Here is a 115,343-nt window from a genome sequence, read left to right as displayed (position 1 = left end):
ACAATTTCGGATCATGGAGACGACGACGGCGAGAGTGATCGAAGAAGTCAAAGAGCAGCATAGTGAAATCGGCATTATTTATATGAACGAGCATAATCAAGCTGGTATCAGAAGATATTTGCAACAAGGAGAACTAAGTGGTCGCAGCATTGGAAAATTTAAAACACACATTTTTTTAAGGCATGGACATCCGCTAGCTACACACGCAGAGATCACAAAAGGAGAATTGTTATCTTATCCTCAAGTTCGTTTTACACAGGATGGAAATAATTTTCCGTATTTTTATGAAGACCTTATCGAGATTCCTGATCAAGAAACAGTGATCTATACCAGTGATCGAGGGACTTTGATGAATATCGTTCTTGAAACTGATGCGTACGCTTCAGGGTCTGGTATTGTGATTGGAGGAATTCGTGAGCACTTGCGGTTAATCCCTTTAGCAGAAGGCGAACTAAATGAATTTTATATCATTTATTCGGCAAAGCGCCCACTCAGTGAAATCGCTCAAAGATTTATCAAAGAGCTTACTCGGTTACTGGACCAACAGAATTAAGAAAAGTAGACGGAACATCTGACTGATATTAAGTAGAAAGAACAGCCAAACAAAACAGTTTATTCGAAATAAGGGGTTGTGACACGAATTTTGTCACAACCCCTCTTTTTATAGAAAGCAATCTATAACTGATTGCTTTTATGAAAAGGTACGAAAATATGATTCTAAGAAAATACATTCATTACCCGTTTTGTTTCATAGCTGTAATTTTCTCTTCTTCTGGTGTCACGATGACTGTTTTCTGATTTTCATAAATGACGTAACCAGGTTTGGCACCATTTGGCTTGCGGATATGCTTCACTTGTACAAGATCAACTGGTACTTGGGCAGAGTATCGGTATTTTGAAAAATAGGCAGCTAACTCGGCAGCTTCGGTAATTGTTTCATCTGAAGGCTGATCACTTTTGATGATGACGTGCGAACCAGGGATATTCTTTGCATGGAGCCAATAATCGGTTTTCTTAGCTGTTTTCATTGTCAGCTGGTCATTTTGAAGATTGTTTTTACCAACAAGAATGAGCGTTCCGTCAGAAGAAAAGTATTGATCAGGCTGAGATGGTTTCTTTTTCTTTTGTTTTTTCTGTGTCTTCTTTTTTAAATAGCCCTCAGCAGTCAATTCTTCTTTGATTGCTTCGATATCCATCGGACCGGCAATTTCCAGTTGAGATAAGACAGATTCAAGATATTGGATTTCATCTTTGGCTTCTTGGATTTGTTCGCCGATCAACTTAACGGCGTTCTTCAGCTTTTGGTATCGATGGAAATATTTCTGTGCATTTTGATTTGGCGTCAGCGCCGGATCTAATGCTATTTTGATTGGCCGATCTTCTTCATAATAATTAGGTAAAACAACTTCTTTTGCGCCACGTGGTACTTGTGTCAGAAAGGTAGTAAGTAGTTCGCCATCTCTACGGTAATTCTCAGCGTTTTCGGATTCTTTGAGTGTTTGTTCACGTTTTTTCAATTTATTTTTATTTCGTTTTAGTTCATTTTCGATTTTTCGGATCAGTTCTCCGCCTTGTTGTTTTGCCCGATCTTTCTCCGCTTTTTCGTGATAATAGCTATCTAATAATTGACTGAGTGTTGGATAAGTTGTCACAGCAGATGCTTGTTCGGAAAATACCTGATAAACAATCGGCGTAAAGAAATCTTTATTTGTCGTTTCGTAAAAAGTAGGAATAGGGTGATTGATGATCGATGAGAAAAATTCTTCCCAAACAACCATTTTTTCATTAGGACGTTCAAGCAATCTCTTGGTCAGCTCTTGAGCAGTATCGAAACCGATTCCCTGAAACTGATGTTGGATTGCTTTTGGTTCTAGTTCAGTTTGGGAAAGTCGCTGAAAGATTTTTTCTTTATCGGAGCTAAATGGATTCAAGACCTCTTGTTTTGGCGGAGCAATGTATTCTACGCCGGGAAGCAAAGAACGATAAGTGTTTTGTGAGCTTCCGATGTGTTTGATCGCGTCCAATATTTTCCCAGTTTCTTGATTAACTAAGACGATCGTGCTATGACGTCCCATTAATTCAACGATCAATATGATATTCTGTAGATCGCCCAACTCGTTGCGCTTAGCAAAGTGAAAATGGATCACTCGATCGTTTTCGATTTGTTCGATGTTTTCTAAAATAGCACCATCCAAATACTTTCGAAGCATCATCACGAAGTTAGGTGGATTATCAGGATTCTGATAATCGATTTGGGTAATCTGTACACGAGCATAACTAGGGTGCGCAGATAATAATAATCGATGGTTTTTGCCGCGTGAACGAATCACCAGCACGATTTCATTTTCATAAGGCTGATGGATTTTCGAGATCCGGCCAGATAGTAACGTTTCACGCAATTCGTTGACCATCGCATGGGTAAATACACCATCAAAGGACATGGTTCATTCCTCATTTCTTTTCATAAGTATATTCATTATAACGAAAAAAAGAAGAAAAACCAATTTGACCGAATAGTAAAGCAAAAGTCTAGAAAAACTTGGACCAATTACATAAAAAACAGTGTTTCTATCGTTGAAATCCAAATTTTTAGGTATAATAAAAAATAGGAGAAAAAGTAGAAAAGAAGGTGTTTGTTATTTGGGAAGCAGTTAAATCGAGAGTACAAGAAATGAATGATCATTTCTCAGTGTCATTCGCAGAAAATCCAAGTAAGTATTTTCGACGTCTTGTGTTTCTGCTCATCTTATCATTGCTGCTAACAATTGCGATGTTTTTGTTGCCGGAAAAAATCCGAGAAGAGCAAGTAAATAGTCTCGTTTATTCATCCATACCAACCAGTAAATTAAAACCTTTTGCTTACAGCCAAGCGGATCAGAAAATCAAACAAAGCCGAGCGATATCGGTGATGTTCAGCAAACCGAACGGGAAAACCTATCAGGATGTGCTGGATGTCTTTAATGATCTTGAGCTTATGGAAGAATTGAATCGACCGATCTTTTATTATCCGATCGTTTATGATGTACATGAACTGGAACAAAAATATAACATACGAACGGATGAAGTGACATTTATTTTCTTTGATGGAGGAAAAGAAGCAAATCGGATAACTGCGGGTAAGGGAGGAATAACTGATTTTGATAAGGAGTTGATCCCTGAGCTGAATCGACTACCGTTAGCCAATATCAAACAATTAGAAGAAGAAATGGATAGAACAGGAACAGCTTCCCCAAATGCCGAGACTGCTAATTGAGTCGTTAGCGTGATGAAATGGTGGCTCTATATAGTGCTATTTTTAATTATCAGAACAAGTGATGTTTGATCTTCAAAATAACAAATGAAAAAAAATGAAAAATATAGTTGACGAAATTCAAAAATTCGATTAGACTTAAATCAATTCTTAAGGAAAGGGTGACCTGTAATGAACTTATCAAAACGTATTTCAGCAGAGAACAAAAAAAATTGGCGCAGCTGGCGTAGATAAGTTGTATTAATGGTGAAACTTTCCCATAGATACAACTTTTTAGAGTGCATTTCTAAAGCTTGTATCTATGCTAGACATGAACGTTGACTGCCGCATAGATCCTATCTATGCGGTTTTTTGTGTAAAGACAATGACCGTTTTGGCCATTGTCTTTTTTTGTAGACTGGATACTTGCCTGATTATAATAAATAAAAAGATTGACTTTGCAGGAGGAAAAAAATGAAAAACAAACGTTTAATAACAGTTGTAGTAATTATTTTAGTTTATTTAGCAGGTGCATTTATTTATGGAAAAGCCTCAGGCGAAAAAGAAAGTACTTCGACGAACCAGACAAAGAAAACAACAGTTGTCGGGGTATTGCAATATGTGAGCCATCCGGCATTAGATGAGATTTATCGAGGGATCAAAGATGGCCTGAAAGAAGAAGGATTAAAAGAAGGAGAAAATCTTGAAATCAAATTTCAAAATGGACAAGCCGATCAGAGCAAGCTAGCCACAATGAGTCAACAACTAGTACAATCCGATCCTGATGTTTTGATCGGAATCGCAACGCCTGCTGCTCAATCATTAGCAAACACGACTTCGTCCATCCCCGTTGTATTAGGTGCTGTAACGGATCCTGTGGGGGCTGGATTAGTTGGTTCTTTAGAGAAGCCTGGTGGAAATGTGACAGGTGTTTCTGATCAGCCGCCTGTTGCTTCACAAATCAAGCTTGCTTCTGATTTGCTGCCAAATGCAAAAAAAGCCGGAATCTTGTATGCTTCTTCGGAAGATAATTCAAAGTACCAAGTAGCACAAGCGGAAGAAGCTGCAAAAAAAGAAGGGTTAGAAGCAGTAAAATATGCGGTGCCTTCCACTAACGAGATTGCACAAACGGTTCAAGTGATGAGCCGACAAGTCGATTTTATCTATGTTCCATTAGACAATACGATTGCCAATGCTATGCAGACAGTGGTGAAAGAAGCGAATAAAGCAAATATCCCCGTCATTCCTTCTGTTGATACAATGGTAGAACAAGGCGGACTAGCAACAATCGGGATCAATCAATATCAATTAGGGCTTCAAAGCGGTAAGATGGCGGCAGAACTTGCGAGCGGAAAAGAAAAACCGGAAACGACGCCTGTTTATACGTTTGATCAAGGGGATACAGTGATCAATCAATCTCAGGCTAATCGCTTAGGAATCACGATTCCCCAATCGATGAAAGAAAAAGCCAAAATCATTACAGATGACTCGCAACAAGAAACATCTAAGGAGGATGACAAATGATCGTATCAGCTATTTCACAAGGCATGCTTTGGGCAATATTAGGATTAGGGATTTTCATGACCTATCGGATCTTAGATTTTCCTGATATGACGACAGAAGGGTCCTTCCCATTAGGTGCTGCTGTCTGTGTGACAGCTATTACTCATGGGGTAGCGCCGATTTTAGCTACGTTATTGGGCGTAGGCGCTGGTATGGTAGCAGGACTCATTACAGGGTTACTTTATACAAAAGGAAAGATACCGGTTATTCTAGCAGGGATTTTAGTGATGTCAGGATTGAACTCAGTTATTTTGTTTGTGATGCGAACACCAAATCTTTCTTTATTGAATCATCCGATTCTACAAGACAGCTTCCATCGCTTTGGGTTACCGGATTACTTTGACACAGTCCTTCTTGGCTTCATCTCTTTGGGCATCTTGATTGCTGTACTGCTATTCTTCTTCAATACAGATTTAGGTCAAGGCTATATTGCGACAGGAGACAACGAAACGATGGCTCGGTCGTTAGGGATAAAAACCGATCGTATGAAAATTTTAGGTTTGACTTTGTCTAACGGTGTCATTGCGTTATCCGGTGCGCTGATTGCCCAGAATGACGGATATGCAGATGTAAATAAAGGGATTGGCGTGATCGTCATCGGTCTTGCTTCCATCATCATCGGTGAAGTGATTTTCCAAGAATTGACGCTAGCAGAAAGATTGATTGCTATTGTTGTCGGCAGTATCATTTATCAGCTATTGATCTTAGTAGTAATCAAACTAGGGTTTGACACGACTTATCTGAAGTTGTTCTCCGCTATCATCTTAGCTATTTGTCTGATGATCCCGCAATTGAAGAAAGCACTGAACTTAAAAACGGGTTTTGAGAAGGAGGCCTAGTAATGACAGATATATTGACAATCAAAAACGGCAGAAAAGTCGTAAACAATGGAATGAATGAAGAGAAAGTGCTATTGGATGAAATCAACCTTACAATCAGAGAAGGGGACTTCATCACTGTCCTTGGAGGGAATGGTGCTGGAAAAAGCACATTGTTCAATACGATTGCTGGTACGCTTCAACTCAGTCAAGGATCGATCTCTTTTAAAGATCAGCTGATCACAAAAGATTCAGAAGAAAAAAGAGCACGATTTCTTTCTCGGGTTTTCCAAGACCCTAAGATGGGAACGGCACCCCGGATGACTGTAGCAGAAAATCTGCTGCTTGCACAAAAAAGAGGACAAAAGCGGAAATTCCGTTTACGTAACTTGAAAAATCAAAAAGAAGATTTTTTCAGACTATGTCAAGAAGTCGGTAATGGCCTAGAACAACATTTGGATACTCCAGCAGGGGAATTATCTGGCGGTCAACGGCAAGCATTAAGTTTGCTGATGGCGACGATCACGGCTCCTGAACTACTGTTATTAGATGAACATACTGCCGCTTTAGATCCTAAAACAGCTAAAGCATTAATGCAGTTAACAAATCAGCGGATCAATGAACAAAAATTGACTTGTCTCATGATCACGCATCGAATGGAAGACGCCTTGAAATACGGAAATCGTCTGATCGTACTCCAAAAAGGAAAAATCGTTCAGGATCTTTCTGAAAAAGAAAAGCAACATTTGACAATGAGCGACCTTTTGCAGTTCTTTGAAGAAGTAGTGGATTGATTTCGACAGAAAAATCCCTTTCAGTAGAAGAACTTGAAAACTCATTGACATCTTCCTTTGATTCATCCTATACTTAAAACAATAAGCAATTGAACATATTTGGGTGTTTTGTAGGATCACGTAGTCAATGATTTTAACAATTAAATAGAATATTCTTTGCTCTGACAAGTAAACGATGAGAAAAGAATTTGCTACTTTCCACCTAGACGTTTCGTACTTTTTCGTATCAAACGCTAAGTGGCTTTTTTTATTGAAGCAAGAACAAAGGAGGAATAAGATGATTTCTGGAAAAACCAAATTAGCTGGGCTCTTTGCTGATCCGGCTTCTCACAGTTTATCTCCATTGATGCACAATACTGCTTTTGAAGCAAACAACATCGATGCGGTATATTTAGCTTTCAAAGTAAACCCAATGAATTTAAAGCAAGCAGTCGAAAGTATTCGAACTTTTGATATGTTAGGTGTAAACCTTTCGATGCCGAATAAAACAGCGGTTATTCCTTATCTGGATGAGGTAAGCCAGGAAGCACAATTGATCGGAGCAGTGAATACGATCGTGCACGAAAAGGGTCGTTTGATTGGCTATAATACCGATGGTGCGGGCTTCATGCAATCTGTGCAAGTAGCTGGGATTTCGGCCAAAAAGAAAAAAATGACTCTACTGGGCGCTGGAGGTGCAGCAAAGGCAGTCACTGTTCAAGCGGCGTTAGACGGCGCTAAGGAAATCGTAGTTTATAAACGAAACAACCAAACATTCGCTCAAGTAAAAGAAACATTCGAACAACTCAGCTATCGAACTTCTTGTAAGGTAAAAGTTCGTGACTTTGCCGATACGGATCAATTAAGAAAAGACTTGAAAGAAAGCTGCCTTCTAGTGAATGCAACAGATATCGGGATGGGCAAGAAAATCGATCAGTCACCGCTCTTAGATATAAACATGATGCATGAGAATCTAGCGGTTTTTGATTTGATTTATGCACCTAGAGAAACACGTTTATTAAAAGAAGCAAAAAAAGTAGGAGCAAAAGGATACAATGGACTTGGCATGTTGATCTACCAAGGAGCAATCGCGTTTGAATTATGGACAAAGGAAAAGATGCCGATCCATGTGATTGAAAAGCTGTTTGATTAAAAAAGGATAATAGATAAAGATTTTTTATTCTCGCATAAACGGTCTCAAGAAAAGTAATTCTTTATGTATCGAAGCATTTATTTCGTTATTTTTTATTAAATTATCAAAAAATGATAGGCTTTTGTCGATTGGTTATCGTATCCTTTATTTATCAGTAAGAAACGAGGAGGAACCACAATGAGTCGGATGGATCGCTATAAGGACATCCATAAGAAGGCGAAACCTCTGAAGCGGGATACGGGGAGTATTTTTGCTAGAAGAGAACGAAAACGAACGCGTATGGAAAATGAGGAAGATGCTACCCGTATTTATGAAAGAGAGCAGCATTCATTTGAACATTTGAACCAACACGAACAACAGATATATAGAGATGCACCAAGAGCAGAAGAACAACAAAAAAATAAAAAATTTTTCAATCGGCAAAAGAAGAACAAACCGTTGAAACCTCGAAGAAAGCGATCGTGGAAAAAAATCATTCTATCGATTTTGCTTGTTTTGATCCTTTATTCAGGTATCTCATTTTTTATTGGTAAATATGTAGCTGAACATGACACAAGCTTAGAGGCAGCGACTTCAGAAACCTTTCATGGGCAAAAAGCGACGAATGGTGCGCATAATATTTTGATCCTTGGAAGTGATACACGCGGAGAAGATGCCGGGCGAGCCGATACGATCATGGTCTTACAGTTGGATGGCCCTTCCCATAAGCCGAAACTGATTTCTTTTATGCGTGATAGCTTCGTTACGATCCCAGGGGTAGGACAAAATAAGATCAATTCAGCTTATGCATACGGAGGAGCCGATCTAGTGCGTCAGACTTTAGTAGAAAATTTTGGAATCAATTGTCAATACTATGCGAAAGTCGATTTCAAATCGTTTGAAAAAGTGATCGATGCCTTATTCATGAACGGAGTGAAGATCGATGCAGAAAAAGATCTGAATCTGGATGGTGTAGATATTAAAAAAGGGGTCCAGAAGATGGATGGACATGTTCTTTTGCAATATGCACGTTTCCGAATGGATGAAGAAGGAGACTTTGGCCGTGTCAGACGCCAACAGCAAGTAATGAACGCTATTTTCAGCCAATTGAAGAATCCATTGAATCTGATCCGTGCACCTTATGCAGCTGGTAAAGCTTTAGGGTATACATCCACAGATGTCACTGCTTGGTTCTTGACGAAAAACCTCTTTTCGATTGCACGAGGAGCTGGCGGCATTGATCGGTTAAGTGTGCCAGTAGACGGTTCGTGGAATTATGGGCAAAGTGATTATGCTGGCAGTATTCTTGAAATTGATAATCAAATGAATCAAGCTGCTATTACAGATTTTTTGAATAAATGATCATAAAAAAGATCAAGAAGACAAGGCTTTTGTCATGAATCAATCAAACGATTCACTCGTAAAAAACGCTTTCTTATGGTAGATTATAACCAAGAAAGGAGCTGTTTTCATTGGATATCTATCTGAACTTCAAAAATGAGTCTCGTGAAGCCATCGCATTTTATGAAAAAGTTTTTGAGACTGAAGCATCAGGTATCACCACATACGGTGAAATGCCTGGAATAGAACAAATGAACTTGCCAGAAGAAGCAAAAAATCTAATCACGAATGCACGGTTGAACATTTATGATACATTAGTTATGTTTGCAGATACGCCAGAAGGAATCGGTCCTGAATTGATTGTTGGAAATAATGTTTCTTTAGTCATCCAAACAAGAAATGAAGAAGAAACGAAGCGTCTATTTGAAAGCTTAGCTGAGGGTGGTAAGATTGAGATGCCGCTGGATACTGTTCCGTGGGCTCAATTGTATGGGATGGTAACTGATCGATTTGGCATCAACTGGCAGATTAACCAAGAGTGACAGCTAAAGATGAATATTTTCTAGAAACATCAAGCAGTAAACGGAACATCGTTTGTTTGCTTGATGTTTTTTGTGCCTGTTTCGACTATACGGTATCTTTTTTTTATTGCCAGATGCGAAAATATGTTCCATAATAGAGAAGTCCGCAAAAAATCAAGTAACGGAGGTCAGAAGATGAAGACGGTGATACTAGCTGAAAAACCTTCACAAGCAAAAGCCTATGCCGAAACCTTCCAACAGCGAAAGCGGCATGAAGGGTATTATGAAATCAGCGATCCATTGTTTGCTGGTGAAGTAACCATCACTTATGGTTTTGGACATTTGGTAGATATGGTTGCTCCAGGAGCTTATGAAGAGCGTTGGGCAAAATGGTCGTTAGAAAATTTGCCTATTTTCCCAGAAACCTTCCGTTACGAAGTTCCAAGGGACAAACGTGCGCAATTTTCGATCGTAAAGCGAGAGTTACAGTCAGCCGATACCATTATTATTGCAACAGATGGTGATCGAGAAGGTGAAGCCATCGCGTGGTCGATTATTCGACAAGCAAACGCATTTTCTAAGGAAAAGAACTATTTACGTTTATGGATCAATTCTCTTGAAAAAGAAGCAATATATGAAGGTTTTAAGAATCTCCAACCTGGAAAGAACTATTTTCCAAAATATAAAGAAGCGCAAGCAAGGCAGAATGCTGATTGGCTGATTGGAATGAACGGAAGCCCATTATATAGCTTACTGCTTCAACGAAAAGGGATTGATGGTAGTTTTTCTCTTGGTCGTGTACAAACGCCGACACTCTACATGATTTATCAGCTGCAAGAAGAAATCAAACACTTCAAAAAAGAAACGTACTTTGAAGGAGAAGGTTTAATTACGACAAACAAAGGACAGTTTTCAGGAAAAATCGTACCAAAAAAAGCATTTAAAACACAAGAAGAGTTAACGAAGGAAATAGAGAAATTCGGAGCACATTTAGGTAAGCAAAACGGAAGGATTCTTGAAGTTACGAAAAAGGAAAAGAGGTTGCATAGCCCACGTTTATTTTCGCTATCTAGTTTGCAGACAAAGATGAATCAGCTAATGAAAGCAAGTGCTAAAGCCACACTTGATGCTGCTCAAGGATTGTATGAAAGCAAATTTCTAAGCTATCCAAGAACGGATTCCTTTTACATCACAGAAAATGAGCATCAGTATCTGGTTAAACATCTGCAAAACTATAAAAAGTTTTTAGGAATAGAAGAAGTACAGACAACTGAGATCAGAGCAAAGAAACGGTATGTCGATGCGAAAAAAGTTCAAGAACATCACGCAATCATTCCGACAAAGACGATTCCGACTCCTGCACGCTTTGCGAAGCTATCTAAATTACAGCAAGCAATCTATTTGCAAGTCTTACGTACCACTGTGGCTATGTTTGCCGCAGATTATATTTATGAAGAGACGACTGTAATGACCGGTGTACAGCAATTAAAGCTAAAAAGTATCGGAAAGATCCCATTACAACAAGGGTGGCAGGAAATCTTGCGCATCAAGTCAAAAAAGAAAGAAGCTCAGACTCTTCCTCCTATCGTAGAAAATGAAGAAGCAGAAGTAGAGCTGAAAAGTATGGAGAAAGAAACACAACCTCCGAAACCCTATACCGAAGGAACCTTAATCACAGCAATGAAAACTGCGGGAAAAACGCTGGATAATGATGAAGCGCAAGAAATCCTCAAAGAAGTAGAAGGAATAGGGACCGAAGCTACGCGGGCCAATATCATTGAAAATCTTAAGCAGAAACATTACATCGAAGTCAATAAAAACGAAATAATCGTTACGCCAAAAGGAATCACTCTTTGTAAGGCAGTAGCTAATGAAGCATTGCTGACAAGTGCAGAAATGACTGCACGCTGGGAAGGATACTTGAGAAAAATTGGTAACCAAGAAGGGACGCCATCTGTTTTTTTAGAAAACATCAAAAAATTCATCTTACATTTATTGGCAGAAGTACCTAATCAAATCGATAAGGTAGATTTCTCAGATGAGATCAGCGGAACACGCCAGATAAAAGCGATGGAGAAGAAAAACGATCAATTAGGAAGATGTCCAAAATGTAAAAAAGGGATAGTCATGCTTTATCCTAAAATCGCTACATGCTTGAACCCAGAATGTGACTTCAAATTGTGGCCAACAGTAGCTAAAAAGAAGCTGACTAAAACAAATCTCAGAGATTTGTTTTCAAAAGGAAAGACAAGTAAAGTTGTCAAAGGTTTTACTGGTAAAAAAGGGAAATTCGATGCAGTTTTAGTATTAAAAGAAGATATGACGATCGGTTTTTCTTTTCCATGGATCGAAAACAGCGGAACAAAAGCAGTTGATGGAAACAAAGAAACATCAAGAAAAAATAATGAAAACGAAGTAGAGTAAATGAAAACAATGAAATAGCAGAATATTTATTCCGAAAAGTGAGAATATAAATACCAATAAAACTAAAAAATATCAGTCAATCAAGCAAAAATGTTAGGGTAGGCTGATTTTATATAGATAGCAAGGAGTTTTTTTATTTGAAAAAAGTGCATTCATTTTTAAATTATCTTATGGGAGCAATCACGATTGTGGCTGTGTACCAAGCATTTCTAAAGTATCCTGATTACGGGACGAAGTTGTTGTCATTGACGCACAATCAAACAGCATATTCACCAACGTTGATTTTATCGACTTTGACTGCAGGAGCTAAAAGCGCTACTTATTTTTTTCATAAAACGACAAGCATGCTGAAGCGAAAGAAACAGCGTAAACAATTATTGATGGTGGTAGGGGCTATGATCATTATTTATTTCCTACCAGTTATTACGCAAGTATTCCATCAATATTTTGGTTAAGAATACGAGAGTTTGTGACAAAAGTCATGTCACAAACTTTTTCTTTACCATTTTTTCGTAAGAAAAAGCAAATCAATAGTATATACATTGATTAAATGTATATACTTGGATATAATGTACTTACTATAGAACGGTATAGAGGGTGGCGAAATATGAAAAAAATGAAAAAGTATAAAATTAGAAAATCCGGCAATAGCGATGTAACAACTATCCCACCAGAAGTAAAAGAATTCATGGGTGTGCAGACGGGTGACGCAATCAGTTATGTTTTTCAATCTGATGGTTCTGTACGAATGATCAAAGCACAAGAAGAACCTGATATTGATTCATTAGTTGATTCGATCATGAATCAATATGAAGACGCGTTAAAAGATTTGGTTGATTTATGAGGTATCTTTCGACTAAAGAAATTATCAAAATCAACGCAAAAGTTATTTTACGTTACTCACCAGGCGAAATGATTGGTGTAAAAGATGCCAATGCATTAGATATGGCTGTTAAACAGCCTTCACAAGCAGTATTTAATCAAGAACTCTATCCCGAAGTCTATGAAAAAGCAGCAATTTTAGCAATTAATTTAGCTAAAAAACATCCTTTTCATAATGGTAATAAACGAACTGCTCTTGTTGCCATGCTGTTGTTTCTTCAATTGAATAATTGTTCAGTTGCTTTTTCTCGTCAAGAAGCTGTTGATTTTATCATATTGATTACCACTAGTTCATTGGATTTCGATTCACTAAAGTCCAAGATAACCAATTATTTACGACAAACCGCAATAAAATGAACGAATTAAAAACTTTATTTCTCAATTAGATCAGCATGTCATTAAAGAATATGCTGATTTTTTGTATGGTTGTTTATACAAAATAGTTTTTTCATAAAAATATGGATTAATTTTGAAATAATTGATTTAAAAGGAATACAAAAGTGTGAATAGTAGGAAATAGTGGTTTAGAACTAGTAGTTTGATTTTTTATATATTTTAGTTTACATAATATATATTATACAAAGTAGTTTTAAAAAATAATAAGCCTCTCTCGAACGGTTTTTTATTAAAAATCGTCATTTTTCCATCAAAATCTACTTGTGCAAAATTATAAAAAAATTTTGCAGTTTTTCTTACTTTTTCAGCGTTTAATTAAATGATAAAAACCATTTTCTTTATACAGTTAATCAGATTACGACTCACTGTATTTATGTTTGCCATCACTGAAGGATTTTTAATCACATAGATAAATCATTTACTTAAGTTTTAGTTGTCATTGATATCGATTCGATTATTTAATCAGCAGATTACATTTCATACTTATGGATCATTTTCGACCGAATCGATCATAATCATTCTGTTTATTTGCTTACCTATAGATATCAATAAAAAACCTGCTTAACAGCTGAAATATCTGTTAAGCAGGTTTTGATTTTTTAGTTCTTACTCATTATTTCTTATAATACAGTGTTCAATACTTCTCTTAAAGCACTTGTTGATTTGCTGAACATTGCTTTTTCTTCTTCGTTGATGGACAATTCAACAACTTCACGAACACCATTTTCGTCAACGATTGATGGCACACCTGTAAAGATATCTTTTTCGTTGTATTCACCAGTTAAGTAAGCAGATACAGGCAATACAGCTTGTTCGTTATTCAAGATAGCTTTTACGATACGTGCAGTACTCATACCAATACCATAATAAGTTGCTTTTTTACGATCAATGATCTCATAAGCAGCATTACGAACTTTATCAGCAATTACATCTAATTCGTCTTTTGCGATACGATGATCTTTTTCTACAATTTCAAAAACTGGTTTACCACCAACAGTTGTATGTGACCATGCAGCAACTTCTGAATCACCATGTTCACCTAAGATATAGCCGTGAACGCTACGTGGGTCTACTTTTAATTTCAATGCGATTTCTTTACGGAAACGAGTTGTATCCAATGTTGTACCAGTACCGATAACACGTGATGTTGGCAGGCCTGACTCGTTCCAAGCGATATATGTCAAAATATCTACTGGATTTGAAGCAACAACGATAATTCCGTCGAATCCTGATCCCATGATTTCTTTGACGATTTGGCGCATGATTGACGCATTTGTCTTAACTAAATCTAAACGAGATTGGCCAGGTTTTTGGTTGATACCAGCTGTGATAACAACGATATCTGCATCTTTACATTCTTCATAACCGCCTGACCATACAGCAACGTTTTCATCGCCCCAAGCCATACCATCTAAAAGATCCAGTGCTTCCCCTTCTGCTTTTTCTTGGTTCACATCGATCAAGACTAATTCATTAGAGATTCCTTGGTTGATCATTGCATAAGCGATACTTGTTCCAACAAAACCTGTACCGACGATTACTACTTTACGACTTGTTTTTTTCATGAATAAACAGCTCCTTTTTCATAACTATTTGTTACTTTCATGGAAATTATAGTCTTGTTTATTCATTTTATCAATATGTTAATTATAATAGTTGTTATTATAATTTTTGATGGAAACGAATTCCTAAATACGTACAACAGATAACTGATAAACGATTACACCCATGTACCCTGCCAACACAACTAAAAGTACTAACGCTATCACTAATGGAGCTACTTTAGCTCCACCTTTATCAAAGCTATACTTTTTCCTTGTACGCTTTAGAACTGAAAATAAAACCAAGCCAAAAATAATTAACCATAATAAAAAGCCAATCGCACCTAAAATCAATATCCCTTCATTTACGATTGAAATTCCTATATCCATTTGCTCTGCTCCCTCATTGTCCCATCTAAAGTTTTGTTTTGTTATAAACGTTTTTCTTTACTTTGTCCGTATCAGTCAATCCTTTTTCGTAATTTTCTTGGATCGTTTTCTTTTGTATTTTATAGGATGCAGCTAACTGTCTTTTAAATCGGCGTTTGTTTTTTCGTATACTGGTGCCTTTTAGATATTCATAGAACTGTTTGACGATAAAAATGAACAGATAGACGGCAAAAAACGTGGACAATCCGTATCGGATGAGATACATAGCAACGAAGGTGGCAAAAATACCAGTTCCTTCATTTTGTGCTAAGACAGCAAATTCGCTTAAAAAAGTTATGATAAATGCAAAATTTCCCATGCTTCACCTCATTGTAAATAGTAAATAGTTGCCGTATCATCCTTTGATTTCTTTAAAGAGATAGAAAATATCACTTACGATAGTTTTTATATTGCTGCTGCTTCTGAAAACCCTTATTACCAGGTGCGTTACTCTTCGTACTTGAACTTGCGGACATCTTTTTGCTCAACAGAACAGTAAATAGAATCACGAAAAAAAGAGCACCTAATAACACAAAACGATACTTAGACAAGTACATAGCGAACGCGGAAAATAAATCAGTTTGTCCAACAACGCTGTAAGCAGCTAAACCACTTAACCAAGCCTTTATCATTTTCATCTCCTCCTCCCTTCTTCAATCACATTATCTAAAGGATACAATAAAAGAAGTTTAAAAAAGGAACTGCTTTTTCTTGTTTATGAAAAAACTGTTCCTTCTATATGTTTATTGGAAGATAAGAAATGAGTACACTAGTATCGGATATACCTTATGATATGTACCAAACAAAAGTCTATCTGTCTGACTAACCTATTGAAATGAGTGAATATTATGAAGAATAAGTCCAATGGTTCATCTTGGATAAAGTATGTCTTTTTGAGTGTCCTCTATTTTTTTCTGCCACGTGTCCAATTAACAATGGATTCCCATCTATGGACGCTAATCTTCCAAGTTAGAAAGATCAGCGTATCTATCATCACTGTATGCTTACTAGTGAGTATTTATCAAATGAAGAGAAGGCACAAGTGGAAACAGCCACTACTAAAACATCTATTTATAGCAACTTATCTCCTATATGGTGCCATCAACTTTTTCCTTCTTCTCTTGATTGAGTTTAGTTAATACGCGGTTAAGACTTTGAATAGTCTTACCTGTTTTTTACATGTCAGACTGTTCTTCTTATCGGGTGTTTCTCCATTCATTGGGTGTACATGTTGAATACTTTTTGAATAATTTGAATAAAGAAGTGGTTTGTTTATATCCGATGCGATTAGCAATCTCTTCCAACGAAAAACTCGTTTCTTGAATCAATTCCAATGCAAAGTCAAATTTTTTTTGTAGAACCAATTCTTGAAAAGAAGCATCAAAATACATTTTCAATTTATTACTAAGGTAGACCGGATTGTAGCCAAAATGAGCCGCTGTTTCTTTTAACGTACAAGAAGTAAAATGCTTATCGATATAATCCAATATACCAAGCATCTCGTTTTCTGCGTATCCATCTGCTGACGAAAAGGTTTGCTGTTCTAATAAATGAGTCAATTCGATTAGTAGTAGTGATATATATAGGTTTAGTGAACGGATTTTATGACTGTATGTATCAAAATAAATCAACAGCATATTTTCAATCAAATGCGTCAAACGACTCGCTTTTCCGCCATGAAAATGAATGAATTGCGTATGTTCTCCCTTTTCTTTTGCCGCATTGATCAAAAAAGAAGAAAGCAGATTATTGGTGCTTGCCAAATGGTTCAATATTTCTGTAGATAAGGTCTCTTCCTTTAATAAGATGTTGATTAAAATATCCTCTTGACCTGTGTATTCAATTCTTTGAGTAGCTTCTTTATCAATGATTACCACGTCACTTTCTTCCATATCCACTCTTTCTCCATTGATGACCTGTGAACATCTTCCGCTATACATATAATTGATTTCAACAAAATCATGTGTATGCTCAGGAACTTCCGCATATCGACGGTGTTTACTGATATGAATATTTCCGTTTTGAAATAAATCTCCTCGGTGGATTTTTGGTGGTGTCTGAAGATGATAAGCTAAGTTTAAGTCATTGACATTCTTTCCTTGTTCACGCTGCAGAGTTTCGATTGATTCTTCATTACGCAAAAAAGTGTCTAATTCAGCTAGTTCCAATTGACTTCCTCCTTCTTGTAAGCAGTTTCTTTCGCTTATTAGTTTACGCTGTACTGCAATTATATGCAAAGCTATTTTGGTTTTCACAAAGACTTTCTATGGTTGGGACATGAATTTCCTGTGGTTCCGCTATTGAGTGAAGAGCTACTTCATACTATATTTTTGATAAGCGCTTACAAAAAAGTGAAAGGGATATGTGTATGAATAAAAAAATGATGAAATTTTCTCTACTGTCAGTCTCTCTTATTTTGACTTCTGCTGGTGCGGTCACATCAGCGATTCCCAGTATGTCAGCTACTTATGCCACGCGTTCTTTATCTGCTGTTGAATTATTAACGACTGCTCCATCTTTTATGGTCACTATTTTCGTTTTGTTTAGTAGTTTTATTGCTAGGAGAATCGGACAAAAACAGACTGTGATCATCGGGTTAGTGATTGCATCGATTTGTGGTGTCCTCCCCCTCTTCTCGCAAAGTTACAGTATCGTCTTAGCTTCACGAGCTGGGCTAGGCATTGGCTTCGGATTGATCAATTCTTTGGCAGTCAGCATGATTGCTGCCTTTTATCACGGAGATGAACGTGCATCTATGATTGGTTTTCAAAGTGCATTTCAGGGATTTGGTGCAGCTCTAATGACATTTGTTGCAGGACAACTAGTACAGTTCGGCTGGCAATATACTTTTTTAGTCTACGCCATCAGCTTACCTATTTTAATCTTGTTTGTTTTGTTTGTTCCTAGACCTGAAACAACTGAGATTCAAGTACAAGGCACAGCTTCAGCAAGACAAGTAATCAAAACAAATCCCAAAATGATTAGTTATGGTATTTTTCTCTTACTGATCATCGTGGTATATAATGCTGTCTCAATCAAATTAGCCACAGTCTTGACGACCTATTCTCTAGGAGACGAAACCAATGCAGCGAATATCTTGACCATCATGCAGTTGGCAAGTATGGCCGCCGGAGTTTGTTTTGGCTGGCTTCAGGCAAAAGCACATCGTTATATGCTTACTCTTTCTTTACTACTGATGGGTATTGGCTTTGTATTGATTGCCAGTGCCATGAATCTGTATGTGATTGGATTTGGCGCGATTTTAACTGGGATTTCTTTTTCGTTATTCATTCCTTATTTATTCAACCAAGTGAGTATCCAAGCGCCTAAGCATGCGGAGAGTTTCAATACTTCGATCTTACTAGTTGGCGCTAATTTAGGCACTTTCATTGCACCATATGGTTTGCTTTTTCTCTCTTTTGTTTCTCTTGGAAGTAAGACACTTGCTGTTTTCGTTAATGGCAGTATCTTGCTGTTGATTAGCGCGCTTGTTAGCGTTCTAGTGGTATACAGGACGAATAGAAAGACAGTGATAAGAGTAGATGAAGAAATAAAAGAACAATTGACAACAAAATAATTTTGATGGAGGTCGCGCAAAATGACAAATGAAAAATCACAAAATAGATGGCTTTGGTATCCTGGAGACTTTGAGATCCGCCATGGACTGCTACAAAATTTCCAACGAGAAGAACGAGGTTTCGACTGGCCGGCGTACTGGTACATGGATGATTGTCATCGGAATGTCAAGTTTAAGAGATATTACTTTCTTGATCATCCTTCTATGTTCAAAGTGACGATCCAAGGAGTTGGGTACGTAGAAATTAATGGGCAAAAGCATCCATGTGGAAAATGGCTGACTTGTCCGGCTGGTAAAGTAAAAATTCGGATCTTCGTTGGACATACATCTGGGCTACCAGCGATGTTTATCGAGGGAGATGAAATAAAATCAGATATCGGCTGGACAGCAAGCAACTTTATTGAAGAATACCCAGCTGGCTGGAGTCCACTCTATGTCGATATCGCTAAAGATCCAAATCAAATCTATTATCAAAAAGAATGTGTCCATCCAGTTACTGAAACGGAGGTTAATGGAGGAGTCTTATTCGATTTTGGACGAGCAGTGAATGGCTGTGTAGAACTAATATCTCTGGACGATCCTATCGAATCCATCACTCTATGTTATGGAGAGTCCGATGTAGAAGCTATGGATATCGAGTATTGTTACTATAAACAAATTGGAATGACAAGAAAAATGAAAGCTCGTAAACGCGCTTTTCGCTATTTGTTTATACCGGAGGTTTCTACTGGAATGGTTCAACTTCAAGTTTTTCATGAATTTTTATCTCTTTCGAAACAAGCTACTTTTTCAAGCGATTCTTCTTTATTGAATCAGATCTGGTCAGTATCAGAAGAAACTTTCAAGTTATGTAGTGATTTGTTTTTTATCGACGGTATCAAACGAGACCGCTGGATTTGGTCTGGAGATGCGTATCAATCATTTATGATCAATCAATATCTTTTCTTTGACGAGGAAATCAATAAGCGAACGATATTCGCATTAAGAGGACAAAATGAAATCAAGCAACATATGAATACGATTGTCGACTATTCGATCTTATGGCTGATTGGCATCGAAAACCACTATATGATGACGAAAGACTGCGAATTTTTACGTATTGTCTATCCTAAGATGCAATCATTGATAGGGTACTTGATGGAACAAACGAATGAATTAGGGTTTATTTATGGAAGAGAAAAAGATTGGATCTTTATTGATTGGTCTGAAATGGATAAAGAAGGAACGCTTGCTGCAGAACAAGTCCTATTAATGAAAGCCTACCACTCTATGATCACTTGCGGAAATATCTTAGCTGAAACATATGGAGAGGCTGAAATTTATCCTACTGATCTCTATCAAGAAAAATACCAGGTATTGAAACAAAACCTATTTGACTACTTTTGGGATGAAGAACTTGGCGCTTTTATCGATTGCTATGAATCTGGGAGAAGAAATGTGACGCGTCATGCGAATATTTTCGCTGTTTTATTCGATTTTGCTAACAAAGAACAACAGCAATCGATTTTAAAGAATGTCTTGTTGAATGACTCGATCACACAGATCACTACCCCCTATTTTAAATTCTATGAACAAGATGCCTTATGCAAACTAGGACAGACGGAAATCGTCTACCAAACGATTCTTGATTATTGGGGAGGGATGTTATCACATGATGCGGTAACTTTCTGGGAAGAATACGACCCTACTCAAACAGGAAATGAAAAGTACAGTATGTATGGAGATCCTTATGGAAAAAGCTTATGCCATGCATGGGGAGCAAGCCCAATCTATCTTTTAGGACGCTATTTTATCGGTTTGTATCCAACAAAGCCAGGTTATGAAGAATTTATGATACAACCTAATCTAGATTCATTTGAAACACTGAATTGTACGCTACCTATCAAAGATGGAATGATTTCGCTTGAAAAAATAGAAGATAAGATCGTGATTACTTCTGATAGAACAGGCGGAACAGTGAAAATGAATGGTAAAAGTTATCCTCTTCTAGCAAAACAGCCACTTGTCTTAACAAGCCATTCAAAAATAAATGCATAAAACAAAAAACTGCTTGCGACCTATCAGAAAACATTCGATCGTCTTCTGATATTGTCCAAGCAGTTTTTATTTTGAAGCTTGCTTAATTCTGTTCTTTAGAAACAATGTTTGTTCTTTTTCCGGCAAAAAGAAAGCTAGATAATACGACAAGTAAAAAGAAAGCGATGATTCCGACTGTCAATGCCATTTGACCGTATTCTCCTAGTTTCCCAAGTACAAGTCCTGGTACTAGATAATCAGTATCGGCAAATGTAGAAGAAGCGATTTTAAGATCTCCTAATACCGGAAGGATAAATAATGGCAACCAACTAATCAATAAGCTATTGAAAGCAGAACCTAATACCGCCCCTCTTCTACCGCCAGTCGAGTTGCCGAAAACACCAGAAGCAGCTCCGCAAAAGAAATGGCCGACTACTCCAGGGATGATGACTGTAGTCTGCAAGCCTATCATGGCAAACATCGATAGCGTTCCTACAAAGAAGCTGACAAAAAAGCCAATCAATACAGCATTAGGTGCATATGGAAAAACGATAGGGACATCTAACGCTGGTTTAGAATCAGGTACAAGTTTTTTTGCGATTCCTTGGAATGCTGGAACGATTTCTGCCAACACCATCCGAACCCCTTGAAGGACGATAACAAACCCTGCTGTAAATGTTCCAGCTTGGATCAATGCAAAGATTACAGCATTATCTCCATTGCTTAATTCTCTTTCAACAAATCCAGGACCTGCTAATAAGGCAAGTGCGACATATACGATTGACATCAAGAGCATGATCGATACAGTAGAATCTCGCAAAAAACTGAAACTTTTAGGAATCTTTATGTCCTCCGTAGAGCGGTCTTTATTTCCAAAGAACTTACCGATCCACCCGCTAGACGCGTAACCGATATTGCCGGTATGCCCCAGCGCAACTTGGTTGTTCCCAGTAATGTTTTTCATGAATGGTTGACAAAGCGCGGGCGTAATAGTTAATAGTGTTCCTTCAAAAATCCCTCCTAATAAGATCATCCACACGTTTGCAGTAAATCCAGCGCTTACTAAAATGACTGCTGTCAGACAAGAAACATAAAGCATCGCTTGACCTGTAAGAAAAATAAATTTATATCTTGTGAATCGAGCAAGTAGAATATTCACGATCATCCCTACTAGCATGATCAAGGCAGTAGGTGTCCCGAATTGTTGTAAAGCAATCGCCACTACTGCTTCATTACTTGGAACTACACCTTGGGTATGCAGAGCCGTTTGGAACATCGAAGCGAAAGGGGTTAATGAATTACTGATCAGTCCAGCGCCGCCAATCAATACTAAGAATCCGACAAATGTTTTGATGGTTCCTTGGATCACTTCTGAAAATTTCTTTTTTTGCAGAACAAGCCCAAGCAGTGCAATCAGAGAAACGAGGATGGAGGGCTGACTGACGATTGAAACAAACAAATTCAACAATTTATCCATTGATATTTCCTCCCTTGAATCATTTTTATTCTTTTGACAAGATCTGTTCTACTTTTTCTTTTACTTCATCACTGTCGATGATCGATTGCAACGGCACAAGTTTTTCATCCGGTATAGAAGTAAGTGTATCTTTCAAAGAATGTTCAATGAAGAAATAATCCGCCATATCGCTAGATACACTCCCAACATCCGTATGACTTACTTCGAAATCGTCCACATCTGCTCCAAGATCTGCAAGAGCTTGTTTGATGTTCATCTCTACCATAAAACTTGTTCCTAATCCACTTTGACACACTGCAAAAATTTTCATGTTATTCGTCTCCCTTTTTTATGATTGCTAGTATTTCTTCTTTTGTTGAGGCTTGTAATAGTTCTTGAAGATTTTGTTTATTAGAAAGTAGCTTGGTTAAATTTGCCAACGCCCGAAGATGTGCCTCGTTATCGATAGCGGCTAAACAGATAAATAAGCTGATGGGATGAGCAGGATCATCGATTAGATCAACTGGCTGTTGAAGTTTCAGCAAAGACATCCCTACTTCGTTTACACCGTCTTCCGGACGAGCATGCGGCAGTGCGATGTGGTCGCCGATGTGGATAAACGCACCATACTGCTCCACACGTTCAATCATCGCTTTGATATAACTCTCCTCTATTTTATTCTTTAATAATAGCGGTTGTGCGGCAAGTGTGATTGCTTCTTGCCATTTTTTTGGTTGATCGGATAATTGGATCATTTCTTCTGTTAATAATTCAGATAGCATAGGACGTTGATCCTCCTTCTTTTCTAAAAGTTTGTTCATTTTACGATTTAAGACTTGATAGAGCTTTTCTTCATCTACACCTTCTTTTAATTCGATATATGGAAGTAGCGCAGCTAGCAATTCTTGAGCAGAAGGCATGGAGAATCCTGGTATCAGCCAATCTCTTTGTACTTGATTGATCAGCTGGTTTTTTTCCAAGTCAGTCATGATTGGTTGTAGGACATACAGTGACTTTTTCTTATTCGTAAGCGCGAGAGGCACAGTAGAAAAAACGATATCGTAAGAAGTTTCATCAACCTCGTGCAAGCGATCAGCTGAATTGGTCTCTGTAAAAAGGATCATCGGGAATAATTGCTGAAGTTCGCTTTTTAAGATCAATGAAGAGCTAATGCCACTTGGACAGACGATCACGGCTCTTATTTTTCTGTTTCTTTCTTCTTCATCTACTTTTCTTATTTCTCCGCCGAATAGTATAGTGAAAAAACCAACCTCTTCTTCAGGGATGCTCTTCCCTATCCGTTTTTCTAACGGACGCAATGCTTTTCTTGTCATTTCATAGATGGAAGCATATTGATGTTTGATTTGATCAATCATCACATTAGGCAAGTAAAAAGAATAAGAAATACGAAAATAGGCAGGTACCAAGTGATAAAAGACATTCATCAATAATTCACGAAATGAATCAAATTCTACGGCCATCAGGAATTCCATGCGATGGATGACTTCTGAAGAACATTCCAGCAAAAAATCAAGTGCAGGCTCCTGGATATCTCCTTCAACAATGGAGGCTAAGCAAAGAGAGAGAAATAGAATCTCTGACTCTAGATGTTCGGAATAGCCTAAGCCAGTCAATATTTGTCGGCTGATGTCATTGATCGCAAGAGAAGCTAAAAGTTCAGCATCTTTTACCTTTTCTACAGATATTTTCCCCATTCGATTAGTGGTCAAACTTAAATAATACGCTAACTCATCCATTCGATTGGGTGCAAAGCGTAGATCTGATAGAGAGATTGTGTTATCTAACAAATCTCTAGCTTTTGCATAACAATCAAGAGAAAGCATTGCGGTTAAATACGTGAGACCAAATCTTCCAGCAAGCGATTGCATTAAACGAGCGGTGCGATTTTTTGCTTCCTTTCTCAATATTACTTCTGCCCCCAGTAGCCTAAAGCCTGCTTTTCTAGTATATGTCAGCTGACATTCTTCCCCTTCTAATTCTTTTCTTACTTTTTTGATATCCGATAGGACTGTTCCTTTAGAAACCTGAAGAAAGTCTTGAAAATGAAATACAGAAATAGGTATGCTATTCGAATAGACCATCAAATAAAGAAGATCTCTACGCTCTTGTTCGGTGTACACCGCTTCAAAGCGAGTGATATTCACGTATTTTTCTGCCCAGTCGATCGCTCGAAATTTTTTCAGATGGATATGGGTCTCATCCATATATTCGGCAAAGGGAGTTAGTTGGTTGATTGCCTCGTCTATATTTACTTCGATGATCTCGGCTGCTCTTTCTAGACTGATTTCTCTGGGTGTTTTCAGGAGATAACTAATTTTGTAGTTCACAGCGCTGTTCACCTCCTATTTGTATTCTAGTATGATACCGCTTTTAAATCGAGGGTTGTTTGGTACAACTTACAGTTAGATTTTTTTACGACTGTACCAAACGACCTCTATCGGGTTACATAAAAAAAGCAGGTGACCAAATGGCTCCCTGCTTTTATGAATTAATGATGATCGTGTTTCTTTTTTGAAGTCAGTTCTTCAAATTTTTCTTTGACCTCTTCAACCGCTTTTTCGATATCTTTTTCAAAGTGATTAGGTTCGTTAGGCTCTGATTCTTCTTCTACAGAATTTGAACCAGATGAAGCTGTTTCTTTGTTTTCTGTTTCACCGGAGTTTGTACCAGCTAATGATTCTTCTTTATCTTCTGTTTCACCAGAATTAGTACCTGCTAAAGCTACTTCATCTTCCGTTTTAGGGGCCATTGAACCTCTTAATCGTTTGTGTTTTTCACCATCATAATTTGTCATATTGGTTCCTCCTAGTAATTCTATACTTTTTCATCGTACAATAAGACAGTTTGTGCGTCAAAAAACAAACCCGATTCTTACAAATATGTCATGTTTTCATCTTTTATTTTCTGATTCTTGAATGCCTTTGATTCCTTCTTCCAAAATTTTCATCTGTAAGATTGTTTCTTCATCTTTAATGACTTTTTCAGCGCCATTGACTAATGTCTCGTAAATGCCTTCGTAGACGCGACTATAATCACCGACCTCGGAAATCACTTTTTCTTCATGATAATCCCCTTGTTCATCTATATAAGTCAATACACCGTAGTGTTCGGGCAAGTCGATCCCAAAGTCTTCATGATCAGGCATATAAAACATTTTAAGATGTTCTTCTTGCCGATCTTTCGTTTGTTTCACGAACATCCCCTTTTTTCCATAAACGACGAAACTTGGACGTTCTTTGATACGGAAATAGCTGGATTTTATCGAAATTTTCATGTTTCCGTAGAAAAAGTCCAAATCGAAGTAATCATTCATTCGTCCTTTCCCTAATAGTTGACGAACATCATAACGGATATCATCTGGTTCGCCGAAATAAGAAAGAACTTGGTCTACTGTATGACAAGCATGTCCATATAAATAGCTGTTTGCAGTAGAAAATTCATGCGTATTTTCTGGTACTTCCGGTCTGAAATAATCGTAATGCATTTCTACTTCTAAAATATCCCCTAATTTTCCGCTTTCGATTACTTTTTGGACTGTCAAGAAGTCAGAATCGAACCGTCTGTTTTGGTAACATTGGATAAATAGCCCTTTTTCTTTTGCTAATGCAAATAACTCTTCTGCTTCCTTTGACGTTTCTGCAAAAGGTTTTTCTACCAATACATTCTTTCCATGTTCGAGTGCCATTTTTCCATATTCATAATGAAATTGACTTGGCGTAGTAATGACAACTAATTGGATCTCAGGATCGTTCCAAAGATCAGATAACTGATCGGTATATTCGATGTCTTCAAATGTTTCCCACACTGGTTTAGATGGGGAAAAAATTTTTTTGATATTGATTTTGTCCGTAAGTTTTCTTGAAAATGGCAAATGATAGCGATTTGTACTCTTTCCATTACCGAGATAAGCGATTGTAAGCATGATTTGTACCTCCTTTTATTGTTGTTTTCAGTATATCTTAGAAAAATATAGAAAGTATCTATAATAGCTATTCTGGCAAAAAAGTTCAGAAAAACATTTGTTATCATTTGGTTTGGTGAAATTTATGTTCAAAGTAAGGTAAAAAATCAAAAAGAGAGTGGCGGAACCAAACATTTATCAGTAAGATAGAATTTGGAGGTCAGATCATGCTTATTGAAGAAAAATTAACCAAACAAGAGTTGTTTACCACGACAGAGAAACGGATCGCTGATTATATTCGGAGGAATATCGAAGCCGCAGTCTACATGACGATTGAAGAATTAGCAAAAGCTACGTATACTTCCCATTCAGCTATCATTCGTTTATGCAAAAAAATGGGCTTCAGCGGATTTAAAGAATTTCGTTTCGAACTAGGACGGGAAGTTCATCAATTGATTGCCCAGTTTAATCAAACGGTCGATCCTAATTTTCCTTTTTCAAGTGAAGATAACACACAGCAAATTGCAAAGAAAATGGCAGATTTGTCGATCCAGTCAATAAAAAAAGCGCAATTGCAGATCGAGCATCAAGATTTGGATCACATCAGTAAAGTATTGAACAACGCACAGCGAATTTTTCTTTTTGCAAAAGGCGATTCCCAAATCACGGCAAGGAAGTTCCAGAATAAAATGGTCAAGTTGAATAAATTTTTGATCTTGGCCGAAGAATATAGCGATTCTTCTTGGAATGCAGCCAATTTGACTAGCGAGGATTGCGCAGTTTTTATTAGCTACAGCGGTCGTATCCATCATTATGAACGGATAATGACCTATCTAAAGCATGTAGGAGCTCCAACATTATTGATTACCGGAAATCAGCATTCAGAAATGGCCAAACAGGCTGATATGTGTCTTGTTATATCGCAGGAGGAATATGATTTTGCTAAAGTAGCGACTTTCTCCTCTCAAATTGCCTTCGATTACGTATTAAATACGTTATTCTCAGTGATATATTCTCAAAATTTTGAAGAGAATATCCGCAACTTGAAAAACAAACAAGAATTGATGCAAAAAGGCCTTCTTAAAGAATATCGGAAAAATTGAGACAAGCTTTCTTTGATATCGTTATACATATAAACTGGCTGAAGTTTTCTTTTTCAAACTTCAGCCAGTTTATTTGTTTACGCATTGCTTTGAATACATCTATCATAGAAAAGAGACACAGTTATCTTCTGTTTCTTATTTTAAATGTTTGCCGAAAAAGATAAATAAGAAACAGAAAAATCAGTATACTTATAGCTATCAATCCATACAGGAAGAAACGTTTGTTCTCAGATACTTTCTGTACTTCTTTCTGCACTTCTTTTGCATGATAAGGAACGCGATGTCCTCTGACAAGTAAGCGATGACTGTTGATCATATAAGGTGTACAAGTCAGTAGTGTCACGAAATCCTTTCCTTTTTCGATTCTCAGGTCTTTTGTATCAGTTGGTTCTACCGTCTTTATCTGATCGACTTGATAAGCAAGTGTCTGTCCGTTGATCTCGATATAGAAAGAATCACCTAAAGTCAGTTTTGGCAAGTCAGTGAACAACTTTGCTTGAGGCAGTCCCCGATGACTAGAAATAACGGCATGTGTACTTTCTCCCCCAGTAGGATAAGATGTCCCTTCCAATAACGAAGCGCCTTTTTCTAGCAGCACGGTATTTGTTTCGTCAAAAATCGGTAAATGGACATTGATTTCAGGAATCGTCAGAACGCCGATCGTATGTTTTTCAAAATAGGTTTTGTCTGTTTTCACTGGTTCCTTTTTCTTAGTAAAGGGATCAACACCGGGATTTCCTCCTTTTTTTGCTAATTGCTGGTTTTTCTTTGTCATGTCTTTTTGGATTTTGGCCATGACTGCTTCATTTTCTTTTACTGCTTGTTGCTGATAATGAGAGATGATTTGCTGATCCAGGTAGTTATTCAGCGCATCGCTAACGAATGGATAAGCCAAGACGCCTATCCCTGACAGAAGCAGAAGGATCATTAGCAGGTCTAGATAGTTCCTTTTCTTTTGTTTCATTTGTGTTCTCCTTGTGCTGACTAGTTGTTAATAAAAGAAAAAGGAGCAATTGCGTAAGCCACTGCTCCTCTTTCCAATTCATGTACAAAGATTAAATCTGACTATGCTTGCGTCTAGCAAAGTACAATCCAGCAATCAATAGAAGGATCACTCCTGCACCAATATAAAGATAGATTCCCTTACCACCTGTTGAAGGAAGTGTACCTTTGTGTTTATTTGGTATTTTTTCAGGAGAAATCAACTGTCCTGCTGTTGCGTAAGATTGTTCATCGACAGTAAATGCTACGCGGTTTGCCAATGGAACATAATTTTCTGGTGCTTTCGTTTCTTCCAGATAGTACGTGCCGTATTTGAGACCTGTCACATCAACTAAACCATTGTTTGTGGTTGTAAAAACTGTTGCTGATTCTTTCGTCGAAACCCAGTTAACGGCTTTTGTAGATGGGTCGATCGACAAATAGTTGGCTGTGTCACTCTCTTGATCACGAACGACGAATTCTGCTCCAGCAAGTGTTTGATCTGATGCAACATCACCATCTACTTTGACAAATCGTTTGCCGCCAGTAACGACATCGACTGACGGTGGCGTTTGATCATTTGTATGTCCGTTATCGACATTTGCTTGGTTAGAAAACCCTTTTGTTGGATCTGCTTTTTCGTTCAAATGCATATAGTAAACAAATTTCAGCGTACCACCAGGAGTGAGTGAAGGAATATAATTCGAGTCAACTGAAACCGTGAATCCGTTTGTTTGTTCAGTGACAGAATAATTTGTTGGATCGATTTCTTTATCCCCATCATACAAGACATACGCATACGTTCCTGAAGTTTCATGATCAAATGTCAAAGCGGCGTCATGAGTATCAATGAGTTTGAATGTCGTGTACTTGTTTTGTGTTCCTTCTTTATCAGCGATACCTAAAGGAATATTGACAGAGATCTCATATTGGATTTTTTCTCCGATTGCGACATCTTTTCCATTCAATTGTGGAGTTGTCTTATCAACTTTGGACGTATCATTTTTGATTGTCTTTTCTACAGGAGTTTGACTATTTGCCAAGATCTCAAACGGCGTGTTTGTTTGATTATCAATCATTTCTGCATTATCAGGAGCTTTTACTTCTTCTAAATTATATTTTCCAACCTCTAAATGATTGACGATCAACTGACCTTTTTCAATCGTTGCCTCGGCAAAGTCATTGTTGCCGATATCATAAGAATGACCAGTAATGAAATGTTTGGCTTTCGTTTGATCCGTTGTCCAAGTGTACAATCCATCTGTGACGCTTTGAATATATTTTTTGATGCTTGGTGTTCCTTCTTCTTTAGAAATAATGAATGCTGCACCGTTTAGTGCTTCGTTTTCGGCAGTACCGACTTTGGTCACTTTCAATGTTCCATCATTACCAACTATATTTTTAGGATAGAGATGGATAGTGTCCAATTCTTCTGTCCCGTATTTATAAGAGCCATCTGCTTGTTTGATCATCTCGTATACAGGAAAAGCGAGCACCATGTTTGTGGCAGCTGTCACTCCGTCTTTTGGTTCCTCTTTGATTGTGTAGACTGCATCTTTCCCATTTTGTTTTTTAGGTAAAGATAAAGTCACATTTCCATCCGCATCTGTCGTTCCTGATGCAATTGGTGTACCAGGAGTCAAAGATTGGACTGCTTGTTTTGCTGCATCCACCGACGCTCCTTTCTCCCGTTGCGCATAAAATTCTGTAGTGACGTTATAAACGGAAAATGAAATATCGGCTAATCCTTGGTATTGATCGAATTCACTCATTTCTTTCCCACTGTTTTGAATCAAAGGATCGGGTAAATCAGTCATTTTCTTTTTATGGAGAATGACTTGAGCTGCTGTATCCTCCGCAAACACTCTTTTTGCGCCGAAGCTACTTGTGATTAATGGTAAAATAAGAAAAAGTGCACCTAATATAATGCTTATTTTTTTATGATTTTTCATTTTGTCACTCCTGTTCTTTTTTTAATAAACAACCATATTGCAAGGCTTGCGAACACCATGCCAACAACGACTAGAAGGATGTTTTTCGTTTCGTTTGTTTTAGGAAGAAATGGACGACTATTTTCTTTTTTGTTGACTACTTTCAATCTACCGACAGTCTCTTTCTCCTCAGAGAGGCTAGTTGAAATGGTAAACGGAATTTCTGTTTCACTTAAAATATAACCAGATGGTGCTTTGATCTCTTTTAACCAGTAATCTCCTGTTTTCAACCCGATAATTGAAAAAGCGCCATTTTTATCGGAGGTCAGGTGAAGCGCATCTGATTCGTTACTTGTCCACTTGTATCCGTTGGCTGTTCGTTGCAGGTAATTTCCTGCTTTGTTTTTAATAAGGAATACTGCGCCAGCTAATCGTTTGTTTGGTTTATTTGTCTCGATTTTGACAAATTGCTTACTCCCTGTATATACAGAGATTTTCTTTGTGCTGATACCAAAACCAAAATCTAGTGTTCCGTTGTTATTGATTTCCTTGTTCGCCTGAGCTGTACTGTTTAGCTGCATCTGATAAGAAATGGTCAGGTTTTTTCCAGCATATTTTTCTAGCGAAGGAATCGAAAATGCAATTTCAAATCCGTGTGGTTTCGTGTGTATGACAAATCCTTCGGATAGCTTTTGTCCATTCGATGACATCGTTAGACTATTAGGTAAAAACGTTAATGCTCCATCCGCACTATCTGATAATACGAATTTTTGATAGTCTAAGATATTCATAGGGATCGTCGTGTGCAAGGAATAAGTGACTTTGTCACCAATCGTAAAATTATCCCTCGTTTCTTCTAATACCTTTTCAAAAGGAGGATCAGGGTAGTTATTTTCTTCATTTTTAGGATACAAATGGATAGATGAAAGTTCTTGATCGTTTTGTCCATATACAGGAAGAACAACTACCATGTTCTCTGCTTTTTCTTTGACGACTTCTGGTGCTTTGGATTCAATAAAAAGATACGCTTTCTCTCTTTTTTTATGATCTTTGGCAGGTAGAGAAAAAGAAGCAATACCATCTTCGTTGTTCAGAGTTTCGGTTGTTGCTTCTGCGATAAACGTGCCAGAAGACACACCGTTTTTTGCAATCTCTGTTTGTGCTTCCTCTACTGTTTTCCCCTTTTCTCGTAAATGGTAAAAAGATTCTGTGACATCATAAACTTGAAATGTGACTCCATTCAATCCCCGATACGTTTGCAATAACTCTTTTTCTTGTCCATCACTTGGCTGGTTTTCCGGTAGTTGGCCATTTGGAAACAGTAATTTGTGCAAAGTGATCTGGACCATATCTGGTTCTGTTGCTGTTACTGCTTGAGTAAAAGCAGGTTTAAACAGTAATAAGAAGAGACACATACTAAGCCAACCAAGTTTTTTCATATTAGCTGCCCCCTCTTTCTTTTTTGAAAAAAAGATACCAAATAGAAAATGTACAACCAATCATCCCTACTAGATAGATTCCTAAGCGGCCAATTCCTCCCGTATCAGGTAATGGTACTTTTGCCTGATTTGTGATGTCTAAAGAAATCTGGTTGTTTTTGGCTCCTGGTGAAAGAACAGACTCATACTCTTGCCCATCCACTTGAATCGATCCATCTTCTTTTATGATGATAGTAACTGGATCTTTTAGTCCTTGGTATCCTTCTGGTGTAAAGGTTTCGGTCAGCTTATAAGTTCCAGGTTTTAAATTTTCGAATAGAAAGGTGTCCGTTTCTTGTCCATCTTTTGGCAATTCTAAGTCCATTTCTGGTCCTTGCAGTCTGAATTTGGCTCCTTTTAATGCCTGTCCGTTGTCTTCCTTTTTGTGTACTGTCAGGTCAAACGCTTTTAATCGATTTTGATGAGTGAGCGTCCACATACCATTCGTTGTCTCGGTGTTTTCCCCCGTGTAAATAATCTTTCCATATTTGTCGATTTGGAATTCATAATTTCCCGGCGAAGTATCATATCCGGCAGGACCAGCTGTTTCAACGACTCGGTATTCTCCAGGTGTGAGTGAATCAAAAATGGCAAGGCCTTTTTCATTCGTTGTTTGGCTGTCCATTGGCTGATAAGCACCGTTTGCTTCTTTTTTCTGTAGGGCAAAAGCTGCACCTTTAAGATTCATCTCTTTGCCCGTCCCTTGCATCGTATACTTACGTACTGCTATAGGAATTTCAACAAAAGGATTTTCAATGGTCAACTGGATCGTATCATCGGAAGTAGTGACTGTTTTTCCATCAATGGTTACCGTACCATCAGAAGCAATCTTGATTTCCCAAGTAGTCTTTTTGCTTAATTCATGACCTTCTGGAGCTTTTGTTTCTGTCAGTGTATAAGTCATTTCTTTTTGCAATTTGACATTTTCCGGAAGAGAATAGGTCCCATCACCATTATCAGTTAGTAAAGTATCAATAGAATCTCCTGTTAATTTGAAAACAGCGCCAATGAGATCCTTTTCTCCTGTAGAGGAATTTTTCGTTATTTTTAAGTCTAACGGTGTGAATTGTTTAGTATTCTTCCATGTCAGTGCATCTATTTGTTGAGAATCATATCCTGGTACAGGTAGTTCTTTGATTGTTTGGTAACTGAATGCTTGACCTTGATTATTATATTGAGGCAGTGATAGTATCTCTTGATAACTTTCTCCACTATTTGCAGAGAGTTTGTCGACGTCTGCACGTTCCCACGAATTTGCAGTATCTTTAGCTGGTTTAGTGATGCGGATATATCCGTTTTTCCAAGCTGCAGCATCTGTTGTATGGTTCCGTTGGATTTCAAAAGTGACTTGATCTGGACGATTAGATGGATTATTGTCAAATTCTTCCCATAATTTTTTGATGTGAAGATTGACTCCGGGAGCTTTAGCAGATGGTATACCGAATTCAGCTAATTCGTCAGTGTCAATACTTGGTTGGAAAGTCGTCCTACCGTTCATTTGATACCAGAAATTCGGGTGGAAGTCCTCATTTTCTGTCTGGATCCTCACTTGGTAATGAATTTGGATTTCTTGGTCTTTTCCTAAATAAATCTGATTGCTCTTGATCGTATTTCCGTCTATAGAAATAGTTGGAGTAACTGTTGTAGGGTTTGTTCCCACGCTTTTGACTGAAAGTGTACCAGGTTGATAAATAAATGGTTCTGCGATTGGATCATTTATTTGTCCATTACTTACAGTTGCAGAGATCTGTACAGCTTTTTTAGCCAGATATTCAGAGATATCTGTTGCATGATCGGCTGATTCATAATAAAGGTCACCTTTTTCATCTGCTGAAACCATTTGCCGCATACGAGACTCTACTTCTGCTTTGGATAGACCAGCTGCTGGATCGCTTTGAAGTTGGATACCAAGACCATGTATCTCGATTCCTCGTTCTTTGAGCGCCATCGCTTCTCCTATAGTTGCGATAAATGTGCTGTCTATTCTTCTGGATCGGTTGTTTTGGTCAGGTGCATAATAGCTTCTTGCAATTCGAGAAGTATTTCCCGGCTGATCTTGAGTATTGGAAAACTGGGTACCGTAATAATCGTTGCTTGATTGTGCGTGTACTCGCTGTACTTTATAAGAAAATGTCGGTACACCATCCGTCAGCAAGACGATCACTTTTTTATGTCCATTTGGAACGGATAGCATGTCTCCTGCATCTCTTAGTCCTTTTTGTGTAAAAGTACCGCCATTTGTCCATGAAGGTGTGATGGATTTTACTTGATTCTTTACTGAATCAAATGAACCCATCTGCACAGTACCGTTACTGTAGTTATAGCCATCACTGGAGTAGCCGACATATCCCATATTGATTTTGTCTGTGATACCGCTATCTGCTAAAGTATCGACAAAACGATCGACACCAATTTTTACTTCACCGATCCGATCATTGTCGTTCATACTTCCTGACCAGTCTACGACCAATACGAGATCAAGAGGTGTGATATCTTTTTGTACATTTCCACGGGCATTCAAATAAACATCAAACAATCCAGGTGTAGTTGTCTCCTTTGCAAACTTACGTATCGCATAGTCTGCTTGATTGCCTGTTCCCCCGTATTCGATATACGAATGAGTCCGATCATTAGGATCTCCATCCCAAGAATTTATCCCATCCCATTGATTTGATCCATTTTTATTACCTTGGTGATCAAGAACATTTGTATTTCCTGTAGGTTGCCAATTGGCTTTAGGATAAGTGCCTTGATCATCCGTCGTATACTCTGTAGGAATCGTCTGGTTAGCTGAAACAGTCATAGCTGGCAAAGACAATGTAGGCAATGTAAAGGGACTGACAGAATTTTCATTTTCTTCTGATATTCCTTCTTTTGTTTCGTCTGTATTTGGTGTTGACACTTCTGTCTCTTTCTTGTGTTCTGTCGCATCAGTAATGTCATACTCTTTATTATCGACGATCAGCTTATTTGTCTGGCTGTGATAAAGTGTTGGATCGATTGGAAGACTTAGATTGATCGTTTGTTTAGTGTTTGGAGAGATTTCCAGCGTGGTTTTCCCGCTTTTTACCTGGTAAGCATAGCCATCTCCTTCCTTTCTTTCCACATCACTTAAGTAATTCTCAACTAGACCAATTTCTTTCTCTACCTTTTCCGTACTGTTGTTATTCGCATTTAGTTTGACGTTCAGTGCTTTTTTCCCAGATTGATCTGAAGTGATTTCAGCTGAAATGATTTCTAACATTGTTGGATTATCTGTAGCTTCTGCTATTGCAGTTACAGGCAGAATGTTCGATAAACTCAATAATATCAGCACAAAAACAACTTTCAGCTTCTTCCCTGTGGTCGTCATTTTTCCCCTCCTTTTTATTTTTTTCTGTTTTGACGTGAATAGTGATGATTATTAAAATAAATAAACGTATTTATTCTAATATGATAATTATTATACGAAGGGCACTAGAGGGAATCACACCAATTTTCATACCAATTGGTTTCATTTATGACGTTGATTCCTTTGATTAATGAGCGTTTCATTAAAGAAAAGGGTTGAGGGAGAAAAACATATGATCAGGTTGCTGGAAGGAAACTATAGAAAGATGGAAAAAATCATTCGGATTCTATCCATTTCTGACAAGTGGATGACTAAAAAAGAACTTGCCAAACGAATCGGTAGTTCGGAATCTACGTTTGTAAGGTATATCGAAGAAATCAAAATCCGCTGGGGAACGGATGTAACGATTCAGTCTTCACAAAAATTGGGGTATCGACTTGAACATTTGAATGTACCGGCTTATTTAAATGTGCTAATGGAAATGTCACAAAGTTCTACAAATAGTCGTCTATTAAATGAAATCATTGTCAATCCGGGTAAAACGATCGAGTATTATTGTGAAAAAATCTCGATTAGTCGTTCTTCTTTTACGCGTAAGTTGAAACAATGCAATCAAATTTTAGAAAGCTATTTATTAAAAGTAATCGTTGATCAAGGGTTTCAGTTGACTAGCCTGAAAAGTGAGCTCCAGCTGCGTATATTTGTCACCTTTTTCTTTTTAAGCTACTATGGAAGACGTACTTTGCCATTTCCAATCGAAAAAAAGAAGATCAAAGAAATTATGTCAAAGAACAATTGTCAGTTGAATTTATTTCAAGAAGAAAGTCCTTATGAGCAATCTTTCTTTATTATGTATTTTGTTGTGCATCTTATGCGGGAATCACAAGGAAATCCATTCGAATGGAAAGCTGGAGACCCATATGTAAAGTTGATAAATATAGATAAAAAAGACTTTTTGATCTTGAAAAATCTTTTAGGGAAATTGAAGTACAGCAGCTATATAAAAGTAGTGAACTATTTTGTCAATACGATTTTTTCGGAATTTTCGGAGAAAGAAAAAAATGAAATCAGTGAACAGATACGAAAAAATATATCCTACTGTTCATTTTCATCTGCTGATTGCAAAGAAAAAAACGAAGAATTTGTTGTTCGACTCTTAACTCAAATTTATTTTTTCTCACGTATTTTTCCATACGATACGACTCATTTGACGATCCGTGCCACTTTCTTTGCGGAACAGATGCAACATCGCCATATACGTCTATATGCTGGATTTCGTGCAGAACTTCAATTTTATTCCACCCTACTGAATCGAAATTTGATTTATTATTTATCTAGCTATATATTTTGGATGCTTATCGGTAATCCTGAAATACACCATTATACTTCCGATAAAAAAATACTGATCGTCAGTGACTTAAGTCTTCGACATAGTCGATACATTGAAGAATATGTCAGTGATGTTCTTGCTGTGCATAAGATTCACTCTGAAACAACTGCTATCACTGAAGATCAACTTTCGAAATACAATCTTCTTGAGTATGACCTGATCGTCACGAATCAACCAATTCCGAATACCCATGTTCCTTATATGTTGATTGATGATAGTGTGTCATTCGCAAATGAAGAAGAACTGATCCGCTTATTTGAGCTATAAACAATCAAAAAACAGCTATGTATACTCTACCATCCTGATAAAAATGTCAGGACAAATAGACATAGCTGTTTCTTTTTATTGGATACCTTTTGCAATCCAACGAGATTTATAGCGAAAGTATATCAATAGTTATTCTTTCATTTTCAATCATAATTATCTGTTTATGAAACATCTTTTGTTGATTCATAATGTTAGGATCATTTTACTTGTTATCTTCCTCCGGGTCCCGCCATCTGACTCATTGAAATAGTTTCACCTGACTGTGAGACACTTGCTGTGTTTTCCGAGAGTGTAAATGAACCAAGCTCAGTTCCAGTTGTTTCTGATCCGGTATCAAATAACCCATTTTGTGGTTCTGTATTTGCAGTACCACCACTGACAATCGAGTAAGTATCTCCAGTGATCAATTCTTTTGTAGAAATAACAATTGTTTGATAAATTTTTGCGGGTTGATATGTGACCACAGTATCACCGCTGCTATTTTTGATGCTTATCAAAGTACCAGCTGATTGAACCGAATCAAACGTGATTGCAATGGTACCTTGTGTAGAAGAATCGCTAACTGTTTGCGCCATCCCACTTGCACCCGCAGCTACCAGTGAGCCACCGGATACATCAAATGTTCCTCCATAATCCAATGCGCCGTTTCCGCCATTTGTCGGTCCATCAACAGTAACTGTTCCGCCAGACATAGTGATATTTCCGTTACTATCTAATCCATCTCCTTCAGAATTGACTGACAGAGTCCCTCCGCTAATCGTTATTTGTTTGCTGTCATCTGATTCATCTGGAGCTCCGCCAAATGAATCAGCACCAAATTTTCCATTTTCCTGACTTGTGTCATTTCCTCCACCGGCATTTACCCCGTCATCACTGGCTACTATTTTTGTTTGTCCATCTTTGAAGTTAATCACAGCTGATTCTATTCCTTCGTAAGACTGTTGGATGTCAACAACACCTGCACTGATTGTCAATTCATTATCTGCGTGGATACCATCGTCTCCAGTTTTAGCCGTAATTGTACCGCCAGTAAGTTCAAAAGTGTTATTGGAATGGATGCTGTCATCAGCACTGTCTATGGAGTAGGTCCCACTGCTTATTTTTACTTGATTTCCAGCTTTGATTCCTTTGTAACTTTCATTTGTATTTATAGTTTGACTATTTGCCCCATCTGCAGTTTTGATTGTCATCTCAGCATTTTGTAAAGTTGTATTTGTTTCTGCTTGAATGCCATCTCTTCCGCTACTAATTTCAAAAGTACCACCATCAATTGCTACGTATCCTTTTGTTTCATCTTCTGTATTGTTTGCTTGGATAGCGTCCCCTTCTGTTGTATTCAAGTTATAATTCCCGTTTCGAATAGAAACAGAATCTTTTCCTTTGATAGCATTGTTTTTAGCAGTAACTTCATATGTTCCTGAAACGAGTACAAGATCATCTTTGCTCCTGATTCCATTGCTGTAATTTCCATTGACTTTTAACGTGCCGGTTCCATTAATCGTTAAATCTTCTTTGCTGTATAATGTTGCGTCGGGTTCTGTTTCATTTTCAGCAAAAGAATAATTTTCACCATCTTTTAGATTGTTCGTTTTATTGTCAGCTAATGTTAGGATCACCTTCTCTGCTTGCTGGATATTGACGGCTGATCCGCTTGTATTAGTAATAGAGACACCGTTAAAGATCAAATGGATTTTTGCTTCTTTCGACGCATTGATAATGAGCTGGCCATCAGAAAGCGTTCCACTGAGGACGTATGTTCCTTCTTCTGAGATCGTTACTGTTTCTCCCTCTGCTGTTGCTCCGTTTCCATTGATAACCGGTTCTTCATCTAACGTTATTTTTGTTGCTGTGGTCTCATCGTATTCTGTTGATAAATCTTCTTCCTCGTACTTCCCATAGTAATTAGCTAACTCTTCCGATGTACTATTACTTGTTTGAGACGATGAGTTACTTGTTTCGGTATTACTCGTTTTGTTGCTAGATGATGATTGTGAACAAGAAGCAAGAAACAAGCTTGCAAGGAGCATTGTATAAATTGTTTTTTTCATCTAGTATCCTCACCTTTCAATGTTACAATTCATCGCGATTTGTAGCGACTTTTCCTAATACGACAGGCAGATTTCCATTCCTAACACGAACTCGATCAATCAATTCTTTTTCTTTTCCTTGGTCTTTCATCAGAATAACGTAGCGTAGTTCATATAAACTTCCCATTGTTGTTGTTCTCACAGAAGATAAATGATTGGTATAAGTATATTCTTCAAATATATCTGTAAATAATTCTGGGTAATCTAAATCCTCTGGTATTGTTATTTTTAATTCTCGTTCGGCAATTTTTTCTCTGCTTCCAAAAGGTGATAAATATAGAAACAGTAAAAATAAAGCTACAATAACAGAAAATAACACAACATAAACTACGTATCCCATTCCAGTAGCGATCCCGATACCCATTGACCAAAAAATACTGGTAATTTCACGAGAACCACCTGCAACAGAGCGGAAACGAATTAAGCTGAAGGCGCCTACTACTGCTAAACCAGTGCCAAGGTTACCATTAACTAGCATAATGACAGATTGAACAAGCACCGGTAAAACAGCTAAAGTTACGACGAAGCTTTTAGTATAAACATTTCGCTGCATATGGATAAATGCAACTAATAATCCTAAAACTAATGAGACAATGATACACAAAAGCAAATCGGTAAACTGAATGGTTGTTCCTGATTCAAACAGACTAGATAGCATGGATTTCTTCCTCCTTATGTTGAACAAATAGATGTCTTTTGTACGTTTCTGCATATTTTGAGAAACTGCTTTTTCGTACTGTAAATTTATTTAACAGTTCAACAAACCATAAAGGATAAGCCCCCATTGCCTTTACTTCCATTAGCACACCAAGTTCAGGTGCAACTAGCTGTCCGCCACTTCCTTTTTTTAAATCAAGACAGGTATCTCGAAAACGAATTTTCTGATCAAAGGTCACTCGGAATTCTACTTCTTCGTCAGTGAACAAAGATATTCTGTCATAAGAGATCAATACTTGTGGAGTCAAATCTGGGTGCTGCTTGAACAACCAAAAGATCTCTTCGTTGATTTGATTACTGTCTACGTTGTTTCTTAAATAAAAATCTTTACTTTTCAACCAACATTCGTATGTTGAGTAATCCACAGGCAGCCTTCTTTTATAGACAATCCCATTTACTTTCTTTTTGATTTCCAAGAATATAGTACTCTCTTCGCTAGGGATTCCGTAGCTTCTTACTCTGAATTTTTCTTTGTATATTGGTTTATCCATCGAATGCTGAATAAACTGAAAATCTTTCGTATCATAATACAGAGACATGATTGTATGAAGCCCGTATTCGTCTATTGCCATCTTTTTTTCAAGTTGCTCGAAAAAAAGAGGAAATTGCTGTTCGGTCAATAAATATTTGTTTTCTTTTCTTTGAAATACTTTTTTTAGTTTCATGTTTTCTCCCCTTTACTGTTTGGTGATTATAACAACGAGTCTATGTAAACAAACTTAAATTCTCCTTAATTTAATAGATAAGTGGATTCTTTGATTATTTAAGCCAATTTTATGCTATCCATGTTAAACTAAAGTGACCAAATGAATGAGGTGGGAAAATGATTAAACTATTAGTAGTAGAAGACGATAAAGTATTATCAAACAATATAAAAGAAATACTCACAACAATTGGTGAGATAACACAAGTTTATAACGGTAGTGAAGGACTGTTTGAGCTGGAAAGCGGTGTTTATGACCTTGCAATCTTGGATTTGATGATGCCGGAAATGAATGGTTATGAAGTCCTAGCAAAGTTACGGAAAGAAAAAATACAGACTCCTGTATTGATTTTGACAGCAAAAGATAGTTTGGAAGATAAGATTGAAGGATTTGAACGTGGTGCAGATGATTATCTGACAAAACCGTTCTATCGAGAAGAATTGATCATGCGCGTGAAAGCATTATTGAAACGATCGCTTGGTCTCTTTGATGAAAACATTCTGAAGTATAAGGATATCAGTTGTGATCTAAAAAGTAATGAAGTATTGTATAAAGAACAAGTTTTGCCCATACAAGGAAAAGAGTTTGAATTACTCGTTTATTTTTTACAAAATAAAGGAATCATTTTGACAAAAGAGCAGATATTTGATCGGATCTGGGGATTTGATTCTGATACGACGATTACAGTTGTTGAAGTTTACATGAGCAATTTACGGAAACATCTACGCAGTACTGGACTAGATAAAGAAATCAAAACTTTACGTAATGTTGGTTATATATTGCAAGGGGTGTGATGCAATGAATGGAGATATTACACGCAAGCAGCGCAGCCGTTTTTTTGCAACGAATGTAGCTGCATTTGCTTTGATCTTTTTTCTTCTGGGGTTTATTACTTTACAGATATTGAACCAATCTGCGTATAGAGAAACGGATCTTTCATTAGAGAAAATAGATTTTGATTCTCGGACAGTACAATTAGAGATACAAAGGTATCAGCAAGGTGATCCCTTTTTGAACCCGAATCAAATGGAACAAAACAGAACAAACATGGAACAACCATTGATGGAACCATCAAATGACCGATTTAACACTCAAGTGATCTTGTGGTCTGAAAATGGTGAGATATTGAATAAGGCAGCTATTGGTGGACGCTTCAATCAGATCAAAGAATTAAAAATGGATACAAAAAATCTGAATACCATCCAAAATATTGAATTAAATGAAGAAAACGACTCATCTACCCTCTCCTTCCGCTCGATAACGAAAAAAGCAGAGACGAATCAAGTTGGTGTTGCCTATATCCAAATTTTAGAAAATACAAATCAAATCAAAAATTCATTAGCAACTTTTCGCACAATTATGATTTTGTGTATGGTTGTTTTCTGGCTTATCTCAATTGGCATTAGTTATTACTTGTCTAGTCTAAGCATGCGCCCTATCATTCTTTCTTGGAGAAGACAAAAAGAATTTGTCGAAAATGCTTCTCATGAATTACGTACACCGTTAACGATTATTCAAAATAGTTTGGAACATCTGTTTACCAAACCTGATCATACCATCATTGAGGAATCTGAAAGTATTGCTCAAGCATTGTCAGAGACGAGACGGCTCACTGGATTGACTTCAGATCTGCTGACGATTGCCCGAAATGATTCTGATCAGCAGCTACTTTCAAAACAAATGATCAATACACAGGAATATATCGAAAACCTTGTTAAACCATTTCAAGAGATGGCCACCATAGACGGAAAGGAGTTTATCCTTCATAACGAGGCAACATCAGAAGTACCAATTGACGAAAAAAAGATCCATCAAGTTTTGGTTATTTTGCTAGATAATGCCTTAAAATATACGAATCCAAAAGATAAAATTATTTTAGATTCGTCTGTTAACCATAAAGAATGGCTGATTCACGTAAAGAATACTGGCCCTTCTATCAGTGAAGAAGATCAAGTAAGAATCTTTGATCGATTTTATCGGGAAGATCAATCTCGTGCGAAGGAAACTGGCGGTTACGGACTTGGATTGGCGATTGCAAAACAGATAATCGAACAGCACCACGGACAAATTTCTGTATCCAATTATCTTCCACAAGGAGTTGATTTTAAAGTCCAATTACCGTTGAAGCCTAAAAAATAATGCTTAACTCTAAAACATACTAGGAAAAGGGCTGTGACAATAATCTTGTCACAACCCTGTTTTCCGAATAAACGGTGTTCCAGAAGTAGCTTCTTCGAAAATAAGCCGAAATTTCACAAAAATTTGAGAAACAAATTTCGTAAACTCCTTCTTATTTCTTGAAGCTGACCACTTCTGTCACAACCTCTTTAGCTTACGCTTAAGATTTTTTATTGCGGTCTTCAATGTGTACATCACCGCTTGTGTCAATATCCAATTCTTCTCGGCTAACATCTTCTGTCACTTTTTCAACGTCTTCATGTTCTTCTTTATGAATTCCCACTTCTTCACGAACAACTGTATGTTTGCTAACATCTACTTGCTCTTCTTTGATTGGGATAGTGATCGTGTCATCTTCCAAGTTTTCGTCTGTACCCTGTGAAGATGGATCTGTTACTGGTTTGCGCTCGATGACGATTTCTTCACGTTTGACCGGTACTTCTACCGTTTCAGTATCGTTGACCACATGTTTGTGGATGTCGACTTCTCCAGTGGTAACATCATGTGTATTTACATCTAATTTTTCTTCTTTTAGTTGAATCGTATCATCATCTAGATTTGGTTTGCGATCGATGTCTTCCGTCTCTTTTGTACCCATAGAATCAGCTTCGCCAGGTACGTCCATCGGATCAGTTCCTGGTGTCATATTCAGTGGATCTGTTGTATTTTGAAAGCCTGTCGTGCCATCTACGTCCATTGGATCAGTGCCAGTCCCAGTCCCTAGTCCTGTTCCCATTGTGCTTGCTGGGCTAACAGTATCTTGTGTATCCATTGTGTCTTCTGTTGTTTCTGGCTGACGATAGCCTTTTACTGTGATGACAAATTTTCCAGCAGAAATATCTCCTCTATACTGATATAAAGGATCATTTTCTGGCGTAGCCGTCTCAGAATCATAGGTATCAAAAGAAAAAGTGTCTTTTATTCTTTCCCATAAAGAACGATCTTCTTCGCCATCCATCCGATTCTCATCTGTTTCAACATCTATACCGGATAATCCGTCGAATCCCAGTCTAGTTGCTGCTTCATCAGTAGTATAAATAACGATATCATCTCGATCATACCCTTCGTTACGCAACCGTTCGATTACTGATAATGCTTCATCCCTTGTACTGTAGCTACCGATGACTGTTAAATTTTTGTCTTCCATGTAAATTCCTCCTAGCAAATAGATTTATGATTGGTATATTTTTACTTATAAATTTATTCTATAGGAGACGATTGATTTCTACAAATATTTAGATTGGAATTAGATTAAAACATTTTAATTGAAATTTTGGAATATCTATGCTAATAGCAAAATATATATCACTAAAATAGTCATTTGTGCATTTATTCCTATAGGAAATTTTTTGAAAAAATTTCTTATATTTTCCATTTATTACGATTGTATTATTTATCCAATCCTTGAATAAGCAAGCTACTTATATAGATAAATAGACTGATTCCTAGTATAATCGTTCCTATCATAGGATAAATTCCTATGTAAGGTGATGAAGCTCCAGCTATTTCTAATATTCCTTTAAGAATCATTCCGACGATATAGCTAGCCAAACCCGTATTGAATAAATTGAAAGCTAGGCGATTTCGAAAAGTATTTAATATTTTTTCGAAAATAAAAAGGAATGCCCCTCCTACCATTGGAATAACCCAGACCCATTTCAGTGCTTGTGAAGTGACCCCGTGGCTAAAATGATGATAAACCAATTGAAAGATGAAAAGAATGACTGAACTAATAAAATAACTATAAAACGTTTTTTTCTTATTCATAATTATACCCCTTTTCTTAACCTATAAAAACGATATCGCTGACAGATCGTTCAGAGTTTCCACTTCCGCCGACTGTTTGATTAATGACTTTTCCATTGAAATAAAGCGTTGTTGACCCTCCACCATCTAAATTATATGCGGTTTTTGCTCCATGATTTTTCAATACAGTTGCTAGTTCGCTGAGACTCAACCCTTGACTATCATCTGTTCGACCTTCTGAAACAACAACGAGATAATGGTTTGTTCCAACTTGAGCAATTGCGGTTCGTGGATTACTTTGCATCGACTGCGACACTTCCTCATCTTCAGAAACAGTGACTTCTCCATCTTCAACTAAAGCAGGACCAAAAGATAAAACTTGTTGTACATCTTCTTCTACTAGCTTTTCAGCAGATGTTTCTGCTTCTTTTATTATTGAGAAATCACCATTTTTATCAATTACTAAGTCTTCTTTTGTTTCATCTTCACTAGGTGTATCACGATATAGTGTGCCATTTCTAAGTACATATCCTGTATCTCTAAAACCATAATAATCTCCGTTTATCGCTAAAATCGCTTGTTGTTCTTGTGCGATCGCAGATGTAGTTTCTTTGATGTTGCGTCCATACGTATTGTTTGCCAAAGCTGTTTTTAAATAGCTAGAATCGCTTACTGTAATATCAGCAACATAAACTGTGGTTTCATCAACACGTTCTGAAGATAATGTGATATTGATATTTTCATCTTGGTAGCTATTATCTGTAATCACTGGTTCAAAAGAACTTGAGTTACTCGTATTTTTTGTGTCTGTTGTCGAAGTGGAAGTCTCATTGGATACCGATTCTACTGCTGCTATTTCCTGAGGCAAAACAAATGTTTTTAATAATATATAACTTGAACTTCCTAACAAGAAAACACTCGATAAACATGCCCACATATATTTTTTTCGTAAAAAATGTTTCATAAAGATTTCCTCCTAACAAAAGACTATGCGTCTTTGAATCGAAAAACTGACAAAAAACAATAAAATATCCACAACGGCCTTACAAAGCAAAAGCGACTGAATAATAACCGAAAGGATCGACACACCTAGCCAACTTAAAATCAGTTGAAGGAGAAACAGCAAGCTGTATTTATAAAAAGCAGTACGGGCTCTTTGTTTTCTGAACACATAATGTCGATTCATTTGATAATTGAAAATTCCTGATAGTACTCTAGAAAGTACGGTAGCAATCAACAAAGAAGCCATTGTATGATTTCCAATAAAAAATATAATGGAATAGAATAGTCCAATATCCACCAATGAAGAGGAAATCGAGGAAAAAAAGAAACGAATGAACGGACGATAAACAAGATAGGAATCTTGGAATATTCGAAAATGGGAACCTTTATTTCCATCGCTATATATTGTTTTGATAGGGATCGTAGTCATTCGATAGCCGATCTTTGGTAAAACTAGCAGTTGATTGATTTCATATTCAAACCGATTTCCTTCGATTTTGAGCAGTTCAGATAAACTAAAGATAGAAAATCCCCTCAGTCCTGTTTGTGTATCCTGTAAGTGGATACCTGAGGAAAGATAATAAAAACCGCTCGTCATTCGATTCCCGAAATAGCTTCGAAAGGGTGTGTTTTCATACGAAAAATCTCTTACACCCAAAAGGAATTCCTGACCATCTAATCGATCTACTGCCACTAGCATTTTTTGGATGTCTTCGATTTCATGCTGACCATCACTGTCTGCTGTGACAACGCCAGTAATGTCTGGATAGGAATCAAGTATAACTGAAAAGCCGAATTTTAATGCATATCCCTTGCCTTTGTTGTCAAAGTAGCTGATTTTAGTGATATTAGGATGTTCCATTCGCTGAAACAGTTTTTGATAGGTTTTCCCACTTCCATCATCAACAATGATAATCGGTACGTTTACAGATTGTGCTAATTGATTAATGAAGAATACAGTGTTTTCTGTGGGTTCGTAGATTGGAATTAATAGAATAGCTGACATATACTCACCTGCTTTTATTTGAAATTGTAGTTATTGTTGCAAGTGAAACTTAAGGGCTTCTTAAAAACTAAGAGAATCACCTCTGATTTTGTAAAGACTTTTAAAAGACAGTTACATGGATGTTCGTTATCAAAGCAAGACAAATTCCCTATCGTCATTTGAGGAAATGCGGTAAAATAAAGGAAATGAACAATAACTGGAGGGATTTGTATTGGACAGCAAAACTAGAAAACAACTGCAAGAAAAATTAAAACAACGTACACATTTGCTCCCTTCCGTCTTTCAACAGTTTTTAGAAGAAAATCGCTCTTCTTTATCATTAGGTAGTCGCTATGAATATGCAAAAGATTTCCATTTGTTTACTGATTATTTGAAAAAAGTATTTTCTGAAGAAGTGGATGATCAGCTGATTATCCGTTTAGAAAAACAAGATTATCAGAATTTCTTAGCTAAAATCTATCGACATACTCGTTCGTTCCAAACTACAGCGAACCAAGAAACGGAGCAATTGTTTGAAAATAGCTATTACGGGATTTCGAGGAAGCAATATTCATTAAATCATTTTTTACGATTTTTATATCAAAAAGGACTAATTGAAGAAGAGATCTCTCTTTTGGGTACAAGTTTACCGGAAACAACTAAAGCAGCTCCGCGATATATCGATGCAGAACTTTTCAAAGATTTTGAGCATTTGTTTATCCCGATTGAAGGCTTTCAAACAAGCAGAGAAGCTAGCTTTGAAGAAAAGAATAGACCGAGGAACCTTGCGATTACTGCCATTCTTCTGTATTGCGGATTAAAGATCCATGAAGTAGTAGAACTTAAACGTAAAGATGTATCTTTGACCAAGCAGGTTCTTAATCTGAATAGAAAAGAAAACAGATTGAGTAAAGTACCAATACCAAAAGAAGCGATGCCGTTTCTGGAGAACTATTTTAAGTTAACAGCAAAAAATACGGACGAAAATTCTTTTGTTTTTCGTTCCTCGCATGATCAACAAATTTCTCCTCGGACTATTCGCCAAATTTTGAGCAAAATCACAGTGTATAAGAATGTATCACCAGAATTATGCCGAAAAACCTATCGCTATTATACCGAACTATATTTAGATGATGCTGACGCGGTAAACTATTTATGCGGTAATCGATACCTATCTTCCCACTCTTTTCAAGAAATCTGGGAAAAAATGGTTGATTTTTCTTATCACGAATTAGCGGCATTCGTTCAGGTTTCTATCACATAGGAACCTGAACTTTTTTTCACAATAAACTATATTATTGTATAAAGGTTTATGTTACGATTATCTTGAGTTTGTATATTACTTAACAAAAGATAATGGAGTGTGAATGATGGAGACCATAACGTATTCCCCTTTGAATTTATTTACGAATTTTCAAGAAGCTGCAGCTGGCTTTTCCGAGACCCCGATTATCTGTGATCAGCCGCTTTCTGCTTTTCCTGAGTTAGGACTTGAAACAACTTACAAAAAATGCTTTGAAAGTGTGTTAGATCGAGCTTATCAATTGGCCCATCTTGGTGTGAAATCTGGAGACAAGGTCATTATCTATAAGAGTTCCGCTTTTGACACATACCTCCTCGCTGTTTCTGTGTCTTACCTTGGTGCAGTGCCTGTCATGACTTCTTATCATCTACCAACAGCGACAATGGAAGTATTTATCGACCGTTTAGAAGACCCCTTCGTTTTATTTGATGATGAGACAAAAAAACGAGTGGAAGAAATTTCAAACGGGACTAAATCAAAACAGATTCCTATTGTTTATTTACTGGAGCAACCTACTTTTCCTGTTCCCCAATCATTTTTAGCTAAAAATGAAATTTCTTATATGACCCATACTTCTGGTACAACTGGTATCCCTAAGCTTATTTGTCATTCCGCTCATTCTATGGGCTGGCGAACGAAATGGCAAAAAACTGTTTTTGCGAAAATTTCAGAAAAGAAATTAATCGCTTTTCACATTTCCCCCGTACATTCTAGATTCAATATTGGCATCTCTTCTTTGATGTCCATGGGTTTTCCTATGATGCCTTTAGCAGACGCACAAAGTTCAAAAGTTATTCGTATGTTGGAAACCCACCGACCAATCGCATTAGAGACTCATCCGAATAACTTTGTTCAGTGGAGTTTTACTGCTAAAGAACATCCAGAAGCTTTCTCTGGCATCCGTTATTATCACTCTACTTTTGATGCCATAAACAATCAGACAATGGAAACATTTTTGCGAACATCAATAACACAAGATGCGGTATTCCTTCAAGTATATGGCCAAAGTGAATGTGGACCAATGATTCTTAAGGCTCATACACTGGAAAGTTTGAAAACGAGTGATGCAAGAGATATGGGCGTTGGACTGGAAGACATGACAAGCGCTCGGATCACAGATTCAATTGGGAATGTCCTTCCTGAAAATACAGATGGTCATATACAATTACTGTCTAAAGGACGGGCTTTGACTTATTATAAGGAAGATGCACGGTTCCAGGAAAATGTTTATGGCGATTGGTGGGATAGCGGAGATTACGGATTTATGGATGAGCGTGGTCACCTATTTTTGAAAGATCGGCAAGTGGATTTGATCGAAACGATCAACAGTACATTAGCTATTGAAGACTTTTTATTAGATTCGTTAGATTTTTTGGCAGAAGTAGTGATTGTAAGGGATAAAAATCATTCTCCACAGCCGATTATTGCTTTAGCTCCTGATAAAGAAATGGATTGGAATCGCTGGTGGGAGCAAGTCCATGAACTTCCCCGTTTGAACGCCCCTATCATCCGTGACTTTGATGCAATCCCGCGAACAGCTACAATGAAAGTTCAGCGGCTTCAAATCGAGAAAGAATTAAAAACACAAAACAACTAATCGTTTTTAAGTGGTTGTTAAAAAGCTGTCCTGCATCAAGTAATAAGAACAGCCAAACAAAAGTGGTTCCTCATATTTTGCCGTTTGTTGAGCTAATATCGAGGACCAGCTAATTGAACATCGTTTATTTGGAAAAAGGGAATGTGACACGATTTTTGTTACATTCCCTTTTCGCTTCTTTTGAAAATTGGATGAGATAAAAATATGCCAATTGGCTGTTTTTCTTTTTTGAAAATTTCGTTATACTCTTATTCATGGAGGGAAATGTTATGAAAAGAATCTTGACGATTGGTGGTTCTGATCCATTTGCTGGCGGAGGAATCCAAACAGACTTAAAAACTTTTGAAGATTTTGGTCTATTCGGGCTAAGCGCCCTGACATCTATAGGGGTACTAGATACGAATGGGCGATTTATCTTGGAATCTATTCCTTCAGAATTGCTTGAACGACAGTTGGCTTCAATTGATCAAATGACTACATTAGATGGAATCAAGATCGGGTTATTAAATTCAAGTGAAGCAATCATGGTTGTTCGAGACTTCATAAAAGCAAAACAAAATATCCCAATCATCTTAGACCCTGTTTTGGCATTCAAAGAAACTGAATCTGTGATCAATCAATTGTATATTTCACAGCTCATCGAAGAACTTTTTCCACTTGTTACGATGATTACGCCTAATTTGGCAGAAGCTGCTTTACTTTCTGGTCAAGCTCTCCCCTCTTCGTTGATAGAAATGATCCATCTCGCTAAAGAGCTCACTGCTTCAGGAGCAAAGAAAATTGTAATAAAAGGTGGCACAAGGATGGCTGGCGAACAAGCTGTGGATCTTCTCTATTCAGTTGACCATCATGAGGTGTTTTCTCAGAAAAAAGTCGACACCCCAACAGTAAATGGTGCCGGTTGTGCCTTTTCTTCTGCAATAACAGCGAATCTTGTATTAGGATTAGATGTTTCAAAAGCCGTAGCAGAAAGTAAAAAATTTGTTGCCCATTGTATTTCCAATGGCGTGCTGATGAATGATCATACGGGAAGCGTCTGGTCTGGCGGTATCCAAAAAGGAGGAACGATAAATGAAAACTAAACAACTAACAATCTATGCGATGCTGATTGCGTTGACCGTTGCACTTTCATTAACTATTTTGATCCCTGTGCCGGCTACGAACGGTTTTGTGACATTATGTGAGGCTGGAATCTATACTGCTTCTTTTCTTTATGGTCCAATGGGTGGATTAGTTGTCGGTGCTTCCAGTGGCCTATTAATCGATTTGATTTCAGGGTATCCGCAATGGGCTATTTTTTCATTAGTGATTCACGGATTACAAGGATATGTTGCCGGATCTTTCAGTAAATCTTCTACTCGCATGTGGCTATTTGGTCTTTTTTTAGGAAGCTTAGTTATGATCGTCGGCTATGGTATCGCCGGTTGGATTTTGTATGATTGGCCGGCTGGAGTGGCTTCTATCCCAGGGAATATCTTTCAAAATCTTATCGGTATGGGCCTTGCCTTTCCTATAACTGCAAGTCTTCAACGTATTCAAGCACGGAAGCAATATTAATTGAAAAGAAGGTTTTAGAGAATGAAGTTGTCAGAAAAAGAATTGAAAGTTCAATTGACTGAAATAGTTAATGACGTATTGGCTGAGGCACACTTGAAAAAAGGAGATCTCTTTGTTTTAGGGTGCAGCACAAGCGAAGTCGTCGGTGGACATATTGGAAAAAATTCCAGTGCGGAAGTTGGTCAGTGGATCATTCGTACGTTAAAAGAGCTATTAGATCCTAAAGAAATTGCGTTAGCTGTCCAAGGTTGCGAACATCTGAATCGAGCATTGGTGGTAGAACGAACAGTGGCAGAAGCAAAAAAATTCGAAATCGTCTCTGTTATTCCTGCATTACATGCTGGAGGTGCTTGTTCTGTTGCTGCTTTTGAGCAGTTCAATGATCCTGTCGAAGTAGAGCATGTAATTGGGCAAGCCGGCATCGATATCGGTGACACTTCGATTGGTATGCATATCAAACATGTCCAAGTGCCTGTCAGACCTCGTTTGAAAACCTTGGGACAAGCCCATGTGACAGCCCTTCGCTCTCGTCCTAAATATATCGGTGGTCCTAGAGCAAATTATTAAGATGGGTAAATCAGAAAAACTTCCTCGGAAAGTCCAACTATTGAACTTTAACGAGGAAGTTTTTTAATTGTTTGTTTTATACAGACAAGCTTCATAAGGTGCTAGTGTTCCTTTTTTTTCAAAGTTTCCGTTAGAAGAATTTGACAAGAGTAATGCCCATGACTGATCTGCTTCTTTTGGGAGTTCATAGTCAGCAAATGATTCTGTCAAGTTTACCATAATAAGATACTGTTCATCTTCTAAATCTCTTTCATAGACATATAGTTGTGGATGTTCATGAAGATATTCTTTAAAAGAACCGTATATCAGGCCTTTATTGATTTGTCTAATGCGGATCATGTTCTTATAGAATTGCAAGATCGAATCCGGTTCATGTTCTTGTTGTTCTACATTGATCGTTTTGGTATTTGGATTAGTGATCATCCAAGGCTCCTGTGTAGAAAAGCCAGCATATTCTTCTGAAGTCCATTGCATGGGTGTTCTGCTATTGTCTCTGGTGGTTTCACGAATAATATCCAATGCTTCTTCTCTTGTCTTACCTTCCGCAAGAAGCCTTTCATAAAGTCTTTTCGAATCCACTGCATCAACTTGATCGATCGATTCAAAAGGCATATTCGTCATCCCGATTTCTTGTCCTTGATAAATAAATGGCGTTCCTTGCAAAAAGAAATACATCATAGCGATTGCTTTTGCAGACATAGCCCAAAATTCGGGACGGGTATCTCCGAACACAGAAACGGCACGAGGAACATCATGGTTTTCCATATATAAAGCGTTCCATCCGATACCATCTAGGGAAGTTTGCCAAGCACTTAATGCATGTTTTAACTTAAGGACGTCTAATTGCCCTTCTTTTTCTTGCTGCCAAATATGGATATGATCGAATTCAAAGATCATATCGAAATAACCGTCTTTTCCTACCCATTCCGGCCCTTCTTCTGCAGTGACGCCGCTTGCTTCTCCGACTGTCATGATATCGTACTCTTCGAAAACATGTTTTAAATCAGTCAAATGTTCTTCGATTCCCGAGACATTTTGAAAGGGTGAAAAAGGGTTCTCTGTGGCTTTTACTGAATATTCATCTTTTTTTACATGAGAAATCGCATCTAAGCGAAATCCGTCTATCCCTTTATCTAGCCACCATCGAATCATATTGAATAGTTCTTCTTTCAATTTCTCACTTTCCCAATTTAAGTCTGGTTGTTCTTTCGCAAAGACATGCAGATAATACTGTCCAGTTTCGTGAGAATATTCCCAAGCAGAGCCGCCGAAAATCGATGTCCAATTATTTGGTTCTTTGCCATCTACTCCATCGACCCAAATGTAATAATCTCGATAAGGACTTTCTTTGGATTTCTTCGATTCTTCAAACCATTGATGCTGATCCGAACTGTGGTTGATGACAAGATCCATAATGACTTTGATTCCTAGTTCATGTGCTTCTTTCAGCAATAAATCAAAATCTTCCATCGTTCCGAATCGCTTTTCTATGTCTTGATAGTCACTTACGTCATAACCATTATCGATAAATGGAGATTGATAGATTGGATTGATCCAGATAAATCCGATGCCAAGATCTTTCAAGTATCCAAGTTTTTCGCGGATCCCATTGATATCTCCTTGTCCATCGCCGTTGCTATCTTTGAAACTGGCCGGATAGATTTGATAGCCTACTGCTTCTTTCCACCATTTTTGTTCTTGTATCATATCGTTTCACTCCTTTAACGGTCCCTCTTGATTATAACCGATTCTATTTTAGAAGTATCCTTGTTACCGGTAACTAGAAACGAAAAGCTCAACGAATCTGCTAAGTGCGTTCGTTGAGCTTTATTTTATCATAGATAACGGGCAATCAATTGAATCATTTGCTTGGGAAATTCATTTAGGTCAGTAATATCTACAAAACGGCTTTCACCGTAGATCAACTTGATCTCTTCTTTGTCTTGACCAATAGCTGCGGAAACAAATAATATGCCTTGACGCTCGTATTCTTTCAAAACAGACTGGATGTCCTCTTTTGCTTTTTTGCCAGTATAATCTGGCAACGCCTTTGGCTGACCGTCACTAATATTAAGCAACAGTTTGGTTGTGGCGGATTGTCTGTTTAATTTTTCCGCTGCTAAACGAAGTGCCGCTCCATCACGATTATTTTGTCTTGGTTTCATAGTGACTAATTTTTCATTTAACCATTGAAACCCGTCTTCAAATTCTTTATAAGAAAACAAAGAAGTCTTTTCTCTTGCTGAACGGTCTGCTGTATCCCCGTAAATCAACAAGGGGATATCGACTTTCTTAGCAAATTCGGCAATGGCGATCGCTGCTTTTTTTGCCGCTTCGATCCGATCATCCCGTATCATTGATCCAGATTCATCGATCCGCACAGCTACCGCTAAGGAAGGTTGCTCATGTGGCGGGTTCTTTTTGTCAAAATTTCTCAAATCACCATATGCTACTCTACTTGCGTTAAACCGCTGTCCTTCATATTTTCCCTTTTGGTACGTCTCTGTTTGTTCATTATCCAGTAATTCTAAAATTTGTCGGCTAAGTGATTCTACTATCGGCATGACTTGCATTTGTAGCTCACGTGCTTCTTGCGTTTTTCCTTGGAAAGCTGGTCGGTGAACGATGAGACCTTCTTTTTCATGAATCGTTTCCTTCATGATTTGCCGCGCTTCTTTATTTAATTGCTTCTTGATTTCCTTATCATGTTTTTCCATGTCAGAGGCAGACATTTCTTGGGAATCCTCTTCTGTTTGTTGTTGTTCCTTCTGATTTTTCCCTTCGATATCGCTCTTGCGTTCTTTTTGCATTTGAGGAGGCATCTCGTTTTTTTCTGTTGTTTTCTCTAGTCTCTCTGCTCCCTCATTTGGTTCTTCAGCAGACAGTTGTTTCTTTTCATCTAAGCGCAAAGTTTCTTCAGCATCTTCAGTGATGTTTCGTTCGTTTGCTTCTTCGGCGCTGATAGTTCTTCCTTTTGCATGCTCAGATTGAGGTTCTATTTGAGGATAGCCCCATTTTTCTTTTCTCAAAATGTCTTGAAGTTCCAATAGCAATCCACTCTCAGACAAAGCTTGCTCAAGGATCGCCAATTCATCTGGATCAGTGGATAATTTATACAAAACTTTTGGATAAATCGACTGGAGTAAATCTTGTCCTTGCTTATAGGTATTCGCCCAATAAAAATATGAACGCATTCCTGCTACACCTTTGATGGCATTTGCTTTTGCAGTTTCATCCAATAAACGGATAATCTCTGCCATCTTCATAAGGAGTTCTTGATTTTGAATCTGGGTTTTCGCCATCGCACGTTCTGCCATGACTTCTAAGGCAGGAAGATCCATTTTTTCCGCATGCTGCATCCGATCTCTTAAGGATTCATTTAAGGGTCGATTTCCTTGATAGTTTCGATTTGTGGTAATGACAATAATACAATCTGGATGGCGACGAATGATTCCTGTTGGCAAATTCAACATCCCATTGGGTTCGAGCGCTGAGTTAAGTGCCACAAGAACAGAAGCATCACGGATGACAGTCGGCTCTTGGATCTCTAATAGATATCCTTTTTCGATCGCTCGAACGATTTCAGAAGGATAATAACTATAATGGATTGCATCTGGATAATCGGCTTCGATTCTTTGAACTAACTCTGCTAATTTTTCTTTGGCAGAAAAAGAATCAATGCCGTAATGGTTCTGGATCAGTGTCAGTACAGCTTCAAGTGTATCTGTTTGGTAAATAGCTTCCAGCAATTCTTGGTCTTGTTCTTTATCGGAATCTACTACAGGTAATAAGGCGCCGAACACATCTGATTTATCCATATCTGCAAAACATGTCACTTTTGTATAGGGAAGTTGCAAATCAGCAGATAGTGCTTTTGCTAACTGTGTCTTACCCGATCCGGCGTCTCCTTCTAAAAGAACGTTACTGATTTTCATTTCAGGATCTTGCCAATTTTCTTTGATTTCAGAGGCGATCCGCCACTCTTCTGCACTTGTCCGATGGCTTTTCGGTTTCTTCCAGATCATTTGCTTTTCTAGCCGTGAAAAGGTCCGGTTTTCTGTTAGTGAGAAATTCTCCATGCTTCTCTTCCCCTTTTGATCATCTCTGTCTATTAATATCCTAACTCATCTAAAAGACGTTTTAAAATACGGAATCGTTCCCCAATCAGTTCTCCGTCTTTTTGTAGTGTATCGTAATACAAAATAATGTCTTCATCGATCTTTGGATTTTTGGTATCTACCTCGACTGTCATCCGGTTTCCCTGCAAACCAATGATGTCCACAACTGGATTTTCTGGATCATAGAATTTTTCATAACGATAAGCATCTTGAAAGTATAAACTTCCTTGTGCAGCTAAGATCGCTAAATCTAAAATACGTGTAATTGGTAATTCTTCTGATTGTCGAGACCATTTTTCTCCAGTATGTCGCCATACTTTGCCTGATATGTCGACTTTTCCACGGTCATTCCATTGAGCGAGACCCAAAGAAAGACCTTTTGCGTCCGTATTCAATGCATTTCTTCCATCAACTTTATCGTAGTCTTCTACAACGAGCACTGGTTTATGTTTTAAATTTGTAGGTATTTCCATGATTTTAACTCCTCGTCTTTCTATTTTTAGTAAACTAGTAAATCAGTAGTTTACTAATTTACTAAACTATATGCGACATTATAAATGACTGAAGAGAGAAATGCAAAGAAAAAGAGCCTGTTTGTTAGAAACACATAAAAACATCATCTTGCTCTTCTGCACGTTCATTTATCGCGTGAATAAAGAGCAAGATGATGTAGAATATTTTTGGTATGTTTTTTGAATAAAAGGAATTATTGCGCTGAAATGGCGATGCCGATGGCTTTTTCGCCTAAATGTGTACCAATGACTGGTCCAAAATGACCAACTTCGATTTCTGCATTTGGATATTTTTTCTGCAATTTCTCTTTTTCCGCAATCGCTACTTCTAAATTGTTTGCATGTATCACGTAAAGTTTGACTGGCGGTTGTATTTCGTTATTTCTTTTGCCAATGATTTCTTCAGCCCGAGCAAATGCTTTTTTACTTGAACGGATTTTTTCGAATAAAACAATTTTTCCTTCAGAAAATGTCAGGATCGGTTTGATTTTCAATAGGCTACCAATCAGTGCAGCGCCATTGGTCAATCGCCCTCCCCGTACTAAATTGTTCAAATCATCTACAATTAGATAAGCGTAAGTATTATCTCGAATTCGATCGACATGCGCAAGTATCTCATCAAGGGGCTGACCTTCATCATTTAAGTCTAAGGCAGCTTCTACCATATGTCCCATCGGCATACTAGTGATCTTAGAGTCATAAGGAATGACCGTTACTCCACTGATATCGTCTTTCATCGCAAATAAGGTGTTGACGAAACCAGAAATACCTGAAGAAAGATGGATACTTAAAATCGTGTCATACCCTTTCTCTTTCAATTCCTCATATAAAGCCAAAACTTCCCCTACGACAGGTTGTGAAGTAGTAGGAAAATCTTTACTGTTTTTTAAAAGTCCATAATATTCATCCGCTTCGATATCGATTCCTTCGTTATAAATTTTCCCATCCATAATCAAAGGGATTGGAATCACGAATAAGTCGGGATGGTTCTTGATACGTTCCGGCAGATACGCCGAACTATCTGTAACTACTGCAAGTTTCATGTGTTTAATTTCCTCGTTTCAAAGAATTTTTCCAGACCTCATAACTATATCATAAGTAAGATTAGATATGAAACTAAAATTGGAAAATAGAAAAACGACAAGCGTAATCATACGAGTTGCCGTTTTTCTAGTGACAGCAAAAAGACGACTAGTTAGCCTATTCTTTGCTTCCGCTACGATGTTTAACATTTTTCAACATTCGGAACCCATTTTTTCCGAATTGAGAAAATAAAAATACTAAACCCCCAATACTTCCTAAAGCCACACAATAAACCATTGCATAACTTTTTGATTCCATTGACAATCGCTGATTCAGCAAAAAGAAAATGATAAAACATACCGCAAGCATAATCAAGGTAGATCGGAAAGTTTTTAAGAAAAAACTGCTGATTTTTGCTAAAGGTGCTATTCGGTATTCTTTGCACATAAAGTGATAACCACGAACAAAGACGATGCCGAATGCCAAGCCATTTGATAAGCTCATCCCGTATCCGCCAACTAGACCTAGTCCGATTACTTGGAAGATGACTTTCAGGATAATTGCTTCTACAGTTAGTCGAATCGCAAAACGATGGTGGTTCAGAGATTGAAGCATCGTAGACAGAATCGTGAATAAAGAGAAAAACAAAGAAGCTAACAAAGCCATTTGGAAATAACCAACACTTTCAGGATCATAACCAAAAAACAATGTGTATAATGGACCAGCTAATAAAGACATCCCGGTCAATGAAGGAAGAAGGATCAATAACGCAATCGAAAAACTGTCTCCTACTGTCTTTTCGATTTGTAAACGATCTTTTTTCTTCATTGTGCTTAGTATTGGCAAACTACTTATAGCAACTGTTCCTACCATGGAAATCAGGATCAATGTCAGTTTGTTTGGATTAACAGAAGCACGACTGAATAAGAATTCCAGTTGCTGATCTGCAATCTCTGGACGGAAAAAGTGAAGCAGTGGTTTCATCGTTACTTGGTCGATCATTTGAACGATAGTAATGACGGAGCCGACAAAAATGAACGGTAGTGTTTCCCGAATGATAGAGACAGAGGCAGATCGGTTTTCTCTTTCGAAGTAACGGCTGGAAATCAAAAAGTCTTTAAGTTCAAAGAAGTCTTTTCTGCGTCCGACGATATACATATGGATAATCGCAGCTAATCCACCAAAGAAAGAAGCAACTGTACTGATCAATACAGCTTCTAATATGGTTCCGTCAGTCAATACGCGCAAGTAATAAGTACCAGCCAAGATAACGATCACTCGTACAGCTTGTTCAATAATCAAAGAAGTTCCATAAGGTCGTAAATCGTTTTTCCCTTGGAAGTATCCTCTCATTGCACTCAAAATCGGGATAGCAACCAAAGATGGGCATAAACTTCGGATAGCTAGTATCCCGTTGTTAACGTTAGCGATTGGACTGATTCCGGCTAGTAAAGGAGCAAATAAATACATCAACGCAGCAGAGGCAATACCGATGACGAACATGATATTGATCGTGCTTCGAAAAATCAGCCGACAAGCAGCGTTATCTCCTTCTTTTGTTGCTACAGCTACTTTTTTTGCAATCGCATTTGGAAATCCGACTGTACCAAGCATCAGGAACAATCCATATGGAAGATAGCCAACATTGTATAATGTCGTAGCAAGCATACCATCTTGATTGTTCCCCATCATACTTAGCCAGGGAATCAAATAGACTACCCCTAAAACTTTACATAGAAGATTAGCAAAGGTTAGCCAAAATGTTCCTTGCATCAATTTTTTATTCATCTAATTTCCCTCAACTATTCTTTCATAAAATAAACATCTTCCCTATTATAGCAAAAAAACATAGAAGGACAAATCCCTCTTTAATTCTTAAAACAAAAAAGAGCTTGCATCATAAGTCAACACTAATCTTTTTATCCGAACAAATGAACTTGCATCCACAATTGGCTGATGCAAATGCAATTTGGATAGATCAGTTTGAACAACTTATGTCGCAATCTCTGTTTTTTAGGGAATAAAACAGTTTAAAGCATGGACAGTAAAAAGACAGACGCAAGTCCTGTCAAAACTGACAATGCCATCGAACGTGTTTTGTAAGCCACACCTGCTACTAGAATCATTGCAGCTATTTTGATATTCCAAGCAATATCCAGATGTTCATGAGTAATGAAGACATCTTTGAAAGCTAACGCCGCAAACAATGCTACTGGTACATACTTCATCCAGTCACTAAACCAAGACGGCACTTTTCGATGAGTAAAATAAAGCATCGGGAACAAGCGCGGAATATACGCAACGATGAACAGACAAGCAACTAAAAACAGCAAATATAGTTTAGTCATGATGGTTGGCCTCCTGTTCCGGGAAGTTGAAGAGCGGTTCATTGACATCTTTACCGCGATCCCTTAGTTTCTTGGCTTTTTCTTTTTTAAATGCCTTCTCCAACATAAATCCGGCAAATGAAGCAATAACAGTAGCTGCAATCAAGCCGAATGTGTTTTGGAATAATACCATGAAGATCACCCCTAATACACCTGAAAACAAACCTGTAAAGATCAGTAGTGCGTTTTTCATTTGCATGACAAACATAAATATGAACATAGCAGTCAAAGCAAAATGGACAAGGTCAGCATCTACTCGAATCACCGAGCCAAAAAAATTACCGATCATGTTGCTACCGGCCCATGCAGCCATTGAGAACCAATTGACATATAAAGCCTTTCTTTTGTTCCAAGAGGGGTCAGTTGAGAACTTTAAGTAGTTCACCGCATAGTTTTCATCATTCAGTGATTGAGAAAAGACAGCTAAAAACGTCCGCTTTTCTTTTTTCATAAAACCGGCAAGACTTGCTCCTAATAATGTATAGCGTAATTCTAAAAAGAAAACCATCAATAATGTCGTTGCAAATGATGCTTGCGTCGTAAGCATAGATGCAACTAAAAACTGCGCGCCGCCGGAAAAGACCAGAATCGATAACAGCCCTGATAAGAGAGGATCAAATCCAACTTTTTGCAACAATACTCCGCAAGCTAATCCCACTGGTATATAGCTTATACAAAGCGGCATCACTGCATGCAAAGCTTGAAGCCATGGCGCACTTTTCTTTTTGTTCATTAAAATATCTCCTTTAATTACAACAAATAAACAGCGGACTCATTGTAACATAAATTCGCTAAATTGTAGCCGTTTTATTTAAAAACAAGATTATATTTTTCTCATTTTTGCTTCAATTCATGAACATACGTTTTATTTGTGAGAATAATTTGGGTCATATTTATCTGTTTCAATGTATATATACATCTTCTTGTCAGGAAGAGACTGACGCATATTTTTTTCAATATCATTGATGATCGAATACGTTTCATTTTCTTTGTTTCCAACAATATCTGCTTTTGCAGCGACTAAAATTTCCGTTGGACTTAAATGAACGGTTTTGATATCAATTAGCCGACTGATCTCAGGTCGTTCAAAGGCTAACTTGATTTTTGATAAATCGCTTGCTGTCACACTTTCACCAATGATCAGACTATAAAATTCTTTTGCTAGGAAAATCGCAGCTCCCATCAGTAAGAAACCGATCAGTAATCCGCTGATAGCATCAAATGCAGCAATCCCGGTTGCATAAGTCAAGATTGTTCCCGCTAAAGCCAAGACCAAACCGATTACAGCACACAAGTCTTCCGTAAATATAATCAGTATTTCACTATGTCGACTTTCGCGCAAAAAGCGCATCGTGGAAAGATTTTCAGTATTCAATTCTTTGATTTCCTTCATTGCGACACGCAAAGAACTTCCTTCGATTACCAAACCAAATAACAAAATGGCAATGACAATGATTGGATTACCAACTTCATGGGATGGATGCGTCAATTTTTCAAAAGCTTCCATCACCCCTAGTGCTCCCCCACCGAAGAAAAGCATCATTGCGACGATCGTACTAAAAAAGTATTTTGCTCGGCCTTCACCAAATTGATGCAAGTCGCTCTGACCTTTATTAGCTTGTTTATCGCCAAATAGCAGCAAAATCTGATTACTACAATCAACGATACTATGGATGCTTTCATTCAGCATGGCGGCACTGCCACTGATTGCATAGCCGACAAATTTGCTGATAGCAACTAGAATATTAGCTCCTAGAGCAGCAATTACGGAAAACATTCCGCTTTTTTTAAAATTTTCCATATTCTTTTCCTTCTTTCATCAAGTGAACTGACTAAAGAGCAGCAATATCCGCCCTTTAACAGTTTTTATGAAACTTATAATTTAGATAAATTGAAAATGACCGATTGTCCATTGTTCAATTCGATCTCTTTTGCCCCAGTAGTAGCACTTTTCCCATCCACAGTAAACATCCAATAGGTTTGATTCTTTTCATCCTGAGAATGCCCTTCAAGCGAAGTGATGAAGCCATCATTTTCCTCGACTTCAAAATTTTGTTTCAAAATAGTCAGCAAAGTTTCTCCTTTTTTGAAAGTCACTTCTTTTTTCAAAAAGTTTTGACCATTTTCTTGTAACGTGATCGTTGCTTTTTGCGATGTTTTTACTTCCTCCTTTTGGTTGGAAGTCGATGGTGTGTTGGTTGTACTACAACTTGTCAACATGAGTACACTGACACTCATTGCAAGCAGACTATAAATTATTTTTTTCATTTTTTCCTCCTGAATGATTGTAAAAACGTTTGACGACTGGCAGAAAAACAAGGAAGAACACAACATTACCTATACTGTGCATCAGATCAAACGACACCCCTTGAAGGTAATAGACCCAAGGTTGAGGTAAATGATAGAGCAGCGTATCGAAAACAGTCATCCCTATTCCATAAACTATACCTGCTAGAAAAAAGCAGGTTCCTTTTAACCAGAGATTCCTTCGGATTGTTCTTCTCGAGCAGAAAATTGAAAACAACGCCAGAACGACGGTATAGCTGAGCCACTGACCGAAGACCCATGGACCCACACCAAAATAAAAACTGCTGATTGCGATAGAAAGACTCATGACAATTAGCGCATCTTTCAAGCTTAAGTAAAGAACTATAAACAAAAAAATAGCAGTCATTGGCTGGAAATTCGGAATAAATTGAAAAGCGATCCTACCTGCTACACAAGCAGCAGACAATAAGCTAAGCTGGGCGATTTTATTTGTGGACATTCTTGATGTAACTCCTCCTTCACCAGCAGATGATTCACGTTCATTCAGTACATACAGAAAAGACTTGTGACAATTATTCTGGATAACTGCCGCAAGTCCTTTGGAACAGAATTATCTGAATGACCTCTGGTAATCCAACTTATCCAATCAGGACTTTCTCACCATTAACGGAACCAAGAATTCGTAATTGATAAAGAAATCAATGACGGATCGTGGGTAATCTCCAGATGAGATCGACAAGACCGTTTGATCTTTTTCGTTTGTTGCTATCGTTAAAGACTGTCCTTTATCTAATCGTACTTGATAAGTAGTTTCGTTGATCTTTTCCATATCATAGGATGGATTTTTCATCGCCACGATAAAAATATCATCCAATACTTCATTCGTCAATTCAAATTCGCTCTGAAGGTTCAAACGAAGTGGCTTCGTATTGTCTAGTAGTGTCTGATTAACTGTAAAACCAAGTGTTCTAGCGTGGGCTAATAATTGATTCAATTTGTGATTGAAAATCGTGATCTGTCCTGCTGAGAATACTCGATCAACTGACCAGTATCGGATCAAAGAAAGCACTCGATCATCTTGGACATCGATTTCCATCGTCTCTGGTGATACATTTAGAAGACTCATCGATTCCACTTGGTATCGTTGATCGATGGTCGGTAATACAAAGGAAAAGACTAATTCGTTTTGTCCATTCAACGTATAATTGATAGAGAAATGTCTTGTTTTCCATGTGTCATAAGCTGAATTTGATCGTTCCAGACCAATATCATTCAACGGTTTCAGTAATTCATATGTGAAGTATTCGATCAGACTTGTCTTTCCAATCGTTGAGATCGGTTCTTCATTCAATATAAAGCGGTCATATGATTCTAATAATTCGGGAAAATCTGATTCAATCAAATATTTTCTCATACGTAAATCCGCTAATTCTGCTTCCGCTGTTTCAATCAAACTGACGATATCTTGATGATCTTGCTCTTTTCCTTCTAAATACCCGGGATTTTCAGATACTTCATAAGCATGCGTGTTTTCTGAAGTATCCGTATTCGTCGGAGTTACTTTTTCTTTTTCATGGATTTTTGTTTCTTCTGGCATAGGGACTTCTTCTGTGTCATCCAGTGGCTTACTTGTTTGTTCCTCTAATGAAGTGTTCGTTTCTTCATGATCTTCTGTCTGTGCTTCATTTTTTGTCCATTCTGCTTCATCGTGTTCATTCATACTCGGAACCTCCTTCATTAGATTGATTATTAGGATTTTCATTACCAAGATAATTCATCAAGAATTCATGGATTGCTTGACCAAACCCCTCTTTGCTACCGAAATAGCGACTGATTTGCCGTTGCTCTTTTTCTACGATGGCTGCGCGAAGCTGGTCCGCTCTTGCTTCTTGTTTCAATGCTTCTTTTTGCTGCTGGATTGTTTCAGGTGTCTCGATATAAGGAAGCCAGCCTAATTTTTCATTAGATAGCACTTGCTTCTTCTTCTCTAATTCTTGAATTTCTTCCTCGATTTTCTTACGATTCAAGAATCCTTTATTATCGTCCAAATCAGTCATCTGCCGATTGATTTCTTTTATCTGTTCGTCTAGACGTTCGATCTCTGTCTGAGCTGTGATCACCTTTGCGTCTAGCTCATTGATTTTTTTGTCATAGTCCGTTGTCTCCGGTTGGGAATATTTCTCCCATTCTTCATCGATCTTAGGCAAAACAAAAATTTCTGGCAGACTTGCATCGATACCAATTGTAGGGCGATCATGGTAATAAGTGCCGATTTTGTAATAGCTCATCGTTGGTGAGATGCTTTCTACTTGTTCCATAAAAGGAAATTCTTGCAAAAAACGATCATGGATCTTACGCATCAGCAATTGGTCAATCTCATGATTTTCATTTGAGCTTCGTTTTAATTCTTCATTCAATCGGCCGTTGTACAAACGGTAGATCTCAGGAATATCTTCTTCGCGGACAGCTTTTTCAAAAGCCTGTAAATCTTCTAATAATTGGGAAAGATTCATGCTTGCTTTTTCTTTGATATCATAAAAAGAAGACGATTCTTTTGCTGTATCCTGATTCGTGCTCGTCTCCTCTAGTTCGCCTTGCTCATAATTTGTGTTTGTATCTGGCTCTTTCATACTACTTGCCTCCTCTTACTCATCTGATTTTCACTTATTAATACCTCAATAGTACCATTTTCTGTAAAAAATTGTTATAAAAAAGAGCGGGCAATGCTCCATAAAACAGGCTGCACCAAAATTTGGCACAGCCTTTTTTTCGATCAACTAGTCTTTGATATCTGATTCATCTGATAGGACAGAATCGAATACAATGACTTTTATCATATTCTTTTATTTACTAGGCAGATCTCTTGTTGTGAAATGAATGCGCTGATGGTCATCACGAGTTAGTTGCGTTTCTTCGTTTAAATAAGTAAACGTCAATTGTTCTAATTCGGGATCTTCAAGCATTTTTTCATAACCGGTAAAAATCGAACGGATATAGTGTTTATATGCGTTTTTCTTTTTCTGTCTTTTTTTCATGTAGCACCTTCCTTATCAAAAACTATCATACCAATGAATAACTATCTAGACAAGTTGGTTTAAACCATTTTCTTTGTTTTTTTGAGGAATTTTGCTCTTCCAGTTGACGAATCCAAAAAAAAATGAAAAAATGCTTTAGTACTTAAGGAGGGAACCCAGTGAAAAAAATTGGTTTTGATTCAGAGAAATATATTGAAGAGCAGTCCGCGTATATTTTGGAACGAGTGAACCACTATGATAAATTATATTTGGAATTTGGTGGAAAGCTAGTGGATGACAAACATGCAAAACGTGTACTTCCAGGATTTGAAGAAGATGCGAAAATCAAATTGCTACAAAAATTAAAAGATCAGGCTGAAATACTGATTTGCGTCTATGCCGGAGACATTGAACGTAATAAGATCCGCGGTGATTATGGGATTACTTATGATATGGATATCTTGCGGCTGATTGATGAATTACGTGGTTATGGATTATTGATCAACAGTGTCGTTATCACTCGCTATAACGGCCAGCCTGCCACGAAAGTCTTTATCAATAAACTAGAAAGACGAAATATCAAAGTCTATAAACATTCAGAAATCGAAGACTATCCAGTCAACGTAGAAAAAATCGTTTCAGAAGATGGGTTTGGGAAAAACGAATACATTGAAACAACTAAACCAATCGTTGTAGTGACAGCCCCTGGACCAGGAAGCGGAAAACTCGCTACTTGTTTGAACCAACTGTATCATGAAAGCCAAAAAGGACATGCGGCTGGTTACTCCAAGTTCGAAACTTTTCCAGTATGGAACGTTCCGTTGAAACATCCATTGAACATTGCTTATGAAGCAGCCACAGTCGATTTGAAGGATGTCAATATGATCGATTCCTTCCACTTTGACGCCTACAATAAAGTAGCTGTAAATTATAATCGAGATGTTGAAACCTTCCCTGTAATCAAACGTATTATTGAAAAAATTACTGGTAAAGAATCTGTTTATCAATCTCCTACTGACATGGGTGTGAATCGTGTAGGATTTGGTATCGTGGATGATGCGGTTGTCCAAGAAGCTTCTAAACAAGAAATCATCCGCCGCTATTTCCAAACAGAGTGTGACTTCAAAAAAGGATTGATTGACGAAGAAGCAGTTAATCGAATCAAACTGATTATGGAAGAAGTCGGATTACGCCCTGAAGACCGAAACGTTGTCGTTCCTGCCCATGATTATGCAGATAAAATTCAAGCACAAAGTCCTACAAAAGATCCTTCTGCTGTGATTGCCATCGAATTACCAGACGAAGTCATTATTACCGGACGTACAAGCTCATTGATGGATGCGTCAGCGGCAGTCATCTTAAATGCAGTAAAACATTTAGCGCATATTGCAGATGACATTCCTTTATTATCACCATTAGTTCTTGAAACAATACAAGGATTGAAGTCAAAGACACTTCATTCCTCTTTGGATGCACTAAGCATCAATGAGGTCTTGATCGCTTTATCAATCAGTGCAGTAACGAATCCAATCGCTCAAGTTGCTTATGATAAACTAGCTGAACTTGAGGGAGCACAAGCCCACTCCACTGTGATGGTCAATAAAAATGATGAACAAACATTGAAAAAACTAGGAATCGATATTACTTGCGCACCTGTTTACCCTTCAGAAAATCTATACTACCAATAGAAAAAACTCACTTATAAAGGTTGAAAACGAAACTATTAGCATTAGCTTAAATAATAGTTTCGTTTTCTTTTTTTAATAGCATAAATAACATTGACGCTATCAATAATGTCTTTATTTGTTTATTCATTTCCGACTTTCCTCCTCTATTCTTAGGACCTGTTGAAATTCTGCAGGAGATACCTCTAAAATTCCTCCTTCATAGTAAACAGTAATCTTGTCTCCTATCTGAAACCCATCATTTTTTTAACGGAAACACTAAATATCTGTCATTTTATTTTTTTAGAATAGAAAAACATTTAATTCCTACAAGAATACTGCCGATAATAAAAAAATTTTTTTCATAACGACTTCCTTCATACATCAGAAAATATATTTCATACCCATTAATTATCAAAAACCTCTTAATTAGTCCTTTAATAGTCTTTTGGAAAGTAAAAAAACAATGGAACATCAGTTTTTTTAGCGTCTTTTATCTGTTTTTTCAATTTATTTTGGTTGCTTTGTATTCTAATGGAAAATGAATGCGTTTTACTCTAAAAAAGTAATGAAAATTTCACTAAAGATTAGTATTTTATTTACAAAACAGGTAAAATAAAACGGAATTTGGAATAGGAGTGATTATTTGAGTTATTTATTAGGTATTATTGGTTTATTTGTCACATTAGGTCTTGCTTATTTGATCAGTAGCAACAAAAAAGCAATCAAATTGAAACCACTAATTGTGATGTTCGTTTTACAGCTTGTTCTTGGTTTCATATTATTACGTACAACTTTTGGTACAGCGGTTGTTTCTGTATTGGCAAAAATGTTTGATCATCTTCTTGCTTTCGCTGGGCAAGGTGTTGACTTTGTTTTTGCCGGTGTAGCAAATAAAGGAAGTGCACCTTTCTTTCTTTCCGTATTGATGCCAATCGTATTTATTTCTGCTATTATCGGGATTTTACGCTACATCAAAATTCTTCCATTGTTTATGAAAGCCGTTGGTCTTGGGTTAAGTAAAATCAACGGAATGGGCAAATTAGAATCCTACAATGGAGTAGCTTCTGCTATTTTAGGGCAATCGGAAGTATTTATTTCCATAAAGAAGGAATTACCTTTCTTATCTGAGAAACGTTTATTCACCATGAGTGTCTCGGCTATGTCTACCGTGTCTATGTCAATCGTCGGATCTTATATGGCACTAATCGATTCTAAATATGTGATCACTGCCCTTGTTTTGAATTTATTTGGCGGATATATTCTGGCTTCGATTGTGAATCCCTATGTATTAGAAGAAAAAGAAGACGAACTAATTATTGAAGAAAACAAAGAACAGACCTTTTTCCAAATGTTGGGAGAATACATTCTTGATGGTTTCCATGTGGCAATCACGGTTGCTGCTATGCTTATCGGATTTGTTGCCTTGATTGCCATGATCAATGCTATCTTTCACGGGATATTCGGTATTACTTTCCAAGAAATCTTAGGTTATATCTTTGCCCCTCTTGCCTTCATCAGTGGAATCCCATGGAAAGAAGCAGTGGATGCTGGTAGTATCATGGCGACTAAATTGGTTACAAATGAATTTGTTGCTATGACAGAATTAGCTAACGGTCATTTCCATTTTACTGAACGCACAACAGCGATCATATCTGTTTTCCTTGTTTCATTTGCCAACTTCTCTTCTATCGGGATCATTTCCGGTGCGATGAAGGGGTTAAACGAAGAAAAAGGAAATCTTGTTGCGAAACATGGGTTGAAGATCTTGTTAACAGCGACTTTAGTCAGCTTTTTAAGTGCTATTGTGACTGGATTACTGGTATAATAAACAAAAAAGCAATGTTGCTTTCAAAAGCTTTGGAAATATTTCCAAAGCTTTTTCAGTTGCTCAAATATCAAAGGAGAAATGATGATGAATTATTGCTATGTGTTTATCGGTCCTTCTGGTTCTGGGAAAACTTCACTCGCAGAAGCTGTTTTTCAGCCGGAACAAAAGATCATTACTTACACGAATCGATCACCAAGACCTGGAGAAAAAGATCAAGAGGATTATTATTTTGTATCTGACGATACATTCAATCAGATGATCAAGCGAGACGAATTTGCAGAGTGGGATCAATATGCTCAACATAAATATGGTTCCAGCAAAGCAGAGATTACCAAAAAACTGAAGGAAGGAAATTGTTATGCCGTTTTGACGGCAAATGGTTTTTGGCATTTATACGAGTATTTTGGCACGGTAGTCCGTCCGATCTTTATTACGATTTCTAAAGAAACATTACAATCGCGCCTGAAAAAGCGTGGAGATTCACCCGAACAGATTTCGGCCAGAATGGCAGTTTATGCGGAAGACTTAGCTCAACTGGAACGGTTGGCAGCTATTCCCACACTTTTAGTCGTGTCAAACGATGGAGCGTTCCAAGAAGCAGCAGATAAAATAAAAAAAGGATTATTGATAGAAACAGATTAGCTAAATATCCATAAGATAAGCTGAGAGGCCGCGACAAAAATGGTGTCACGACCTCTCGTTGAACGGTGTTTCAGAAGTAGCTTCTTCGAAAATTATTTCTTGAAGCTCACCACTACTGTCCCACTCTCTTAGCGATCAGCTAGTTGTTTTTCGTATTATTAAGTCTTCATCCTTGTGAAGATGCTTTTATACTCACTTGATTATTTTTTGATACGCTTTTCTTTCACCATGTTCAAAAGGGAATTCAATCATCCCTTGATAAGTGAATCCAGCAGAATAGATGGTCTTTTCCATCGGTTCATTAGCTGGATAAGTATCGATACGGACATCTTGGATATCTTTGCTGGCTGCAATCGTCAACAAATGTTCTAAGAACGGTTTTGCTAGTTTTTTTCCTCGAGTACTTTCTGCTAAAGCAACACGATGAATCGATAAATAAGGACCAGTTGATTTTTTCCAACTACCATCTATTTTTGTGTAAACGGGATCCACGCCTGAAACTAATGCAGCTGTTCCAACAATTTGATCTTCGACTATTAATACATAGCTTTCTTTTCTTTCAATATCGTTCAAAATCGTTTCTTTTGTTGGTTTCTGCCCGTTCTGCCATTGGGGAGAGCCTTGCGAAGCAATAAATTCCGCTGCAGCATCAATAATTTTTACCACTTCTTCTACTTCTTCTTTTCTTGTTAGCCGAATATACACATCCAGTTACCTCTTTTCTGTTTCTTTTTCATTTATATTCTCTAATTCTTGGATCACTTCATACAGTTCAGGAACTTTTGAATAACTTCTAAGCCAATTTTTTGGATGATCCAGTAGTTGACTGATAAGTTCCAAATGATGCATTAGCGACCATTTTTTCAATACTCCGAGTCCTGGAAATTTTTGTTGCTGGTAGAGAGCCAGTAATTCAATCATTCCTGAAGTAATCAAGAGCTGATGATGGTGACGCATGATCCATTTTTTCATTTTATCTCCTGCTTCAAGAAACTTCAATGCTTGATCTTTAGCGGAATCATTACTGTCAGAGACAAAATGCTTTACGCGGATATTACCGTAAGCATCGATATACGTTAGATGGATAGCAAGCGCTCGGCTAGGAAACCCTTTATCGAAATAACGGCTGCCTTCGATCGTGAAATCAGAAAATCCACTATATCCGTCTTCGTGGAAAAAAAGATAGTCATCGCTAAAAAAGTCGTCCGTTTTATCTGCATAACTTTCAACATGCTTTCTCGTTTGAAAAGAGTCACGGATCACAATTTTGTTTTCGGGCAGCCAGATGCGAAAGCGACTAGCATCTGGTATCAAGAATTTCGAATCGACTCCTGCCAGCTGTTTCCATACCTCTGCGTCTTTTGGGTAGTGTTGTCCATCGAAAATCAGAAACGTTGGAGGTGAATCCAGTACGTCGTTAAGATTTTCTGGCGTTAAAATCTGTGCAGAGACGACAGAGCTATGTTCCTTGACTGTCCAACTGTGCACATGCTGATCGAATAATTTAAATTGTCCTACTTGGGGATTTTGGATCACAGCGATTGGATGGTGCTTTTTTTGAAATAATTCGATCACGTTTTTAAGCGTAGCGGAATCACGTACTGGTTCGATCACCGGTTGGATTTTATTGGAGAGCAATCCTCGCGACAATGCTTCTTTTAATGCTAATAGGTCAAATTGTTTTCCTCTTAAATAAGGATAGTACATATTTTTCACTCCAATGGCTCTGTGGGCAACCGCCGGATCTGCTGTTGTTGCCTTAAGTATTCATAATCATGTTGAAGCGCAGCAACTTCTTCTTGCAACTCATTGATTGCCTGACTAGCTATTTCCTCTAAAAACCGTTCATAATATCGTTCGTTAGAAAATGGATCTTGATTTTCTGAACGTCTTTTCAATTCTTTGTACAATTGATCTGTTGGAAAATATTTTACGCCTCGCTCCATTTGCTTTGCTTTTCTTACTTCCCTGAATAAAGAAGCCATAAAACGGTTTGTCAAAGCTTCTTCCGGTACAGCAAGCTCCTTCTTTGCTGCTTTTTTCGCAATCATAAATGTACCAGATGCAGGCATTTCCTCTTCGATCGTGTACGGGCGATATACTAGTACACCTATTCCTGTAGGGATCTCTGTTTTCACTTCTTCATATAGTTTACTTGGTAAAACAAAATAATTATAATGCCCAACAAATGACAGTTTGGCTGTAGAACGAAAATCTGCTTTTGTCACTTTCAGCTCATAGCATCGCCATTCTCGGCTTCCATCAAATTTTGTCAAGCAGCTAAGCGTATCTACAATTCCTTGGTCATCAGGCATCGTGACTTCTTCTACGACTAAGCCGCCTTGCTCGATGCAATATTGGTATAATGAGGATTCTATTTCGATGGTTAGCGGGGTCTTCATGTTTTTACCTCCGAACATATTTTCGTCTTACATTTTACATGAAATGATTTTAAAATACTAGACAGAATACACAAGAAACAAAAATAGAAATGATGCTTGCCGCGCTAGCACCATTTCCATTTTTCAGATTGACTGATGGACGGAACGTTTTTCTAAATACTGTTGCACTTTTTCGATCCCGATACAAATGATCCAATAAATCAGTGCAACTAAAATATAGAGAGAAAAATAATCGAATGTCCGACCACCTATGATCTTTGCTTTTTGAAATATTTCTGGCACTGTGATCGTTGCCGCTAACGAGGTACCTTTCACTAAATCCATAGCTACGTTACTGAGTGCCGGTACCGAGATTCGAAAGGCTTGCGGCAAAACGATATATTTCAAAACCCCAAAGAAAGAAAAACCGGAAGCTAAACCAGCGTCCCACTGACCTGAAGAAACGCCTGCTAGTGATCCTCGATAGATTTCACCAATAAATGCACTGCTGGTAATCGTAAAGCAGATGACTGAAGCCGTTAAGGCACTTAATTGATAAGGTAACCCGAAATATAGCAAGAACAGCAGGACTAGTGCGGGAATGCCTCTAAAGAACGATAAATAAAAACGAATAAATACATTCAGAGGTAGCCAATCCAAAAGACCTAAAACTGTCAAAAGCAACCCTACCAAGTTTCCTAAAACAAAAGACACGAAGCCGATCCCTAATGTGTATACCAAGCCTTGCAGTACGAAAGGAAGCGAAGTCCACATGAGGGAAAAATCAATGAGAGGAAAGTACATCAATCACTCACCGACTCAGTCATCGTTTCTTTCGGTTTGACTGAAACATCAGTTTGAAAATATTTTTCAGATATTTTCTTTGTCGTCCCGTCTTCTTTCATCTCTTTTAATACGCCATCGATTTTCTTTTTCAGAGCATCATTTCCTTCTTTCAATAAAAAACCACTTTCGTTTTCATTGAAATAAACGTTCTCCAAGATTTTTACGGGGATATCTGGTAAAGCAGATACGGCCATTTTCTGTAAATAATAATCATTTAAAATAACGTCTGTTCGACCGTTTGCTACATCGCTTAAATATTGATCATTCGTGGCGTTATCGTAAGTGACTAATTTAGCTCCGTGTTTTTCCGCTAAACGCATATAGCTAGTATTGGGTTCGCCAGCTGCTTTTTTTCCTTTAAGATCATCAAGTGAGTGGATTCCTGAATCATCTTTTTTTCGTACGATCATACTGTCAAATGAATATTTGAAAGGCTCTGAAAGGGAGAATTTTTTTTCTCTTTCTTTTGTGATACCAAAATCGTTCGCAGCAAAATCTGATTCTCCTTTTGAAACAGAAGTGATTTGTCCATCCACATTGTATTCTTTAAAGGAGATTTTGACATTTAAACGTTTGGCTATCTCTTTCGCCAAGTCTACGTCATAACCAACTAATTCATTTTGATCATTATAATAAGAAGCGGGAAATAGTGTGCCAGAAGTTGCTACTACCAATTCTTTCTTTTTTTCCACATTACTCCAGCTGTGATCTTCTTGGTTAGCGGCAGCTGTACCGCAAGCGCTTAAAATAAAAAAGGCGCTAGTTATTAGAGCAAACAATCTTTTTTTCTTCATTTTTTCTTCTCCTTGTTTCTGCTATTTCCACGGATTTGGTAAATGGAACTGGTGACTTGCTTCAAATAGATAGCCGATTTGAAGCAGCAAATCTTCTCTTCCTCTGGCGGACATAAATTGAATTCCGAGAGGCATGTTTTCTTTTGTCAAATGAGTAGGCAAGCTGATTGCTGGTTGTCCAGTCAGATTAGCCAATTGTGTATAAGGTGTGATCTTCAAGCTGTCCTCAAACATAGAAGAAACAACTTCTAAAGCTTGTACTTCAGAACAATCATGGATGTGTTCCATCTGTGCTCTTATCGTATCACTTTGCAAATCTTCGCTGATTTTAGGGGCGGTAAATGCAGTCGTTGGTGAAAGGAATAAATCATATTCTTGATGCAAGTTTTCCATGACAATTGCTGCTTCATCCCATACATGCAGAGAATCGATGTAAGTAGCGGCAGAAAGTTTCTGACCATATTGGAACAAAGTCCAAGAGATCGGCTCAAGTTCTTCTTTTCTGACAGTTCGTTGGATGCCTGCTTCAATCGAGTGGATCATTGCTGCTGTCTCTGCGCCATTCATCTGATAATAAGACGTAATCAGTTTACGTCCATCTAGTGGATAAGGAATCTCCGTCAAATCATGTCCTTCTTTTTCAAGGAAATCTACAGCTTTTTTTACAGCAAGTACTGCTTCTTCACTAATCTGTGAGTGGATCGGTGAATCAACACAAAAAGCTATCTTCAAACGTTTTTTTCTTGGATGTGTTTGCCATTCAACTGGCGATACTTGATATGGCGCACCGGTATGGATGCTTCTCATCCCATAAAATAAAGCCTCCGTGTCTCTCATAGAAACCGTCAAACCGAAATCAATAGCAGCTCCTTGCCATCCTCGCCAAGCATATGGACCAACTGGCATCGTCCCTCGCGAAGGTTTCAGCCCAATCAATCCGCAAAACGAAGCGGGTATTCTAATAGAACCACCACCATCACTAGCGCCAGCTAAAGGAACGATTCCCGCTGAAACTGCAGCAGCAGCGCCTCCGCTTGATCCGCCCGGTGTACATTCAAGGTTCCAGGGGTTTCTTGCTGGGCCATAGATGACGGGGTCTGTAATATTTTTGAAACCAAACTCTGGCGCATTGGTTTGTCCAAAAGGAACTAGCCCTATCGCTTCTGCTTGCTGTACATAATTGGATGTATGAGAAGCTCGATGTGTTTCAAATAAACGAGATCCTGAAGTAGCTAGCCATCCCTTTTTTTCTTGACCGAGCATTTTTAAAGGAAATGGAATACCTGCCAATGGTCCTTTTTCTGACTGGGGAATCAATCGTTCAGTGGAACTATTCTCGAATGGTTCAAGTGCAACAAACGCATTCAATTCATGATTTTGTTTCTTTATTTTTTTCTGTACATCAGCAGCTAATTCTTGAAAACTAAATTCTTTTTCTTTAAGTCCTTTCGCTAATTCTATTGCATCTTTCATATTATCCTCCTTTTTTGCCCCTGTTATTTTCCCACAAGTTCGTCTAACATACAATGAGTACGCTTGCACAGAAATGAACAGACAAGTGTTTTTTATAAAAAAAGACGAAGATCATGATCGATCTTCGTCTTTTTACTAAGAAATAGCGCGTAATTTACCCTTAAATTCGTCAATAGACGCATATCCCTTTTCTGACATAATCTGAGTTAATTCGTTTGTGATCCTAGAAAAGATTTCCGGTCCTTCTTTGTGAAGCTCGGTACCAATCTGCAACATGCTTGCGCCACATAGCAGATGTTCAAATGCATCTTGTCCTGTCCGAATCCCACCTGTACCGATGATTTGGATTTCTGGTTTCAAACGCGTATAAAAAGCGCGGACATTTGCTAAAGCAGTCGGCTTGATATACTCTCCGCCAATGCCGCCGAACCCTTCTTTTGGTTTGATGACCACAGCTTCTTTGTCTGTATCGATATACAACCCGTTACCCACACTGTTGATAGCATTGACATATGTCAACGGGAACTGATTCAAGATATCTGCCATCTGATCAAAATGAGCAAAATCAAAATAAGGAGGCAATTTGATTCCTAGCGGCTTAGAAAAGATGCTGAATACTTCTTTCAGTGTTTCATAAGTGGCCTCAAAATCGTAAGCTAGTTGTGGTTTGCCAGGCACATTTGGACAAGATAAATTTAGTTCAGTAATCCCCTTGAATCCACTTTTTTCTATTTCCCCAAGCATTTCCAAATTTTCTTGGACACTCATCCCGGCGATCGAAAAAAATAATGGTTGATTTGGGTTTGTCTGCGCTTTTTCATACGCAAGAGCATACTCTAGATAATAAGAAAAGCCTAAGTTGGGAAGCCCCATAGAATTGATACTGCCTAAAGGAACATCAAAATAGCGTGGTTCGGGATTTCCTTTTCGTTCATTGATTGTACAGCTCTTAGTGATAAATGCTCCTGCTTCTGAATGAGCCAGCTCGTCTAATTCCTGGGTAGTCATGCAGTGTACACCAGATGCATTCATAAAAGGGTTGGCAAAGGTATGATTGGCAAAGGTCGTTTCTAAACTCAAGTAAATCGCTCCTTCAAACAAGTTATTTTATCTAGTGTATCATGACTAAAAGAAAAATCAACTCTTGTTTTTCAACGAATTTCTTAATCATCCTGTTCGGTTGATAGTACTTCCCCTGTTTGGCTATTGATCTTGACTGATGTACTTTGATTGCCATCTTTTACTTTGACTTCCCAATAAGTAGTACCTAAATCTTTATCCAGATCCCAATCTGTTGCTGTACCGCTTCCTACTTTATCGACAGCAATCTTTGCGGCTTCCTCAATCGTGATCAATTTATCAACAGCTAGACCATCTTCTTTTTTCTTTTGACCATTTTGATCCTCTCGATCTAGCATTTCTGGATTCTCTGTTTCCATTTTTTCATTTTGAGCATCGATTCTTGCTTCATATTCTTTTTGATCATCGACACCTTCTATCTTGTAGAAGTAAGATCCCCAATCACTATCTAGTTCCAAACTAGTAATAGCAGTATCTGGATACTTATCTTTAAACAATTCAATCGCACGAGCTGCAGACACTTTGATAGCTGACTGGCCCATTGCCTCACTCGAATTCTTTGTTTGACTAGATGAAGATGTACTTGCGTTTGTTGAGGATTCCGATACCTGAGAAGAGCGTGGTTCACTGCTGGAAGATGTATTCCCAGATGTTCCTTGATTGGTGTTTGATTGACAAGCAGCTAAAAACAAAGCCGCAAATAAACTAGTATAAATAACAGTTTTCTTCATTGATTTTATCTCCTTTATTATAAAATAGTATTCTATACAAGTATAACGAAGAAAAAAATTTCTGTCATGTATAAAAATTAAAGAACAACGTTATTATTATGAAAATAAAAAAGAAACTAAGTTTTAGAGACAACCCTAGAAGTTAGACTAACATCTCACTTCGGGAGCATCATAACACTTAGCTTCCATTTATTAAATAATTAAATAGCTTTTAAACTGCCCATTTATATCAATTATGCACGATGCATTGGGATATCATTATTTCCAGGTTGAACAAGCAGATATTGAATTACATCGATATTGCTTGACTCAAATGAAGCTGCACAAGCTTGTAAATATAAATCCCACATTCGATAGAAGGAATCACCCATTTCTTTCGTGACTTGATCTTGGACTTGATGGAAATTTTTTGTCCAATGCTCTAATGTCAATTGATAGTCACGACGCAAACTTTCTAAATCGATCAATTGCAAATCGTTTTTTGTAATATTATCAACTAACTCAGTAACACCAGGAACATAACCGCCAGGAAAAATATATTTATTGATCCAAGCATTTGTCGCACCGCCTTGTTGTCGGCTGATTCCATGGATCAAAGCTGTTCCTTTTGGTTTCAATAAATCTTTTACGACTTTGAAATAACCTTCAAGATTTTCAGAGCCTACATGTTCGAACATACCTACGCTTGTGATATGATCAAACGTTTCGCCTTTTAGTTCACGGTAATCCATTAATAATACACGGCATTTATCTTCTAAATGTTCTTCTTTGATTTTTTTGGTGATCAAATCGTATTGTTCTTCACTTAGAGTGATCCCAGTTGCTTTGACGTTATATTCTTTGGCAGCAGTGAACATCAATGTTCCCCAGCCACAACCGATATCAAGCAACGTTTCGCCTTCTTTGATAAAGAGTTTGTCTAAAATATGATGGACTTTATTGATTTGTGCTTGTTCCAACGTATCTTCAGGTGTGTTGAAATAGGCACAAGAATAAGTCAAAGTTGGGTCTAGCCAAAGTTTATAAAAGTCGTTACCTAAGTCATAATGCGCATGGATATCTTCTTTGTTTTTTTGTTTTGTATGTTTTTCTTTCTTTGGCAGCCATTTTAGATAATCTTTTCCTCGTAAAAAACTGTTTGCTTGCTGATAAGCATCGTTGATCAATGCTTGGATACTTCCCTCGATCTCGATTCGATGATCCATATAGGCTTCTCCTAGTGCCAAAGAAGCGTTGCTTGTAATCTCTTTCATTGGGATTTCTTCATGGATATTGATTTTGATTTGGGGAGGAGTGTCCGTATCTCCGTATTGTTTCGTTGTACCGTCCCAATAATTTACTTCGACAGGGAGCGAGAAAGAACGTGAAAATAATTGATTGTATAAAGTTTTCTCTAACATGATTTTCCTCCTTAAAAAAACTACCCTATTACGTTAATACTAAAAAAGAAAAGAATCAACTAAGAAGTTTAATTTTTTCAGAAATTTTTCAAAAACTACTTTATTTTTCATTTTTTTCACATTCATTGTCGCACAAATCGCTTAAACTTGTCATTCGACACGCTTATCTTTGAATTTTGTCTTAGCAAAAACCCATAGAAGCAGCAAGACAGTTATCATTGTTTGGACACTTAGCATCAAGATAAAGTCAAAGTGGATAAACCCTACAACTGCTGCTACCATGGATCCTATCCCCATCACATTCAGCATCAAATTTGCACTCTCTTTGAATGTATGAATGGATGAAAGTTGGCTTTTTCTTGTCATCCACAAGAAAAAGGAAGCCCCGAATAAAATGAGACTCGTCATGACAAATAGGACAAGACCAAGACTGAAACTATAAGATAAAATGATTGTTGGACGATTACTGGCATAAAATTCTCTTTCTAAAAATCGTTGGAAATCTTCGGGCGTACGTACAGAATCTGGTTGGAAAGATGGACTATAATTCATCGTATAGCGGCGTATACCAGATTTATCCTTTTGCTGGATCACCCATTGTTCCTTCTCAAAATCAATAAAAGTTCCATGATCGGCTTGTTGTTTCTCAGATAAAGACACACCTACCAAAATTTCAGGGGTCACAGCTATCGTTTGTTGCGATGATTGTAACCCAGTTTCAGATAATTCAAGTTCAGAAAATTTTTTGGTTCCTTGTTCATCGATCAACGAATGAACAGATAGAAATTGTTCTAATGGAATCGCTTGGATCTGATTGGCATAAAAAAGAGTCACAGGCATGACCATCAAGGAAACTAAAAATACAAATATCAAGAAAAATTTTGGCCAGGATAATAGTTTGCGTCCCGCAAACACTTGAGTTGGCGTACGTAAAGTGGAAAAATAATTTAACGGAAATGTTTGCATGATCCTCTGCTCCTATCCTTTTGTTCCGCCAGATGTCAGGCCGGTAACAAAGTTCTTTTGTAAAAAGAAGAATAATAGACAAATCGGTAGGGCAATCAAGATTGCTCCAGCAGCAAACAAGGAGACCCTTTGATTTGTCACATCAGAAATAAATGTTTGCAGGCCGACAGCAACAGTCTGATTTTCAGGTGTTCGAAGCAAGAACTTCGCTAACATGAAGTCGCCAAAAGGTCCCATGAATGCCCATAATGCTTGAACGGCGAGCATTGGTTTGACAAGAGGTAATACAATCTGGAAAAAAATCCTGAAATGTCCTGCCCCATCAAGTTTAGCAGATTCATCTAAATCTATTGGTACTGTGTCAAAGTATCCTTTCATCAGCCAAGTATTCATTGGAATCCCACCGCCTATATAGATCATCGTCAAGAACCAATACTTATCTAGCGCCTCTAATAAGAAAGCCATGACATAAAAGGCAGTCAATGCTGCCATAGTCGGTACCATCTGAATCACTAAAAAGAACATCAAACTTGATTTGCGTCCGATAAAACGATAACGGCTATACGTATAGCCGGCTAAAGTTACTACAGTTACTTGTACGATCATCGTTAGGACAGAGATGATTAACGTGTTTTTATACCAAGTCCCGTAAAGTGTTTCACTGAACAGCCGCGTGAAATTCCCTAAAGTCCAGTCGCTTGAAAAATCCAAACTGAAAGCCGCAATGTTCCCTGACTTGAAGGCAGTACTTGCTGTGATCAAAAGTGGATAGATAATAATGACTGATAACAGCAAAAGAAAAAAGTAAGTAAAAAAGTGAGAAAGCCGTTTTTGGAATCGTGCACTCGAATGAAATTTTTTCATTGTTTAATCCCCCATATTGAACGCATTTGTCTTTTTGAACACTAGCAAAGATACGCAGATAACGATGATGGAGATAATCAACGTGATGGCTGAAGCCATAGAATACTGCGGAGAAGTTCCAGTCGTAAGTTTATAAATCCATGAAATCAGGATGTCAGTAGAACCAGCTCCTCCACCCACGCTTCCGGGGCCTCCATTGTTAAATAGGTAGATCATAGAAAAATTATTGAAATTCCCAGTATATTGGGTAATAAACGTTGGTGCTGCAACTAGAAATACAGCTGGAAGTGTGATATTTGAAAAACGTTGCCATGCATTTGCTCCATCGATTTTTGCTGCTTCATACAAATCTTCAGAAATCGACTGTAAAATCCCTGTAACCATTACATAGATATAGGGAAATCCTAACCATCCTTGAACTAAGATGATTGCCACTTTCGTCCAGTTCGGGTCCGTTTTCCAAGAGATTGCACTGATGTCTACAAAAGGAAGCTGGTTTATGAAAGGAATCACTTGAGTATTGATGGCACCTACGCTATCGTTGAATATATTCGAAAAACTCATGATAGTAATAAAAGCTGGGACCGCCCATGGTAATAAGAAAATGATACCGAAAATACGTTTGAATTTAATAAATTTCTGGTGAGCAACAACCGCTGTGAGAATACCAAGGGTGATTTGCAAAGTTGTTGCACATAACGTCCAGATTACGGTCCATGAAAAGACTGCAAAAAAAGTATTGCGATATGAACTCAAGAAGAAGATGCTAAAAAAGTTTTTAGCCCCTACCCAATCAATCAAACTGGCTGGTGGAATATGATTAAAGTCATAATTGGTAAATGCAGTAAATAATGTGACTAAGACTGGGAAAATGATGGTAAAAATCATGAGAAGATACGCGGGAAGTGTCAATAGATAAGGAAAACCTTCATCACCTATATTATGTATGACTTCCTTCATCGTCCGATTGATTTTTTTGTCCTCTTTACGCATCCTTGCTACTCGATAGGCGTCTAAAAGATTCAAAGCGTAAAAAATCAAGAAAATGATCGTAATGATGAATTGCAAAGTGCCTTCAATCAAAATAAATAATGAATGATCTTCCATTGGTATACTTCCCAAAGTAACCAATCCTATCAATGCATGAAATCCGCCCAAGAACATCTGACCAATGAATAGGACGAATATGGCGAAAAAAACGATACCTTTAAAAGTTTGGCCATTTACAAACTGCCCCATCCCCGGAATAAGTGAACAAAGCGTGATTTTTTTTTCGTTGATCTGGCTTGTTTTATCTTGCTGCATCTGAATGCCCCCTCTAAACTTGCTGAACCGCAAACTACTTTTAAGATAATGGCAACAAGAGCAAGATAATTTCCCATCTCGCTCTTGCCACCTCTATCTGAAGCACCTGTTCCATTTTTTATAAAAATGGACGGTTATCATTTTAATCAGTATTTTTGTTCTATGGCTTCACTGATTGTTTTCACTGCTTCATCTGCGGATTCTTTTGGTGTTTTTGAACCTGATGCTGCATCGAACATCAAGTTTTCTGCACCTGTCCAAACTTCACCCATTTCTGGGATGTTTGGCATTGCTTGAGCTGTTTCATATTGTTCGATTACAGCTGTTGTTAATTCATCGTTTTTAGCCTTGGCTGTTTCCCGAGCTTGTTGGTTTGCAGGGATTTCATTTACCATTTCAAAGAATTTCTCTTGATTCTCCTGATTCGTTACATAATCGAGCCATTTTTGAGAGAGATCTTTGTTTTTAGCGTAATTGCTGACTACCCATCCTTTTCCTCCGCCAAATGGTTGATAAGGCTGTCCATTGTTTAGAGTAGGGATTTTTGCAACACCATAATTGATATTGTTTTCTTTGTATGTTTGGGCTTGCCATGGGCCGTCAATAATTGCTGCAGTTTTATTGGACATGAATTGCTGGCTGGCGAAGTCTCCTGCACTTTTTATGTCTTGCATTCCCTTAGGCCAAACATTTTGGAACCAATCTGTTGCATAAGAAATTCCTTCTACAGCACCTGCATTATTCAAACCGATATCAGAAGGATCTGTACCATCATCACCGAATACATAGCCGCCGTAACCTGCAATCAAACCATAGGAATAATAAAAGTCAGTCCATTTAGCTAAAAATCCTGTATTTTTTCCTGCTTCTGACTCAAAAGCAAAACGACTGTCTTTGGATAGATTTTCCAAATCTTTAAACGTCGCTGGTGCTGTATCGACTAAATCTTTGTTATAGTACAAAACAAGGGTCTCAATTACTGCAGGCTCTCCATAGATTTTTCCATCATAAGTCACTTGGGCTTTGTCTGTTTCATCGTAAGCTGATTCATTTCCCAGTTTTACTTCCGCCAGATGTCCTTGCTGTCCTAGCGCACCGATCCGGTCATATGCTGCCATCATAACGTCAGGTCCCTTTCCAGCAGGCCCATCTAACGCTAATGATTCCAACTGATCGAACATGTCCTTTTCTACCAGCTTGATCTTCACATCGTTTTCTTTTTCGAATGTATCTTTTATTTCGTTTATATAATCTTTATATCCAGAATCAACGGAGACTGTTAACGTTTTTCCTTCTTCCGTGTCCCCTTCTGCTGAAGAATTACCATTGCCACAAGCCGCTAATCCGCCTAAGATTCCTAAAGAGACTAACCCTAACCCTAACTTTTTCGCGCTTCTTTTTTTCATCTTCATTTCCTCCTGTGTATTCAACGTGCTGTTACACCATTATTATAATGGGCACAAATCTTTATTTGCAAACGCTTTCTTATTGTTACCGGTAACAGTTTTTCAACACATAATCAAAAATCCGTATTGCTGTATCTCTGCTTTCCCATCTTCTAATAACTGACAATTTTGACTAAGAATAACCTCATTTTCCTGTTCTACTATCCAAGGTTCTTCTGACTGATTGAAGTAAATATGGATAATCTGCCCCTCTAGTTCACGTACAAAATAGAGCTTATCTTCGCGATCATTTACTATTAGCCATTGGGTAGCCCCTTCAGAAAGAATCTTAGACAACTGTTTCCTAAGAGAAACGAGTTCTTTTATAAAACCGAACAGTTCTAGATCTTGTTTTTCTTTTTCCCAGATCATACATTTTCGACAATCTGGGTCTTCTCCACCAGTCATCCCTACTTCTGTCCCATAATAGATACAAGGAGATCCTTTTTGAAGAAACATAAAAGTCATCACAGATTTCATCAATTCCTTGTTCCCATTACAAAGAGTCAAAATCCTTGCAGTATCATGAGAATCTAATAAGTTAAATGTCCCTTCGTTCACCTGATCTCTGTAAAGCATTTGCTGATGATTCATTCCACTGACCATTTGCGAAGCTGTAATTTTCTTTTTTGCAAAATAATCTTTAATTGAATCTGTAAATGCGTAATTCATTACTGCGTGGAATTCATCCCCTTGTAGCCAAGCTTGTGAGGAATGCCAGATCTCTCCCAGGATATAGATATCAGGTTTGATGACTGTGACTTCTTCTCTGAATTTTTTCCAAAAATGATGATCCACTTCATTAGCAACATCTAGTCGCCATCCATCAATATCGAATTCTTTTATCCAATAGGTGGCAATATCTAGTAAATATTTTTGAACCTCTGGATTTGCTGTATTTAGTTTGGGCATGAATGGAGTAAAAGCAAAAGTATCATATGGGATATTTTCAGCAGTTTCTGGCACATCAGTCATCTGATAGGAATCTACTGGGAAAAAGCGGATATGGAACCAGTCTTTATAGATTGATTTTTCTCCGTTTTCGAGTACATCTTGCCATTGGGGCGAATGGATCCCCATATGATTGAATACAGCATCAAACATGATACGTATCCCTCGTTTATGTGCTTCATCAATTAAGTTTTTTAAAAGTTTTTTATTTCCAAACGCGGGATCGACTTCATAATAGTCGATCGTATCGTACTTGTGATTGGATGTAGCTTTAAATATGGGACAAAAGTATATTCCATTGATACCAAGGTCTGTCAAATAATCCAGATGCTCCATCACACCTTGTAAATCCCCGCCAAAGAAATCTTCACGATCTGGATCTTTGCTTCCCCAAGCCAAAGTATGATCGGGATCATTTGCTTTATCCCCATTTGCAAATCTTTCAGGAAAAATTTGATACCATACTGTTTCTTTCACCCATTCTGGTACAACGAAGCGATCAATTTGATGGAAATAAGGCATTCGAAAATAAAAATTTGGTTCAGCAATCACATTTTCTCGATAAGGAAAAACACCTTGATCCCCATAGAAACAATCCGTGCTGTCTTCTCCAATAACATGGAACGCATATTGTAATCGTCTTGTTTCACTTGTCAATTCAACTTCCCAATAATCATGCACATTTGTACTTAGACATTTTTTCATTGATCGTTCTTTTTGATACCATTTTTCAGTTGTTATGGTATACGGATCTCCGCTTAACACATATACTTTTTTGATATCATTCTTCCGAGTACGAAGCCGGATACGGAATTTTGTATTCGTATATAGAAATGCATATTCACTTTCCGGTCGATGATAAATTGCAGCTGTGTCCATTGATTTCCTCCTTGCGATTTAATATTACGTCCTCACTATAAGTGATAGAGATAGAAAAGACAACGCTTTCAAAAATGTTATCGGTAACAGTTTTTTTGAAACTTTTCTATTACTTTTTAAGCGAATTCAACAGATAGTCCTAAAACTTTTAAAAGTTTTTAAAGCTATTTCCTACCTATTTCGAGTTCTATAGTTATCTTAGTTTCTCTGTTTCTCTGCTCGCTATATTCGATACTCCTAATTAAAAAAAGTTTTTTAAGAGTTTTTGTTTGATCAAGTGATTTCAGATAAGTTAAGTACCCCAAATTAGTCAAGCCTAATTTTTTTCTTAAACGAAGTTAACTTATAGTGAAAAATAAGTTATAATAAGATAAGAATACTGTTAATCAACTAAAGGAAGTGGATAAATGAAAGAAACAAGACAATTTATATGGACATATGCCAAGATTATTTTTGCCCTCTTTATATTAGGAGTCGCTATCAATATGTTTTTAGGGCCTCATCATATCGCTGCTGGTGGTGTCAGCGGACTAGGAATATTACTGGAAGCTGCTTTCGGTTTTGACCGTGCTATAGTCATTTTAGTATTGAATATCGTTATGTTAGTGCTAGCTCTTCTGTTTTTAGGTAAAAAACCTTTTTTCAAAGTGCTTTTTGGAAGTTTAGTTTTTCCTTTGATCATCGCGGTAGTTCCAGAGATGATGATTACTTCAGATCGGTTGTTATCGGTCATTTTTGGAAGTGCGGTTTTTGCTTTAGGAGTGGCCATCTTATATAAAAATAACTCTTCCAGTGGCGGCACGACGATCCCTCCCCTCGTTTTTAAAAAATATTTCCACTTGAACACTTCGATCGGCCTATTTCTTACAGATGCTTTCGTCGTTTCTCTCAATCTGTTTGTTTTTGGAATAGAAGAATTTCTTTACGCTATCTTATCTATTGCAATCACTTCAATTGTCATGACCTATATCGAAACAGGGATCAATCGGAAGAAATCCGTCATGGTCATGAGCGAACATTCTTTGGAAGACATTCGCCTTCGCTTAAGTGCTGAAATCGGACGCGGGCTTACCTTGCTGGAGGCAAAAGGCGGCTATAACCGAAAGTCAAAAGAAGTGTTATTGATTGTTGTGACCGATCATGAATTCTCTCGAATGAAACCTCTGATAGAAGAAATTGATCCAAGCGCCTTTGTCATTGTCAACAGCGTAGCAGAAGTAATGGGACGCGGATTTACTTATCATCCAATCGAATGAGTTGGTAAGTAATCAATACCATTATTTTGAATGCGTTTTCTTTAACTGGTATAATAATAGAAGAAGTAAGTAAATGTTCGATTGAAAAAGAGAGGAGAATTTTATGCATAAAGGAACAGAAATCGATTTTGTATTAAATGACAGTTTGAAAGCTCTAAAACTTTATCAAACGATCTTTGATGAAATAGAACTGATTGAGGCAACAGAGTATCCTAGAGGCAATAATGAAGTCATTTTTTCCTTGTATGGCACGCGGTTCCATATGCTGGATGAAAATCCGCCCCTTGGTCTGACTGCCCCTACTGCTGAACATCCAAATACGATCTGGTTCAATATCATCGTCTCTGACATTAAGGACACACATAATAAAGCATTACGAAATGGCTGTGTAGAGATCCAAGAAATGACAGAAATGATGGACTTTGGTGTGACCAATTCGATGTTCAGGGATCCTTTTGGTTATTTATGGATGCTTCATCAGGTTCATCGTGAAGTAAGTTTCGAAGAAAGAAAACAACTTTTTGAAAAATATATGTAAAGTTTATGATGAGATTAGTTCTTGTCACTGATATTTTTTTGTAAATGTTCTTATTAGAGGAAGCAAGTTTGTTCCATGTGCTTTCTCTTTTTTCTTGAATAATCAATTTCTTTGCTTTTCATAATTAAATTGTGTACAATCTAATTGTATCAAATATAATAAAAGGTGGTAATCTTATGAAAAAAATGTATTCTACAAAAATGATCAACACAGGCGGACGTTCTGGAGAAGTCCATAATCCTGATCACACATTCGAATTAAATATTGCAGCTCCTGGTAAACGTGTTGAAAACGCAACAAATCCTGAACAATTGTTTGCAGCTGGTTTCAGTGCCTGTTTCAACAGTGCATTGGAGTTGATTAAACAACAAAAAAATATTTCTGGCGCTTCTACTGTCAGCGCACAAGTTTCTCTTTATTCCGAAAGTGAAATGAGCTTTGTCTTAGGCGTAGAGATTGAAGGATCTATCGAAGGCCTTTCTCTAGAAGAAACCCAAGAATTATTAGAAGCTGCACATAAAGTGTGCCCTTATTCAAAAGCGACAGCTGGAAATATCGAAGTTACTCTGAAAGCTGTTAGTGAATAGACTTTTTTGTGTAAATCCGCTATGATACACTATAGTGAAACAGCGGAGGTGGAAAAATGGAAGATCTATATTTAGCTAATCAAGTATGTTTTCCTTTATATGCCGCCTCTAAGGAGATCATCAGGCACTACACTCCCCTTCTCAAACCGCTGAATCTTACCTATACCCAGTATCTTGTGATGCTAGTTTTATGGGAAAAGAAAAAGACTACAGTGAAAGAGCTAGGAAATGATTTGTGTCTGGATTCTGGTACGCTAACCCCCTTACTGAAGAAGTTAGCAGAAAAAAATTATATCAAGCGTCAGCGTGAAACGGATGATGAAAGAATCGTAAATGTTACGCTCACTTCTCAAGGAGTTGCGTTGCAAAAACAAGCAGAAGGTATTCCACAAAAGATCAAGTCTTATCTTCCACTTGAACAGGAAGAATTGGATACACTGCAACATCTGACCCGAAAAATGCTAGATAATTTTCATCAAGACCAGAAAAAGGGCTGAAACTGCTAGATGAACGATTTTATGAGGAAAACCAACTCATAAGATAACGTCATTTAGCGGTTTTTCTTTTTGCTCTTTCCCTTTCTTATTTTCGTATTCCATCATATAATGAATAACGTGTTTATTTTTGTTATTTGGAGGTTGTCAAATTGTCCGTTTATCAGCGTTTTTTGGCGAATGAAAAAATACGCCGCCTCACGGTTTTATTATCTGTCATTTTTGTACTTTTCTTAGTAAGAAGTATGATTACAACCATTTTACTCACATTTATCTTTACTTACTTGATGATCCACCTTGTTCAGATCATTCAGCGATTTGTCCGAATCCCTACAGGTATTTTAGCCATCATGATTTATACATTGATCGTTTATCTTATCTATCTGGCATTCACAAAGTATATCCCGATGCTTATTCATCAAACATTCGATATGATTCAATCTGTTATTGATTTTTACGAGCATCAACCAAAAGATGCGGATCCAGTTTTACAATACATCCACAATTATATCGAGCGGAACGATTTCTTTGAACAGCTTCAAAATGGTGCGTCAATTGCGCTTGGCTATTTACAAGATATAGGAAAACTGGCAGTGGCGTTCGCTATGTCGTTCATCTTAAGTTTCTTTTTTATGATTGAAAAGCAAAAAACGATTTTATTCTCACGGTTGTTTTTAAAAAGTGAGTTTTCTTGGTTCTTTCAAGATCTATATTATTTCGCCGATAAGTTTGTCAATACATTTGGCTTAGTATTAGAAGCTCAATTTATTATTGCTCTTTTAAACACATTACTGACTACTATTGCTTTGGCCGCATTTGGCTTTCACCAACTGCTGAGTTTAGCGATTATGATATTCATTCTGAGTCTGATCCCAGTAGCAGGCGTTATTATTTCTTGTATTCCTCTATCTTTCATTGCTTATTCCCAAGGAGGAATCAGAGATGTTGTTTATATCCTGATGACGATTTTGGTTGTGCATCTGATCGAATCTTATGTACTGAACCCAAAATTAATGTCTAGCAAAACAGACTTGCCGATTTTTTATACATTCGTGGTCTTGCTTGTTAGTGAACGATTCTTTGGCGTTTGGGGATTGATTGTCGGCATTCCGATCTTCACCTTCTTTTTAGATGTGCTGAAAGTGAAAAAGATTCCGAATCATTCACCAAGAGAAACAGATCTCCTTTAAATTAAAAATGAAGAAAGATAAAAATTAGAACGAACCTAAATATCAGATTTAGAATCTGTTATTCAGGGTCGTTTTATTAATATTACTTTTTCGTTTGTAAAAATGTGTTCTCCGACATTCTTCAAATGTCAGTGTCATCTATTTTGTTTAAATCTTTTTACAGAAAACATCGTTATTATACTTAATAGAATGATTCCGCTCCACAGTATGACTTTATTTTGTACTTCTCCAGTTTTTGGCAGCTGTTTATTTTTCGTATCAGAACTAGCAAGGATTATATCTTTTCTAGTTTTTATAGTCTCAGCTGGGTGAGGGCGATCAAATCGTTTTGTTTCTGTATTCTGCTTCTCTTCATTTATTTGTTGAATGGTTGTATTTATTTTTTGACTCTCTTTCTTTTCATCCTTTTGGGTGCTTATCTCTTTTGCCGTTATATTTGTTTCAGGTGTTTTTTCTGGCATTTCTGGGGCCACATCCGGCTTTTCTTCTGGAAACCCATTTGGTGTTTCTGGATTCTCGGTTTCATTATCCGTGTCTGGTTTTTCTTCTGGTGTTACTTCGTTGCTAGAGTCCGTATCTGGTTCTGGAGTCACATCTGGTTTCTCTGGATTCTCGGTTTCATTATCTGTGCCTGGTTTTGTTTCCGGTATTGTTTCGTTTCCAGAGTCTGTATCTGGTTCTGGACTGACATCTGGTTTTTCTTCGGGAGTTGTTTCAGGTTTTGATTCATTGTCTGGCTCTGGCTTCATTTCTGTATCAGGCTCTTCACCAGGTTCTATTTCCGGTTGTTGTTCTCCGTCTGGATTTTCTGTAGGCGGTATATCAGGCTTGTTTTCATTTTCTGGTTTATCCGTTGGTTCCCCAACAAGATCTCCTCCTCCTGAGTCGATCGATGAATCTTGCTCAACTGTCTGCCGTTGACTATACGGCGTCAGATAATGAAGATCGTTCGGTAAGCCATCTGATACTTTGACAGTAAACAGTGCTGGTTTTAGCAAGTCCTGATTTAATGTGACGGTGAAAGTAAATGTTGCTTGCTTGTGTTGGATAGACAAAGTATTCTCGTCGTAACTGATCAATAAAGCAGGGTCAACATTCTCAAATGTAACAGCTGATTGTCGTATCGGTGCTAAGTCTCCCGAATAATCAACTGTTGCTTTGATGGTCGCTGTTTGTCCTTTTTTTAATTTTGTGACACCTGAATTGAAGGAAGAAAATTCATCTTGGAAAGTAATTCGATTGACATTGGCCCATTTGGTTTCTGCCCAATTTGCTGTTCCTATCTCCTCTGTATGCACTGTCTGATTTATAGTAAGCGATAAGCTTAAGGCTGTAAATGTTGAGATTAAGATGGTTGGATATCTCATAACTCTCTCACTCCTTGATTTTTTTGTATGCAAGAAATAAGATAGTAGAGATTGTGCCTATATGTTTACTGTCTTTTTGTCTAGTTTCATGAAAAAAACAGTAATATTTTCAAGTTTTAACAATTTAACTAAAAAGGAGCGCCCTTCATGCAAACCCAAGAAGCGATAAAAACGTATCTTTTGAAGAAAAAAAGCAATACAAAATTAGATATTTTTCTTTTCCTGTCTGAACATCGTTTCTTTATTACTACACAATATTTAGCAGATCATTTCCATATGTCTGAATCAAATTTTCTATTATACATCAAAGAATTAGAACAAGATTTTGAGCGTCTCAATCTAACAAAACTGCATATTGATAAACAAAAACCTTTTTTGAAGTTGAATTTTGAAGGAATTGATCCGGCTTATTGCTACTATCGTCTATTTGGAAGATACTGCAACGAATCGGTCAGTTATCAGATCTTGACTTCTTTGTTCAGTTGTCAGACAAATTCGATTATCAGTTTAAGTCAGCAAACGAACTATAGTGCCTCTTATCTGTATACGAAAATGAAAAAAATCAATGCATTTTTAGCATTGTATGGTTTGTCTGTCTCCTTTTCTAATAATGGAAGAAAGTCCTTTTCTGGAAAAGAAGTACAAATCCAATATGCAGCATTAGATATTTATTGGAATATCTTTTCAAGTACTGCTACAGATTTTTATGATGAAGAACCACAGGTAGTTGCTTTTATGATGAATACTTTTTTTAAAAAAGAGGTACTTGACCGACTGAATAGCGGTATGATGGATAAATTATATTTGCTGTTGAAAATATGTAAAGAGAATTTTCCGGCTACTTCTGTGAAAGGTGTACAAAGAGAATTTGAAGAGTATGAATATATTGACTTTTTTATTGATCCCTCTGTCGATATTTTGCGCCCCAATCTGCCAATTTGTCGCGAACAACGCATCTTAGTGAATATTTTAGCTCGGCTCTCTATTACGAAAATCGAATCAGAAAAAACAAGTTTGGAGCAATACGAACTTTTAAGAAAAGCAAATGTTCCTCATGTTCTTTATTCAAGAAAAATGGTGGAATCCTTTTGTACAGTATTTGATTTGTTTATACCTGAAAAAGAAAAGATTCTTTACTCGTTGGCGTTCGCACGAAATAAACTTTATAATGGATTTCTTAACTTCAATCAACCAAATACGCCCCTTCCTACTTTTATGCTTTATCAAGAGCATAACGTATTGAAAGAAATCCAAACAGCTATCGAACGATTTTACATGGATTTCAGAGAACAAAATCAACATATGCTGCCAGATATTTTAGAAAAAGAAAATGTGCTATGGATGGTCGAGGATCTAGTACATTTATATGATCGTTACAAAAAACAACCGCTGATCGTGATTGGTGTGAACTATACGCGTGATTTTTATATCAGTAAAGATTTGATTGTTAAGATAGAACAAATTTTTTCAAATGAATCGATCAAAATACAAAACGATTTTATGGAGAACTGTAACATCGTTATCAGTGACTGCCCTTTGAAACAATTGCCTTCCCACATCAAAAAAATATATATTTTAAAGGGAATCATCACACCAGAAGATTGGAAAAAAGTGATTATGAGGATTTCAGAATATATTTTTGAATTAAAAGAAGAGGCTCTTATGAACCAATCAGAAAAAGAAAATCAAGATAACCTCTAGTTCCTAGACCAAAGAAGTGACATAAATCCGTATACTGTTAAAAAGCATACGGATTTATGTCACAAAAGTTTGAATATCTTTTTCGTTTACATAATAAAATTATAAATTATTTACTGATTTTCTTTACGTTCATTTCCTTTTTCAATTGCTTCCCATAATCCATTTAGATATACCGCACCTAATGCTCGATCATATAAGCCATATCCTGGTCTTCCTGTCTCATTCCAAATCATTCTGCCATGATCAGGGCGGATGTATCCGTCAAATCCGTTGTCATACATTGTTTTTAGAATACGGTACATGTCTAATGAACCGTATTCTGATTTATGCGGTGCTTCATAGAAATCTCGATTAGCTAAAAACTTGATATTTCGAACGTGAGCAAATGGGATCCGGTCTCTTTGGCAAAATTCTGCTAAAATTTCATACACATCATTTTCTGGGTCTTCTGCAATACTTCCTGTACAAAGAGTAATTCCGTTAGAAGGACTGTCTACTACTCGGCACAACCAATCTAGATCTTCTCGATTCTTTACGATTCGAGGTAATCCAAAAATCGAGTACGGCGGGTCATCTGGGTGTACAGCCATTTTGACCCCTACCTCTTCACATGTCGGGATGATCGATTGAAGAAAATAAGCAAAATTTTCTCGAAGTTTTTCTTCGTCTACTGATGCATACGCTTCAAGCAAAGATTTGATATGAGCTAAGCGTTCAGGTTCCCACCCCGGCAACTCGAATTCATTGCTGGACTGTTCGATGCGTTCGACGATTTCTTTTGGATCATCTGGAATATCAGCGGATATAAAAGCTAACGTAGACGAGCCATCTTCTAAGCGGTAATCAAGATCAGATTTGACCCAATCAAATACAGGCATAAAATTATAGCAGATGACTTCTATTCCATATTCTGCCAAGTTTCGGATCGTCTGCTTATAGTTTTCGATATACTGCTCACGGGACGGTAATCCAATTTTAATGGCATCATGCACATTGACGCTTTCGATAACCTTTAGTGTCAATCCACGAGACTCAATTTCTTCTTTTAATTCTTTGATCCGTTCCCTAGGCCACACTTCTCCTACTGGTATATCCATCAATGTGCCTACAATACCTTTGACTGCAGGTATTTGTCTGATTTCATCTAAAGTAATCTTTTCCTCTTGTGAACCGTACCATCTAAAAGTCATTTCCATTATAAAGTTCCTCCATGTTCTTGTAAGTAATTCTGTAATGTTTTTCGTACGGCATTGGGTCCTGCCAACATTTTGATGAACATTCCTTCTATTTTTCTGCCAATCTCAGCTTGATAAAGATCTACACCAAAAATTTCTTTATTTGACAAAATAGGAGCAATTTTCTCTTGGATATGTGAGATATCTTGCGTACCCAATTGAATGTCAGAAAGCCTGTGCTGAAGTTCTATCAGCAAAGGATCTGGACTCGGTGTGAATGGTTTCCCTTGATCATCAAGGCCAATAAGGTATCGAAGCCAAGCAGCGAGAATCAATGGGATGAACACAAGAGTCTGCGGGTCCTTATTTTCTATTTCCATATATTTTTTAATCGTCTCACCGTAACGAATCGCCACCTTTTGAGAGGTATCCGTGGCGATTCGCTGAGGCATGTCAGGAATATTTGGATTAGGAAATCGCACAGTGACTACTTCTTCAAGAAAGGTCTTTGGATCAATGATTCCAGGCGATTCTACGACTGGAAGACCTTCATTGTACCCGATTTCAGAAACTAACAGCGACAAATCTGGATCATTCATCTCCTCAGCTATACTCCTATAACCCAGTAAACAACCCATAATAGCTAAAGCCGTATGCAAAGGGTTAAGACAAGTCGTCACTTTCATCGTATCTGCTTTATCTACCGTTGCACGATCAGTCAAGAACACTCCAGCTTTTTCGAATCTCGGACGTCCGTTTGGGAAATGATCTTCCATGATTAAATAATGGATGTCTTCTGTATTGACGAATGGCGCAATATTGGTTCCCTTTGCGGTTTGCAAGATCGACATATTTGAAAAGCCTTCTTCTGCCAACATTCTGCTAACTGATATGGAAGGATTCGGAGTGATACGGTCAATCATTGTCCATGGAAACGCAACGATTTCTTCATTCGATAAGTATTGGATAAATGTTTCTGGTACATAACCTTCCTTTTGCCATTCTTTTGCGATTGCTAGCAACGAAGTACGTAATTGACTGCCGTTTTGTGAAAAATTATCTGTAGAGACAAGTGCAATCGGCCAAGCTCCCGATAAAAACCGTCTATAAAGTAGTGCAGTAAGAATACTCATCGTATGTGATGGCTTTTTCGGACCATTTTTTATATCAACTGCAATCGGTCCTATATATTTATTACTTGTATCTTTCAATCGATAACCTTTTTCACTAATAGCAAAAGTAACTAATTGCAAATTCGGATTTTCAAAGTGACCAATCATCTTAGCAAAGTGTTCCGAGCAATCTGGATGACAATACAGACTGTCAGCTGTCGCAGCTAATATACGTTTGACAAATTTTCCACTGCTTGGCATGACCACTTCAAGAATCAAATCATCAAAATCTCGGTAAGCCTTTTCAATTATTTCTTCATCGAATGTTTCACAAACAATGACACCAGTGGGCAATTCGCCTTGATCCGCTAAACGTTGAGCGATTTCTGCATGAAATCCTCGATAAAGATTTCCGCCACCAAAATGGATCCAGACAGGATTTCTTTGTCCAGTTTCTCTTAATGATGCACGGTCAAAATGAGGTATTTCTACTTCTTTTTGAGATAATTCAGGAATAAAGTTCTCCCAGTTGTTTAAATCAATCATTTTTCCCCTCCTAAACTAACATATCAGTTTTTTTGTCTTCAAATGAATTTTATGTAATAAAAACCGCTGTGTCAATCAAAATTTTACTTTTTATACAAATTTACTAGTTTAAGTGACATATCAGATTGTTTTTCAGATCTCTTCTGTTATACTACGTTCATAGAAATGATTTTGGAGGTATAAAAATGAAAAGTAGCTTGCAATCTCAAGCTTATCAAGCGATTCGTAAACAAATCATCTATGCGGACCTAGAACCTGGAAGGAAAATATCTGAAAAAGCGCTGGAGGCACATCTTTCTATCGGCCGAACCCCCATTCGCGAAGCATTGATTCAACTACGTCAACAAGAACTCGTGTACACAGTTCCTCAAAGTGGTACGTATGTTTCAAGAATCAATCTCTATTCTGCAGAAAATGCTCGATTTGTTCGAGAGCAATTAGAACAGCAGATCATGATCGAATGCTGTTCCAAATTGGACCATCAAACACGAATAGTGTTAGAAACGATTTTAGAAGAACAAGAAAAAGCAGCCAAAATAAAGGATGAACGTGCGTTTTTTCGTGCAGATAATTTATTTCATGAAGCTTGTTTCGAAATTGCCGGCAGAAAAGAAGTTTGGAACTGGTTAGATGACCACAATACCCATTTAGAACGTTTTCGTTGGTTAAGAGTGACCATACAAGGGCTTCCATGGGAAACGATCATGGAGCAACATGAAGATTTATTCAGAGCATTAGTCGATAAAAAACCAGAAGAAGCTCGTTTTCAAACGGGATTGCACTTGCACATGATGCTGAAAGAACAAGAAACTGTCACTCAACGTTATCCTGAGTATTTCAAGTAGTTGTATTTTCTTATGCCTCTTCCATTTTATAATTAACCAGCGTTTTTGAGTAATCTTTATTAAATAACAAAATATTCATTGACTTTCTAACTCCAACTAAATTACAATCATTATAAATAAATAATTATTATTGGAGGTTTTACTATGTCATTGATTGGGAAAAAAATCGAAGAATTTAACGCTCAAGCTTATCATCAAGGAGAATTTTTAGAAATTAGCGAGAAAGACCTTATGGGGAATTGGAGCATTCTATGTTTCTACCCAGCAGATTTCACTTTTGTTTGTCCCACTGAACTAGAAGACTTACAAGAACAATACAGCACCTTGAAATCTTTGGGTGTTGAAGTCTTTTCTTGCTCTACAGATACCCATTTTACTCACAAAGCATGGCATGATACATCAGATGCTATCGGTAAAATCGAATACACGATGATTGGCGATCCTTCGCATCGGATTTCTCGTATTTTTGATGTGTTGGATGAAGAACAAGGATTAGCTCAACGAGGAACATTTATTATTGATCCAGACGGCATCGTTCAAGCTATGGAAATCAATGCAGATGGAATTGGTCGTGATGCTAGTGCACTGATTGATAAGATACGGGCTGCTCAATATGTACGTACTCACCCAGGTGAAGTTTGTCCGGCAAAATGGAAAGAAAGTGGCGAAACATTGAAACCAAGTTTTGATCTTGTTGGAAAAATTTAGGTGGTCGACATGTTAGATAAAGAAACTAAACAAAACCTCGAACAATATTTAGCACTGATTGAATCTCCTATTGTTTTTTCTGTTAGTTTGGATACTAGTGAAAATAGTCAAAAATTAGCAGAATTTACGAAGGAAATATCAGAAATGTCTCCTAAAATCTCTTGGGAAAAAAAAGAGTTGACGCGGACACCTAGTTTTTCTATCAGCCCTCTTGGCAAAGAAAGTGGAATTGTTTTTGCTGGTATCCCCCTCGGTCATGAATTTGCTTCTTTTTTACTAGCACTGTTGCAAATTAGTGGACGGGCACCGAAAATCAGTGAATCTTTGAGTCTCAAAATCAAACAAATCAAACAAACGCTGCATTTTGACAGTTATGTCAGCTTGACTTGTCATAATTGCCCCGACGTTGTACAGGCATTGAATATATTAGCTGTATTAAATCCAAATATTACTCATACGATGATTGAAGGCGGTATGTTCCAAAAAGAAATCGATGATAAACAAATCATGGCAGTGCCAACAGTGTTTTTAAATGGTGAAGAATTTAGTAGCGGACGCATGACGATCGAACAAATCGTTGAAAAAATCACTGGTCCTTTGGTTGAAGAAGAATTAGTTGAAAAAAAACCTTATGATGTATTAGTGGTCGGTGGCGGACCAGCAGCTAGTAGTGCAGCTATCTATGCAGCACGTAAAGGAATCCGCACAGGGATTGTTGCTGATTCCTTCGGTGGACAAGTCGTTGAAACACTGGGAATTGAAAATATGATTGGTACCCCTTACACAGAAGGGCCAAAACTAATGCAGCAAGTAGAAAATCATGTGCGTAGTTACCCTATCGATATTATGATCAATCAACAGGCTGTTTCCTTAAATAAAGAGCAAGATTTTATCACTATCGGCTTGGCTAACGGCATATCACTTCAAGCAAAAACTGCAATTATTGCGACAGGTGCGCACTGGCGTTCTATCAATGTACCGGGCGAAAAAGAGTTTAAAAATAAAGGAATTGCTTATTGTCCACACTGTGACGGCCCTCTATTCAAAGGAAAAGAGATTGCTGTTATCGGTGGTGGTAATTCTGGAGTTGAAGCAGCAATCGATTTGGCTGGGTTAGCAAAACATGTATATGTTCTAGAATTCTTACCAGAATTAAAAGCAGATCAAATCTTACAGGATAAACTAGTCTCTCTTGCGAATGTCACTGTTATCAAACATGCAGCGACGAAAGAAATCAGCGGTACGAATCAGGTAGAATCTCTCTCCTATATCGATCGCCGTACGATGGAGATGCATACACTAGCTGTTTCAGGAGTATTCATTCTAGTCGGCTTACTCCCTAATACGGATTGGCTAGATGGAACGATCGAAATGAATCCAAGAAATGAAATAGTGACCGAGAAAAATGGCGCAACGAATATCCCCGGCGTTTTCGCAGCTGGTGATTGTACAGATAGTCCATACAAACAAATCATCGTTTCAATGGGTTCAGGAGCTACTGCAGCTTTAGGAGCATTCGATTATCTGATGCGCACTTGAGCGATGAAGATTGTAAAAAAGTCAGATAGAGGTTGTGAGCCTGCCGTTCAGCTCCGAGTCACTAGGAACAATTTCAATAAACAGTTTCTCATGTTTGTTGAATATTGTGACTTGTGACTGAGGAGTTGGCAGGAAAACACCGTTTATTCGGAAAAAAGGATTGTGATAAGATTTTTGCCACAATCCTTTTTGTCTTTTTTTTTGAATAATCACTTTTTCTTCTCTTTTTCTTATATACTATAAGTAGTAAATAGTTTGAGAGAAGAAAGGTGACTGATTGTGGCGCAAAATCGTATTTTTAAGACAAGTTTTGCAAGCGTTTATCCCATGTATGTAGCAAAAGCAGAGAGAAAAGATCGTACAAAAGAGGAAGTAGATGAAATCATTTGCTGGCTGACAGGTTATTCCCAAACAGAACTAGAAGAGCAACTACAAAAACAAGTGACTTTCGAACAATTTTTTGCGGAAGCCCCTGCCCCCAATCCTTCTCGTTCTTTGATTACAGGTGTTGTTTGTGGTGTGCGAGTAGAAAACATCGAGGATAACTTGATGAAAGAAATTCGTTATTTAGATAAAATGATCGATGAGCTAGCAAAAGGCAAAAAAATGGAAAAGATCCTCAGAAAATGATCTTTCTTAAGAAGCTCTTCTCCTTCACTCGTTTTGTACCGTTTGATTTGGTAATATGACTGGTTCACGTTAAAATAAGTCAAAGGAGGTTTTCTTATATGTTTGAGACGATTAAACAAAATATTCAAAAATACGCCTTATTAAGAGCTGCTGTTTATATTATTTCTGGGATTGCGATTGTGCTAAACCCTTCTGCTGTTTTTCATTTTATCGGTTATCTGATCACTGCCTATCTTGTTTTGCTTGGGTTGTTGAATCTTTTTGAGGCTTACCGTTTTAAAAGGAAAACAGGTTCTTGGAGTATCGGTCTGTTTAGTGGTCTTTTTTTCCTGATCTGCGCGCTGATCGTTTATGCTTTTGCACCTGCAATCGTTTCTATCCTGCCGATTCTTCTTGGATTAGCTGTTATCATCAACAGCTTGTTCCAGTTGTTCTTCAGTATGAATACAAAAGCTAAAAGTTGGAGTGTTTATAGTATTCTGTTGTTGATTGGCGGATTCGTCTTATTGTTCAATCCATTCAAAAGCTTGATGGTTCTATTTCAAATATTCGGTTTCATCTTGATTTTCATGGGCATCCAGGAGATCATCAATTTTATCAGAATAAGAAGAATGTATTGAGTTTTATGCTTTAAAAACAATTCCATTGACTGTAGTATACACAAGAAGACCTTATTTTATAATTACGGGACTGATGAATCAGAATTGATTCTTCGGTCTCTGTTTGTATGTTATGAAAACCCTAGTTATGCTAAGGTCTGCAGAGAGTTTCCCGCGTGGTAGTAAAAAAACTCGTTAAACTATTAAGTTGAAGTGGATTTCCGATGAAAAGAAAACCTCCAGTTCACACTGGAGGTCTTAATTCACAAAGATAAAAAAATCTCAGAATTTTTCTTTTTATAATAAAAGAAAATGAACAACTCCCTATCTTTCGCTATATGCCTGAACAGTTCTGAGCTGTAATCTATTCTGCTGGCACCTTTGGACTTCCTTTTTTATAGTATCCATTGTTTTTTTTATTTCATGATGAGAAACGATAGTTCCAACATTCTCGATAATCTTTTGCTTATCTAAATCTGTTAAAAAATAAATACTAGTAGAGTCATTTGTTTTATTTTTACCCAAAAGTTTTTTTAATTTATTATATTTAGTTCCAGTATGGTTATGTTTAAGAGAGGCATTTAACATAGGTAAAGCAATCCGATCAAGCGGAAGCTTATTTTTAGTTTCAGTAAAATATTGATTGAACAACCTACTATTTTCCTGTTTTTTTGAAAATTTATTATTCATATCTTTTCTCTCTATTTTATTATAACTGTATAAGCTGTTCAATTCTCTAAAATAATAGATTGTTTTGGGACCATAACCTGCTTTTTCTAATTGACGACAGGCAATTTCTGTAAGTATTTTATTCAATGACTCATTACTCGGCTTACTTTGTTCTATACGAAACTGTTCCAATTTATCTTTCAATGCTCCTGTCCATGATTTTACGCAACAATTTCCTATAATTTGCGCACTTCTGATCTTATCACCATAATATTCCTTGGTTGCTACTTTACTGAGGAGTCTTAAAGGAATATACTCTTTATAATTTAGTTTTTTATTATTGATATCCAAAGGAATATTGAATTCTCCTCTGCCGTTCTCAAGGGCATAAATCATCTCTGCAAAATTTTTTTCTGTGTCTTTTATTTCATAAATGTAACTTACTTTCCTCTTCATCTGTTCCCTATTTTTAACAACTAAAGATTTCTCTGATCTTTCAGGAGGAGCTATTCCAGCTTTATCAAAAATTTCTATCTGAAAAAAACCAGCTTTTTTTTGGATGGATGCTGTTACAAGATGTGAACTTTTTTCAGTTTTGAAAGAAAGAGGTATCATAATAAAACTACTGGAATCATTAACAACCAATTCATTGGTATATTTGCGAAATAATTCAGCATTTTCAAGCGCATAAGTACTTCTTACAAGAGATTCTTTCATATTTTTTGTATCTATTTTAAATTCATCTTCACTTAAATCAACTAAGTTAATAAATAAAGGGGTCAAATCTGAAATAAAATTTGTTTTATTAAAGCGATTGATATCGTTTGTTTTAAAATGATATTGCTGAGCAAAGGCATTAGCAATATTGTTAACCCATTGATCATTTTCGATACGTGCTAATCTTTCGTTATCTATTTCTTGTATTAATTTATGCTCGCCCATAAGCTTCCTCCACTGTGATAAATATTTAAACGTTCTGATAAGTCATCTTAACATATTTATCCAATCCATAATTTTAGTATAAAAACTATTTTTTTCTATTAAAAGAAAAAATTGTGACTATAAGATTTGTTTACAAGTATATTGTCCGAAAAAATTAATAATATATGTTATGCTAAGTTCGGGCTATATTTTATACAAAGGAATGATGAGAATGGAATTTATTGGTATTCTATGCCTGATATTGATTTCAACAACGATTGGCTCACATATCTCTAGGAGATTAGGTATTCCAGCAGTAATCGGACAATTACTTGTTGGTGTTTTGCTAGGACAAGCTGGATTGAATTGGGTCAAACCGGATATTCTAGTCCATGACTTCTCGGAGATTGGTGTAATCTTATTGATGTTTTTAGCTGGTCTGGAAAGTGATTTATCTCTTTTGAAAAAATATTTCCGACCAGGCATGTTCGTTGCTTTACTTGGAATCATCTTCCCTGTTGTTTTTGGTTGGCTAACAGGCGAAGCATTCCAAGTTTCGGGAAATGAAGCGATTTTCTTTGGGATTATTCTTGCAGCAACTTCTGTCAGTATTTCAGTTGAAGTATTAAAGGAACTAAACGTGGTGAATACGAAAGAAGGCTCAACTATTTTAGGCGCTTCAGTTGTAGATGACATTTTGGTCGTTTTAGTCCTAAGTTTCAGTCTATCTTTTCTCACTGGAGAAGCTTCTAGCAATGCTTCTTTACCGCTTGTTTTGATTGAACAGCTCGTTTACTTTGTTTTTATTTTCTTATTAGTCAAATGGATTGCACCCTTCTTGCTTTCATTTGCAGAAAAAGTGTACGCAAATTCTTCTATTATCATCGTATCGCTAGTTATTTGTTTAGGTATGTCTTACGTAGCGGATCTTGTAGGTCTTAGTTCTGTCATTGGTGCCTTTTTTGCTGGGATAGCAGTCAGTCAGACAAAGGTCAAAGAAGAAGTATACCACAATGTTGAAGCCTTAGGATATGCAGTATTTATACCAGTATTTTTTGTCAGTGTAGGATTAGAAGTTGATTTTTCTGACTTTGGTGAGCAGCTGCTCTTTATTTCTATATTGACGCTTGTAGCGATTTTGACCAAATTGCTTGGAGGGTATTTTGGTGCTCAGATTGCCGGTTTTTCTCAACATAGTTCATTGATGGTCGGTGCTGGTATGATTTCACGTGGAGAAATGGCTTTGATCATTTTGCAAATTGGACAGCAAAGTCAATTGATCGAACCACAGTACTATTCACCTTTAGTAATCGTGATTTTATTAAGTACACTTATTTCTCCACTTGTTCTGAAATATTTTACAAAAAAAGTTTATGAAGTGTGAGTGACCCAGAAAGCGGTCGTGAACCTGTCGTTTATTCGAAAAAAAGGACTGTGACGATCCCGTCACAGTCCTTTTACTATAGTTAAGAAGTCGTTCTTTATTGATAATTTTGGTTGAGGTATTGTAATAGTTCGGGTGCTCGTTTAGTTGCTGAATCATCATCTTCTTTATTTTCCAACATGCTAACCATCATATAACCTTGGTTATCAGGGTTGAAAGCAAACAAGAAACTGTTCTCTTTCCCTTTTTCATCCTGTTTTTCTTTGATTTCCGCTGTACCAGTTTTCGCTGCCAACGGAATCCCTAAAGCAGAAAGAGAATGTGCTGTACCATTTACATCTTGCACAACTTCTCTCAGATCTGGCACGATCGTCTGTACCGCTGTTTCGCCGATGACATTCTTCTTATCTTTTGTCTCTTTATCTGCAATCAATTTAGGATAGACAAGTGTGCCATTGTTGGCAAAAACAGAATACATTGCTGCTTGCTGGATAGGATTAATTAGAAGTTCGCCTTGTCCATATCCAGTATCAGCTAGCAAGATATCTGAATTAAAGCTCTCTTCATTAGAAATTTGTGCTGGATTCATACTGATTGGCAAATCAAGGTCTTCACCAAAAATGAATTTATCCAAACCTGCACGGAAATTCTTCTCCCCCATTTTCAACGTTTCTTGCGCCATATATATATTATCGGAATAAATCAAAGCAGTTTTTAAGTCTACTTGTGACACATCACTAACACGAGTTACTTGATACGATCCCCAAGAACTGTCTTTTTGCCATTTAAGTCCGTTGATCGTCAACACTTCATTTGGATCGATAGTGCCGTTGTCGAGACCGATTGCTGCTGTGATCATTTTAAACGTAGATCCAGGAGCATAACCTGTCGCAAATCGGCTGATGAATGGTTGTTCAGGATTTTCTTCATAAGCTTTGTAGTCTTCTTGTGAGATCCCGTTTGTCATTTTGTTTGGATCATAGCTTGGAGAGCTAGCAAGCGCAAGAAGATCACCGGTTTTTGGCGTTGTCGCAACAGTCGATCCAGCTTTTCCTCCTAGACTGTCGAAAGCTGTTTTTTGTGCCTTCGCATCGATTGTCAATTTGATATCTTTGCCGTTTTGGACTTCATGCTCGATCAGAACCTTTTTCTCGACACCGTCTGCATCTGTGATGCTTAATTTTCCACCTGTAGTCCCACGAAGATCCTTATCAAAAGCCATTTCCAAACCAGATCGTCCGATTTTTCCATTACTGCTTAATTCTGGATTTTTATCAATATCTTCTGCTGTGATATCTCCCACGTAACCAATCAGTTGAGCAGCTGCTTCACCCAAAGGATAATATCTGCCGTCTACTTCTTGGATGGTAGCTCCAGCTGGAAGTTCTGGCGTTGCTCCATCAATGATTTTCAATGGGACAAAATAATCGGGTTGTACCCAGCTTTGTGAAATAGCTTGATTGATAGCATCTTCTGTTAAGTCGAATGCGGAAGCGATGGCTTTGATATTGGCCGTTTTTTCGTCCCCATCTCCAAGTTTGCTTGGAACGACTCCTAATTGTTTTAGTTTGCCGGTTGTTGCTAATGGTTCCCCATTTCGATCTAAAATGTTCCCTCTTGTTGCTTCTTGCGTGGTCAGGCTTACTTCGTCATTTCCTTCCATTTCTGGAAAAACCAAGTTAGGCTGCCAGTTGATCGTGGTTTGACCATCATTTCTGTCTAATGTTCCTTTATAAGAAAGATCTTTCAATTCACCTAATGAGGTATTCATCTTTGCTTTATATGAAAAACTGTAAGTAGAATCATCTTTTTTATCTACTTTTAGATTTGATATCTCAAGTCCTTTGACATCGGCAGCACCGTAAATATTTTGGTATTTTTCTAAAATCTCTTTTTCAGATAATGCACTTTTATTTGTGGCCTTTTTCGATGCCATACCTGCAGCTTTTTTATAATCTCCTTTGTTCAAAGCTTGGACAAATTGCTCAACCGTCTTTTCTCCAGCTTCTACTGCTTGGGTTTCTTGATAGTGCTGGTAGTAAAAATAACCGCCACCTGCAGCAGCTATTAAGATCACTGCGCCGGCAATATAAGCGCCTGTTCGATTTTTGCCGTGCTTGTCACTTCTTTTCATTTTTTCCTCCTTCTTTTGCTTGCTATTCCTTTATTTTCACTATTTATACCTGTTTATTCTAACATAATAAAAGAAGTCAGAACATAACATAAATTGTTATTTCTAACTTCTTTTATTTTATTTTCTTTACTTAATTATTCAGAAATTTTTTGATTGCTTCTTGGTTTTTGGTCAAATCTAATTCCAGAACACTTCCGGAAGGCGTATTGTCGTTGAAGTCCCAACTGCCGTCTACTGGTACGGATAATGTATCGATCTTTTTATTATCGTCTTTGAGGAAATCCATACCGCAATCCAGTAGCACACTCTCAGGAAGGTTCGTTTGGATACTGCCAAGTAGTTTTCCCACTGCTTTCGGTAATTTAAATATCGAAGTGACGTCTTTCAGCTGCTGAGAGATAGCTTTAATCACTTGTTGCTGTCTTCTAATCCTCCCAAAGTCCCCTTCTTCGTCTTCACGGAATCGAGCATACTGCAGTAACGTATTGCCATCCATTACTTGCTTCCCTTTTTTTATATATACGCCATCTAAATCTAAAGATTTTTCTGCATCAATCTTTACTCCATCAGGAAACAGTTCATTGACGCAATCGATAAAATCTTGAAATGTGATACTTGCATAATACGGGGCTTCAAATTTGAAATTTTCCTTTAATGTTTGGTTCAATAAATCAACTCCTCCGTAAGAGTACGCTGCATTGATTTTATCCATTCCGTAACCTGGTATATCGACATATGAGTCTCTCATGATAGAGATTAGTTTTGCTTGTTGTGTTTTCTGGTCGTATTGTGCAACCATAAGTGAATCTGAGCGACCATTTTCGTCTTTCGAACGGGCATCCGAACCAATCAAAGCCACGTTTAGTGTGGTAGGGACACTTTTCGGCTCTACCTTTTTTACAGTTGAGGTCTGTTTTGCAGACGAAAATCCATGGACAAATTCAATCGAAAAAAAGCCGACTACTAGTGTAAGCAGTAACAAAACAGATAATATGATTTTTTGAAATACTTTCATTGCGAATTCCTCTTTCTAAAAAGAATCTCTCGCTTGAAAAATAAAAGATAGTCCTTTATGATAATTCAAACTGAGAGATTCTCAGTTTCTCTTTATTGTTTTTCAGGTCGATAGAGCGGCAACTCTTCGGCCTGTATCTTCGAAGAAATATTCAACGTGATCCCGATTCCTAAAGAAAGGATCAGATAACTTGTTCCTCCATAACTAACAAATGGTAATGGCACGCCAGTCATTGGCATAAGCCCTGCGATACTTCCCACATTCATTATCGTCTGAACGAATAGCAAAGTTCCGAATCCTAAAAGAAACAATCCAGCTTGCTGATTTTTACAACGACTGCTTAAACAAAAGATTCTCATGCATAATGAGAATAATAAGAAAAGTACACACAATGCACCAATTAGCCCAAGCTCTTCTGTAATGATCGAAAAAATAAAATCTGTTTCTGTCTCTGGAAGATATCCCTTTTTTGTGATACTGTTTCCTAATCCTCTCCCCCATATGCCACCATTGTATAGTGCATAAAACGAATGAGTCATTTGATAGCCCGCACCATGACTATCTATGAAAGGATCTCTTAAAGTCGCAATCCTTTCATAAGCATGATTGAACATCTGGGGAAGCCAGCCTTTGTTTCCTAAATATAATACTCCGCCGGCTGCTCCAATCAATAAGGCGGAAAAAGTAACAATCAGATAGATTCCTTTTTTAAATGGAACTGCTGCTGCCCAAAAAATGACCCACGCAATCGAAAGAATCATCAATGCTCCAGCAATCTTTGGCTGGAATAAAATCAGCAAAGTTATGCCTACTGTAATCAGGAAAGGTTTTTTTAGGTCTTTTGGCGGATTATTTCCGTCACGAAAAAAACAGCTTAGATAAAAAATCAGAAAAAGATTTGCTAATTCTGAAGGCTGAAATTGAATGCCAAACAGAGAAATCCAACGTTGCGCGCCATTAACAGTGACACCGAATATTCCTACTCGTACTAAGATCAAAAAGAAAATCGATAAAGCTAAACCATATCCTGCTATTTTAGGGTGAAGTAAATAGTGCAGTTTGATTGAACGAGCTAAGAAGATTACGCCCCAACTCAAAAATATGAAAATCAGTTGGCGCAATAATAGACTTTTTGTATTTTCATCTGCTTGCAATAAGCGATAAGAACTAGCACTGTATACTTCTAAAAGACCGATCATGGACAAAGTCAAATAAGGACCCAAAATCCACCAATCGATCTTTTTTCTTTTTTTCACCGCATCTCCTCCTCACACAGTAAACCACTTGTCAGGTGAGGAGCGAGTTTGTCTCATCAAATAAGTCAGTCTTGAAAATATAAAGAAAAGGTCAGAAACCTTTTCGAACAAGAATTCTGACCTAGCATCATCTCATCGTCCGAGTTTTAGCACTATACAACGTAAAGAAAACATTCTTAGCTATTGGAAAAAGCCTTAATCCGACAGTTTCTGTTTTACCCATTGGCGACTTTCGACGTTTCTGGGCAATAGCCTATGTTTGTATAGGAGCCTCACCTAACAAGGTTATTACTATATTCTATTTACGAGTCCATAATAGACTTTTCCTAAGGATTAGGCAATGGAATTTGAAATGAAATAGTGAAATTTAACAATCTTTAATATTTTTTAGGAAAAAATAACAAATAACGTAAAAGAATCCCAGCGCAGTTTCGTTCGATTGTGCCAGGATTCCTTGATAATTTTTTTATTTTTGGTGTTTTTTTATGTGGTTTCCACTTTTCGGAATAAATGTTTATTTGTTGAAGTAATTGAATAACCCGCTAATCGTGTGGTCTGTTAATCTTATTTCTTTGCCATCTAAAGTAACTTTGGTGACGACAAAATGATCTTGCAATGGCGGAACTTCTAAATACTGCCCTTGCAGAAAATCATCCACTGTCTCGTATTCTTTTTCCATTTCTTTTGAATCTGCTGATGGTTTATAACTTATTTTTAACATAACTATTACTCCTTCTTATTGGGGACGTGCGATCGTGAAAATTTCTCCTATTGCTGCATAATCATTTCCTGCCAAGCGGCTTACAGCATTCAACTTTCTTGGGTCGATCCTTCCCGTCTTTTCATCATAGACTGTTTCATTCAAATGATATTTCTGTACTTCTAGCAAAAATAAATCAGCTGTTACTTTATTTTTATTCCGTATCTCGACATGTTCATATAAGGTTGTCTCAAAACGAACTTTTGCTTCTGTCAATGCTGGTACTGAAATGATTGCTGAATCCGTTAAAGTCAATTCAGTCAAGTGTAGTTCGCTTTCCTCATTAGGCAGATTAGCTGCTGTTTTATTTGCTTCTTCTACGTTGTCCTCATCAAGGATATGAATGACCGCTTCTCTTGTCTCAAGAATGTTTTTTGCTGTGTCTTTTACTGTATATTGTTTTCTCTGGATCGCCAAGGATAAAATCGGTGGATTCGAACTGACGATATTGAAGTAACTGAAGGGTGCGATATTCACTATATTATTTACGGACTTAGTCGTTACTACTGCAACTGGCCTAGGGATAACTGAACCAATCAGCAACTTGTAATTTTCACGTTCTGTCAATTCTGAAGGACTTCGTTCAAACATGGTCTCGCCTTCTTTCTATAAAATTCGCTAAAAAGCAGATCTGCGAAGACAAAAGGAAAAGCAACGCTTTCCTCTTCTTCTTAGAATCTGCTTTAAACTATCTATTAATTTTTCTTTTTTGTCAAGAATCTGTGCCGTACGTGTTTTTTAGTTCTTTGCTTTATTCGCGGCTTCGACATATCTTTTAGTGATGAATTGCGGACGGGTGATGATGGATCCAATGACGACTGAAAAAGCACCTAATTCATAGGCTTTCTCTACTTGTTCTGGAGAGTCAGTATGGCCTTCCATGACTACTGGTATATTGACTTGTTCTATGATCTGATTCAACAAATCAAAATCAGGCGTCTGTGTCTTTCGAGAATATTCTGTATATCCTGCTAATGTCGTAGACAAGAGATCAAAACCATCTTCTTGCGCTTGAAGCGCTTCCTCAAAAGTCGAAATATCTGCCATGGCTAATCGACCGTGAGCGTGGATCATTTGGACAAGTTCAGCTGTTGTTTTTTCTGTCGGACGTTTACGAGAAGTTGCATCGAGTGCAATGATCTCAGCTTGCGTCTCCAAAAGTTCTTTCACTTCTTTTTCTGTCGCAGTAATAAATACTTCTGACCCATCGTAATCTCTTTTGATAATCCCTATTACCGGCAAATCAACGATTCGCTTGATTTCATTGATATCTTCTGTTGTATTTGCGCGAATACCAACTGCTCCGCCTTCTTTTGCAGCCAAAGCCATTCTCCCCATGATAAAAGAACTGTGTAATGGCTCATTTTCCAAAGCTTGACAAGAAACGACAACCCCACCTTTTATTTTTTCCAGTACATCCACACTATCTCCTCCAATGACGTTCTCTAGAAATACATCTTCTTATAAAAATGTAACCCTTTTCTATCTAGGAGTCAATAAAGTAGCTATCCTTTTTCTTTTAGCAAGCCTTTCTTATTAAAAGAAAATTACTTCAAACTCTTCATATACGATTAGCTTCTCTTCTGTAAATGCCGTGTTCAGTGCTTCTTTGTAGACATGCTTGAAAAAGTCAGTATGGACTTTCCGCCAATAAGCTAACGTTCGATCTCCTTCTCCTTCTTTCCAAGCATGTTCTTCCGTGATTTCACTAAAAGGCAAGATAGTCACATTTATATTTTTGATGATACAAACTGGTTCATTTTTTCCATTCAGAACCACATCTAACTGGCCCACTTTTGGTAAAGGTTCCTTCTCTTTTTTGTATAAATCGTATCCGCTTGATGTACCGGTTTTTATTTTTTTTACCACTAACTCACTCAATTCATCTGCCATTTCTTCTGTATTCCCAAATGAAAAAAAGCTTAGTTTTTCTGATTGATACCTAGGATATTTTTCTTGAAACTTTTTGAAATATTCTTCTACTTTTTGATACATAAGAGCATCTACTCCTTTGTTTCGTATAATAAAAAACCATCCAGATACTAGTATAAACGATTATCTGGATGGAAAATACGATGTATTATTGAATATTTAAGACACGTAGACTATCCTCAACGATTTGGCTTGGTGTCAAATGATAACGTTCATAAAGTTTAACTGTTGGAACACTATCTGTGAATTCTTTCTTTGCACCGAAATTCAGCACATGCATTGAAGAATCACCATAATAACGACTGATTTTTTCGCCAAATCCGCCTGATAAACTACCATCTTCTAATGTGATGACTAATTCATGGACTTCTTTTAATTTATCTAATGTTTCTACATCATTTTCTGTAATTGTTCCTGGATTGATCAATGTTGCTTCCATTCCTTTTTCTCTAAAAGCTTCCACTGTTTCTTTTCCTAGTCCAAGAAAACCACCTAAAGCTAAAATTGCCACTTTTTCGCCTTTATTCACTGTCTGATAGGCTGGAATACTGTAATCATTTGCGATAGCTTTACCATGTTCCACACCATGAGTAGGGATTCGAATAGCTACAGGCTGTTCTGTTTGCTCAAAAGCCCAATCTAGCATAGAGATCATATCTTCTTTTGTTGCTGGAGCAAGATATTTGATGTTCGGAATACTGGATAAATAAGGAATGTCAAATGTTCCTTGGTGTGTTCGATCACTAGCAGAGATCGTTCCGCCACCAACTAAAATGATGACTGGATTCTCGTTGATTGCTAAATCATGTGATAATTGATCATATGCCCGTTGCAGGAAAGTGCTCGATTGGAAGACGACTGGACGTACTCCCTGAGAAGCCAAAGCAGATGCAAACGTGATGGAATGCTGCTCGGCGATTCCCACATCAAAATAATGATCTGGATGTTTTTCTTGGAATGTTTTCAGTCCAAAGGCGCCTGGTATTGCTGCATTGACTGCGGCAATAGGTGCTGTACTTGTTTGCACTTTTTTATCCAGATAATCCATGATGATCGTATTGAATGTTTCTCCAGAAGCTGCCTGTTTTGCTTCTCCTGTAGACAGATCAAATGGGACGTGCCAATGATATTTCATTTTATTATCGATTGCTGGCTGATAACCGCGGCCTTTTTCCGTATGTACGTGAAGTACGATTGGATGATCAATATCTTTTACTTCTTCAAATAAACGGATCACCGTTTCTAGGTCGTTTCCATTATCCACATAGCGATAATCAAATCCCATAGCTTTAAATAGGTTATTACTTCTTTCACCGTGAGTTTGACGAAGCTCTGCTAAGTTCTGATATAAGCTACCGTGGTTCTCATCAATAGACATCTCATTATCGTTTACTAATACGATTAGATTGGTCTGTAAAGCGCCGCCGTTGTTCAGCCCTTCAAAAGCTAAGCCGCCACTTAGTGAGCCATCTCCAATAAATGCTACCACATTTCCTGATTCTTTCTTCAGATCTCTGGCTTTAGCCAACCCAGTAGCTAAACTGATAGATGTAGATGTGTGACCCACTGTAAAATAATCATGTTCACTTTCGTGTGGATTGGAATACCCGCTTACTTCATGGTAATGTCCTTTTTCAAAGCCATTTTTCCGACCAGTTAGCAGCTTATGACCATAAGATTGATGGGAAACATCCCATACGATTTTATCCTTAGGTGAATCGAATACATAATGAAAAGCAATCGTTAATTCGACTACACCTAGATTCGGACCAACGTGCCCACCTACATCGCTGTCCTTTTGCAAGATTTTTTGGCGCATTTCTTCTGCCAGCTGTTTCATTTCCTCAACAGATAATTTTTTGACATCTGCTGGACTGTTGATTGTATCCAATACATGTAATGCTGTACTCATCATACATTCTCTCCTCCGTACTATCTTCTTTTTAGTTGAAAATAGATTTGTAACACTTTATCTATTCTACTCCTTAGAGTTGACTCTAAGTCAATAGTATTTTAAAAAAATTCGGAGAAAGTTTGTTATATAAGTAGTTTTTCGCACAAATCAGGTCACAAATAAAAAAACTTCTACAGTCTTTTAAAAAGCTCTGTAGAAAGTTGATGTTTGTCTTGCTTTAAGATCTCCTCAAGAAATATGTTTTTTTAATAAATGAAGCTCCTGAGCAATACGATACAAAAGGATGTTTGCACCTTTTAACGAGATAGGATAGACCTTTGTTTTTTCAGTTTCTAAACCAGTTTGATAGCTAGCAGCATCGCATAAAACTACTCGTTTTTTTGAACACAAACATTCATCAGGTAATTCTTCTAAAGAACGAAATAAAATGGGATTTATTTCAGCCATATCTTCTTCAGCATACAAATGAAATTGAGTTCGATAAAAAAATTGTTTGACTGAACTTTCTGAAACAACAAATATTTCTATCTCTTGCTGTATCATCTGTTCTCTGGTAATCAAAGAAAGACTCTTAACAAATTTTCGGATGAAATTATCATTCCATCTTAGATGAATTTGGTTTTTCTTTTTCCAATCGTCTAGCACTTCTACTATTTTTCTGTATAGAAGCTGTTCTTTTTCTGACAGTAGATAGATTCGTTCCGGTAAAAATACTTGACCGTCTGCCCACAACGTACGGACGAATTGTAAAAAGGATTGCTTAAAAATAAAATTGTCTGCATCGTCGATTTCAGCGACTGGGAGAATCTGTAAAATCAATTCATTGAGTGACAGGTCATTGAGAACAAAATTTTTATACACAACTTCGAAATCTTTTCTTAACAGCTCCATGTTCTCATTGGTATAATTTCTGCTATTGAACAAAGAGAAAATATAATAGACATCTTCTTCCTGTAAGTGTAACATCCCTTTTTGCTCTTCCAATCCTTGACAGACTAATTGAAATAACGGCTTCGTCTCCGCACTTTTCTTATCTTCTTCTTTCAGTTCAAGGGGAAACGTCTTTCTTCCGATTGCAATCTCTATTCCCCGTATGATAAAGGACTTTTCATCTTCCGAATATCTCCTTTTAAAAAAATGAGTCTCTACATAATCAATCAGCTCGTTACAAGCTTCTTCTACATGCGGATTTTTACTCTCATATCCTTCCCAATTGATATAACGTACTAAAGCTAGCAGAATATTCCGCGAATCAAATTCTGGAATAATGATTTCTTTATTTTTCAAATAATCATTTTCTTTAAAAAAATCCAAGACGCTCTTTTTGATCGTATATACTTTACTCAAAGAAATAAATTCAAGATCAGCCAGTTCTGTACTCGTGAATATACCCTTGAAATAATAACTTAAAAACTTTAAAAAATAAGATTGACCATACAAAAATTGCGTAAGCTCAGAAAGAGCAATCCCTCGTTTAAATATAAGTTTGTACTTATGCTTCTCTCTTATTTGTTCTTTTATGCAATATTCCAGACACTCGGCTAGACTTTCTAGATCATGAAGGATCGTCGGTGTGGTCACCCCTAGTGAAATAGCTGTTTGTTCGATATCTATTTCTTGGAATTCAAATAATTGTTCGCATAGATACACTTTTCTAAATATATTTCGCTCGATGTATTTTTCCAGCATTCCTGATACACGCCTCCAGTTTTTTTATAGTTTTATTTAAACATATCCACGAATCGCTTTTTTATTTACTTTTTGTTTAGAAAACCCCTTTCAAAAACCAATAAAAAAAGAAGCCGGAACAAAAGTCAATCAAGCTTACAATCCCAGCTATCGTTTAGATAACTTGGTGTCGCTTGGACTTTTACCCCAGCCACTTTCAAGAAAGGCTATTCGAAGATATCAGCATCGAGTTCTTTGACTACGTCCTTCAGTAATTGGATGCCAGCTGCGCTGTTACCGAATGGATCTAGTGCTGGACTGAAGACGCCTATGCCGTAACGATTGGGCACAGCTGCCATCAAGCCGCCACCTACCCCGCTTTTGGCAGGTACACCAACATGAACGGAAAACTCGCCTGATTCATCATACAAACCGGCAGTTGTCATAATCGATTTGACGATCGTTGCACTTTCTTCAGTAATGAGCCGCTTGCCATTCCAAGGAGCGATCCCTTTATTTGCCAATACAGCGGCTAGTTTTGCTATACCTGTAGCGGTGACATTGACGGAACATTGTCTGAAATAGGCATCGAGTATCTCTGGAACATCTCCTTCGATCATTTGATTGCCTTTCATATAATAAGCAAGAGAGCGATTGATATCACCTGTTCTTGATTCAGAATGATAGATTTCTTCATTCAATGTGATATCAGGATCATCACAGATTTCTTTCATAAATGACACGATCCGTTCAAATTTTTCATCTGCATCTTTTCCGGCAATCAGAGAGGTTGTTGCAATCGCTCCTGCATTAACAAAAGGGTTCATCGGGTGTTTGCGATGATTGATCTCCATATTCATGATAGAATTGAAAGCAAATCCGGTTGGTTCCGTGTTGATTGTTTGAAAGACTTTTTCAATTCCGTTATCTTTGATTGCTAATAACAATACGGGAACTTTTGACATGCTTTCGATGGCAAAACGTACATCGGCATCTCCTCCCTCGATCAGTTGTTTTGTATCCAGATCATAAATCGCCATACCTAATTGTTTTGGATCCACTTCAGCTAATGCTGGAATGTAGTCTGCCACTTGTCCTGTTTGATAATAGTGGAAATTTTTTCCAATCAATTGTTCTAATTCTTTTCCTTCCATTTGAATAACCAGCTTTCATTTTTTATTTTTCTGCATGCTGGAATTTATGACGGCATGCGTAGATCGTAAATGGAATAACTAAGACGATAAGATAAGAAACAATAAGAATCGTTTCATAAATCCCATGCTGTCCAGCTGCGATACTTGCAGGTGGAACAAATGAGATACAAAAAGCAAAAAGTGAAGTCAAAAGACCTAAACAAGCAACGATTACTTTTACAACTTTTCCTCCTGGAACCTGATAGGCTCTTTCAAGACTTTCATCTTTAAACACTAACTTCAAATAGCCAGCGAAAAACATAAAGTACAACATTAGATAGATCACAACAGTCAATGACATCGCTGCAAGAAATGAAAGATTATTCCCCCCGCCACTTAATGTAAAGACGGCTGCCCAGATTGTCGCAACAATCCCATTTGCGATCATCAAATGCGCAGGAACACCATGTGCATTTTCTTTCGCAAAATATTCAGGAAGTAATCCTTCTTCTGCCGCTACGTGAAGTGCTTTTGAAGGAGAAGTTACCCAAGAAGCTATTTCTCCGATGACACCTAAACAAACAAGGATCGCAAGGATTTTCGCAACCCATGCAAGACTTGGATCAATGTGTCTTAATAAAAATTCTAACGATTGGATCACTCCTGTATTAAGAGACAAACCCTGTTGAGGGACTGTAGTAGCCACAGTCAATCCGCCAAAAGTGTCTAAAATGATGGCCAGAATAACCAATACAAACATTGCTAATGGATAATCCTTTTTAGGGTTTTCCATTTCATTTGCATGACTAGCAGATGTTTCTACTCCCATATACGCTAAAATAAAGGAAACAAAAACAACCAGCGTAGGTAATTTTGAAAAATCAGGAATCAATGTTTTCATAGACAGTGTCGTTTGTAGTGGAGCACCTGAAGCGACATAGTGGATCCCTAAGCCAAACAAGACTAATGCAGGCAATAAGATCCCAGCTACAAAACCGATTCGAGCAATTAAAGAAGTGTATTTGGTTCCTTTTAGCTGAGAGAGCAAGATAGCCCAGAAAATAATCAATAAGATGGCCAATTTCAGAAATTTATTGTTTTGTATAGCGTCGATCCCCGTTGCATAGGATAATGCACCAGTTAAGAAATACAGCATAGTCAAGTAACCAACAGTTATCTCAAACCATTGGAAAAAGATAGCGGCAAAACCAAATCGTTTTCCCAATGTCCGACTGACCCAAGTATAGACACCGCCTTTTTCCCAGCCTTTCACCGTTGCCATCTCTGCTGCACACAATGCCACAGGGATAAACCATAGCAAACCGCCTAATAACAAGAAAAATACTAAACTGAAGCCAGAGGTCGCAAATGTGGGATATTCATATAGTGAAACGACCATTGAGATCGTCATGGCCAAAAAGCCGAAGAACGTTAATTTCTTTGCAGGAATTTTCGTTTTGCTTTGTTGCATGAATCTTCCTCTTTTCTATTTGATTTTGTTTCAATTGCGTTTGTTACCGAAGAAGAAAAAGTCTAATCCTTCTTCCTGCTCTTCTTTTGTAGTAGTGATCGTTGTGAAATGCATGGCTGATTTTAGAATCGCTGTTGTCAGCACATAGGCATACACGGCAGTAATGATGACACCAATCACTTGGATTCCTAAGAAGTACCAGCTGCTTGGATTTGTTAATAAATGGCTGTTAGTTGCAAAAATTCCGATCAGAATCGTCCCTGTGAATCCGCCCATTCCATGGACGCCCCACACATCAAGTGCATCGTCCCATTGTTTCTTTTTACGAAAATCAACAGCAGCATGACAGACGATTCCAGCAATGATTCCGATCAACATGGCACTTTTTGCTTCTACATAACCAGCACAAGGCGTAATGGCTGCCAATCCAGCAACGGATCCTGTTAGTACGTCGACAAAATCAAAGCCATTTCCTTTTACTTTTGCAATAATCAACCAAGTAACCATCGCAAATGCAAGAGCGATGAATGTTGAACCAAATGCGTTGACTGCTTGATCATCTGCTCGAAGTGCACCACCGGAGTTAAAACCGAACCAGCCAAACCAAAGTAGACCTGTACCGATAGCAGCTGCCATAAGACTGCTATGCTGAGTTCTTTCGCCCATAGGAATCTTTCTTTGTCCAAGTGTGAGGATGCATGCCAATGAACCGAATCCAGCTGTCGTGTGGATGACTGCTCCGCCAGCGAAATCTCTAAATCCCATCTGATCCAAAAATCCGCCGCCCCATATCCAATGGCAAACAGGGAAGTAAATCAGCAGGTTCCAACAAACAACAAGGATAATATAGCCTTTTAAATTCAGTCTCCCTGCAAAAGCTCCTGTCATCAAAGGAACAGTAATCACGATAAACATCAGTTGGTAAAGAAAGAACATCAAAAATGGGATCGTCGCTCCATGGAACATGTTGGGGAAGCTTGTAACATGTCTCATCAAAAAGAAATCTGCCGGATTTCCAATCATACCGCCGATATCTCGTCCAAATGCCAATCCGAATCCACCGAATACCCACATGATCGTTGTTATCCCAACTGAGAGAAAAGATTGAGTCATGATCGTCAGTATATTATTCTTCCGTGCCAGTCCGCCGTAAAAAAATGCTAAACCAGGAGTCATCAAGCAAACCATCGCTGTACATAAAATCATGAATGCTGTATCTCCTGTATTGATAGGTAATGTATTCATTTTTTCGCCTCCTTTCTACGTTTACGAGTATAAAA

The 115,343-nt window shown here is 37.5% G+C and carries 103 protein-coding genes and 1 riboswitch (1 of these 104 cut by a window edge); of the genes, 38 read left to right on the top strand and 65 right to left on the bottom strand.

Going from position 1 to position 115,343, the window contains the following annotated elements:
* On the top strand, positions 1-553 hold the 3' portion of the coding sequence (locus tag RWU19_RS07490) for a LysR family transcriptional regulator (protein ID WP_316002484.1). The gene continues 350 nt to the left of window position 1, outside the view; the window shows 553 of its 903 coding nt (coding positions 351-903); the start codon falls outside the window, past its left edge; its stop codon occupies positions 551-553.
* A gap of 181 nt (positions 554-734) precedes the next feature.
* Here the strand turns inward: RWU19_RS07490 and efbA are convergent, their stop codons facing one another.
* On the bottom strand, positions 735-2,441 hold the full coding sequence (gene efbA, locus RWU19_RS07485) for a fibronectin-binding protein EfbA (RefSeq protein ID WP_123837970.1): 1,707 nt from the start codon (positions 2,439-2,441) through the stop codon (positions 735-737).
* 188 nt (positions 2,442-2,629) lie between these two features.
* On the opposite strand from efbA, the gene RWU19_RS07480 reads away from it, so the two are divergent.
* The 11 genes from RWU19_RS07480 to RWU19_RS07430 all read left to right on the top strand — a co-directional run bounded on the left by RWU19_RS07480 (position 2,630) and on the right by RWU19_RS07430 (position 13,040).
* On the top strand, positions 2,630-3,253 hold the full coding sequence (locus tag RWU19_RS07480) for a hypothetical protein (protein WP_123837969.1): 624 nt from the start codon (positions 2,630-2,632) through the stop codon (positions 3,251-3,253).
* 450 nt (positions 3,254-3,703) lie between these two features.
* Positions 3,704-4,753 (top strand): tryptophan ABC transporter substrate-binding protein, encoded by a 1,050-nt coding sequence (gene trpX, locus RWU19_RS07475; RefSeq protein ID WP_123837968.1) that lies wholly within the window; start codon positions 3,704-3,706, stop codon positions 4,751-4,753.
* Positions 4,750-5,631, top strand: coding sequence for an ABC transporter permease (locus RWU19_RS07470; RefSeq protein WP_002309295.1), 882 nt, complete (start codon positions 4,750-4,752; stop codon positions 5,629-5,631). The genes trpX and RWU19_RS07470 overlap by 4 nt, the downstream gene beginning before the upstream one ends.
* Before the next feature lie 2 nt (positions 5,632-5,633).
* Positions 5,634-6,404 carry an ABC transporter ATP-binding protein gene (locus tag RWU19_RS07465; protein WP_002335710.1) on the top strand — a complete coding sequence of 257 codons (771 nt, stop codon included), beginning with the start codon at positions 5,634-5,636 and terminating at the stop codon, positions 6,402-6,404.
* A 277-nt stretch (positions 6,405-6,681) separates the two neighbouring features.
* Positions 6,682-7,536 carry a shikimate dehydrogenase gene (gene aroE, locus RWU19_RS07460; RefSeq protein ID WP_316002483.1) on the top strand — a complete coding sequence of 285 codons (855 nt, stop codon included), beginning with the start codon at positions 6,682-6,684 and terminating at the stop codon, positions 7,534-7,536.
* Between the two features lie 177 nt (positions 7,537-7,713).
* Complete coding sequence (locus tag RWU19_RS07455) at positions 7,714-8,877, top strand: LCP family protein (protein ID WP_123837966.1); 1,164 nt, start codon at positions 7,714-7,716, stop codon at positions 8,875-8,877.
* A 110-nt stretch (positions 8,878-8,987) separates the two neighbouring features.
* Positions 8,988-9,398, top strand: a complete 411-nt coding sequence (locus tag RWU19_RS07450; protein ID WP_002339296.1) for a VOC family protein — start codon at positions 8,988-8,990, stop codon at positions 9,396-9,398.
* Positions 9,399-9,572: 174 nt separating this feature from the next.
* Entirely contained in the window at positions 9,573-11,801 is a 2,229-nt protein-coding gene (gene topB, locus RWU19_RS07445; protein ID WP_316002482.1) for a DNA topoisomerase III, read from the top strand.
* A gap of 170 nt (positions 11,802-11,971) precedes the next feature.
* Positions 11,972-12,256: a hypothetical protein gene (locus RWU19_RS07440; protein WP_002313773.1), complete on the top strand. Its 285-nt coding sequence runs from the start codon at positions 11,972-11,974 to the stop codon at positions 12,254-12,256.
* Between the two features lie 152 nt (positions 12,257-12,408).
* Complete coding sequence (locus RWU19_RS07435) at positions 12,409-12,645, top strand: AbrB/MazE/SpoVT family DNA-binding domain-containing protein (protein ID WP_002289715.1); 237 nt, start codon at positions 12,409-12,411, stop codon at positions 12,643-12,645.
* On the top strand, positions 12,642-13,040 hold the full coding sequence (locus RWU19_RS07430) for a type II toxin-antitoxin system death-on-curing family toxin (RefSeq protein WP_123837964.1): 399 nt from the start codon (positions 12,642-12,644) through the stop codon (positions 13,038-13,040). The genes RWU19_RS07435 and RWU19_RS07430 overlap by 4 nt, the downstream gene beginning before the upstream one ends.
* Positions 13,041-13,699: 659 nt before the next feature.
* Here RWU19_RS07430 and RWU19_RS07425 read toward each other — a convergent pair.
* From RWU19_RS07425 to RWU19_RS07405, 5 genes are all read right to left on the bottom strand, one after another.
* Positions 13,700-14,644, bottom strand: coding sequence for an L-lactate dehydrogenase (locus RWU19_RS07425; protein WP_002329192.1), 945 nt, complete (start codon positions 14,642-14,644; stop codon positions 13,700-13,702).
* Positions 14,645-14,767: 123 nt separating this feature from the next.
* Complete coding sequence (locus tag RWU19_RS07420; protein WP_002329193.1) at positions 14,768-15,010, bottom strand: hypothetical protein; 243 nt, start codon at positions 15,008-15,010, stop codon at positions 14,768-14,770.
* A 25-nt stretch (positions 15,011-15,035) separates the two neighbouring features.
* Complete coding sequence (locus RWU19_RS07415) at positions 15,036-15,368, bottom strand: hypothetical protein (RefSeq protein WP_002309277.1); 333 nt, start codon at positions 15,366-15,368, stop codon at positions 15,036-15,038.
* Between the two features lie 70 nt (positions 15,369-15,438).
* A complete protein-coding gene (locus RWU19_RS07410) occupies positions 15,439-15,681 on the bottom strand; it encodes a hypothetical protein (protein ID WP_123837981.1) in 243 nt (80 codons plus the stop codon).
* A 564-nt stretch (positions 15,682-16,245) separates the two neighbouring features.
* Complete coding sequence (locus RWU19_RS07405; protein ID WP_024635189.1) at positions 16,246-17,190, bottom strand: AraC family transcriptional regulator; 945 nt, start codon at positions 17,188-17,190, stop codon at positions 16,246-16,248.
* 221 nt (positions 17,191-17,411) lie between these two features.
* Between RWU19_RS07405 and RWU19_RS07400 the strand changes: the two genes are divergently transcribed.
* Together RWU19_RS07400 and RWU19_RS07395 are read left to right on the top strand one after the other, a co-directional pair.
* On the top strand, positions 17,412-18,626 hold the full coding sequence (locus RWU19_RS07400) for an MFS transporter (protein ID WP_179189353.1): 1,215 nt from the start codon (positions 17,412-17,414) through the stop codon (positions 18,624-18,626).
* 21 nt (positions 18,627-18,647) lie between these two features.
* Entirely contained in the window at positions 18,648-20,663 is a 2,016-nt protein-coding gene (locus tag RWU19_RS07395; RefSeq protein ID WP_123837963.1) for a family 78 glycoside hydrolase catalytic domain, read from the top strand.
* 82 nt (positions 20,664-20,745) lie between these two features.
* Here the strand turns inward: RWU19_RS07395 and RWU19_RS07390 are convergent, their stop codons facing one another.
* From RWU19_RS07390 to RWU19_RS07370, 5 genes are all read right to left on the bottom strand, one after another.
* Positions 20,746-22,119, bottom strand: a complete 1,374-nt coding sequence (locus tag RWU19_RS07390; RefSeq protein WP_002313768.1) for a PTS ascorbate transporter subunit IIC — start codon at positions 22,117-22,119, stop codon at positions 20,746-20,748.
* Between the two features lie 25 nt (positions 22,120-22,144).
* Positions 22,145-22,429, bottom strand: a complete 285-nt coding sequence (locus tag RWU19_RS07385) for a PTS sugar transporter subunit IIB (protein ID WP_002309270.1) — start codon at positions 22,427-22,429, stop codon at positions 22,145-22,147.
* 1 nt (position 22,430) lies between these two features.
* Positions 22,431-24,446 carry a BglG family transcription antiterminator gene (locus RWU19_RS07380; RefSeq protein WP_123837962.1) on the bottom strand — a complete coding sequence of 672 codons (2,016 nt, stop codon included), beginning with the start codon at positions 24,444-24,446 and terminating at the stop codon, positions 22,431-22,433.
* Positions 24,447-24,607: 161 nt separating this feature from the next.
* Positions 24,608-24,913, bottom strand: a complete 306-nt coding sequence (locus tag RWU19_RS07375; protein ID WP_123837961.1) for an rRNA processing protein — start codon at positions 24,911-24,913, stop codon at positions 24,608-24,610.
* 96 nt (positions 24,914-25,009) lie between these two features.
* Positions 25,010-26,041: a Gfo/Idh/MocA family oxidoreductase gene (locus RWU19_RS07370; protein ID WP_002339285.1), complete on the bottom strand. Its 1,032-nt coding sequence runs from the start codon at positions 26,039-26,041 to the stop codon at positions 25,010-25,012.
* A 206-nt stretch (positions 26,042-26,247) separates the two neighbouring features.
* On the opposite strand from RWU19_RS07370, the gene RWU19_RS07365 reads away from it, so the two are divergent.
* On the top strand, positions 26,248-27,123 hold the full coding sequence (locus RWU19_RS07365; protein WP_002315027.1) for a MurR/RpiR family transcriptional regulator: 876 nt from the start codon (positions 26,248-26,250) through the stop codon (positions 27,121-27,123).
* Between the two features lie 121 nt (positions 27,124-27,244).
* Here RWU19_RS07365 and RWU19_RS07360 read toward each other — a convergent pair whose 3' ends face one another.
* From RWU19_RS07360 to RWU19_RS07345, 4 genes are all read right to left on the bottom strand, one after another.
* Positions 27,245-28,087, bottom strand: a complete 843-nt coding sequence (locus RWU19_RS07360) for a class C sortase (protein ID WP_002339284.1) — start codon at positions 28,085-28,087, stop codon at positions 27,245-27,247.
* A 91-nt stretch (positions 28,088-28,178) separates the two neighbouring features.
* Positions 28,179-30,056 carry a SpaH/EbpB family LPXTG-anchored major pilin gene (locus RWU19_RS07355; RefSeq protein WP_123837960.1) on the bottom strand — a complete coding sequence of 626 codons (1,878 nt, stop codon included), beginning with the start codon at positions 30,054-30,056 and terminating at the stop codon, positions 28,179-28,181.
* Positions 30,053-31,474: a SpaH/EbpB family LPXTG-anchored major pilin gene (locus tag RWU19_RS07350; protein ID WP_123837959.1), complete on the bottom strand. Its 1,422-nt coding sequence runs from the start codon at positions 31,472-31,474 to the stop codon at positions 30,053-30,055. Before RWU19_RS07350 ends, RWU19_RS07355 begins: the two co-directional genes overlap by 4 nt.
* A gap of 1 nt (position 31,475) precedes the next feature.
* A complete protein-coding gene (locus RWU19_RS07345) occupies positions 31,476-34,865 on the bottom strand; it encodes a SpaA isopeptide-forming pilin-related protein (RefSeq protein WP_123837958.1) in 3,390 nt (1,129 codons plus the stop codon).
* 244 nt (positions 34,866-35,109) lie between these two features.
* On the opposite strand from RWU19_RS07345, the gene RWU19_RS07340 reads away from it, so the two are divergent.
* Positions 35,110-36,501, top strand: coding sequence for a helix-turn-helix domain-containing protein (locus tag RWU19_RS07340; protein WP_070704600.1), 1,392 nt, complete (start codon positions 35,110-35,112; stop codon positions 36,499-36,501).
* Positions 36,502-36,710: 209 nt separating this feature from the next.
* Here the strand turns inward: RWU19_RS07340 and RWU19_RS07335 are convergent, their stop codons facing one another.
* From RWU19_RS07335 to RWU19_RS07325, 3 genes are read right to left on the bottom strand one after another with little or no spacing between them, the layout of a single operon-like run.
* Positions 36,711-38,549, bottom strand: coding sequence for a carbohydrate-binding domain-containing protein (locus RWU19_RS07335; RefSeq protein WP_123837957.1), 1,839 nt, complete (start codon positions 38,547-38,549; stop codon positions 36,711-36,713).
* A 22-nt stretch (positions 38,550-38,571) separates the two neighbouring features.
* The gene (locus RWU19_RS07330) at positions 38,572-39,246 is read right to left on the bottom strand and encodes a DUF4956 domain-containing protein (protein WP_002290388.1); all 675 of its coding nucleotides are present in this window, start codon (positions 39,244-39,246) and stop codon (positions 38,572-38,574) included.
* Complete coding sequence (locus RWU19_RS07325; protein ID WP_002290387.1) at positions 39,236-39,970, bottom strand: polyphosphate polymerase domain-containing protein; 735 nt, start codon at positions 39,968-39,970, stop codon at positions 39,236-39,238. The genes RWU19_RS07330 and RWU19_RS07325 overlap by 11 nt, the downstream gene beginning before the upstream one ends.
* A 158-nt stretch (positions 39,971-40,128) precedes the next feature.
* Between RWU19_RS07325 and RWU19_RS07320 the strand changes: the two genes are divergently transcribed.
* Together RWU19_RS07320 and RWU19_RS07315 are read left to right on the top strand one after the other, a co-directional pair.
* Positions 40,129-40,803 carry a response regulator transcription factor gene (locus tag RWU19_RS07320; protein ID WP_086286024.1) on the top strand — a complete coding sequence of 225 codons (675 nt, stop codon included), beginning with the start codon at positions 40,129-40,131 and terminating at the stop codon, positions 40,801-40,803.
* Between the two features lie 4 nt (positions 40,804-40,807).
* The gene (locus RWU19_RS07315) at positions 40,808-42,148 is read left to right on the top strand and encodes a sensor histidine kinase (RefSeq protein ID WP_123837956.1); all 1,341 of its coding nucleotides are present in this window, start codon (positions 40,808-40,810) and stop codon (positions 42,146-42,148) included.
* Positions 42,149-42,347: 199 nt separating this feature from the next.
* On the opposite strand, the gene RWU19_RS07310 is transcribed toward RWU19_RS07315, so the two are convergent.
* The 4 genes from RWU19_RS07310 to RWU19_RS07295 form a co-directional block, all read right to left on the bottom strand.
* Positions 42,348-43,334, bottom strand: coding sequence for a DUF2382 domain-containing protein (locus RWU19_RS07310; RefSeq protein WP_002292433.1), 987 nt, complete (start codon positions 43,332-43,334; stop codon positions 42,348-42,350).
* Positions 43,335-43,576: 242 nt separating this feature from the next.
* Positions 43,577-43,954, bottom strand: a complete 378-nt coding sequence (locus RWU19_RS07305; RefSeq protein WP_002292434.1) for a hypothetical protein — start codon at positions 43,952-43,954, stop codon at positions 43,577-43,579.
* A 16-nt stretch (positions 43,955-43,970) separates the two neighbouring features.
* Positions 43,971-44,897 carry a phosphodiester glycosidase family protein gene (locus RWU19_RS07300; RefSeq protein WP_002292435.1) on the bottom strand — a complete coding sequence of 309 codons (927 nt, stop codon included), beginning with the start codon at positions 44,895-44,897 and terminating at the stop codon, positions 43,971-43,973.
* Between the two features lie 12 nt (positions 44,898-44,909).
* Positions 44,910-45,941: a GtrA family protein gene (locus RWU19_RS07295; RefSeq protein WP_123837955.1), complete on the bottom strand. Its 1,032-nt coding sequence runs from the start codon at positions 45,939-45,941 to the stop codon at positions 44,910-44,912.
* A 211-nt stretch (positions 45,942-46,152) separates the two neighbouring features.
* Here RWU19_RS07295 and RWU19_RS07290 point away from each other — a divergent pair, with 211 nt between their 5' ends.
* From RWU19_RS07290 to RWU19_RS07270, 5 genes are all read left to right on the top strand, one after another.
* Entirely contained in the window at positions 46,153-47,184 is a 1,032-nt protein-coding gene (locus tag RWU19_RS07290) for a tyrosine-type recombinase/integrase (RefSeq protein WP_123837954.1), read from the top strand.
* 103 nt (positions 47,185-47,287) lie between these two features.
* Positions 47,288-48,820: an AMP-binding protein gene (locus tag RWU19_RS07285; RefSeq protein ID WP_185022582.1), complete on the top strand. Its 1,533-nt coding sequence runs from the start codon at positions 47,288-47,290 to the stop codon at positions 48,818-48,820.
* A gap of 269 nt (positions 48,821-49,089) precedes the next feature.
* On the top strand, positions 49,090-49,902 hold the full coding sequence (locus tag RWU19_RS07280) for a hydroxymethylpyrimidine/phosphomethylpyrimidine kinase (RefSeq protein WP_123853084.1): 813 nt from the start codon (positions 49,090-49,092) through the stop codon (positions 49,900-49,902).
* The gene (locus tag RWU19_RS07275) at positions 49,892-50,377 is read left to right on the top strand and encodes an ECF transporter S component (protein WP_002290784.1); all 486 of its coding nucleotides are present in this window, start codon (positions 49,892-49,894) and stop codon (positions 50,375-50,377) included. Before RWU19_RS07280 ends, RWU19_RS07275 begins: the two co-directional genes overlap by 11 nt.
* Positions 50,378-50,398: 21 nt before the next feature.
* Positions 50,399-50,944, top strand: coding sequence for a TIGR01440 family protein (locus tag RWU19_RS07270; protein WP_002290783.1), 546 nt, complete (start codon positions 50,399-50,401; stop codon positions 50,942-50,944).
* A gap of 63 nt (positions 50,945-51,007) precedes the next feature.
* Here RWU19_RS07270 and RWU19_RS07265 read toward each other — a convergent pair whose 3' ends face one another.
* The 13 genes from RWU19_RS07265 to RWU19_RS07205 form a co-directional block, all read right to left on the bottom strand.
* On the bottom strand, positions 51,008-52,651 hold the full coding sequence (locus RWU19_RS07265; RefSeq protein WP_123837951.1) for a glycoside hydrolase family 13 protein: 1,644 nt from the start codon (positions 52,649-52,651) through the stop codon (positions 51,008-51,010).
* Between the two features lie 128 nt (positions 52,652-52,779).
* On the bottom strand, positions 52,780-55,023 hold the full coding sequence (locus RWU19_RS07260; RefSeq protein ID WP_123837950.1) for an AAA family ATPase: 2,244 nt from the start codon (positions 55,021-55,023) through the stop codon (positions 52,780-52,782).
* Between the two features lie 32 nt (positions 55,024-55,055).
* The gene (locus tag RWU19_RS07255; RefSeq protein WP_002290778.1) at positions 55,056-55,535 is read right to left on the bottom strand and encodes a DUF6530 family protein; all 480 of its coding nucleotides are present in this window, start codon (positions 55,533-55,535) and stop codon (positions 55,056-55,058) included.
* Positions 55,536-55,768: 233 nt separating this feature from the next.
* Entirely contained in the window at positions 55,769-56,617 is an 849-nt protein-coding gene (locus tag RWU19_RS07250) for a DegV family protein (RefSeq protein ID WP_002290771.1), read from the bottom strand.
* Positions 56,618-56,774: 157 nt separating this feature from the next.
* Entirely contained in the window at positions 56,775-58,385 is a 1,611-nt protein-coding gene (locus RWU19_RS07245) for a polysaccharide biosynthesis protein (protein WP_002329213.1), read from the bottom strand.
* A gap of 242 nt (positions 58,386-58,627) precedes the next feature.
* Positions 58,628-58,945, bottom strand: coding sequence for an AzlD domain-containing protein (locus tag RWU19_RS07240; RefSeq protein ID WP_002290769.1), 318 nt, complete (start codon positions 58,943-58,945; stop codon positions 58,628-58,630).
* Complete coding sequence (locus tag RWU19_RS07235; RefSeq protein ID WP_002306712.1) at positions 58,938-59,717, bottom strand: AzlC family ABC transporter permease; 780 nt, start codon at positions 59,715-59,717, stop codon at positions 58,938-58,940. Before RWU19_RS07235 ends, RWU19_RS07240 begins: the two co-directional genes overlap by 8 nt.
* 132 nt (positions 59,718-59,849) lie before the next feature.
* Positions 59,850-60,785 carry a cation diffusion facilitator family transporter gene (locus RWU19_RS07230; RefSeq protein WP_002290766.1) on the bottom strand — a complete coding sequence of 312 codons (936 nt, stop codon included), beginning with the start codon at positions 60,783-60,785 and terminating at the stop codon, positions 59,850-59,852.
* Between the two features lie 74 nt (positions 60,786-60,859).
* Entirely contained in the window at positions 60,860-61,252 is a 393-nt protein-coding gene (locus tag RWU19_RS07225; RefSeq protein WP_002329215.1) for a DUF4430 domain-containing protein, read from the bottom strand.
* Entirely contained in the window at positions 61,233-61,751 is a 519-nt protein-coding gene (locus RWU19_RS07220; RefSeq protein WP_002290764.1) for a hypothetical protein, read from the bottom strand. Before RWU19_RS07220 ends, RWU19_RS07225 begins: the two co-directional genes overlap by 20 nt.
* Positions 61,752-61,898: 147 nt before the next feature.
* On the bottom strand, positions 61,899-62,972 hold the full coding sequence (locus RWU19_RS07215) for a hypothetical protein (protein ID WP_002290763.1): 1,074 nt from the start codon (positions 62,970-62,972) through the stop codon (positions 61,899-61,901).
* A complete protein-coding gene (locus RWU19_RS07210) occupies positions 62,965-63,882 on the bottom strand; it encodes a coiled-coil domain-containing protein (protein WP_002345109.1) in 918 nt (305 codons plus the stop codon). Before RWU19_RS07210 ends, RWU19_RS07215 begins: the two co-directional genes overlap by 8 nt.
* A 213-nt stretch (positions 63,883-64,095) precedes the next feature.
* The gene (locus RWU19_RS07205) at positions 64,096-64,287 is read right to left on the bottom strand and encodes a hypothetical protein (RefSeq protein WP_002290760.1); all 192 of its coding nucleotides are present in this window, start codon (positions 64,285-64,287) and stop codon (positions 64,096-64,098) included.
* Between the two features lie 158 nt (positions 64,288-64,445).
* Between RWU19_RS07205 and RWU19_RS07200 the strand changes: the two genes are divergently transcribed.
* The 3 genes from RWU19_RS07200 (at position 64,446) to RWU19_RS07190 (ending at position 68,403) form a co-directional block, all read left to right on the top strand.
* Entirely contained in the window at positions 64,446-65,954 is a 1,509-nt protein-coding gene (locus RWU19_RS07200) for a DUF1846 domain-containing protein (RefSeq protein ID WP_024635211.1), read from the top strand.
* Between the two features lie 622 nt (positions 65,955-66,576).
* Positions 66,577-67,758 (top strand): NupC/NupG family nucleoside CNT transporter, encoded by a 1,182-nt coding sequence (locus RWU19_RS07195; protein WP_123837948.1) that lies wholly within the window; start codon positions 66,577-66,579, stop codon positions 67,756-67,758.
* Positions 67,759-67,845: 87 nt separating this feature from the next.
* Positions 67,846-68,403, top strand: a complete 558-nt coding sequence (locus RWU19_RS07190) for a guanylate kinase (RefSeq protein WP_123837947.1) — start codon at positions 67,846-67,848, stop codon at positions 68,401-68,403.
* A gap of 192 nt (positions 68,404-68,595) precedes the next feature.
* Here RWU19_RS07190 and RWU19_RS07185 read toward each other — a convergent pair whose 3' ends face one another.
* From RWU19_RS07185 to RWU19_RS07120, 14 genes are all read right to left on the bottom strand, one after another.
* Positions 68,596-69,108 (bottom strand): GNAT family N-acetyltransferase, encoded by a 513-nt coding sequence (locus tag RWU19_RS07185; protein ID WP_002290750.1) that lies wholly within the window; start codon positions 69,106-69,108, stop codon positions 68,596-68,598.
* Positions 69,109-69,114: 6 nt separating this feature from the next.
* A complete protein-coding gene (locus RWU19_RS07180; protein ID WP_123837946.1) occupies positions 69,115-70,110 on the bottom strand; it encodes a sce7725 family protein in 996 nt (331 codons plus the stop codon).
* A gap of 5 nt (positions 70,111-70,115) precedes the next feature.
* Positions 70,116-70,805 (bottom strand): hypothetical protein, encoded by a 690-nt coding sequence (locus RWU19_RS07175; protein ID WP_002290743.1) that lies wholly within the window; start codon positions 70,803-70,805, stop codon positions 70,116-70,118.
* Positions 70,806-70,928: 123 nt separating this feature from the next.
* Positions 70,929-71,588: an amino acid ABC transporter permease gene (locus RWU19_RS07170; protein WP_002306693.1), complete on the bottom strand. Its 660-nt coding sequence runs from the start codon at positions 71,586-71,588 to the stop codon at positions 70,929-70,931.
* Entirely contained in the window at positions 71,588-72,424 is an 837-nt protein-coding gene (locus RWU19_RS07165) for a transporter substrate-binding domain-containing protein (protein WP_123837945.1), read from the bottom strand. Before RWU19_RS07165 ends, RWU19_RS07170 begins: the two co-directional genes overlap by 1 nt.
* 21 nt (positions 72,425-72,445) lie before the next feature.
* On the bottom strand, positions 72,446-73,897 hold the full coding sequence (locus RWU19_RS07160; protein ID WP_123837944.1) for an amidase: 1,452 nt from the start codon (positions 73,895-73,897) through the stop codon (positions 72,446-72,448).
* A gap of 135 nt (positions 73,898-74,032) precedes the next feature.
* Positions 74,033-74,977, bottom strand: a complete 945-nt coding sequence (locus RWU19_RS07155) for a dihydroorotate oxidase (RefSeq protein ID WP_123837943.1) — start codon at positions 74,975-74,977, stop codon at positions 74,033-74,035.
* Between the two features lie 83 nt (positions 74,978-75,060).
* Positions 75,061-75,708 carry a PepSY domain-containing protein gene (locus RWU19_RS07150; protein ID WP_123837942.1) on the bottom strand — a complete coding sequence of 216 codons (648 nt, stop codon included), beginning with the start codon at positions 75,706-75,708 and terminating at the stop codon, positions 75,061-75,063.
* Positions 75,709-75,941: 233 nt separating this feature from the next.
* Positions 75,942-77,108: an SAM-dependent methyltransferase gene (locus RWU19_RS07145; RefSeq protein ID WP_002290735.1), complete on the bottom strand. Its 1,167-nt coding sequence runs from the start codon at positions 77,106-77,108 to the stop codon at positions 75,942-75,944.
* A 150-nt stretch (positions 77,109-77,258) separates the two neighbouring features.
* The gene (locus tag RWU19_RS07140; RefSeq protein ID WP_123837941.1) at positions 77,259-78,074 is read right to left on the bottom strand and encodes a maltodextrose utilization protein MalA; all 816 of its coding nucleotides are present in this window, start codon (positions 78,072-78,074) and stop codon (positions 77,259-77,261) included.
* A gap of 12 nt (positions 78,075-78,086) precedes the next feature.
* Positions 78,087-78,938, bottom strand: a complete 852-nt coding sequence (locus RWU19_RS07135) for a sugar ABC transporter permease (protein ID WP_002290731.1) — start codon at positions 78,936-78,938, stop codon at positions 78,087-78,089.
* A gap of 3 nt (positions 78,939-78,941) precedes the next feature.
* A complete protein-coding gene (locus RWU19_RS07130; protein ID WP_123837940.1) occupies positions 78,942-80,243 on the bottom strand; it encodes a carbohydrate ABC transporter permease in 1,302 nt (433 codons plus the stop codon).
* A gap of 146 nt (positions 80,244-80,389) precedes the next feature.
* On the bottom strand, positions 80,390-81,649 hold the full coding sequence (locus RWU19_RS07125; RefSeq protein ID WP_123837939.1) for an extracellular solute-binding protein: 1,260 nt from the start codon (positions 81,647-81,649) through the stop codon (positions 80,390-80,392).
* Between the two features lie 102 nt (positions 81,650-81,751).
* Positions 81,752-83,518: a glycoside hydrolase family 13 protein gene (locus RWU19_RS07120; protein WP_123837938.1), complete on the bottom strand. Its 1,767-nt coding sequence runs from the start codon at positions 83,516-83,518 to the stop codon at positions 81,752-81,754.
* A 407-nt stretch (positions 83,519-83,925) separates the two neighbouring features.
* Between RWU19_RS07120 and RWU19_RS07115 the strand changes: the two genes are divergently transcribed.
* From RWU19_RS07115 to RWU19_RS07095, 5 genes are all read left to right on the top strand, one after another.
* Entirely contained in the window at positions 83,926-84,774 is an 849-nt protein-coding gene (locus RWU19_RS07115) for a YitT family protein (protein WP_316002449.1), read from the top strand.
* 103 nt (positions 84,775-84,877) lie between these two features.
* Positions 84,878-85,312: a VOC family protein gene (locus RWU19_RS07110; protein WP_065773102.1), complete on the top strand. Its 435-nt coding sequence runs from the start codon at positions 84,878-84,880 to the stop codon at positions 85,310-85,312.
* A gap of 176 nt (positions 85,313-85,488) precedes the next feature.
* A complete protein-coding gene (locus RWU19_RS07105) occupies positions 85,489-85,899 on the top strand; it encodes an organic hydroperoxide resistance protein (RefSeq protein WP_002290719.1) in 411 nt (136 codons plus the stop codon).
* Positions 85,900-85,955: 56 nt separating this feature from the next.
* Positions 85,956-86,396 (top strand): MarR family winged helix-turn-helix transcriptional regulator, encoded by a 441-nt coding sequence (locus tag RWU19_RS07100; RefSeq protein WP_123837937.1) that lies wholly within the window; start codon positions 85,956-85,958, stop codon positions 86,394-86,396.
* Positions 86,397-86,545: 149 nt separating this feature from the next.
* Entirely contained in the window at positions 86,546-87,583 is a 1,038-nt protein-coding gene (locus tag RWU19_RS07095; RefSeq protein WP_002290717.1) for an AI-2E family transporter, read from the top strand.
* A gap of 134 nt (positions 87,584-87,717) precedes the next feature.
* Here RWU19_RS07095 and RWU19_RS07090 read toward each other — a convergent pair whose 3' ends face one another.
* Entirely contained in the window at positions 87,718-88,950 is a 1,233-nt protein-coding gene (locus RWU19_RS07090; RefSeq protein ID WP_123837936.1) for an LPXTG cell wall anchor domain-containing protein, read from the bottom strand.
* A 147-nt stretch (positions 88,951-89,097) separates the two neighbouring features.
* Here RWU19_RS07090 and RWU19_RS07085 point away from each other — a divergent pair, with 147 nt between their 5' ends.
* The gene (locus RWU19_RS07085; RefSeq protein WP_104764424.1) at positions 89,098-90,651 is read left to right on the top strand and encodes a helix-turn-helix domain-containing protein; all 1,554 of its coding nucleotides are present in this window, start codon (positions 89,098-89,100) and stop codon (positions 90,649-90,651) included.
* A 110-nt stretch (positions 90,652-90,761) separates the two neighbouring features.
* Here the strand turns inward: RWU19_RS07085 and uxuA are convergent, their stop codons facing one another.
* On the bottom strand, positions 90,762-91,847 hold the full coding sequence (uxuA, locus tag RWU19_RS07080) for a mannonate dehydratase (RefSeq protein WP_086323220.1): 1,086 nt from the start codon (positions 91,845-91,847) through the stop codon (positions 90,762-90,764).
* Positions 91,847-93,484 carry a mannitol dehydrogenase family protein gene (locus RWU19_RS07075; RefSeq protein WP_123837935.1) on the bottom strand — a complete coding sequence of 546 codons (1,638 nt, stop codon included), beginning with the start codon at positions 93,482-93,484 and terminating at the stop codon, positions 91,847-91,849. The genes uxuA and RWU19_RS07075 overlap by 1 nt, the downstream gene beginning before the upstream one ends.
* Before the next feature lie 185 nt (positions 93,485-93,669).
* Here RWU19_RS07075 and RWU19_RS07070 point away from each other — a divergent pair, with 185 nt between their 5' ends.
* From RWU19_RS07070 to RWU19_RS07050, 5 genes are all read left to right on the top strand, one after another.
* Complete coding sequence (locus RWU19_RS07070) at positions 93,670-94,329, top strand: GntR family transcriptional regulator (RefSeq protein ID WP_123837934.1); 660 nt, start codon at positions 93,670-93,672, stop codon at positions 94,327-94,329.
* A gap of 144 nt (positions 94,330-94,473) precedes the next feature.
* The gene (gene ahpC / locus RWU19_RS07065; protein WP_002290708.1) at positions 94,474-95,037 is read left to right on the top strand and encodes an alkyl hydroperoxide reductase subunit C; all 564 of its coding nucleotides are present in this window, start codon (positions 94,474-94,476) and stop codon (positions 95,035-95,037) included.
* 9 nt (positions 95,038-95,046) lie between these two features.
* Entirely contained in the window at positions 95,047-96,576 is a 1,530-nt protein-coding gene (gene ahpF, locus RWU19_RS07060; protein ID WP_070769928.1) for an alkyl hydroperoxide reductase subunit F, read from the top strand.
* A 279-nt stretch (positions 96,577-96,855) separates the two neighbouring features.
* Positions 96,856-97,206: a DUF2200 domain-containing protein gene (locus tag RWU19_RS07055; RefSeq protein WP_002309193.1), complete on the top strand. Its 351-nt coding sequence runs from the start codon at positions 96,856-96,858 to the stop codon at positions 97,204-97,206.
* Between the two features lie 98 nt (positions 97,207-97,304).
* The gene (locus RWU19_RS07050) at positions 97,305-97,826 is read left to right on the top strand and encodes an HdeD family acid-resistance protein (RefSeq protein WP_002290703.1); all 522 of its coding nucleotides are present in this window, start codon (positions 97,305-97,307) and stop codon (positions 97,824-97,826) included.
* 303 nt (positions 97,827-98,129) lie between these two features.
* Here the strand turns inward: RWU19_RS07050 and RWU19_RS07045 are convergent, their stop codons facing one another.
* Positions 98,130-99,416 carry a hypothetical protein gene (locus RWU19_RS07045; protein WP_070769931.1) on the bottom strand — a complete coding sequence of 429 codons (1,287 nt, stop codon included), beginning with the start codon at positions 99,414-99,416 and terminating at the stop codon, positions 98,130-98,132.
* A gap of 211 nt (positions 99,417-99,627) precedes the next feature.
* Between RWU19_RS07045 and RWU19_RS07040 the strand changes: the two genes are divergently transcribed.
* Positions 99,628-100,779 carry a cation:proton antiporter gene (locus RWU19_RS07040; protein WP_002319954.1) on the top strand — a complete coding sequence of 384 codons (1,152 nt, stop codon included), beginning with the start codon at positions 99,628-99,630 and terminating at the stop codon, positions 100,777-100,779.
* Positions 100,780-100,876: 97 nt separating this feature from the next.
* Here the strand turns inward: RWU19_RS07040 and RWU19_RS07035 are convergent, their stop codons facing one another.
* From RWU19_RS07035 to RWU19_RS06980, 12 genes are all read right to left on the bottom strand, one after another.
* On the bottom strand, positions 100,877-102,913 hold the full coding sequence (locus RWU19_RS07035) for a penicillin-binding transpeptidase domain-containing protein (RefSeq protein ID WP_123838281.1): 2,037 nt from the start codon (positions 102,911-102,913) through the stop codon (positions 100,877-100,879).
* 130 nt (positions 102,914-103,043) lie between these two features.
* The gene (locus RWU19_RS07030) at positions 103,044-103,928 is read right to left on the bottom strand and encodes an LCP family protein (protein ID WP_024635234.1); all 885 of its coding nucleotides are present in this window, start codon (positions 103,926-103,928) and stop codon (positions 103,044-103,046) included.
* A gap of 92 nt (positions 103,929-104,020) precedes the next feature.
* Positions 104,021-105,184, bottom strand: coding sequence for an FtsW/RodA/SpoVE family cell cycle protein (locus RWU19_RS07025; RefSeq protein WP_123838282.1), 1,164 nt, complete (start codon positions 105,182-105,184; stop codon positions 104,021-104,023).
* A gap of 124 nt (positions 105,185-105,308) precedes the next feature.
* Positions 105,309-105,475: riboswitch (M-box (ykoK) riboswitch) on the bottom strand.
* A 223-nt stretch (positions 105,476-105,698) separates the two neighbouring features.
* Positions 105,699-105,905: a hypothetical protein gene (locus RWU19_RS07020; RefSeq protein ID WP_002290696.1), complete on the bottom strand. Its 207-nt coding sequence runs from the start codon at positions 105,903-105,905 to the stop codon at positions 105,699-105,701.
* Positions 105,906-105,920: 15 nt separating this feature from the next.
* Entirely contained in the window at positions 105,921-106,535 is a 615-nt protein-coding gene (locus tag RWU19_RS07015) for a flavin reductase family protein (protein WP_123838283.1), read from the bottom strand.
* 147 nt (positions 106,536-106,682) lie between these two features.
* Positions 106,683-107,366 carry an N-acetylmannosamine-6-phosphate 2-epimerase gene (locus tag RWU19_RS07010; RefSeq protein ID WP_123838284.1) on the bottom strand — a complete coding sequence of 228 codons (684 nt, stop codon included), beginning with the start codon at positions 107,364-107,366 and terminating at the stop codon, positions 106,683-106,685.
* Between the two features lie 114 nt (positions 107,367-107,480).
* A complete protein-coding gene (locus RWU19_RS07005; protein WP_123838285.1) occupies positions 107,481-107,939 on the bottom strand; it encodes an ASCH domain-containing protein in 459 nt (152 codons plus the stop codon).
* Between the two features lie 85 nt (positions 107,940-108,024).
* Positions 108,025-109,788, bottom strand: a complete 1,764-nt coding sequence (locus tag RWU19_RS07000) for a 1-deoxy-D-xylulose-5-phosphate synthase (RefSeq protein ID WP_123838286.1) — start codon at positions 109,786-109,788, stop codon at positions 108,025-108,027.
* A 231-nt stretch (positions 109,789-110,019) separates the two neighbouring features.
* Entirely contained in the window at positions 110,020-111,480 is a 1,461-nt protein-coding gene (locus RWU19_RS06995) for a hypothetical protein (protein ID WP_123838287.1), read from the bottom strand.
* A gap of 206 nt (positions 111,481-111,686) precedes the next feature.
* Positions 111,687-112,613: a glutaminase A gene (gene glsA / locus RWU19_RS06990; protein WP_002374695.1), complete on the bottom strand. Its 927-nt coding sequence runs from the start codon at positions 112,611-112,613 to the stop codon at positions 111,687-111,689.
* Positions 112,614-112,635: 22 nt separating this feature from the next.
* The gene (locus tag RWU19_RS06985; protein WP_002340660.1) at positions 112,636-114,063 is read right to left on the bottom strand and encodes an amino acid permease; all 1,428 of its coding nucleotides are present in this window, start codon (positions 114,061-114,063) and stop codon (positions 112,636-112,638) included.
* A 30-nt stretch (positions 114,064-114,093) separates the two neighbouring features.
* Complete coding sequence (locus RWU19_RS06980; RefSeq protein ID WP_002340661.1) at positions 114,094-115,308, bottom strand: ammonium transporter; 1,215 nt, start codon at positions 115,306-115,308, stop codon at positions 114,094-114,096.
* Positions 115,309-115,343 lie beyond the last annotated feature (35 nt).

The sequence above is a fragment of the Enterococcus sp. 2STP genome, assembly GCF_032465635.1.
Classification (GTDB): domain Bacteria; phylum Bacillota; class Bacilli; order Lactobacillales; family Enterococcaceae; genus Enterococcus_B; species Enterococcus_B lactis.
The sequence above is the reverse complement of the archived record's forward strand: the minus strand, read 5'-3'. Positions and strand labels throughout refer to the sequence as shown.

Coding starts and splice junctions, on each gene's coding strand:
- RWU19_RS07280 (WP_123853084.1), top strand. CDS start 49,090: ATGAAAAGAATCTTGACGATTGGTGGTTCTGATCCATTTGCTGGCGGA.
- RWU19_RS07150 (WP_123837942.1), bottom strand. CDS start 75,708: ATGAAGAAAACTGTTATTTATACTAGTTTATTTGCGGCTTTGTTTTTA.
- RWU19_RS07240 (WP_002290769.1), bottom strand. CDS start 58,945: ATGACTAAACTATATTTGCTGTTTTTAGTTGCTTGTCTGTTCATCGTT.
- RWU19_RS07005 (WP_123838285.1), bottom strand. CDS start 107,939: ATGTATCAAAAAGTAGAAGAATATTTCAAAAAGTTTCAAGAAAAATAT.
- RWU19_RS06995 (WP_123838287.1), bottom strand. CDS start 111,480: ATGCTGGAAAAATACATCGAGCGAAATATATTTAGAAAAGTGTATCTA.
- RWU19_RS07135 (WP_002290731.1), bottom strand. CDS start 78,938: ATGAAAAAATTTCATTCGAGTGCACGATTCCAAAAACGGCTTTCTCAC.
- RWU19_RS07030 (WP_024635234.1), bottom strand. CDS start 103,928: ATGAAAGTATTTCAAAAAATCATATTATCTGTTTTGTTACTGCTTACA.
- RWU19_RS07120 (WP_123837938.1), bottom strand. CDS start 83,518: ATGGACACAGCTGCAATTTATCATCGACCGGAAAGTGAATATGCATTT.
- RWU19_RS07230 (WP_002290766.1), bottom strand. CDS start 60,785: ATGGAAAATTTTAAAAAAAGCGGAATGTTTTCCGTAATTGCTGCTCTA.
- RWU19_RS07100 (WP_123837937.1), top strand. CDS start 85,956: ATGGAAGATCTATATTTAGCTAATCAAGTATGTTTTCCTTTATATGCC.
- RWU19_RS07340 (WP_070704600.1), top strand. CDS start 35,110: ATGGAAAAAATCATTCGGATTCTATCCATTTCTGACAAGTGGATGACT.
- RWU19_RS07395 (WP_123837963.1), top strand. CDS start 18,648: ATGACAAATGAAAAATCACAAAATAGATGGCTTTGGTATCCTGGAGAC.
- RWU19_RS07350 (WP_123837959.1), bottom strand. CDS start 31,474: ATGAAAAAACTTGGTTGGCTTAGTATGTGTCTCTTCTTATTACTGTTT.
- RWU19_RS07385 (WP_002309270.1), bottom strand. CDS start 22,429: ATGAAAATTTTTGCAGTGTGTCAAAGTGGATTAGGAACAAGTTTTATG.
- RWU19_RS06985 (WP_002340660.1), bottom strand. CDS start 114,063: ATGCAACAAAGCAAAACGAAAATTCCTGCAAAGAAATTAACGTTCTTC.
- RWU19_RS07145 (WP_002290735.1), bottom strand. CDS start 77,108: ATGTTAGAGAAAACTTTATACAATCAATTATTTTCACGTTCTTTCTCG.
- ahpF (WP_070769928.1), top strand. CDS start 95,047: ATGTTAGATAAAGAAACTAAACAAAACCTCGAACAATATTTAGCACTG.
- RWU19_RS07330 (WP_002290388.1), bottom strand. CDS start 39,246: ATGCTATCTAGTCTGTTTGAATCAGGAACAACCATTCAGTTTACCGAT.
- RWU19_RS07440 (WP_002313773.1), top strand. CDS start 11,972: ATGGGAGCAATCACGATTGTGGCTGTGTACCAAGCATTTCTAAAGTAT.
- RWU19_RS07245 (WP_002329213.1), bottom strand. CDS start 58,385: ATGAATAAAAAATTGATGCAAGGAACATTTTGGCTAACCTTTGCTAAT.
- RWU19_RS07015 (WP_123838283.1), bottom strand. CDS start 106,535: ATGTTTGAACGAAGTCCTTCAGAATTGACAGAACGTGAAAATTACAAG.
- RWU19_RS07270 (WP_002290783.1), top strand. CDS start 50,399: ATGAAGTTGTCAGAAAAAGAATTGAAAGTTCAATTGACTGAAATAGTT.
- RWU19_RS07175 (WP_002290743.1), bottom strand. CDS start 70,805: ATGAAGACCCCGCTAACCATCGAAATAGAATCCTCATTATACCAATAT.
- RWU19_RS07345 (WP_123837958.1), bottom strand. CDS start 34,865: ATGACGACCACAGGGAAGAAGCTGAAAGTTGTTTTTGTGCTGATATTA.
- RWU19_RS07325 (WP_002290387.1), bottom strand. CDS start 39,970: ATGAAACTAAAAAAAGTATTTCAAAGAAAAGAAAACAAATATTTATTG.
- ahpC (WP_002290708.1), top strand. CDS start 94,474: ATGTCATTGATTGGGAAAAAAATCGAAGAATTTAACGCTCAAGCTTAT.
- RWU19_RS07090 (WP_123837936.1), bottom strand. CDS start 88,950: ATGAGATATCCAACCATCTTAATCTCAACATTTACAGCCTTAAGCTTA.
- RWU19_RS07115 (WP_316002449.1), top strand. CDS start 83,926: ATGAAAGAAACAAGACAATTTATATGGACATATGCCAAGATTATTTTT.
- RWU19_RS07465 (WP_002335710.1), top strand. CDS start 5,634: ATGACAGATATATTGACAATCAAAAACGGCAGAAAAGTCGTAAACAAT.
- RWU19_RS07390 (WP_002313768.1), bottom strand. CDS start 22,119: ATGGATAAATTGTTGAATTTGTTTGTTTCAATCGTCAGTCAGCCCTCC.
- RWU19_RS07190 (WP_123837947.1), top strand. CDS start 67,846: ATGAATTATTGCTATGTGTTTATCGGTCCTTCTGGTTCTGGGAAAACT.
- uxuA (WP_086323220.1), bottom strand. CDS start 91,847: ATGGAAATGACTTTTAGATGGTACGGTTCACAAGAGGAAAAGATTACT.
- trpX (WP_123837968.1), top strand. CDS start 3,704: ATGAAAAACAAACGTTTAATAACAGTTGTAGTAATTATTTTAGTTTAT.
- RWU19_RS07255 (WP_002290778.1), bottom strand. CDS start 55,535: ATGGAAATACCTACAAATTTAAAACATAAACCAGTGCTCGTTGTAGAA.
- RWU19_RS07470 (WP_002309295.1), top strand. CDS start 4,750: ATGATCGTATCAGCTATTTCACAAGGCATGCTTTGGGCAATATTAGGA.
- topB (WP_316002482.1), top strand. CDS start 9,573: ATGAAGACGGTGATACTAGCTGAAAAACCTTCACAAGCAAAAGCCTAT.
- RWU19_RS07410 (WP_123837981.1), bottom strand. CDS start 15,681: ATGATAAAGGCTTGGTTAAGTGGTTTAGCTGCTTACAGCGTTGTTGGA.
- RWU19_RS07075 (WP_123837935.1), bottom strand. CDS start 93,484: ATGATTGATTTAAACAACTGGGAGAACTTTATTCCTGAATTATCTCAA.
- RWU19_RS07260 (WP_123837950.1), bottom strand. CDS start 55,023: ATGGAGAATTTCTCACTAACAGAAAACCGGACCTTTTCACGGCTAGAA.
- RWU19_RS07160 (WP_123837944.1), bottom strand. CDS start 73,897: ATGAAAGATGCAATAGAATTAGCGAAAGGACTTAAAGAAAAAGAATTT.
- RWU19_RS07300 (WP_002292435.1), bottom strand. CDS start 44,897: ATGAAACATTTTTTACGAAAAAAATATATGTGGGCATGTTTATCGAGT.
- RWU19_RS07110 (WP_065773102.1), top strand. CDS start 84,878: ATGCATAAAGGAACAGAAATCGATTTTGTATTAAATGACAGTTTGAAA.
- RWU19_RS07035 (WP_123838281.1), bottom strand. CDS start 102,913: ATGAAAAGAAGTGACAAGCACGGCAAAAATCGAACAGGCGCTTATATT.
- RWU19_RS07170 (WP_002306693.1), bottom strand. CDS start 71,588: ATGTACTTTCCTCTCATTGATTTTTCCCTCATGTGGACTTCGCTTCCT.
- RWU19_RS07235 (WP_002306712.1), bottom strand. CDS start 59,717: ATGAACAAAAAGAAAAGTGCGCCATGGCTTCAAGCTTTGCATGCAGTG.
- RWU19_RS07425 (WP_002329192.1), bottom strand. CDS start 14,644: ATGAAAAAAACAAGTCGTAAAGTAGTAATCGTCGGTACAGGTTTTGTT.
- RWU19_RS07370 (WP_002339285.1), bottom strand. CDS start 26,041: ATGCTTACAATCGCTTATCTCGGTAATGGAAAGAGTACAAATCGCTAT.
- RWU19_RS07020 (WP_002290696.1), bottom strand. CDS start 105,905: ATGTTAAAAATAAGTTATAAACCATCAGCAGATTCAAAAGAAATGGAA.
- RWU19_RS07250 (WP_002290771.1), bottom strand. CDS start 56,617: ATGAAACTTGCAGTAGTTACAGATAGTTCGGCGTATCTGCCGGAACGT.
- RWU19_RS07210 (WP_002345109.1), bottom strand. CDS start 63,882: ATGAAAGAGCCAGATACAAACACAAATTATGAGCAAGGCGAACTAGAG.
- efbA (WP_123837970.1), bottom strand. CDS start 2,441: ATGTCCTTTGATGGTGTATTTACCCATGCGATGGTCAACGAATTGCGT.
- RWU19_RS07225 (WP_002329215.1), bottom strand. CDS start 61,252: ATGAAAAAAATAATTTATAGTCTGCTTGCAATGAGTGTCAGTGTACTC.
- RWU19_RS07275 (WP_002290784.1), top strand. CDS start 49,892: ATGAAAACTAAACAACTAACAATCTATGCGATGCTGATTGCGTTGACC.
- RWU19_RS07360 (WP_002339284.1), bottom strand. CDS start 28,087: ATGAAACAAAAGAAAAGGAACTATCTAGACCTGCTAATGATCCTTCTG.
- RWU19_RS07365 (WP_002315027.1), top strand. CDS start 26,248: ATGCTTATTGAAGAAAAATTAACCAAACAAGAGTTGTTTACCACGACA.
- RWU19_RS07070 (WP_123837934.1), top strand. CDS start 93,670: ATGAAAAGTAGCTTGCAATCTCAAGCTTATCAAGCGATTCGTAAACAA.
- RWU19_RS07140 (WP_123837941.1), bottom strand. CDS start 78,074: ATGCAAACATTTCCGTTAAATTATTTTTCCACTTTACGTACGCCAACT.
- RWU19_RS07220 (WP_002290764.1), bottom strand. CDS start 61,751: ATGTCCACAAATAAAATCGCCCAGCTTAGCTTATTGTCTGCTGCTTGT.
- RWU19_RS07305 (WP_002292434.1), bottom strand. CDS start 43,954: ATGAATAAGAAAAAAACGTTTTATAGTTATTTTATTAGTTCAGTCATT.
- RWU19_RS07130 (WP_123837940.1), bottom strand. CDS start 80,243: ATGCAGCAAGATAAAACAAGCCAGATCAACGAAAAAAAAATCACGCTT.
- RWU19_RS07415 (WP_002309277.1), bottom strand. CDS start 15,368: ATGGGAAATTTTGCATTTATCATAACTTTTTTAAGCGAATTTGCTGTC.
- RWU19_RS07265 (WP_123837951.1), bottom strand. CDS start 52,651: ATGATACAAGAACAAAAATGGTGGAAAGAAGCAGTAGGCTATCAAATC.
- RWU19_RS07205 (WP_002290760.1), bottom strand. CDS start 64,287: ATGAAAAAAAGACAGAAAAAGAAAAACGCATATAAACACTATATCCGT.
- aroE (WP_316002483.1), top strand. CDS start 6,682: ATGATTTCTGGAAAAACCAAATTAGCTGGGCTCTTTGCTGATCCGGCT.
- glsA (WP_002374695.1), bottom strand. CDS start 112,613: ATGGAAGGAAAAGAATTAGAACAATTGATTGGAAAAAATTTCCACTAT.
- RWU19_RS07285 (WP_185022582.1), top strand. CDS start 47,288: ATGATGGAGACCATAACGTATTCCCCTTTGAATTTATTTACGAATTTT.
- RWU19_RS07355 (WP_123837960.1), bottom strand. CDS start 30,056: ATGAAAAATCATAAAAAAATAAGCATTATATTAGGTGCACTTTTTCTT.
- RWU19_RS07045 (WP_070769931.1), bottom strand. CDS start 99,416: ATGGGCGAGCATAAATTAATACAAGAAATAGATAACGAAAGATTAGCA.
- RWU19_RS07400 (WP_179189353.1), top strand. CDS start 17,412: ATGTGTATGAATAAAAAAATGATGAAATTTTCTCTACTGTCAGTCTCT.
- RWU19_RS07455 (WP_123837966.1), top strand. CDS start 7,714: ATGAGTCGGATGGATCGCTATAAGGACATCCATAAGAAGGCGAAACCT.
- RWU19_RS07105 (WP_002290719.1), top strand. CDS start 85,489: ATGAAAAAAATGTATTCTACAAAAATGATCAACACAGGCGGACGTTCT.
- RWU19_RS07320 (WP_086286024.1), top strand. CDS start 40,129: ATGATTAAACTATTAGTAGTAGAAGACGATAAAGTATTATCAAACAAT.
- RWU19_RS07315 (WP_123837956.1), top strand. CDS start 40,808: ATGAATGGAGATATTACACGCAAGCAGCGCAGCCGTTTTTTTGCAACG.
- RWU19_RS07420 (WP_002329193.1), bottom strand. CDS start 15,010: ATGGATATAGGAATTTCAATCGTAAATGAAGGGATATTGATTTTAGGT.
- RWU19_RS07215 (WP_002290763.1), bottom strand. CDS start 62,972: ATGAATGAACACGATGAAGCAGAATGGACAAAAAATGAAGCACAGACA.
- RWU19_RS07165 (WP_123837945.1), bottom strand. CDS start 72,424: ATGAAGAAAAAAAGATTGTTTGCTCTAATAACTAGCGCCTTTTTTATT.
- RWU19_RS07295 (WP_123837955.1), bottom strand. CDS start 45,941: ATGTCAGCTATTCTATTAATTCCAATCTACGAACCCACAGAAAACACT.
- RWU19_RS07085 (WP_104764424.1), top strand. CDS start 89,098: ATGCAAACCCAAGAAGCGATAAAAACGTATCTTTTGAAGAAAAAAAGC.
- RWU19_RS07050 (WP_002290703.1), top strand. CDS start 97,305: ATGTTTGAGACGATTAAACAAAATATTCAAAAATACGCCTTATTAAGA.
- RWU19_RS07180 (WP_123837946.1), bottom strand. CDS start 70,110: ATGTACTATCCTTATTTAAGAGGAAAACAATTTGACCTATTAGCATTA.
- RWU19_RS07310 (WP_002292433.1), bottom strand. CDS start 43,334: ATGGAAGACAAAAATTTAACAGTCATCGGTAGCTACAGTACAAGGGAT.
- RWU19_RS07430 (WP_123837964.1), top strand. CDS start 12,642: ATGAGGTATCTTTCGACTAAAGAAATTATCAAAATCAACGCAAAAGTT.
- RWU19_RS07335 (WP_123837957.1), bottom strand. CDS start 38,549: ATGAAAAAAACAATTTATACAATGCTCCTTGCAAGCTTGTTTCTTGCT.
- RWU19_RS06980 (WP_002340661.1), bottom strand. CDS start 115,308: ATGAATACATTACCTATCAATACAGGAGATACAGCATTCATGATTTTA.
- RWU19_RS07000 (WP_123838286.1), bottom strand. CDS start 109,788: ATGAGTACAGCATTACATGTATTGGATACAATCAACAGTCCAGCAGAT.
- RWU19_RS07375 (WP_123837961.1), bottom strand. CDS start 24,913: ATGACAAATTATGATGGTGAAAAACACAAACGATTAAGAGGTTCAATG.
- RWU19_RS07125 (WP_123837939.1), bottom strand. CDS start 81,649: ATGAAAAAAAGAAGCGCGAAAAAGTTAGGGTTAGGGTTAGTCTCTTTA.
- RWU19_RS07040 (WP_002319954.1), top strand. CDS start 99,628: ATGGAATTTATTGGTATTCTATGCCTGATATTGATTTCAACAACGATT.
- RWU19_RS07435 (WP_002289715.1), top strand. CDS start 12,409: ATGAAAAAAATGAAAAAGTATAAAATTAGAAAATCCGGCAATAGCGAT.